This window comes from Microbispora sp. NPDC046933 (assembly GCF_040644635.1).
GTDB lineage: Bacteria > Actinomycetota > Actinomycetes > Streptosporangiales > Streptosporangiaceae > Microbispora.
In genome coordinates, this window is the sequence record NZ_JBEYWW010000007.1 from 56,791 (window position 1) to 171,672 (window position 114,882).

Here is a 114,882-nt window from a genome sequence, read left to right on the forward strand (position 1 = left end):
GCCGGAGCTGACCTTCACCCGCGCGCGCTACTTCGACGGCGTGAGCGTGGGAGAGGCCGCCGCCCACGAGTTCGCCGCCCACTTGTTCCCCGCCCACAAGGTCCCCGCCCACAAGGTCCCCGCCCACGAGTTCCCGGCCGGCGAGTTCGCCGCCCACGAGGTTCCCGCCGGCGAGTTCGCCGGGCATGGAGGCGGGCGGCCGCTGCCGTTCCGCGCCCTCGTGGGCGACCCCACCGACCTGCGCCGCCGGCCCGCGCTCTGCGCGATCTCCACGCTGACGCTGCGCCACGACCGCCGTACGGGGGAGACGTCGTTCGTCCTGCACTGGCGCGACCCGGCCCGGGTGGCGCACGGCGGCGGGCTCTTCCAGGTCATGCCCGTCGGGGTGTTCCAGCCGGCGCACGAGTCCGCGGGCGCGGAGAAAACCGACCTCGACCTGTGGAAGTGCGTGGTCCGCGAGTACGCCGAGGAGTTCCTCGGGCGGGGGGAGGAGTACGGCGACGGCTTCGACTACGAGCGCTGGCCGTTCTACCGGCTGCTGACGGACGCCCGCGAGGACGGGCGGGTGCGCTCCCTCGTGCTGGGCGTGGGGGTCGACCCGCTGACCTTCGCGACCGACTTCCTCGTGGTGACCGTGCTGGAGGCGGAGACGTTCGACGCCGTCTTCGGCGAGGTCGCCGCCTCCAACAGCGAGGGCCAGGTCGTGGGGCGTGTCCCGTTCGACGCGGAGACCGTGCGGAGGTACGTCCGCGACGAGCCGATGCAGGCGGCGGGCGCGGCCGTGCTGGACCTCGCCTGGCGGCACCGCGAGGCGCTGCTGTAGTCACACGGGTGCCGTCCCCGCCGGCCGATCAGGCCGGCGGGGACGGCGTGTCGTGAGGAGGCTCAGCTCGCGGGGGTGAGCGCGCCGGCGCCGCCCACGATCGGCAGCGTCACCGTGCTCTTCGTCGTGTCGAGGTGCAGCCGCGCGCCGGGGGCGGGCCGGATGGTGTACTCGTAGTCGCTCGACAGCAGCACGACCCCGATCCGGTGCCCCGCGGGGAAGACGTAGTCGTGCGGCTGCAGGTCGAAGTCGAGGCGGTAGGGCGTGCCGGGCTTGACCGGCTCGGTCCGCGAGATCGACTTACGGTTCTGGGGGTCGGTCCAGCCCCGAGTGATGATCTTCGCCTTGCCGTTCTGGTCGTAGTCGACGAGCAGCGCCGTGACGTTCGCGGCCGGCTGGTCGAAGGACATCCGCAGCGACACCCGCGGAGTGCCGCTGAGCCTGGCCGCCGCGGCCAGCGCCTCCGACTTGTACGCGAGGCGGTTGGGCGAGGTGGCGGCGTCGGCGAGGGTCTGCGCCCGCTTGGTGGCGTCGTCGACGATCGTCTCGGTCACCGGCCTGCCCACCCGGGTCCTGTCGGAGGTGAGGACGCCGGCCGCGCCGCCGGCGCCAGGGGCCAGGTTCAGCTCGGTGTCCGAGCTCGCCGGGTCGGGCCACTCGGCGTACTGCACCAGGGTCCTGTCCTCGCGCTGGACCAGGGCGCGGGGGTCGTTCTCCACGCCGTTCCGGTAACCCCACAGGTAGCGGGTGAACCAGCGGTTGAGCACGTCGACGCTGGGGGAGCCGCCGTGCCCGCCCTGGTGCAGGTAGATCTTGTGCGGCACCCCGCGCGCCCTGAGCGCCTCGTACCACTGCGCGGCGTGCTTGGTCTTGACGTTCCAGTCGTTGAGGCCGTGCGCGACCAGCACGGCGGCGTGGACCTCGCCGACGTCGTTCATGTAGTTGCGCTCGTCCCAGAAGGCGTTGTAGTCGCCGGTGACGCGGTCCTGCGCCTTCGCGAGCTCCTCGATGACGCTCCGGCAGACCTGCTTGTCCGCGCGCGTGTAGACGTACTCCGCGAGCACGTCGGTGTCCTCGCCCTGGTAGCCGCCGGGGGCCACGACGGCGCCGTTCGCCCGGTAGTAGTCGTACCAGCTGGAGATCGCCGAGATCGGCACGATGGCCTCCAGCCCCTCGACGCCGGTGCTCGCGACCGCGTTGGGCAGGGTGCCGTTGTACGAGGTGCCGATCATGCCGACCTTGCCGGTCGTCCACGTCGCGGTGACCTCCCGCCCGGAGGCGTCGTACGCCTTCGCGCGGCCGTTGAGCCAGTCGACGACGGATCTGGCGCCGATGGTCTCGTTGCGCCCGCCGGTGGTCGGGCAGCCGTCGGACTTGCCGCTGCCCAGCGACTCGGCGTGGACGACCGCGAAGCCGCGGGGCAGCCAGTTGGACTCGTGGCTGGTGCTGATGACCGGCTGCGGGCCGGTCGCCGCGGCGGACGCGTCCGCGCCGCCGGCCCCGGCGTCGTCCGCGGCCGCCGCGGCGAGGCGCTCGTCGGCCGCGGGGTCGAGCACCCCGCCGCCGCGGTTCAGCCAGCCCTTGCCCGGGCGGAGCGCCTCGTGGAGCTCGTGGTCGACGTCATGGTTGGTGATGGGGTTGCCGCCGGCGTAGTAGGGACTGACCTCGTACACGACGGGCGACTTCAGGCCGGCCGTCTCGGTCTCCTTGAGCCGGGTGACCTCGGCGTGCACCCGGTCGTTCCGCCCGTCGCCGTCGCTGTCGACCGGGGTCTCGACCCACACCTCCTCGCGGATCCAGTCGTTGCGGTTGGACGAGAACACCGGCTGCGCCATGCCGTCCTGGAACACCGGTCCGACGGGGACGGCCGCGCCCACGGGGGCGGAGTTCACGGCGACCCCTGTGACGGTCGTGGCGACGGCGAGGCCCAGCGCCGCCGCGCCCCGGCGTGCGGCTCCCGTACGGCGTGACGCGGCTGGCGGTACGGGACCAGGCGTCACCCGGCGCGATTGGGACATCGGCAAACCTTCCAAGAACGATCGGGGGGATCCGGGCCGGGGGAATCGGCCCGTAGGGGGCGATGCTAGGGGTGGAAGTGCGGAATGTCTTCGGACGGCCGTTCTGTCTTGATCGCGATGATTTTCGACAGATGTCGAAGTCGTAGGGAGAAGCTCGGCCTCAGCCGGACGCCGGCGCGGAACCGTTCCTGGCGAGCCAGGCGGCGTAGTGCGGGCGCCCGGCGATGGCCTCGCGGTGCGCCTCGATCGCGAACTCGACCAGTTCCCCTGCCCGCTGGGCGAGCGGCCCGTCCTGACGCCAGGCCACCAGGTGCCTGAGCCACAGCGGGGTGCCGGCGAGGGGGCGCACGACGATCCCCGGGCCCTCCTGCACCGTGGCCTGGCAGGGGGAGACCGCGTGGCCGCCCTCGACGAGCTGCCTGATCAGCGCCGGCTCGGTCATGCTGTGCGGGACGCGGGGAGTGAACCCGGCCTTCTGACATGCGGTGTAGACGCACTCCGGCCAGCCGACCCCGTCCGGCGGCGAGATCACCCAGTCGTCGCCGGCGAGGTCGGCCAGCTCGACCTCCTCCCGCCCGGCCAGCGGGTGCCGGCTGCTCATCAGTACGAAGACCGGTTCCGTGGCGACCACCCGCATGCCGACAGAGGGGGGCGCGGGCAGCTCGTTGCCCGGATAGTCGACGAGCGTGGCCGCGTCGAGGCGCCGGGAGGCCAGCAGGTCGAGCAGGAGCCGGGGGGAGTACTCGGTGTGCAGGGTGACCGACACGCCGGGCATCGTGAAGAGCCGGTTGACGAGCCCGGACAGCACCGGCGTCACGTACCCGCCGACCCGGGCGAGGCCCGGCCGGCCGTCGTACGCGCCGATGCCGGTGACCAGTTCGTCGACGGCGATCAGGATCGACCTGGCACGGGTGAGCACGAACTGGCCGAACGGCGTCGGGGTGACGCCGGAGCGGCCGCGCCGGAAGATCTGGCCGCCGAGCGCGCCCTCGACCCGCTGCAGCTGCGCGGTGAGCGCGGGCTGCGACACGCCCACGGCGGTGGCGGCCCTGCTCAGGCTGCCGGCGTCGGCGATCGCGCAGATCACGCGGAGGTGGCGAAGCTCCACCTGCACGTGGTCTCCCTTCCGCCGGGCCTCCGTTCGGCCCTATAACGCGTGCACTATAGCCGTCCGGCGATCAGCTGACGTTCCGGGCCATGGGCCATAAAACCGGAGTTATCCCCATCTGGGATATGCCTGCGCGGAAGCGAGCGCGCATAGTGCTGGGCACACCCCCGATTCGCTCTGGAGGTCCCCCCATGCCCGCGCGCAGGCCGCTCACGACCCTGGCGGCCCTTTCCCTCACCGCGGCGTCGCTCGCCGCTCCCGCACCCGCGCACGCCGCCGAGGCCGGCAGCGCCACCGTGGTGCCCATCCAGGTCACCGGTGACCCCGCCAAGCGGTTCAACCTGATCATCATGGGCGACGGCTACACCGAGGCCGAGCTGCCGAGGTTCGCGGCCGACACCGACCAGCAGCTCAACGTGATGTGGTCCATCGAGCCGTACAAGTCATACCGGAACTACTTCAACGTCTACCGCGTCGACATCGTGTCCGGCGAGTCCGGCGTCGGCTGCGACCCCGGCCTGGAGGCGGGGAAGAAGAACACCCCGCTGGGCATGGCCTTCTGGGGCGGCTGCAACCCCGGCAGCGTGCAGCGGCTGATCACGATGAGCAACAGCGCGGCCAACCGGTACGCCGGCATGGTGGCCGGGACGAGCAGCGCCAACCGGCAGATCCTCGCCCTCGCCAACAGCGGGACGTACGGCGGGGCGGGCGGCACGTACGCCACCTCGTCCGGGCACAACTCCATGTCCGCCCTCATCGCCCCGCACGAGATCGGCCATTCGCTGGGCGGCCTGCAGGACGAGTACACCTACTACAGCCGCGGGGTGGACGGCGGGCCGTACCCCGGCGGCGAGCCGAGCTCGGCGCACCACACCCTGCTGACCGGGCAGCAGATGAAGGACCAGCGGAAGAAATGGTGGCGCTGGCTCGGCGAGCCGAGCGAGGCCGGCGGTGTCATCGGCAGGTACGAGGGCGGCCTCTACTACAGCAGCAAGGTCTGGCGGCCGAGCGAGCACTCCATCATGCGGACGCTCGGCTACTACTACGACCAGGTCGGCCGCGAGGTCATGACCCAGCGGATCGCCGCCAAGACCAGCCTCGTCCAGGACGGCACGCCCACCACGGCCGCGGTCGGCGCCGACCGCGTGCTCTGGGTGGAACCGCTGCACCCCAACAGCCACGCGCTGACCGTCACCTGGAGCGTCGACGGCGACGACCTGCCCGGCGGCGCCGCCGCGCTCGACCTGCGCGCCCTGAAGCTCACGCCCGGCACGCACACGGTCAAGGCGACCGTCACCGACCCGACCGAGTTCGTCCGCGACCCGGCCGTCCGCGCCAGCGGTCTCACCGCGACGCGCACCTGGACGGTGGACACCTCCGTCACCACCACGCCCGCCGGGATCGCGCCCGGGCTGGTCTCGTCCACCCCCACCGAGCGGCCCGTGGCCCGCGACGAGGTCGTGTACGTCGAGACCACCCACCCCGACGACGCCGTGCCCGCGGTCACCTGGACTCTGGACGGCAGGACCGTCGGCGAGCGCGACGCCGACCTCGACCTGTCCGCGCTCGACCTCGCCCCCGGCGACCACACGCTGACCGCGTCCGCCGGCGACGACACGCGCACCTGGACCGTGGACGCCACGCCGCCCACGACCGCGTACGAGCTGTCCGAGCCGCTGGTGCGGTCGGGGGAGAACTACGTCTTCAACGGTCCCTTCACCATGCGGCTGAACGGCGGGGACGACCACGACGGGTTCGTGGTGCGCGAGTCGCGCGTGGACGGCGACGGGTGGTTCAACTACTTCGGCTGGCCGACCTCCGCCGACGAGCCGTGGCTGTTCACCGAGACGGGCACGGTCATCGACAGCCTCACGTACGGCAGGCTGCCTCGGGGCAGGCACACCGTCGAGTACCGGTCGATCGACGCGAGCGGCAACCGCGGGACGCCGCGGAGCTTCGGCGTGACGACCCTCGCCGCGCCGCCCGCGTGCACCACCACGGTCACCGGCACGCGCAACGGGCCGCTGACCGTGCGGTCCGGGGTCACCTGCCTGGACGGCGCCCGGGTCGACGGCGTGGTGACGGTCGGCTCCGGCGCGTCCCTCGTCGTGAAGGGCGGCACGATCAGCGGGTCGCTCGCCGCGACCGGCGCCGCCGAGGTGCACCTGCTCAAGGCGGCCGTGCGCGGTGCGGTCACGATCCACGGCACCACCGGGCACCTGGTCGTGGCGGGCTCCGACGTGCGCGGCTCGGTCAGCCTGACCGGCAACACCACCGCCGACGCCCCCGTCGTCACGGGAACCGCCGTCAGCGGCGCGCTGACCTGCGCCGGGAACAGCCCCGCGCCGTCCGACGCCGGAGTGCCGAACGGCGTGACCGGGGCGGGCCAGTGCGCGGACCTCGTCGACGACCCCCGGGCGAAGGGCCACCCGGCCGCCCCGTACGCGGCGGTCGTGAACGGAGACGTCCCGGAGAAGGGCGCCGGCGCCGTGGACGAGCACGCGCACGAGTGACGTCCGTCGACGGCCCGGGTTCCCGGCGGCGCCGCGAGGTTCTCGCCGGAGGCCCTCGCCGGTGACGGCCGGAGGGGACGCCCGCACAACGGCGTGCGGGCGTCCGACGGGCCGGGCGGGGCGTCAGTAGCCGTAGCGGCTCTTCAGGTGCCGCCAGACGTCGCGCAGCATCCACGCGTCGAACTCGGTGATCGACGTGGCGGAGCCCGCCTTCATGAGGAAGCAGCACTGCCCGGACGGGGTCCAGTCGTAGAAGTCGTCCAGGCCGAAACCGTGCCCGATCTCGTGGAGGAGGATGTGGATGTCGTCGCTGCCGAGGTTGTCGACCAGATACTCGCTGCCGACGCGCTGTCCCCAGGCCCCTCCCATGCCGCCGGTCATGCCCTCGGTGAGCCACAGCGACATGTCGTAGTGGTGGGAGGCGCCGCCCGGGCAGCCGGAGTAGGCGCCCGACTGGTCGAACAGGCGTCCGCACGGCTCGGCGCACTGTGGCGCGTTCTCGCGCATGTCGCCGACGTACACGTCCACAGAGTCGTCGCTCCACTGCAGCAGGGCGCGGTCGCGCACGGCCCAGCCGACCACCTTCACGGGCACGTCGGCGTACGGCCAGCCGTTGTGGCCGGCCATCACGTCCGTCCACTTCTTGAACGACCTGGCCAGCGCGGCGTGGATCCGGTCGCGCAGCTCCGCCGAGACGGGGGCGCTGGAATCCCAGCGGACGCAGTAGTTGACGCTGCCGCCGTTGGCCATGATCTGGTCCCAGGCGTAGTTGCGGTAGCCGTACAGGTCGGTGTTGGTGGACTCGACGTGCCGCCAGACCTCGTCGAGCGGCGCGACCAGGTCGGCGGGCGGGCTCCAGCCGCTCGGCGTGGCGGCGGCGTCGGCGAGCGCCCTGATTTCCAGCAGCCCGACCGAGGCCTGGCCGCTGTTCAGGACGACGCGCAGCCGGGTGGTCGTGACGGCGGGGAACGTGACGGTGTTGTAGGTGTCGATCGCGGTGGGGTAGGAGGCGGGGATGTCCACGTACGCGCCGCCGTCCCAGCTCTGGAGCCTCCACGAGGCCGGCAGCCGGACGCCGCCTCCGTCGTCGAAGAAGTAGACCTGCACCGATGAGATCGTCTGGGCGGACGGCCAGGTCAGCAGGGCCCACTGCGCGCCGTCCTCCGGCCAGGTGCCCCAGCGGCGGTTCCGTGTGTCGTCGGAGCGAGCCGGGTCGACGCCGTCGTTGACGGCGGCCACGCTCTCCCAGGGAGAGGTGTAGGAGGCGGAGGCGGTGGCCGACGGGGCCACGTTCGCGACGGCGGCGCCGGCGCGCGCGGGCGCCGGCAGGAGGAAGCCCGCGACCAGCGCGAGAACGGCGAACAGTCGCCTCATGCCTGTCTCCTTCGCGGCACGGTGAGCGCTCACGGGCCGCTGTCGGGGGAGTGCTGTGGAGCGGGAGTGTTCCGAGTTTTTTCCGTCACAAATGGGGTGTCAAGCCCCCAATAAGGACGATGTGGCGAGCGAGGGGCCGGCGCTGGCGCGGCCGCCGCGGCTTCCAGGGCGACCCGGTGGGTTTCGGAACAAGCCGCTGATTTTAGGATGACCTGGTCGTTTGAGGGTGACGAGGTGGTTTCCGGGATGACAGGGCGTGGATGACAGGGTGGTTGGAGACGACCAGGTGGTCCCGGATGAGGCGGTGGCCCGGGCGGAGACGGTGGTCCAGACGGAGACGGCGCGGAAGGACGACGTAACGCGGCGGAGCGCTGCGAAGCAGGGGCAGGGCCGCGCCCGGTCCGCCGCATGGACGCGGCGCCTGGCGGTCGCCGCCCTGGTGCTGGCGGCGCTCAACCTCAGGCCCGCGGTCACCAGCCTCGGGCCCGTGCTCGAAGAGGCCCGCGCCGCCCTCGGGATGAGCGCCACCATCGCCGGACTGCTCACGTCCGTGCCGGCCGTGTGCTTCGCGCTGGTCGGCTCGGCCGCCCCCCGCCTGGCCCGCCGTCACGGACCGGACGGGGTGGTCCTCGCCGGAATGGCGGCGGTCGCGGCCGGGCTCGCCCTGCGCCCGTTCGTCGCGAGCACCCCTGCCTTCCTCACGCTGAGCGGTCTGGCTCTGGCCGGGATCGCGCTCGCCAACGTGCTGCTGCCGGTCGTGGTCAAGCAGCGCTTCCCGGACAGGGTCGGCATGATGACCGGCCTGTACTCCATGGCCCTCAACCTCGGCGCCTCGACCGCCGCCGCCGTCACGGTGCCCCTCGCCGGCGCGTTCGGCGGTGACTGGCGTGCCGGTCTCGGAGCCTGGGCCGTCCTCGCCGCCGTCGCCCTGCCGCCCTGGCTCGCCCTCGCCCGCGGAGGCCGGCGGCCGATCGAGCGGCCGGTCGAGCGGCAGGCCGAGCGGCCGGCGGGCGGGGACGCCGCCGCGGCGGCCGTGGCGCGGGTACCGATCGCCCGTAGTCCCACGGCCTGGGCGCTCGCCGTGTATTTCGGCCTGCAGGCCACCTCCGCGTACGTCATCATGGGCTGGCTGCCCCAGATCTTCCGCGACGCCGGGCTGTCCGCCGGGGCCGCCGGCCTGCTGTTCGCCGTCACCTCGGTGCTCGGCGTGCCGCTGTCCTTCGCGCTGGCCGCCGTCGCCGGACGGCTGCGGGACCAGAGCGGCATCGCCGTCCTGCTCGGAGCGTTCGGGCTCGCCGGGTACGCCGGACTGTGGGCGGCTCCGGCCGCCGCGCCGTGGCTGTGGGCGGTGCTGCTCGGCGTCGCCAACTGCTCCTTCCCACTGGCTCTCACGATGATCGGGATGCGCGGCCGGGACGGCGCGACGGTGATCCGGCTGTCCGCCTTCGCGCAGAGTGTCGGCTACCTGCTGTCGGTCCCGGGACCCATCCTGGTCGGAGCGCTCTACCAGCACACGGGCGGCTGGCAGGGGCCGCTGGCCCTCGTGACGTGCCTCATGCTGCCGCAGATCGCGGCCGGATACTTCGCGGGCCGCGACCGGCAGGCCGCCTGACGCTGTGTGACCCCTACAGCCGGGCGTCGGCGAGGACGGGGATGGCCGCCCTGGCGCGTGCGACCTCGTCCGGATCGATCTCGACGTCGATCAGCCGCGCCTGCGGCCCCGCCTCGGCCAGGGACCGCCCCCAGGGGGAGACGACCACACTGTGCCCGATCCCGGTCGGCGCGGAGCCCGCGCCCGTGCCGTCCGGCGGGCTCGCCTGGCCGCAGGCGACCACGAACGTGGTCGAGTCGAGCGCCCGGGCACGGGTCAGCAGCCGCCACTGGTCCAGCTTGCCCGGGCCGTCGCCCCAGGACGCGCAGAGCACGACGACCTGCGCCCCCTGCCGCGCCAGCCGGGTGAACAGCCCGGGGAAGCGGACGTCGTAGCAGGTGGCCAGGCCGATCCGCACCCCCGCGACGGTCGCGGTCACGGGCTCGGTCCCGGGGGCGACGGTGTCCGACTCCCGGTAGCCGAACGCGTCGTAGAGGTGGATCTTGTCGTAGGCGGCGTCCACGTCCGGACCGGTCAGCAGCAGCGTGTTGCGGACGCGGCCGTCCGGTGCGGGGGTGAACATGCCGACGGCGAGCGTACGTCCGGACTCGCGGGCGACCGCCCGCACGCCGTCCGCCCAGGGGCCGTCCACCGGCTCCGCGACCTCCCGCAGAGGCAGGCCGAACCGGCGCATCATGGCCTCGGGAAAGACGACCAGATCGGCCCCCGTGTCCGCCGCACGGGCCGTCCACTCCCGTACGAGGCGCAGGTTGTCCTCGGGATCGGGGCCGCTGTTGACCTGGGCGATGGCGACGCGCATGAGGTTCCTTCCTTGTCTACGACCTGTATACATTGTGCTCGTGAACGGTGTCGGAGAGCGGTTGACCGGGCGAGAGCGGGCCTTGACCTATCTGCGCGAGGTGGTGTTGTCCGATCCGGCCCGGGAGGGCACCTTCGTCAACGAGCAGCAGCTGGCCGAGGATGTCGGCCTCTCCCGGACGCCGGTGCGGGAGGCTCTGCTGATCCTGGCGTCCGAGGGCCTGCTGCAGATGCTCCCCCAGCGGGGGGTGTACATCTCCCCGCTGTCCGCGCGGGAGATCCGCGAGCTGATGGAGCTGCGCGGGGTCATCGAGCGCTACGCCGTGACCGTCCCGGGCCTGGACGCGGAGGCGACCGGGACGGCGATGCTCGGCGTGCTGGAGGAGCAGGCCGCGATGGCGGGCGACGCCTCACGGCGGGACGCCAAGGCGTTCATCGAGCTGGACCGCCGCTTCCACCAGTTGATGGTGGACGCGGCCGGGAGCTCGCTGCTTTCCCGGACGTACGCGGGGCTGCGCGAGCGGCAGGTCCGGGTGGGCATCGCGGCGCTGCGGGCGGGTGACGGGCGCTGGCGGGACGTCTGCCTGGAGCACCGGGCGATCGCCGAGGCGGTGCGCGCCGGCGCCGTCGCCGACGCGCACGCCGCGATCGACGCGCACCTGCGGATGACCTCGGACGCGCTCCTGGCCGTCTAGGCCGCCGGTCCTGGTGGGTCAGGCCGTCACCCGGTCCGGGGGCGCCGTCAGCAGTTCCCGGTCCTCGGCGTGGTCCGGGTCGCGGCCCAGGGCCAGCCCGAGCAGGGTCAGCAGGGCCGCGACGGCGACGTAGCAGGCCGGCGCCACCCAGCCGCCGGTCGAGACCAGGAGCCAGGTGAACGTGAGCGGCGCGAGCGCGCCCCCGATCACCCCGGCGAAGGTGTAGGCCAGCGAAGAGCCGGTGTAACGCAGGCGCGGGGAGAACTGCTCGGTGATGTAGGCGGCCTGCGGGCCGTACATGAACGCGTGGATGCCCAGGCCGACGACCGTGCAGACGACGAGCGTCACCACACCGCCCGGCCGGGCCAGCGTGAAGAACGCGAAGGGCCACAGCCCGGCGAGCACCGCCGCCACGGCGTACAGGGCCCGCCGGTTCACCAGGTCGGACAGGGCCCCCGCGAGGGGGATGAGGACGAGCTGGCAGCCCGAGGCGATCAGCACGGCGGCGAGCACCTGACCGCGGGTCAGGCCGAGCTCCGCGGTGCCGTACGTCACGACGAAGACAGTGAACAGGGCATAGAGGATGTCGGGGGCCAGCCGCGACAGGATGGCGGCGGCCAGCGGGCGCCGCTGCTGCGTCAGGATCTCCTTGACGGGGGCCGCCGGGCGCTCCCCGTGCGCCTCGATGGCCTTGAAGACGGGCGTGTCCTCCAGCTTGAGGCGGATCCACAGGCCGAAGGCGATGAGGACGGCCGACAGCAGGAACGCGACCCGCCAGCCCCAGGCGAGGAAGGCGCTCTCGCTCAGCGTCCCGGCGAGCAGGGCCAGCATGCCGTTGGCCAGCAGATTCCCGGCCGCCGGACCGACCTGCGCCGCCGACGCCCACAGCCCGCGCCGTCCCGGGTCCCCGAACTCGCTGGACAGCAGGACGGCGCCGCCCCACTCGCCGCCGACGCCGACCCCCTGCGCGAAGCGCAGCATCACCAGGACGACGGGCGCCACGACGCCCACCGAGGCGTAGGTGGGGAGCAGGCCGATGAGGAACGTGGTCACGCCGATGAGCAACAGGGTGACCACCAGGACCTTCTTGCGTCCGATCCGGTCGCCGAGGCGGCCGAACAGCACTCCTCCCACCGGCCGGGAGAGGAAGCCCACCGCGTAGGTGGAGAAGGCCAGCAGGGCTCCCGTCAGCGGGTCGCCGCCGGGGAAGAACAGCTCGGGGAAGACCAGGGCCGCGGCCGCCGAGTAGACCGCGAAGTCGTACCACTCCAGCGAGGTCCCGCTGAGACTGGCGGCGTACGCCCGCACGAGGGAGCGTCTGCCGGAGTCCTGGGTCCCGGCGGACGGGGACGGCTGAGGCATGCGTGCACCTCCGGAACAAGGGGGGTTGGTTGCTCACATACTTGCTGTATACAATCCGAATACGCAAGGCATACTTTAGGATTTCTCAGCGGAAGGAGGTGGGAGGTGTCCGCGCTGAGCTTCGAGCTCCCCGACGGCACCGTCGCCGCCACCGAGGTCACCCAGGTGTTCAACGCCGGCTGGGCCGGACGCGACCGGGCGCAGGTGCAGGCGCACATCGACGAACTGGCTGAGCTGGGGGTGCCGGCGCCGGAGAGGACTCCGTGCCTGTACCCGGTGTCGCCCTATCTGGCCCGGCAGACCTCGCTCGTGCGGGCGCAGCACGCGCGCACGTCGGGAGAGGCCGAGTGGGCGCTGGTCGTGACCGGTCCCGGGCCGGGCGACGTGCTGCTGACGAGCGCGTGCGACCACACCGACCGCGAGCTGGAGGTGCACGGGGTCGCGTGGAGCAAGAACGCCGCCCCCGACGTCCTGGCCCGCAGGGCGTGGAGGCTGTCCGACGTCCTCGGCCACGTGGACGACATCCGCATCGTGGGCCGGGTCGGGCGCGAGCGCGCCCTGATCCAGGACGGCACCTGCGCCGAGCTGCTGCCGCCCACCTACTGGCTGGACGTGCTGAAGCAGGCCGGGCTGTACCGCCCGGGGACCGTCCTGCTGTCCGGGACGATCCCCATGATGAAGGGGCCGGACCAGTTCGCGTCCCGATGGGAGACCGCTCTCGTCGACCCGGTCACCGGGGAGGAGATCGTCTCCTCCTACGACGTCGAGGTCCTGCCGGCGCCGCTGTGACCGGTGGACGACCGGCGCGGCAACACACCTGTTCGAGAGGAAACGATGAGCGACGACGACGGGCGCCCGTGGCGGACGATGACCTCCGTCGAAGGGCTGCCCCTGCTGGGCGGGCACGCCCTGTTCCGGCTGCCGCTGCGCACCGAGCGCGGGCTGCTGCTGGAGATCGAGTATCCGGAGGGGGTGAGTTCGCCGGAGCACTTCCACGATCACGACAGCTTCATCTACCTGCTGTCCGGCCATCTGTCGGGCACCGTGAACGGACGGGAGTGCGAGCTGCTGCCGGGACAGACCCTGCTGCACCCCCGGGGTGCGCCGCACACGGTCGCCGCGCTGCGCACCAGCCGCTGGCTGGAGTTCAAGGCCCCGCCCACCCTGCCCATCGGATGAACCGGGGCGGCAGGGGCGCCCTGCCCCGGTGCGGGGCGGAAAATCGTTGGACACCCGCGTAGGTCGATGGTGATCGTTGGAGCATGCGGCAGGAGGAGATCTGGAACGCCGACGCGGCCCGGCGCTACGACACGCCGGGCACCGGAATGTTCGCGCCCGAGGTCCTCGGCCCGGCCGTCGATCGCCTCGCCGAACTCGCGGGCCACGGGCGGGCACTCGAGTTCGCGATCGGAACCGGCCGCGTGGCCGTCCCGCTCGCCGAGCGTGGGGTGCCCGTCACCGGCATCGAGCTGTCACGTCCGATGATCGACCAGCTGCGTACGAAGGTGGACGAAGCGACTATCCCGGTCGTCGTCGGCGACATGGCGACCGCCTCCGCCGCGGGGGAGTACACGCTCGTCTACCTCGTCTACAACACGATCTCCAACCTGCTCACCCAGGCCGAGCAGGTCGCGTGCTTCCGCAACGCCGCCCGCCACCTGACGCCCGGCGGTCGCTTCGTGATCGAGCTCTGGGTGCCCGAGCTGCGCAAGCTCCCACCCGGCCAGGAGGCCGTGGTGTGGCATCGCGAACCCGGCTACATCGGCCTGGACACCTACGACGTCCTGCGGCAGCACCTCGTGTCGCACCATTTCAGGTTCGACGAGAGCGGGCAGGCCCGGCTGTTCCGCAGCCCCCACCGATACGTCTGGCCGGCCGAGCTCGACCTCATGGCCCAGCTGGCCGGGTTCGAGCTGGAATCCAGGCACGCGGACTGGATCGGAACCGAGTTCACCGCCGAGTCGCGTTCGCATGTGTCCGTCTATCGCATCCCGCCCGGCCGGACCGCGTCTCAATAAGGGCGGCGTTGTGGCCGGACTTGAGATGATGTATTAGCGGGAACTCGAGAATCTCCTTCTGCGGATGACGGGTGAAATGCGGAGCCGTCGCCGCCGGCAGAGGGAGAGCCCCGCGAGGCGGCTGCCTCGTGGGGCAGGAGGGTCCGGCAGGTTCGATGTGCGGTTATCCGGTCCTTGCTGCTGTTGCTTTCTCGCTCTCCCTGCTGCCGATGCCGCTATCGCGGTTCGCGAATCTCTCGACGCTCTTCCATGCGCCCGCGCTCGCGTCCGCGCTCTTCCATGCGTCCGCGTTCGCGTCCGCGTTCCTGGATGCGCCCGCGCTCGCGTCCGCGCTCTTCCATGCGTCCGCGCTCGCGTCCGCGTTCCTGGATGCGCCCGCGCTCGCGTCCGCGCTCTTCCATGCGTCCGCGCTCGCGTCCGCGTTCCTGGATGCGCCCGCGCTCACGTTCGCGTTCTGTTACGCGCCCGCGCTCGCGTCCGCGCTCTTCCATGCGCCCGCGCTCGCGTCCGCGCTCGCGTCCGCGCTCACGTTCGCGTTCTGTTACGCGCCCGCGCTCGCGTCCGCGCTCTTCCATGCGCCCGCGTTCGCGTTCACGACCGTATTGGCCGTACGGCCGCTGGCGCTCGCGGCCACGGCACCTGCCTCCGGGGCAGGGCTGTGTCGGACCCTGCATGACCTGCGCCCTGCTGCCGGCGGCATTGACCGGCTGCGTGTGCATCGTCACCGGGACGATGAGGGCCGACGCTGTGATCGCGCCAGCAGCCAGTGTTTCTTTGAGCATGAGTATCACTCCGTCGACTCCGTGAATGTCACCGGGGAACCACCCGGATGCACGGAGCGCGAATCGATCCATCGAACCTTGGATCCAGACCCTGATTCTCACGCTAGAGGTAACAAAAGGCCCCGTCACCCAGCAATGCGCAAACAACCGCCTTTAGCAACCGAAAACAAATCCAATGAGAGGTGTTGTCGGACCGTTTCCCGGCGTCGACAGTCCCTTTGCGCGTGTCGCTCAATTCCTGCCGGATCGTTGAGACGCGTTGGTTGCGATCGCATATCTTCGGCCGGGGCCCGCGTCCGGCACCTTCCGGGTCATTACGATGAACCGCTGACCGAAACCGCGAAGGTTCTCGAGGTTGCCGTGACCGCCGTCGAGGAAGCGGGGGCCGCTACACGCCCCACTCGTCGCCGCGCGTCTTCTGGCCGCGGGGCAGAGTCTCGGCAGCCGGTGGCCGATGGCGAGATCACGCGACGTGACCCTGCGACGCCCCTGTGGTCGCAGGGTCACGGGTGTGCCCCGCCGCCGAGTGCCGACAGGTCACCTCGGCCGGCGGCCCATGCGCTGCTGCGGCATGGCCGGTTACTCCGGTTCGGGGAGCACGTCGCGGCTGCCGTGCTCCGCCGTGGTTGCCGTGCTTGTGCGCGGCAGGACGGTGGAGGCGATGAGGACGGCTCCGACCAGGAGCACGGCGCCGAGTGTCATGCCGAGCGCGTATCCGTCGGTGAGGCCCTCGATCGTGGTGGCCCGGCCGGTGCGCGCGTGAGCGGCGGTGCCGAGAGCGGCCAATCCGAGCGAGGCGCCGATCTGGCGTGAACTGGCGAGCAGGCCGGAGGCGCTGCCCGTCTCGCCTGGCGCGACGCCCACGGTGGCGGCGGAGACGACCGGTCCGAGGCAGAGCCCGAATCCGATGCTGGTGACGAGCGACGGGCCCAGGACGTCGGCGAGGAAAGAGCCGTCAGCACTCATCAGGCCGAACAAGGCGAACCCGGTCGCGGTCACCAGGCCGCCGATGATCAGCAGGGTCCGGAGCGCCAGACGGTAACCGAGTTTGATGGAGGCGGCGGCGCCGGCGATCACGCCGAGCGCGAAGGGCAGCAGCTGGATCCCGGCCACGGTCGGACTGCTTCCGAGCACTTGCTGGAGGTAGAGGGACGCGAAGTAGAAGGATGACGCCATGGCGGCGCCAAGGAGGAGGTTGTAGGAGTTGGCGCCGGCGACCGAGCGATTGGTCAGCAGGCCGAGCCGGATCAGCGGGTCGCGGGTGGTGGCCCGCTCGACGTGGACGAACGCGGCCAGCAGTGCGGCGGCGATCAGCAAAGTCGTCAGGGTGACCGGCGAGGTCCACGGATACTGGTCGGTGCGGACGACGCCGAACACGAGCAGGGTCATTCCCGCCGTGGCCAGGACGGCGCCCGGCACGTCCGGGCGACCGCCGGGAGCCGGGGGCGGAGCGGCGGTGACACCCCGCCAGGCCAGGGCCAGCGCGACAGCGGTCATCGGGACGCTGACGAACATCACCCAGCGCCAGCCCGCGTACTCCGTGAGCACCCCGCCGATCAAGACGCCGAGGGCGCCACCCGCGGCGTTCACCGCGCTCCATATGCCGTAGGCCCGGACGCGGGCCTTGCCGGAGGGGAAGGTCACCGTCAGCAGCGCCAGCGCGGCCGGAGACAGCGCGGCGGCCCCGATGCCCTGCAGGGCGCGGCCGGCCACCAGATGGCCGGGTTCCTGCGCGAAGCCGCCTGCGAGGGAGGCGAGGCCGAAGACGGCGAGCCCGATCAGCAGGACCCGCTTGTGGCCGTACCGGTCGGCGACCTTGCCGCCCAGGAGGAGAAGCCCGCCGAAGGTGAGGGCGTAGGCGTGGATCACCCAGGTCAGGCCCACCGCGCTGAAGCCGAGGCCGGCGGCGATCCGCGGGAGTCCGAGGTTCACGACCGACAGGTCGACCGACACCATGAACTGCACGACAGCCACCGCGGCAAGGGTGAGCCCTGGCCGAGCGGCCGTACCGATGACCGCTCGCGCGCTCGCTGATTTCGTGTCTGTCACCGTGACCCGGTCCTCTGGAGCGTTCTCGTGACGTAGTTTTCGTACATGTACTGAAAGTACCTCGGGAACAGCTCGGTGTCGACAGCCGATGTCGCCCGGTTCGCGAAGGGAACTGGCGGGAGGGAATGATGGGACGGTGCCCCGAAGCAATGCGCCGCACGGCCGCACCGGCCGTCCACCGGTGACCTCCCGAGCGCAGATCCTGGATGCGGCCCGCCGGCTCATCGATCGGGACGGCTGGGAGAAGCTGAGCATTCGCCGGCTGGCCACCGAGCTCGGCATCGGGACGATGACCCTGTATCACCACGTACGAGACAAAGAGGATCTGCTGCTTCTGCTGATCACGGAATACGCGAGCCGGATCCCGGAACCCGAGCTGCCCGGCGAGCCGCGGGACCGCATCATCGCGACCGCCACCCTGATCCACGATGCCCTCGCCGCCTGGCCGTGGGCCGCGGAGGTCCTCACGGCCGACGGGTTCGTCGGCAGGCTCGGCGAATCGGTGTGGGTGGTCGAGGCCATCGTGGCCGGAGCCGTCGACTACGGATGCACACCCGAACAGGCCGTGCACGTCTTCCGCAGCATCTGGTACTACACGGTCGGCGAGATCCTCGTCCGTGCCCACTCCGTTCACCGCCCGGCGGACGCCGGGCGACCCACCGACCGCGACCCCCTCTTCAGCGGCCTCGACAAGTCGCGGATGCCACGCCTGGTCGCGCTCGGCGATCAATGGCGAACGCTGTCGGCGCAGGACACCTATCCCCAGGGCCTGCGGGCCCTCGTCGACGGGCTGCTCGCGCAGGCCACGTCGGCAACGCCGAGTCAGGTGACGTCCGCGGAACGGGGTAAATAGGCGGCGGAGTTTCCGGCACCGGCAGGATGCGCGGAAGGGCAAAACCTACCTACTGATTGGTGGATTTGTTAGGGTTCCGGTATGCCAGCGAGAAAACCGTACGCCGTGGGGATCGCCCGGCGGCAGCAGATCCTCGAAGCGGCCCGTGAGCTCTTCAGCGTGCGCGGCTACCGGGGCGCCTCGATGCGTGACGTGGCCTCACAGGTGGGGCTCACGCTGGCCGGGGTGCTGCACTACTTTCCCACGAAGGAGGACCTGCTCGCCGAAGTGCTGCAGCATCGGGACGACATCGACATTCCCTGGTTCGAGGACAAGTGGGCGGAGCTGGGGAGCTTCAGGGCGGCCATGCGCGAGCTGATGGTGCGCAACATGGCCACCCGAGGCGTGATGCGGCTGTTCGTCACCCTCTCGGCGGAGGCCACCGATCCCGACCACCCGGCGCATGACTTCTTCGTCAAGCGTTACCGCACCAGCAGGGAGCTGTTCTCCAGCACCTTGGCCAAGGCCAAGGCCCGTGGCGAGGTGTCGGAGCTCGCCGACGGGCCCGTGCTCATCGCCGTGCTCGACGGGCTGCAGGTGCAGTGGCTCATCGAGCCCGGTTTCGACCTGCTCGCCGCGCTGGAGGCGTACCTGGACACGATCACGGTGGGGCGGTGACGTCCTCGGGGAAGCGGCCCAGACCCTCGTGGGTCACGACCCACCCGTCGGGGAAGTGGCCGGCCAGCATGGCGATCGCGGCGAGCAGGCCGCCGTTGGCCGGCAGGTAGGTCGACAGCGCGCCGGGGAACTGCGGGACGTGGCCGCCGGCCAGGTAGTGGTTCTTGTAGGTGTCCATCAGCAGGGCGTCGACGGCCTGTTCCCCGCGGCCGAGCCTGGCCGCGCACATGGCGAGCACCGGGTAGTCCCATCCCCAGGTGGTGTGGAGGTCCCAGTTGCCGAGGACGTCGTCGAGGGTGGCCGCCATGGTGTCGCGGTCGATCAGCGGGGTGGCGGGCAGGAACCCGAGCGCCATGAGCATGGACGGGTGGTCGTCGCGCACGGTGTAGGGGGCGGTGGGCACCGCGGTGTAGATCCCGTCGCGGACCATGGGCCGGGGGAGTCCTTCCAGGACGGTCTCCCAGTCGGGCCGGCGCGGCAGTCCGAGCAGCTCGCGCCAGCGCTGGGCGGTGTGCAGGCCCCAGTACCAGTAGGCGAGCTCGAAGGCGGGATCGGCGATCCCGGCCCGGTCGGGGTAGTAGGTTTCCTGCGCCGGGACCAGGGGCGGTCCCAGGTGGTGGACGCCGTCCTCGTCCGGTTCGGCGAAGGAGGCCATGAAGTCCGCGGTCTCGAAGACCAGGTCGGCGTATCGGGTGAGGGCGCCGGGGACACCGTTGATCCGCAGCAGCTCGGCGTAGTGGATGGGGTGCGGCTGCTGCCACACGAGGAACACGCCCACCTGGCTCGGCGCCTCGCGCCCGTCGGGTCCGACCTGTTTGGGCCAGCGCGCCCCGGCGTACCCCTGGGCGGCGGCGGTGGCACGCGCGGCCGGGAGGATCTCCCGATACCAGCCGAGGCTCCGTTCCAGGAGCTCGGGCCTGCCCCAGAGGGCGAAGTGCGCGGCGTGCCACCAGTGCATCTCCAGGTGGAACTTGCCACCCCAGGAGTTGTGCACCAGGCCGGATTCCTGCGGCGGCATGGAGCCGGAGCAGTGCACCGCGGTCAGGTACTGCGACAGCACCACGCGACGCTCCAGCTCGTGCGCGCGCGGGTCGGTGCTGCCGGCGAAGCCGACCATCGCGCCGGAGGTCCAGTAGCGGCGCCAGCTCTCGGCGGCGGCCGACCGCACCTCCTCGAACGGGGGCACCCGGTCCGCGTCGAAGCCGACGCTCAGGGAAAGGGCCGGCTCCGCCGAGCCGACGACCAGGCCCTCCCGCACCGTCCCGTCCGTGCGGACGCTCACGCGGTAGCGTGTCCCACCGACCGTGCGCTCGGCCCAGTCCGGCCCGTACGCGGTGGACTGCACGAGCCGTTCCGAGGCGGCCAGCGGGTCACGCTGGTCCGGGAAGGTGACCGCCACCTCCAGATCGCCCGTGGCCAGGAGAGGAGAGACGACCCGCGTGGCCACGACCTGCAGGTGCGGATGCACGACGGTCACCACCTCGACCGGCCGCCCGTCCAGGGTGAAGGCCGATCGCACGCTGCCGGTCCACAGGTCCAGCTCCACGCGCGTGGCGGCGATCTCCAGCTCGGGCCGGAAGAGCAGCCCGATCCGGCCGAGGTCGAGCCGGCGCGGGTTGGCGTAGAGCCACCCTCCCGCGTCGTCGGACGGCGTGCCGTCCGGCCCCAGTGCCATCCGGTCGGGGTAGCGGACCGTCCTGGTCCTGGTCCGGTACGGCGTGCTCGCGTCCTCCAGCGTGTACGGCCTGCCGGGATCGGTGGCGTACCAGCCCCGGGTGGACTGGATGCGCAGCGGCACGGGGAAGTCGTCGCGGTCGAACTCCCGCCGGGGGAAGCGCCGCACGCCGTCCTCGCCCGTCACGAGGGCGGGCCGGGGCGGCAGCTCGTGCGCCTCGGGGAAGGTCTGCAGCCCGGTCACGTCCACGTTGATCGCGAAGTCGCCGTTGCCGAGGCTGAGCGTGCACGAAGGATGCCAGGACGTGATCACCACGTTGTGCCCGCGGACGAGCCGCTCTCTGTCGATCACGGCTGGACCTTCGCGTTGACCTCGGCGGCCAGCTCGTCCAGCCGGTCGGGATCGAGGTAGGAGCCGGGGAAGCGGGCCAGCCGGCGCAGGGGGACGGACCCCATCGTCCTCAGGCTGTCGCCGGTCAGGAAGCGGGAGCGCGCGAGTCCGGTGTGGGCCGGCGGTCGCATCTCGCGAAGGAGCACCTCGAGACCTCCGGGGGCCGCCACCCACGCCTCCAGCGGCGAGTCGGGCGTCAGACGCTCGGACTGCGCAGCGATGTCCAGCTTTATCGGGATGGACAGTCGGATGTCCCGGGAGGAAGCGCCCACGTGGATGACCGCCGTGCCAGGTTCGACCGTCCAGCTTCGCCGTACCGGGTGGAAGTAGGCGAAGTCCCGCCAACCCAGCGTGAAGCGGACGGTGGTGCCCTCCCCGGGATCCAGCGCGATCTTGCGGAAGCCTCTCAGCTCCCGCACCGGGCGGCGCACGACGTCGCCGGGTGCGGACACGTACAGCTGCGCCACCTCCTGCCCGCGACGCTCGCCCCGGTTGGTGATCCGGACGCTCACCTCCGCGCGCAGCCCCTCGTCGCGCCCGTCGACGTCGGCCACCAGGTCGGAGTAGCCGAAGTCGGTGTAGGAGAGGCCATGGCCGAACGGGTAGCTCACCGGGCCGTCGACCGCGTCATGGTAGCGGTAACCGACGAAGACGCCCTCGCCGTAACGCACACTTCCCGGGTCCCCCGGGAAGTTGAGGTACGACGGCGTGTCCTCCAGGCGCAGCGGGATGGATTCGGCCAGCCGTCCCGAGGGGTTGACCACGCCGAAGAGGATGTCGGCGAGCGCGCCGCCGCCCGCCTGCCCCAGCAGCCAGCCTTCCAGGACGGCCGAGGCCAGATGGTCCCATTCCGACACCTGGACCACGCCGCCGTTGGACAGCACCACGACGATCCGGGTGCCGGTCGCCGCCACCTCGCGCAGGAGAGCCACCTGATGGGGCGGCAGGTCGAGCCGGGTGCGATCGTAGCCCTCGGATTCGGCGTCCGGGGGCAGCCCGAGGAACACGACGGTCGTGTCCGCGCGCTCGGCCACGCCACGTGCCTCCTCGACCAGGGCGGGCGAGGGCTGGTCGTCGTCCAGCCGGTAACCCGGTGCGAAGGGCAGGTCGTGCCCGGCGAGGGCGCGCATCTCGGAGAGCGCGTCGTCGAGGCGGGTCGGCACGATCTGCGAGCTGCCCGCGCCCTGGTAGCGCGGGGTGCGGGCGAGCTCCCCGACCACGGCGACGGACGTGCCCGGGCGCAGGGGCAGCACGCCGTCGTTCTTGAGGAGCACGGCGCACTGCCCGGCCACGTCCCTGGCGAGCCGATGATGGTCGTCGGCGTCGAAGCCGGTCCCGTCCGAGGTGGTGGCCCGCCCGACCAGACGGAGGACCCGGCGGGCGGCCAGATCGAGCAGCGCGGGATCCAGGGTGCCGTCCTCGACGGCCGCGACGAGCTGTCCGTCGGTGGTGCCGCCGGAGGTGGGCATCTCCAGGTCGAGCCCCGCCCGCAGGGCCGCGATCCTGTCGCTGACCGCGCCCCAGTCCGACACCACCACTCCCGAGAAACCCCACTCCTCGCGCAGCACCTCCGTCAGCAGCCACCGGTGCTCTGAGGCGTAGACCCCGTTGACGCGGTTGTAGGCGCACATCACCAGCCACGGCCGCGCGGACGACACCACGTGCTCGAAGGCCGGCAGATAGATCTCCCGCAGCGTGCGCTCGTCGACCTCGGCGCTCACCCGGAGCCGATCGGTCTCCTGGTTGTTGGCCGCGAAGTGCTTCGGGCAGGCGCCCACGCCCTGCGACTGGATTCCCTCCACCAGGGCGGCGCCGAGGACGCCGGACAGGTGCGGGTCCTCCGACAGGTACTCGAAGTTCCTGCCGCACAGCGGCGAGCGCTTGATGTTGATCCCGGGACCCAGCAGCACCTGCACGTCCAGCGCGCGTGCCTCCACACCGAGGGCGGTCCCGACCCGCCGTACGAGCTCGGGATCCCACGAGGAGCCGAGCGCCACCGCGGGCGGGAAGCAGGTGGCGGGCAGGCTGTGCCCGACGCCGAGGTGATCGGCGCCGTCCGGCTGCCGCCGGAGACCGTGCGGTCCGTCACTGAGCGTGATCGACGGGATGCCGGCTCGCTCGATCGCCTGAGTACGCCACAGGCTGGAGCCCGAGGTCAGAGAGGCCCGCTCGGCGATCGTGAGCCGGTCGACCATGTCGTTCATGTGGTTCCTTCCGCGGTCAGGGCCAGCCGCGCGGCGCGCCGTGCCGCCTGTTCCCCGGGGTCGGGGACCAGTGCGGACAGCAGAAGCCGTCGCGTGTAGGGATCGTTGGGGGCGGTGGTCACCTGGGCGGCGTCCCCGGTCTCGACGATCCGGCCTTGGGACATCACCGCCACTCTGTCGCTGACGTGGCGCACCACCGCCAGATCGTGGGAGATGAACAGATAGGCCACGTCCGTGTCGCGCTGGATCTCGACCAGCAGGTCGAGCACCTGGGCCTGGGTGGAGACGTCCAGCGCGGACACGGGTTCGTCACAGATGATCAGGCGGGGCCGGAGGGCCAGGGCACGGGCGATCGCCACCCGCTGGCGCTGGCCGCCGGACAGCTCGCGGGCCCGGCGCTCGGCCGTACCCGCCGGCAGAGCCACCCGATCGAGGAGCCAGGAGATGCGTGCCCCGGCAGCGGCGCGGGTGTGACCGCCGTGTGCCAGCAGCGGCTCGATGAGGATGTCGCGGATGCTCATGGCCGGGTTGAGCGAGCCGAACGGGTCCTGGAAGACCGCCTGGATCTGCCGCGCCCGGGTCCGCCTGTCGGCCAGGGCCTGCCCGGCGAAGCGGATCGCACCCGCGCCGACCGGGACGAGACCGAGGACGGCCCGCCCGAGCGTGGTCTTGCCCGAGCCGGATTCGCCGACCAGGCCGAGCGTCTCGCCCTCGCCGATCGTCAGGTCCACCTCCTCCAGGACTCGGAGCGCCCCGTACTCCACGCACAGCCGCTCGACTTCGAGCAGCGGCGCCCTGGAGGCGCCGGACGGTGCCCGCGGCGCGGCGTTGTGCGGGTTGGCGGCCAGCAGCGCCTTGGTGTACGGCTCAGCCGGCTGCGCGAACAGCGTCGTGGTGGCCGCGGTCTCGACGAGGCGGCCACCACGCATCACCGCGACCCGGTCGCACATGTCGGCGACGACGCCCAGGTCGTGGGTGACGAGGAGCACCGCCATGTCCCGCTCGCGCCGCAACGATCGCAGCAGGTCGAGCACCTCCGCCTGCACGGTGGCGTCCAGCGCGGTGGTGGGTTCGTCGGCGATCAGCAGGTCGGGGTCGCAGGCGATCGCGGCCGCGACCAGCACGCGCTGCGCCATCCCGCCGGAGATCTCGTGCGGGTAGGAGCGGTAGACGCGCGGCGGGTCGGCGATGCCCACCCGTGCCAGCAGGTCGAGGGCCCGGCGCCGCGCGGCGCGGCGTGACAGCCGCAGGTGGACGCGGAGCGGTTCGGTGAGCTGGCTGCCCACGCGGAAGCACGGATCGAGGTTGGACATGGGCTCCTGGGAGACGTAGCCGATGCGCCGGCCGCGGACCCGGTTCAGCTCTCGTTCCGGCAACCCGACGAGACTCGTGCCGTCGAAGCGCACCGAGCCGGCGGTGATCTCGCCGCTCGGGGGCAGCAGCCCGAGCGTGGCCAGGACGGTCTGGGTCTTGCCGGAGCCGGACTCGCCGACCAGCCCGACCACCTCGCCCCGCCGTACCTCCAACGTCACGTCGTCGACCACCGGCCTCCCGCCGTGGCTGACGGTCAGGCCCTCGATGCCCAGCAGGGCGCCGCCGGATTCGCCGGCGGCCGTGCCCGGCCCGGGCCGGAGGGCGCGCCGCGCGGCGGGAGCGCGGCCGGGGCCGTCCTCCAGCAGGTCGCGGACGGCGTTGCCGAGGAGCGTCACCGCGAGCACCGTGACGGCGATGGCCGCGCCCGGCCAGATGGACAGCCACGGCGCGCGGTAGACGTTGGCCGAGGCGTCGTTGAGCATGCTTCCCCAGCTCGCCGCGCCCGGTTCCCCGAGACCGAGGAAGTCGATCCCGGCCTGGATGAGCAGGGCGGCGCCGAACAGCAGCGGCGCCTGCACGATGATCGCGGAGCGGACCACCGGCACCACGTGCCGGCGCACGATGCGCAGGTCCGACAGGCCGGACACCCGGGCGGCGTCGATGTAGAACTCGCCACGCACGCGCTGGGTGGCGGTCCGGACCAGCCGGTACATCGACGGGGAGGCCAGCAGGCCCACGAGCGTCATCGTGCCCGCCAGGCCAGGACCCGCGACGGCCACGTACGCGAGCACCACGATGATCGCCGGCAGGGCGAGCACCAGGTTGAACACCCAGCTCGCCACCGCGTCGACCCACCGGCCGAAGTAACCGGCCAGGAGACCGGCCACGACGCCGACCAGGAGCGCGACCGCCGTCGCCAGCACCGCGCCCAGCAGGGTGGACCGCGTTCCGTACAACAGCCTGCTCAGCACGTCGCGGCCCGAGCCGTCACCACCCAGCGGGTGCGCGGCGCCCGGCCCGGTGAGGGTCGCGCGCAGGTCGACGAAGCCGGGCGCGTACGGCGCCAGCAGGTCCGCGGCGACCGCCGCCAGCACGACCGCCAGCAGCACCAGCGCGGGGATCAGCACGATCGGCCGCCTCATCGCCGCCGCACCTTCGGGTCCAGCCAGCCCACCAGCAGGTCCACCACCAGGTTGACGGCCAGGACGATGAGCACGCCGACCACCACCACGCCCAGGACCACCGGGATGTCCGACCGGCTGGAACCGGCCGTGGCCAGGCTGCCCAGCCCCTGGATGGCGAAGATCTGTTCCACCACGATGGCGCCGCCCAGCAGGCCGATGAACTGCAGGCTGACGACGGTCAACGCGGCCGGAGCGGCGTTGCGCAGGACGTGCCGCAGCAGCCTGTGCCGTGGCAGGCCACGGCCGCGCAGCGTACGGATGTAGTCCTGGGCCAGCACGCCGGCCACGGCGCTGCGTGTCTGGGCGGCGACCGCGGCCACCGAACCCACGGCGATGGCCGCGACGGGCAGGACCAGGGAACGCGCCCACTCGCCGGGGTCCTCGGTCATGGGCACGTAGCCGGTGGCGGGGAACCAGCGCAGCCGGATCGCGAACACGATGACGAGCAGCAGCGCGATCCACATGCCCGGAACGGCGAAGCCGAGCGCGGACACCGCCTGTAGCGCCCTGTCCAGCGGGCCCCGCCGGATGGCGGCCGCCATGCCGAACCCGACGCCCACCACCGCCGACACCACCGTGGCGATCAGGGCCAGCGAGAGCGTGATCGGGAGCCGAGCCGCGATCGTGGCGGCGACCGGGACCCCCGTGAACCAGGAGACGCCCAGGTCGCCGCCGATCGCGCCGCTCAGCCAGTCCAGATAGCGCGCCGTGACCGGCCGGTCGAGCCCCAGCTCGTGACGCTTGGCCGCGATCTGCTCGGGAGAGGCCGTGGCGTCGAGGACATGGAGGACCGGGTCGGGAACCAGGCTCGTCAGGACGAACGTGACAGCGGTGATCACCACGAGCAGGACGGCCGCGGCGATCACCCGTCGCGACAGTAGCCGGAGCACCTCAGACCACCGGCTGGTAGTCGCGGAGGAACACGTAGGGCTGGTCGTCCCCCACGTCGAGCTTGACCTTGTCCTTCTTCCAGACCATGAGGGTCTTGGAGGCGTACAGCGGCGCGAACCAGGCCTGCTCCACCACATAGGTGTTCAGCTCCTGGAAGAGCTTGCCGCGCTCGCCGTCGTCGGCGACCGCGATCCGGCTCATCAGCCGCGCGATCGTGGGGTCGGCGACGTGGAAGGGGTTGAACGCGCCGCCCTTCTCCAGGAAGAGGGAGGCGTCCAGCCAGTTCTCTGTGGCGGTGTAGGTGTACATGAACGCCGGATACGTTCCGGCCAGATACTGCTGAGTGATCTGGGTGCTGGAGACCGGCTTGTAGACCACCTTGATCCCGATCTGCGCCAGCTGCTGGGCGATGATGGGGTAGAGGGCGGGCACGTAGGTGTTCTCGCTCGGCATGGTCAGGGTGAAGCCGTCGGGGTAGCCCGCCTCCGCCAGCAACCGCCTGGCCTTGCCCGGATCGTACGGGTAGCGCGAGTTGAGCGCGGCCACGTAGGCGGGGGAGCCCGCCGCGAACATCTGGGTGCGGCGGTCGCCGTTCCCCTTGTCGACCGCCGCCAGGATGCCCTCGGCGTCGAGGCCGTAGTTGATCGCCTGCCGCACCTTCACCTGGGCGAGCGGGGGAGCCAGCTTCCCCGCGCGGTCCACGATCCACATGCCGAGGATGAGCCCGGGCATCTCCTTGGTCGCCAGGCCCGACGACCGGGCCTGATCCAGGCCGGCCATCGGGATGCCGCCTCCGTCGACCTGCCCGCTGAGCGTCGCGTTCACCATCGCGTTGGTGTCGGGCAACGCCTTGATGACGAGCTTGTCGAAGCCGTACGTGACCGGCAGCGAATATCTCGGGTTGCGGGTGAAGGTGTAGGAGGAGCCGCGGGTGCTGGCGGCGGCGTCCAGGAGGTATGGCCCGCTGCCCACCGGGGCGGTCTTGAGCGTGGCGAACGCCTTCGGGCTCGCGATCATGCCGGGGACCAGCGCGAGCTGGTAGAGCAGGCCGGGATCGGGCTTCTTCAGCTCCAGCTCCACCTCGCCGGGCCCGGCCTCCGTGACCTTGGCGACGCTGGCGAGCGCCGACTGGGTGGAGCCGGGTGTTGCGAGGCCGCGATCCAGGTTGGCCTTCACCGCCGCGGCGTCCAGCTTGGTCCCGTCGGAGAAGCTCACGTCGTCGCGGATGGTCAGGGTGAGTTTGGTACGCGCGGCGTTGTAGCTCCACTTGGCGGCCAGGCCGGGTGAGATCGACAGGTCGTTGCCGAGCGTGGTGAGCGAGGAGTAGACGGCCTGAAGGTAGTTCATCGAGGTCGCGCCTGCGCCGACTGCTGGATCCCAGCTCGCCACGTCGGACGGCGCGGAGAGGGTGAGCACGCGAGCCGATGTCGATGTCGCTTTCTCGGCGTTCGAGCACGCGGTGCCGACCAGTGCCAGGGCCGTGACGGCGGCCAGCGCCGTCCTCCGTGGTCTCGCCATGGGGAACCTCCTCCGAACAAGGTGTGGCGAGGCTAACAAAAACTACCTATCAGTTGGTAGAGTTTTGGCAACGTTCCGTTCACATAGGGAGTGCGCATGCCTGTCGACCCCCTCATCGCGCCGCTGCTCGCGGCCGTCAACGCCCGGCAGGAACAGGTCCCCGTCCATGTCCCCGTCGATGTCCCCGTCGACGTCGCCGAGCGGCGCAAAGCGATGGACGCGGGCAAGGCGGATGGCGGTGCCTACGCCGAGTTCGTCGAGGACGAGCCGGCCGTCGCCGAGATCTGGGAGGAGAAGATTCCCGGCCCGGACATCACCGTGCGGGTCTACCGGCCCGCGCCCTCGACCCCGGGCGCGATGGTGCTCTACCACGGCGGGGGCTGGTGGATGGGCTCCCCGGACGACTCCGACCGCCGCGCGCGGGCCATCGCTGGCCGTGCCGGGGTGACCGTGGTCAACGTGGACTACCGGCTCGCCCCCGAGTTCCCGTTCCCCACGCCGGCCGAGGACGCGTACGAAGCGCTGGCCTGGACGGTGGCGCAGGCCGACCGGCTGGGCTTCGACCCCGCACGGGTGGCCGTCGGGGGCGAGAGCGCGGGGGGCAACCTCGCGGCCGCGGTCTGCCTCCTCGCCCGCGAGCGCGGAGGGCCGGCGCCGGTCCTCCAGGTGCTGGAGATCCCGGCGCTGGACCTGACCCTGGGCTCGCCGTCGGTGAAGTCCTACGGCCAGGGATACGTGCTGTCCGAGGCGGAACTGCGCTGGTGCGTGCGCAACTACCTCGGCGACCACGATCCGGCCGACCCCATCGCCTCACCGCTGCACGCCCCGGATCTGACCGGCCTGCCGCCCGCGCTCATCCTCACCGCCGAGTGCGACCCCATCGCCGGCGACGGCCGCAGGTACGCCGACCGGCTCGGCGCCGCGGGCGTGCCGGTCACCTTCCGCGAGTTCGCCGGCCACGTCCACGGCTCGCACACCCTGACCGCGCTCCTCCCCTCAGCGCGGGAGTGGCGAGCGGCCGTGGTGGACGCGGTCGTGTCGGAGGTCACCCATGCGTAGAGCGATCGTGTTGTGCGCCGCTGTCCTGGCCGTCCTCGCCGGGACCCCCACCGCCGCCCACGCCGATTCGCTGGCACAGCCCGTATGGCTGTGCCGCCCCGGGATGACCGCCAACCCGTGCGGGCAGGACGCGGCGGGCAACGCCGCCGGCGGCGCTCTCACCGGCCGCTACCCCGACGGATACACCACCGGCCTGGACGCCACCGTCGTCCACCCGGACGGGACCACCTCGCAGGAGCCCCTCCCGCCCCCGGCGTCGCCCCAGGTGGACTGCTTCTACGCCTACCCGACCGTCAACATCCTGCCGAACCCCCTGCTGCTGACCGGCAGCAACCCGCCGGTGGCCCGGGACACGGAAACGGCCGTGACCCTGCTCCAGGTGGGCCGGCTGGCCCGCCACTGCAGGCTGTTCGTCCCGCTCTACCGGCAGGTCGCGATCAGCGGCTACCTGCTCGGCGCCATCTGGCCGCCCGACTTCGAGACCGGCTACCAGGACCTCAAGCAAGCCTTCCGGCACTACTGGGACAACGACAACCACGACCCGGCGACCGGACGGCGACGTGGCGTTGTCATGCTCGGACACTCCCAGGGCGCCTTCGACCTGACCCGGCTCCTCCAGGAGGAGTTCGACGGCGACGCCGAGCACACTCGTCAGTTGGTCGCCGCCTACCTCATCGGCGCCGACGTCAGAGTGCCGGTGGACGCTCCCTCCGGCGGCGGCTCCGACCCGGTGTCGACCTTCCAGCACCTGCCCGCCTGCTCCGGAGGCCCGGTCCCGGTGGGCTGCGTGATCGCCTACAACTCGGCCGACCTCGCTCCCGGTCAGGGGGAAACCGTCTCCTTCGGGCACGCGCCCGACCCCGATCACCGCGTGCTGTGCGTGAACCCCGCCGCCCTGCTCGCCGGTGCGGCTCCCGGTGCCACCACGCCGCTGCGCCCCTACCTGCCCACCCGGCAACTGCTCAAGGGCAACCTCCTCACCCCCGGCGGATCGTTGAGCCCGATCATGGGATTCACGCCGACCGGCTACCCCACCGGCTTCGCCGCCTACGAGGACCTGGCGACCGGCGCCTGCTCGCAGACCGTCACGAGCAAGGGGCGGCTGGACTGGCTCCAGGTGAACGGGCTGGACCAGATCAAATCCTCCGGCGACACCCTCGGACTGCATGTCCTGGACTTCAACGTGGACGCGGGCGGGCTGGCCGCCCTCGTCGGGGCCCAGGCCGCCGCCTGGTCTCCTGCCTGAGCTCCTGCCTGTGCTCCTGCCTGAGTGCCGGCCGTTGCGCGGGCCAGAACCACCTGGTCCGCGCAATGCCCACACCAGGCGGGTCGAGAGAAGCTGACCGAGGGTGTCCGGCAGGAAGGTCACCGCCGGGCGCCGTCGGTGAGGAGCGCGTTGGGAGTGGGGGACGACGCGAGGGGGCGGCGCAGATGCCACACCTGGGCCGGGGGCAGGTTGGCCCACGCCTTCCACCGGCTGGTCGCGTAGGCGCGCTGGTAGGCGGTCGTGACGTCGTCCACCGCGGCGTGCCGGCGCGCTTCTGCCCGGGAGGAGAACAGGGCACGCGCTCTTCGGGTGCCCAGGTAGGCGAAGTAGCTCAGGGTGCCGCCGGGATGCAGCAGGTCCATGTATCGGGCCATGATGCGCTCCACCTGTTCCGGGACGAAGTTGGTGAACGGCAGGCCGGAGACGATGACGTCGTACTGACGGTCCGCGCCCAGGTCCTCGACATACGCCTGGTGCAACGCGACCTGGACAGACTTGTCCGAGAGACGGTGCGCGGCGACGATGTCGCGCAGCCGTCCGGCGAACCTGGGGTTGGCCTCGACGATGTCCAGCCGGCTGCCGCGCGGAAGCCGGGAAAGCAGCACCCGGGTGACCGCACCGGTGCCGGCGCCGGCTTCCAGCACGGTCAGCGGGCTCGGTGCCCGGAGCTGGATCGGATCGGTCAGGAGGCGGGCCAGGGCCTTGCCGCTCGGAGCGATCGCGCCGGTGGTCCGGAAATCGCGAACCGCCTCCAGAAGGAACATGACGCGATCGAGAGAATCAGTGCTCCAGTTGTCCATGGGCCTCGACGCTAGAGATCAGTCTCCTTCTCCAGATCCGCAGTTATGCGGCGGCCACGCCGTACGAAAGTAGGGGGCCGGCATGGCGGATCGTGGGAGTCATCCACACGGTGAGCTGCCTAAGCTCGCTGAGGTGAACTGGAACTGGGCCGGGGTCGGCCGGGTGATTCTGGTCTTGTTAACGACCTGGATCGTGGTGAACAACGGTGCAGCGACCACGGACGGCGGCTACCTGTCCATGGTCGCGGCCGTGGCGCTGCTGTGCGGAGCGGCCCTGCTCGTGCCCCGCCTGCCCTGGCCGGTCGCATCGCTCCTGACCACCGCGGCAACGGCGTGGTGGGGCTGGATCACCGTGCCGCTGTTCGCGATAGCGCTGTACGACCTGGCCGCACGCCGCCGCCTGCGGGTGGCGGTCGGCTGCGCGGTGGTCGCGCTGACCGCCAATCTCCTCCTCAGCCGGCACGATGTCTCGCTGTGGCTCCGGACAGCTTACGGAATGGTGCTGTTGCTGCTGCTGGCCGTGGTCATCGGCCTGTGGCGGGGCAATCGGCGGCGCCTGCTCGGCGCGCTGGCCTCCGAGATCGACCTTTACGCACCACGTCCACACAAGCCCTGAGCGACCTGCGTGACGTCCTCGGCGCTCTCCGCGATCCCGAAGCCGCCGATCCACGAGCGCTGCTCGCGCCCGCGATCCCGCCCCCCTGCCACCCGCATCGAGGTCACCAACTCTCCTGGCGCACCCGGCTCTCCTGGCACCAGGACGGTCACCTCCGGGTACGGGCTCGTCGGCCTCCGCGAACGCGTCACGACATTGGGCGGCCACCTGTCCACCGGGCCCGCGGGCGCGGGGTCCTGGCGGCTGGCCGCCCACATTCCGCACCCCGTCGACATCGAACAGAACGGCACCACCGCATGATCCGCACCATGATCGTCGATGACGACGCCCTGGTCCGCCTGGGGCTGGCCGACCTCCTGGGCGACGACCCGGACATCGAGATCGTCGCCCAGGCCGCCGACGGCCTGCAGGCCGTCGAGCAGGCCACCGCCTACCGCGTCGACGTGGCTCTGGTCGACGTCCGCATGCCGCGCATGGACGGCATCACCGCGACCGCGCGGCTGCGTGCCCTGCCCCACCCGTCGAAGGTGATCACCCTGACCACCTTCGACCTCGACGAGTACGTCTACAACGCCCTCGCCGCCGGAGCCGACGGGTTCCTGCTCAAGGACACCGACCCGGCGGAGCTCCTGCGGGCCGTCCACCTGGTGGCCGTCGGCTCGGCCATGCTCCATCCCACCGCGGCCCGTCGCCTCATCGACCGCTACCACGCCACCAGCCGGCCCAAGGCCGCCGCCGCCCGGGCCCGGCTGGACCAGCTCACTCCCCGCGAACGGGACGTGCTGGCCCTGCTCGCCCAGGGCGAGACCAACGCCGATATCGCCACTCACCTCGCCATGCGGGAAAGCACCGTCAAAGCCCACGTCAGCCGCATCCTGACCGCGTTGGGAGTCACCAACCGTGTCCAAGCCGCTCTCCTGGCCCGCGACGCGGGACTCACCGCCTGAATGACGAGAAAATGATCCACGCGCCCCCTGATCGTCCAGGCAGGGCGGCTTTCAGGCGGAGCTCGCGCCGGCGCCGGATCTTGGAGCAACACCAGGTTGACCACGCATCTGCGGCCTCATACGATCACGCCCCGAGGGCCTCGGCGTCTGTTTCCCATCGTTACGACTTAAGGTTTGCCATGCGTCACGGTCGGATGCGCACCACTCCCCTCAGCCTTCCCACCGTGCTCGCCGGCGTCCTGCTCCTTTCGGCGTGCGGATCGGAGACTGCACGGAGCGACGGCTGGCAGCGGAACCAGGGACCTGACTCGGCAGACCGGCGCGGTGACCCCTCATGCGGTGCCCCGTCCACCGGTACGCCATTCACGCCCGGAGCTTCGGTGCTTCCTGGCCGCTCGGAGGATCTGGAGAAGGACGGCGTCAAGATAACCAGGCTGAACGTTCGGTCCCGCGACTGCGAACTCGACCCGCTCTCCGCCGAGTTCCAGGTCACCAATCACGAAGCCGAACCCTTCACGTACACCATCAGCTTCGACTTCGTGTCCCACTCCGGGGAGGTGCTGGCAGGTACGGAACGGACGGTCCCAGCGGTCAAGCCCGGTCAGACCGTGAATCGCACCGTCGACATAGGCCGGCTTCCTCCGCACGAGTCCACCGCGGTGGGTGTGCGAATCGCCAAGGTCAGAAGCGTCCCGGCGGACGAGGCGCCCGCCCCGGCAGGTCCCTGCCCGCCTTCCGGCATCCGCGTCACACTGGGCGACGCTGACGCCGCCATGGGGCTCCGCGTCGTGGGACTCCATCTGGAGAACTGCTCGACTCGCGCCTACCACATCGACGGCTACCCGCGGCTCCAGCTCCTCGACGAGGACAGAAAGCCCGTCACCGGCGTCGAGGTCCTGCGCGGCGGCGGCGGCATCTCCACCGTGACCGGCTTCGACGACCCGCCCCAGCCGGTGACCCTGAAGCCGGGCCAGAGCGCCTCCGCCGGTCTGATGTGGCGCAACACCGTCACTGCCGGCACTTCCGTGAACGTGCCGTACGTCAGGGTGAACGTCAAGGCCGGTGCCCGTCCTGTGATGGTGACGCCGGAGCTCGATCTCGGCACCACCGGGAAACTCGGCGTCAGCCCGTGGAAGAAGGACGAGGTTCCATAACCCCTGTCGAAGTACCGTGCTGCTCGACAGCCCCGACGAACCGCTTCCCCTCGCAGACTTGCCGTTCGCGCTCGGCACCGATCGGCACACCACGCTCAGCTCCAGCCGAATCGGTGATCTCGTCCGCGCCGCCCTTGTTCTGATGCGCTTCGAACGTCATCGGATCAGCTGAAACTCAGTGAGAAAACCTCATTGATGCTGGCTCTGCGGTGGCCTCGAAATGAGAATGGCCCACTTGGCGCCTGGGGGTACCTCTACCGTGATGCTACGAACAGCTACTTCGTCAGGGATCATGCCTACCCGAATGTTGCCAGGTCCGACAGAGCATTGGTGAGGCAGCCGGCTCTGATCCACGTGGACAATCATCGTCCCACTTGCTCCCACGCAGTCGAGGGTGAGGCCAAACGACGCCCTCATCTTGAGTTTTGTGCTCCAGGCAGAGTTCTGGCCCTGCTCATCGACATGATGAAGCAACACCTTACCTTTGACGCCCCGCGCAAGATCGGCGAGTGGACGCATGGTTGCAGGTGGGTCGACCAGGCCGTAAGGCCTTGATCCGGAGTCCTGGCCGTGTTGGCCACGAACCGAAACTGCGCAACCGGCCAAGAGGGAGACGACGGAAATGGCAAAACCGAACGTGCGCACGTAGCACCCTTCAGCGATCAAGACGGGACAAGATTATTGCAGTGGTACTTCCCGCACCAGTCGCTTTGGGCTGATCTTCCCGTCGACCCTGGCCCTTGGTCTGCTTGTGCTTGTCCTGGGCGACGGCGACGGGACGATCAGGCGTCCGCAACCAGTTATGGCCCCTGGGGTTTGCAGGTGGATCATCCCGGAACCGGAGGCCCCCGCCGGAGGTGAATTCTTCGACATCAACCCTATGTCGCTGTATTCTTCCCGTGCCGTCGCGTTCAAATGCTGAATGGGAGTTCAGGCAAGCGCTTGTGCGTTCGTCCCCCGGTGATCGGGGTGAGCCGGTTCGAGTCCGGTAGTTCGTGGCGGCTTCATCCTCGCGGCGGTACGGCACGGGCGGCGAGCGCGTTGCTTACGGTGCGGCCGGTGTGCGGCGGGCGGCGGGAGCCGCTGCCGGCCGCGACCGGACCCAGGCCGCACGCACGGCCGGCGAGCGGGCGACGGCCCGCGAGGAATCAAGGCCGAGGAGAAGACGCGGTCCTGCTCGCTTTGGTGGTCAAGGATCGACAGCAGGTCGCCGTCGGCGAAGCCCCGGAGATAGCCGCCTCACCCCTGCCGACCCGGATCGCGACCCGGAGCTCTCTCGCGAAGCCCTCAAGCGTCTGGAGGCGGTCGTAGAAAGGATGAGCCGATGAGCAAGACGATCACGTATGTCGTCACCTTCGAGAATGGGCGGTGGGTGTCGCGCTGCCCTACGGGGGAGGTCGAAGGAGTCGGTGGGGCAAGCTCCTTGTCTCAACTGGAGCGCGACTTGGCGGAGATCCACGCCTGGGCCTGGCCCGAGGAAACCCCTGGAGTGGAGTTCGTGTTCGATCTTCCAGAGGAGGTCGCAGGGGTGGTAGCGGAATACAGCCGTGAGAAGGAACTAGCGGAAGCTCACACCAAGCGCGCCATGGAACTGGCCGTCAAGGCCGCGAAGGTGCTGACGAGTCATTGGTCCTAGCCAGACACGGCACGCGTCATGGGCCTATCCATGCAACGTGTCCACCAGTTGAAGGTAAGCGCCTGACGGTCGCCGGACGTCCGGCTTTTGTTCGCTGCAGTCGTAGGTACGACACCGCGGCGCAGTTGCACGGTACCTTGAGCTTCCCCTCGTTGGCGCCGATGTTCCTTCCGCCGTGCCTGTGCCGGGCGTGAGAAAGCCCGAGGGCGTCGGCGCGCCAGCGAGCGGTGGAGAAGAACCGGCGCGCGCGGCAGTGAAAACCGCGTTCGCGTACGGGGGGGATGGTGAGGCCGCGGGTGACCGGGCCGCGCGGGAAGGCCGACCAGCCCGCGCCGTCTTCGGCGGAGGTGACGTCCAGGCCGAGGATCTCGCGGTGGTCATGCCGCGTATAGCCCGTCACTGGCGACAGACGGCGGCTCTCGGTGGCCTACGGCTGCATGCCGGGCAGGCATGATCCGTTGAGAAGCCGCAGCTCAGGCAGGGTTTCCCTGATCAAACGTGGTAGGGCGGGTGGGACTTGAACCCACGACCCACGGATTATGAGTGGAGGATTCCTTACGCTGCCCTCGCGGTCGCCGACCTGCTCTGTTGTGGTGCTGATCTCTGACCCGTAGAAAGATCATCCCGCACATATCCCGCAGCTGCGGTGAGGCGTACTCTTCTCGTCCATGTCGGAGAACGATCTCCAGGATCGTGCGGAACCGTTCCCCCTGCTGTCGAGATCCATAGGAGCTGCTGTGTCGCCGGAGGAAGCTCTGCTCAACCCCGCCCGGCTTCACACGGCGGAGGAAGTCCGCTCGAAGGACTGCCCCATACCGGCGACCTCCGGCGTCTACGCCTGGTACTTCACGTCGCCACCGCCAGGCGTGCCAACCGATGGCTGCCATGGCTGGAGTGGTGCGGTGCTTCTCTACGTTGGCATCTCGCCGAAGGCGCCGCCGAAGAACGGGCGTGCGCCTAGCCGGCAGGCCATTCGTGACAGGGTCCGTTACCACTATGGCGGCAACGCGGAAGGTTCGACCCTTCGCCTCACCTTGGGTTGACTTCTGGCGGATGAGTTGGAAATCAGCCTTCGTCGGGTGGGCAGCGGCAAGCGCATGACCTTCGGTCACGAGGGGGATGCACAGCTTACCGACTGGATGGCTCGACACGCTCGGGTCGTGTGGACGGCCGTGGATAACCCCTGGGAGCTTGAGGAGCAGTTGATCAGGTCTTTGGTCCTGCCGCTCAACCTCGATCAGAACCGCCACAGCTCTTTCCATCGAAGGCTTTCCGCGCTTCGCGCCCAGCACAAGGCGGTCGCCCGCTCGCTACCGGTAGAGAGAAGGTGAGACTGAGATACCGACCTTCTGATCCGTAGGTCTCAAAACGATCGCCAGTGCCGTTCAGGATCGTTCGGCGGTCTGGTCCGCGATCGCCCCGTTGTTCAAGTTCGTTCGGCCCAGTTCATGATCGTAGGTTTGGGTGGCTCCCCCAGACAACCTCGGAATGCCTGCTTGCAAGCGCGTAAGCAACCACGCGCGACCCCCGTTGTTACTACTCGCCTTGAGCAAGTGGGAGGCGCGGGGAGTCAAGGTGAACATGATCAGAGGTCGCCCCGTCGGGCATGCACGGGCGGGGCGACCGCCTCGGCTAACGGACTGCGGCCCCGTCCCCTGGTCCGCCCCCGTCCTCCTCGTAGCTGCTGACCCCCAGGACGAGACCGCCGAGGCAAGGGTCAGCGAAGCTGATCGCGAAGCGACGCCGTAGGCGCCCTTGACGCGGCGGTCTCGTCTGGGACACTCACGCAGCGAGGAGGGCGAAGGCATCGAATTGAAAGTGGGCCGTTTTGGTCGGCCCGAGGATGCGCTGACATGCTCTGATCGGTCAGAGCCGTTTCGCCATGCACCAGGTGATCAGTCCGACTTTTGGTCAGCTGCATGCTTGAGATCCGAGGGAGGGTTGAAGGGCTTACCCTCGGCATCAACGATCTGAGCGAGTTCTGCGGGTTGAACCTCGATCCTTAAAATAGACCACGGCCACGGCTCTTCTGAGATTCCGCCAGCTAAGAGCATTCGGCGCAGGAATCCACCTACCAGGAAGCCCTGGTCAAGCAGGTCCTTGAGATAGTTTCCTATCGTCTTTTCTGCGTCTCGCTGCTCGCGGATGCTATGAAGATCCCCTGAGATGTCCATATAATCCCTGACAAGGTCCAGGAACCCCAGAATGGAGTCTTCCTCTTCCTCTGATAGACCGTCGGGTATTGTGTACTCGAACGCCTGACAATCCTTGATTATGCTCCAGAGTTCTTTGCCTCTTAGGAACAACTTCAGAGTGCGAGGTTCGGCGAAGCTGGGGTCCGGTACAAGCTTGACGGGCCCTGGGCCGGAGGCTCCAAGAGAGGAGATCCACCCCTTGTGGGACTTTTTGATTTCGCGTAACCGTTCAACAGTGAAGTGATTGACCTGATCGTCAATTTGTTTATGATGCTCACTGCACAGCAGAATCAGATTTTCGTGACTATCCACTAAGTGTTCGGCTAGTCCGCCCGATCGAGGGCCGTTAGATCCTCGTCCAACGATGTGCGCCTCCTCGCCAAAAACGGAGGGGTCGTCCGTCTCTGTTCCCGCAGTAAGTAGTTGACGACGGCAAATGGCACATCTGCCGCCCGCCTCTATCCATAGGATCTTCCGCGTCCGCTCAGAGATCGCCATAATAACCTCCCAGAGTTACTCTGCCGCCGAAGGCGCGGCTGACGGTTCAGTGAAATCTCCACTTGCACTGCTCGCTACACGACGCTTTTTAAATTCATTGAAGCGGGCCGTGAATACATAGAGGTAATCCATCAGTGCTTCCGCCAATTCAAGGGAATCCTGGGCATCCTGGCGTGCAACGGGTCTTCCGGTGAAGTGGGCAGCCTCGTTACCAAGGACCCGAAGCTCTTGAGCCCAATCTAGGAGCCTGCCTTCAATGAGTCCCAGGCGTTTCATCTCCTCAAGGGCCTTATAGAGGGGCGAGACGGTGACGTCATGGTCGCGACATACGCCTTCTAGGGTGCGCCTTACCATGACTAATACCGCAGTATACGAGCCGACCTTGAAGCAAGATCGGGCTTCATGATGCTCGCGCCGGATCGCTTCCGGTATGGCCGCACTGAGAGTTCGTTCGACCTGGGGCCATATCACCTGGGCCGCTGTTCGAGCTGACCGCTTTTCCGAGTAGTCTTCCCCCATGTGCATCTGATGCTTGACGACCAGAATTGAATAACACATTTTGCATTCGGTGATCGCGAACCGCGTGAATGGTTCGGGATCCCAGGGATATTCGTTTGCGTATTCCGCTTTCTCGGTCGCCAACTGTCGCTGTTGACATGTAGGACACTCGACAGTGTATTCGTAAGCGGTAGGCATGAGTGGATAGTAACCGTAGACGAGATGTTTGTCAGGACATCGGACAGAAACCAAGCGCTACTTCCGTTGACCCGATGGGACACGAGCCAGTAGGGTGGAAGGCTGACATAACGTAGCACGCCGTTCGGCCGGACAACGGCGATATGACCGCTGGTCTCGGCGTAAAGCAGAGCGCCCTGCAGGCGAACGCACCTGGGCGTGTGCTCAGCTTGTCCCCGGTCGATGGCCAGCGGGGCGATCAGGCTCCTATCTTTAGCCCTCTATGGCCGTCACGATGAGAAGGCTCTAAACGATCACTTCGAAGCCGGAGAGCCTGCCGAAGCATGGTCATTTGAATTGTCAGTAGCGACCTTTATCATCTTGAGCATGGCGGAGACACGCAGCAACACAGCGGCACAGGTGAACGTAGAGGTAGCTCTCAGATGGCGGCGCATCGGTGAAGTAAGCGCGAACTTCTTGCCGGATACTGACGCGATTACTGACGTATGGATGCCATTACGGGCTCCGCGCGGACCCGGGCTCTACAGATTCACAATGGAGTTCGAGCACGGACGGCTGATATATATCGGTGAAAGCGAAAGCGTCCAAAGGCGCATTAGCGTCTACAAGTATACATATAAGGAGTGGCCGCAAACTACAGAATCGTTTGTAACGGAGCAGATTCGAAAAGCATTGATTCGACGCGCCCCCATCTCTGTACATGCAGCGACGCGAGGAAAGATCAAGTTTGATGGAGAGGAAGAGGACCTTTATATGGAGGTGACATCGCAGAGGCGTTTTGCGGAGGCAGCTGCCGTGCTTCTTGAAGAGAGGCGAGTTAGGGATGACGGTAGTGTGGTTGTTCTAAATCGCATTCTTAATAGTCATCGCATGGTATTCCTTGATTCGTTCTAGTCGGGCTGGGCGGTAGTTGCAGACCGCTGCTGAGGAGTACTTCATGTAACGGGCCGGGCGCCGCCGGCGGCCGGGACCGGCCCCCAGGCCGCATGCCCGGCCGCCGAGCGGCCGCAGGGCCGCGAGGCGGCGCGAAGCGCCGCCCTCGATTCCTACAAGCGCAATTCTGCAATTGAAAGGCTTGAGGTGCCGTTGTCGGCCGATCTTTCGTGCGTCGTTTGCGGGTGGCGCACGTCAGAAGGCAGTGGATGCCCCTGAGGTAGGAGTTGGCGGGCTCTCATCCCAGGATCGACACGGCCCTGGTGTACGCCTGACCGGCCAGGTCGGCGACCATGGCCTGCTCGCGGGCCGGGTCATTGGCATCATCTCTTGGGGCGGGAGCACGCCCAGGTGCACCTCGATGAGGTAGTCGCCGCAGCGGATCAGGGCACCCCAGGTCACCGGGAGGGCGCTGGACGTGTCCCACTGGCGGCACGCGCTCACGTCCGCGGGGTGCGGTAGCGCGACCTGCTCGTAGCGGCTCGTCCATGAGCCCTGCCCGTCGGTCAGCCGCACGGTGGACACGACGCTGGCGGGTCGGCCGCCAGGCGATCCAGGCTCGATCGGGAGGCGTACACGATCGACTCGCTGATCTTCAGCCCCGCGAAGGCGCCCCCGGCGGAGTCGACGAGAAAGGCGCCGCCGAGCACGCCGTCAGGCTCCTTCAGGGAGGCGATGGCGCTCCAGACGCCCTGGGTCCACTGCCCGCACTCTGGGTGGTCGACGGGTGGGGCGCCGAGCTGTGTCTGGCCGATGGTCGCGATCCGCTTGCTGGTGAACGGCGCCGCCTCGGGCGGTACCTCGTCCAGGGTCCTCGCGCTGTGAAACCGCTTAAGCAGTGCCCGCCGGACGAGGTCGCCCCGGCTTCCCTTCGGCCAGGCCACTGCGGGGGGCGCCGGGGGCGCTGGGGTCGACAAGTCGAATCTGACGCAGGTCGGCCGCTCGCAGTCCGAGGAGCCAGCGGGTGAGGGTGTCGATGAGGTGCTGGGCGAGGGTGCGGCTGTGCTCGCCCGCTCTGATCGCATGGCCCGGGCGCAGGCTCCCGTGGCCGTACCGGCCAAGCACACCGCCAGGGGGACGGCGACCGCGCCCCACCATCGGCGTCGGCGCACGCCCGTCCGCGTACGTTCGCAGCCTGATCATCTCGCCAGAAGATACCGAGCATGCGAGCGGATGTCGAGCCGCAACATCATAGCCATCTTGCCCCACAACACCTATGTTTCCTGAATCACCTGTCGCTCATGTCCTGGGACAGAAACGTCAGGTACCTCTTGGGATTAGACAAAAGGCTTGAGGTAGAGAGTCGTCGGTTCAGCTCAGTTGAGAAAGCAATGCGAGAAGTTCATTGGGTAGCTGGAGCTTCCTCCACACAGATGCTTCATCGAAGCGGCTCTGGCGCTTTCCGTACAACCGCCTGAGTTGGTCGCCGATGTACCCGAGTCCCCTGACGGGCATAAGGTCGCGCATCGCCAGAAGCTCATGGCTCTTCTTCGGGTAATCATAGTCGGCAACGCTAATTATCCGGGCGAGGGTGTGCGAGAGTAGGGGAGCCGCCGATAGCGCCTCTCGCAGTTCTGAATTCAGGACATCGACGGACTCTCTGTTCGCTAGCCGGAGAAGGACCCTAGCTGCTCGAACGATGCTCGAGTCCGTATCCCGATAGTCGTGAACTATCGACATCAGTGCCTCTGGGAAATCCCGCGGGCCTGTTGTCATAAAGGCAAGAGCTACGAGAAGCCCTGTGAAATTAGGGTGCCTGATAATAGCCTCTTCGATTCGCGTAGTATCCATGCCATTTGTATCCATATAAGTACGTAGATGCTCGACTGGCAGGGATGCGAAAAGTTCGGACCATCTATAATCTGTTAAGTCTACAGACCACGAGCTTGAGAAGAACTGTGGAGAGATGAACTTGTTGTTCTGTGCCACCTCAAGAAGCGCTTGTTGATACCACTGAGCATTATGCGACTTGAGATCTTCAGGGTGCAGGCGATCCAAGAGTAGCGTCGCCAGAGTAGTCCTAACGGGCCCAGGGGGGGCCATATCGAAAGCTCTAATCAGAGCCTCGGCTTTCAGCTGGACGGCCTCCCCCTCCTTCAACGCACGAAGAGGGAATCGATAGAGGTAGGGTACGTCCCGGATTGTAAGAGCAGGAGGTGCTCCCACTAACTCCTCAATTTCCACCCCATCATTTTCCCATGAATCTTCTACTGACTGCCAGTTGGCTCTGTCTCCAAAACCGCCTTCGCGGATGAAATTCGCTATGGCTTCGGGATCGGCGCCAGCGTGTATAGATTCAACGCATTCCGCCAGCGGCCATGGATACTCGTGCAGGCGGTTATAGGGTAGGTTATCGCGGACGTTGTTCCGATTGAAGCGATGGATGAGATCCGCAAGCTTCTGCGGATCTGGATTCGCAGTAAACTCTCCCGCCAGTTTCAGCCATGCCATAGCAGGGGATTCCACCGGAAAGTCATGTGGGGGAATAAGATGCTCCTGTGGAACTGACATGCGCGATTGGTGTATCCGAACTACTCCTATTTCTCGCTTTCCCTGCATCAACCTTATGGTTCGTTCAGTGGGTCCCGATCTATGGTAACGCCGGCCTTCGTACTTGGCAGTCCATCGCAACCATTCGGGAGCCTCGGAGAGGACCCAAGGACCAAGCCTCCTCGGCATGTCGTTGCCAGCACGCTGCCTAGCAGTAACACCATACTGGGGCATGATTCCGGGTATATAATGGTTCTGATATTCCCGAAGAAGGAACTCGCTCAGCCACTGGCTTTTCCCTGTAGTCGCACCTACCAAGGTACTGAATAGACCTGCGTCGACTGTGACCTCGCTGAGACTTCTTTGTATCAGCTCCTCAAACTGATTGCCGTGCGTCTCTGCCAGGAGCACGAGGCATTCCCACGCCGCGTGCTTTCTGTCTATAGACGTAAGGTTCCCTATGCGTCCTTCTATTTCTTCTAAGAAGATGTCAGATGTTTCTGGCAGATACACTCCCGCCAGTCGACGTGCCAAACCAGATGACGGGCGGTCTAGTAGTTGGAGAGCCAAACGCGAGAGAGACCGGCGCTTATGGGGCTGTCTACGCGCCGGCCCATCTTCTAGCAGATCGAGTGCCAGTTCGGATCCGGTCCGTAGGGCACGAGAGAGGGGGTCTTCAGGATCGTCATTCAACTCGAAGCAGATGGATTCGATAGTGTCCCGTAGATGGCGTCGATCCTCGAAACAACGTCCAGCGGCAAACAGAAAGACGTTACGCCAATTCGTTGATGAAGCGGCCTGCTTGAGGCGATCTTGTACGGCCGAATCCTGGCCCTCCATAAGCCCTTCAGCTGCCATGAATTCTTGGAGGGATCGAATTTCAAAGCCGATTTGATTAATCTCAAGGCCTACTAGGAACACCAAGCGCTGTCCGGCAGCTTCGATTATTTGCCGTTTGAGCTCGCTGAGCGAATTTCCTTCATGACCCTCTTCGATGAGGTATTCCTCGACTATCTGGGAAAACTCTGTCAACGTTAGCCGGGCTTCAGTACCTCCAGACTTTTCGCTAGCTACCTGCAGGAGAAGGCCGACACGGCGATGGATAGCGTGAACATCGGACGGATGTTCCTTCAGTACGCGGACGGACGCGATGTCCCGTTCGGTTTCCCGTGCATAAATTAGATCGTAGTATGCCCGGAATAATGCCCAACGCTCTTCTGGGGGGCTTCCAACGCGATCGACGAGCAGCGTCAGGATTGTAACTTGGAGGGGGCTGCGCATAAGCCGAGCAGTAGCAGGCGTTGTTGCAGCGCGCTGTAGCCGTGAAACGATTTTATTGACGCGATCAGGATCGCCGCCAAAACGCACCTGTGCTAGTTTCTGCCCGTAATCAAGTGCCGTGCGTGGTGCAAGCGGGACCAGATAACGATGCACATATTGTTTCGGAGAAAACTCCTGGTTGTATCCTTGCGGACGGCTAGTTGCGACCACAAGAATGTCCATATTCGCTGTCGCTATATCGATCCAGAAACTGCTAACGGCGCTTAGGACATCCTCGCGATTAGTAGAAGCTGGCACCTCGTCGAGGCCATCTAGCACGAGCACGGATGGGTATTGAACGAGAAGACGTTCCATCTCTTCCGCGGAGACGGTCACTCCCACCCTGCTCGAAAATTTAAGGGCTATATATGACAGAACGCTGTCACTCTTGTTGCTGGCCATAGCGGCCGCGAATTCGCTTAATACGATTCGAAAGGGGATGCGACGAGCTGTCGGCTCAGGGAGGCTACCGGTCTTCCACTGTTGCCTGATTGTTCCGATTGCCGTTGCAACCTCAGGTGCTAGCTTTAGAGGCGGTACGTCTTGTAGAAGGGCTGCCCGGAATACTTGACATACGAATTGACCTAGTGTCGTCTTTCCTTGCCCAGGACCGCCAATCAAAACAAACCTGCCCTTGCCTGGGTTGGCCTCTGGGTCAGCATGATTGGCAAAAGAACTAGCAGCGTGACCAATTAGGGTTGCCACAAACCCTTGATCGAGCTCTGGCCCCGGTAGGCCACGGCTATCATGATCAGGCGACGTAGGCTCGGCGCTAGTGGGAAGGTCAACAAAAACTTGCGATAGCGGGATAGCTTCGTCCGCTGAATGCCCGGCCTGTTCCAGTCGTGCGAATTGATCGGATAGAAGCTCTCTCTGCAGGAATTTGACGATCAGCTTGTAATAGTCGCGTTCTCTGCTCTTGATGTGACGCGCAAGCTCTGCAAGAACGTCGCCTGGAGTTATCCAGGCTGCATATGACATGCGGACATCTTCATTGTGGTCAAGCAATAGGCGAAGCTTGTCATAGTCCCAAACGTCGAACCCTTTCAGCTGGAAGCGTTCTGCGAACTCTGCTAGCAGCTCAAATACTTTATCTTTACTCCCGCTCTCTGCTGTTGCAGTGAGCGTCACATTGGTTGCGAAGATGAAGTATTCTGGAATTCGTCGACGATTTCCGGGATTGGTAAATTTCCTCAGTTCCGCTTTGAGTTCTTTGATCGCCCATCGCCCATCGAGAGGGGCCGAACGGGGTCGCCGTAGAAATTTAGCCTGCAATAAGCCGTAGCCTGACCAGCGGTCAGTGGTGGGCCCGTAGTTTGTAGGCCCATCGAACGTTGCCTCGCGTCCTCCGTCGGGGCCATCGCCGAAGGGCGTTATCAAAGCTGTTATCGCATCGTAGGCGAGGGCTTGTACGAGGTGTTCGAATGCTCGAGGGTCGAGTCCATCAAGACGGTAGTCGTTCATCTTCGTCCTAAATTCTCTAGCTGGTCCACGATAGCCGAGAGACGGCAGCTAGGCCACTTCGGTACGCGATAGGTGGAGTGGGGCCGATGTCTCACAACATAGATGGGATGGCCTAAATCCTCATATTTGGGCAGCGTCATATAGGGCTTGCCTCCTTGTTCTGCATGTACGTGGGCGATGTTGGGCGGTAGCTTCGCTGTGTGGCTACCAACGAAGAGCGGTCGCGGTGGGTCGTGCATGGTGAGCGGCTGATCTATGACAACCGGTGGATCCGGCTGGGCCTGGTGGACGTGGAGATCCCCGATGGGGAGCGGTTCGAGCATCACGCGGTGCATCTGGACCGGGCGGCTATCGCCGTGGTGGTCGACGAGCAGCAGCGGGTGCTGATGATGTGGCGGCATCGGTTCCTGTTCGACCGGTGGGGCTGGGAGTTGCCGGGCGGCCTGGTCGACGCTGGGGAGGACCCGATGACAACGGCGGCCCGGGAGGCGGAGGAGGAGACCGGGTATCGGGTCAAGGAGATCGAGCACCTGGTGACCTATCAGCCGATGGCCGGCATGGTCGACTCCGAGCACAACCTGTATCTCGCCCGCGGTGCCGAGCTGGTGAAGGAGCCCAGTGGGGAGATCGAGGCGGACCTGATCGAGTGGGTTCCGATGAAGGAGATCCCGGACATGATCGCCCGGGGGGACATCTGGACCTCGGGGACGCTGGTGGGTCTCTACGCGGCCCGGGATCGGCTCAACGGAGAGCGCGGGTAAGTCGACGGCTGAGTTCGTCGATGCGCTTGCGTTGGCGGCGTGAGCCGGTCATGGTCGCCAGGTGCTTCGCGCGCTGGATGTGTGGTTGGGCGGCTTCCGGGTCGCCCAGGGCCAGCAGGGCATGTCCCAGATCGCAGCGAAGTGCGGCCTCGGCTCGGTTGTAGGTGCCGTCCATTCCGGCCAACGCTGACCGGAGATCCTCAATGGTGCCGGGGTCGCCGAACCGGACGAGGCAGTTGCCACGCCACCGGGCGAGGTGATGGATGTCGAGCGACAGGTAGGGCATGTCGGGGTCGCTGTGCCCGCTCGGTAGGAGAGCGGCGGCCTGGTCGAGTGCGGCCCGGCAGGTGGCCTCGTCGCCCAGGATCGCGGTGGCTTCGGCTTCGGCCGCCGAGAGCCATGAGCGCAGTCGGGCGGGGATGCGGTCGCGGTAGGTGGCGTGGACGTACTGCAGGAGTTCGGTTGCCTGGGCGGGCTGTCCCAGGTCCATGAGGACGTATGCCTGTTCGGCGGAGACGTGGGCGATGACGGCGGGGTCGTCGGCTTCGCGGGCGGCGGCTTTGGCGTTTTCGTAGTGGTTCCAGGCGTCGTTAAGGGCGCCGGTGTTGATGGCCTGCCATCCAGCGAGGGATTCCGTTTGTGCGAGTACGTGGGCGAGTTGTGCGCGTACGCCGGGCCGTATGGCGTGATGGTGGGTGCGCTGTATTTGGGAGATTTGAGCGCGCATTTTGTCGGCTATGGCGGCGCTGCCGAGCCGGCGGTCCAGTAGGCGCAGGTTGTTGGTGTCGGTGTTGAGGATCATCACCATCGTGGGGTCGATGACGGCGGCGGCCTCGATACGTGCAGAGAGTTCCTCGGCTTGCTCCTGATGCTCGTCGCCGTGGTCGCCGGTGGGGGAGGCGATGTCGAGCGGGGCCAGGCCGAGCAGCATGCGGGCGTGGTCAGGCAGGCCGAGGCCGGCGGCGATGCGCTCGTAGACCTCAAGGTCGGTGACTTGGCGCTGCCCGCGCATGAGCTGACTGATGCGGCCCTGGGCGATGCCGGTGGCGGCGCTGAGACGAACTTGGCTGGCCCCCGCGTACTTGACAGCGAGAGTGAACAAGCCCGCTACGTCGCGTTTTCTGAGGATTTCTCTGCTTTCGTCGCGCTCCCATACCCGTTCGGGTAGCTGGATCGGCTCGAAAGCGTTCCCGTGCATTCCGGCCTCCGGTCGTTCGCCCAGGCTGGTGGTGCATGGCTCGTGCTGAGAACTCTATAGCTCCCGGTGATATATCCCGTGGGAATAGGACTGGATTCGTCTGCGATCCATTCTTTCCGGCATGACCACACCAGTTAAGTGCACCGCGTGCGACGGTCGCGGCTGGAAGATCGTCACTCGACGCGGGCAGGTCGCCGCCGTGGCGCTCGGCCTGGAGACCTCGTCTCGGGAGGACTGCCTGTACTGCGACGGCGGCCAGGTGCTCGTGGAGATGTTCGAGTGGGAGGTCTTCGTCACCGCTGACGGGACCGACGTGCTCGGGCCGTGCGGCACCAGCGCCGGACAGGCCACCTCGATGGACGAGCTGCGCACGGCGCTCCGCCGGATGGACCCGGCCCGGCAGCCATGGGGGAGGATCACGCACCGGGTCTACGACTTCGGCACCGTGCCGGACGACTGGTCCCGCCGGATCATCTTCCGCGCGACGCTGGATGCGGCCGGACAGGTCCGCTTCGAACGGACCGACCGGTGAGCAACCGCACCCCGGCATGGGGCCGGCCGTGCCCATCCCCACATCTCCCGCCACTGCAGAACGGGGCCAAGCCGCTCGCCTGGCACAAGCCGGGACAGTTCGCCTGGTCGCGGGTGCTCGCCTGGACCTGCCACGAGCACCGCAACACCTGGTACGAGTTGTGCGCGGCCGGTGGCCTGGCATACATCCGCCGATTTAAGGGGGATGAGTTGAAGCCGGAGGTAGCGCACACCCATGCCTGGCGGGAGGCCGAGGCGCGGGCGGTGTGGCTGGCGCTGCTGTCCGGGCGGGCTCAATAGCCTTCCCGCTGGTGGCTGAGGTCCTGACAGGCATTCGCTTAGCCGCTACTGTGCTTATGCAGACAAGTGGAAAAGTGATTGGGCGCTTAACATGAGCATGGACTTCGCCCCGCCGAAGTACGCCCAGGTGATGACGGCGATTCAGCAGCGTATCCGGGACGGGGAGTACGCGCCCGGCGACATGCTGCCCTCGGAGACACAACTCGTCCGGGAGTTCGGCGTCGGCCGCACCACCGTTGTGCGGGCGCTTCAGACCCTTGCCATGCAAGGCTGGATCGAGCGCGAACACGGCCGCGGCTCGTTCGTGAAGGGCCGCCCCGAAAGCCCCGTCGAGCGGGTACGGCCGGGCCTGTCGACGGCCGAGCATCCTGAGAGCGCCGAAAACATCGTCAGCGTTGCCCGAGTGCCGGCCCCCCGGCACATCGCCAAGCTGATGGGCGTCGACGAGCGAACCCCCGTGATCGCCCGTCACCGCGTGATGCGGCAGGGCGACCGGGTCTCGGCGGCGGAAACGCTGTGGTTCCCCCTGGAAGTCGCCCTCGGCACCGACCTGGACAAGCCCGATCCGCTGCGGCATGGCGTCCGGCAACATCTCCAGGCCGTCAAGCATCTGCGGGTCGACCACGTCACCGAACGCCTGACCGCACGGAAGCCGACCAAGGAGGAATCCGAACTCCTCGGCTCCTCGTCCCCGGTTCTCGGCGTGCTGGCCACCGTGCACGACCCGGGCGGGACGGTGCTCCTCGTGATGAGCGTGGCCTTGCCTGGTGATCTTCACGAGCTGGAAGATGTCTATCCCGTGACCTAACCCTTGCCGGAGCAGGTGCCATGCAGACCGATCCCCCCATCGACCCGCAGGACCTGCTTCGGCGGCCGTCTTTGTTTGGGAAGCCGTCCAAGGGATGCCTGATCGCGCTGGCAGTGCCGGTCCTCTGCCTGTTCCTCCTCATCAAGATCCCGATGTGGGTCAATGACGGGAGGCTGAACGACTTCGCGGAGCGCTTTTACAAGCTTCCGCTTCCGCCCTCCGCCGAGTTCGCGGACTACGACGCGCAAGGCTCGGTCCAGCTCCGATCGAACGGGAACCACTGTGACTACCTCGTCAGGTTCTCGCTCACGACCCAGCTCTCCGACCAGGAGATCACGCGCTACTACGAAAAGCTCAACGTCCCCGGTGTTGATGGCGGCCGCGCCTACGTGACGGTCTACTTCCCGAAGTATTCAAGCCGGTTCGAGGCCGGCTGGCCTGAGCTGTTCATCGTCGAGATCTTCGACAGCACCGATCCCGGATGGGACATCCGTTGCCACTAATCCCCACCTAGCCGCACGGCAAGCCAAGTCTTACCCCTGCCGCTCGCTCGGTTACTTGTGCGGACGAGTGGGCAAGACTTACAGTGGAACTTAATCGGACAAGTGGACGAGCGCATGAGCTACTCGTCCCGAGCAAAAGGAATCACGCACATGGCCATTGCAGGACCCATCCCGATCGCCTTCGAGCACGTCTTCCCGCACGGCTGCTACCTCGTGGGGGAGGTGGAGCAAGTCAAGGACTTCACCGCCTCGACCGGCGGGCGCACAGTGTTCGCCAAGGACAAGACCACCGGCGAACTGGTCTGGCAGGTCGCCGTCATGGACGCCGACCCGGCCGCCAAGCTCGCCCAGAAGACAGTCGCAGTGAAGATCATCGCTCCGGTGCAGCCGGTCCCGCCGACTCCCACGCCCGGCCTGCCCATCACGCCGGTCGAGTTCGAGGGGATGACGGTCACCCCGTACGTCCACCAGAACACCGGACGACTGGCCTACTCCCTTCGGGCGAGGGGCATGCGCGCTCCCCGGGCCGTCGCCGCCTCGACCAAGCAGACGGGTGCCGGTAAGGAGGCGGCGGCCTGATGCTCCGCGACCCCTACACCTACGTCACGCTCTCGCTCAGCCCCGGCAACCCGGCCAACGTCGGCATCTCGTTCTACTCGCCCGAGCTACGGGCCGGAGCCTCGGTCCTGGACTCCGGGCGGCCCTACTTGGCCATCACCAGCCCGAGCGTGGACGTTACCGTCTCGACCACCGCGGCCGGGCCGGTCACCCCCCGGGACGTCGAGATCGCCCGGCAGATCTTCCAGGCCGCCTCGCGCTACCTGGCCGACTGCGAGCGCCTGGTCGAGCAGCAGCCGGCCGACTCCGACCAACTCGCCCTTCCCGGTGTCGACGGCTCGGCGGCCTGACACGCAAGCGGGGCCGCTGGAAGCGGCAACTTCCGGCGGCCCCTCGGATCTCCCACGCACGCCAATGCTTGAGAGGACTCCAGCCTAATGCTGAGAAGACTGCCCGGAGACGAGGCACGTAACCTCGTCTCCACCACCCCCGACACGGCCGTGGTCTTCCGCCCGGCCGTCATGCAAACCCCCGCCATCGTCACCATCGTGATCTGGCTGGCCCGCCTGCTACGCGGGCTGATCCGAACCCTGTGGCGGCACCCGATCGCCTGCACCGTCGCCGTGGCCCCCGTCGTGGTCACCCTCGTGTACGGCTGGCGCATGGCCGTGATCCTGGCCGGTTTCCTGCCCTCGGCCGGGCTGTCGTGGGCGCTGCTGGAGCGGGACTCCTTCCTGCGCGTGATCGGCTGGCCGCTGCTGGCCTGGTGGCGACTGGTATGGGTCTACCGGCGGCACTGGCAACCGGTAATGATCGTCTCCGGTCTGGGTCGGCACCTGCGCGGCCGGGGCTACCTGCCCCGCCTGGTCAAGGTGCGGTGTACCTCCTGGGCCGACCTGGTCACCGTGAAGATGCTGAACGGGCAGGCGGTCAAGGACTGGACCGACCGGGCCGACCACCTCGCCCACGGCTTCGGCGCCCGAAGTTGCCGGATGTCGATCGCGCGGGCCGGTCGCCTCGTGCTGACCCTGCCCCGGCATGACCCCCTCGCCGAGCCGTTGCCGGCCATCCCCATCCCCGAGACACCCTCGGTGGGGCCGGTCGAGATCGGCCGGTGCGAGGACGGCACGCCGTACCGGCTCAAGGTCCACGGCACGCACGTGCTGATCGCGGGCGCGACCGGCGCGGGCAAGGGCTCCTACCTGTGGAGTGCCATTCGCGGCCTGCTCCCCGCGATGCGGGCGGGCCTGGTGCAGGTCTGGGCGCTCGACCCCAAGCGGATGGAGCTGTCCTTCGGCCGGGCGCTGTTCGGCGCGCGCTATGCCGCCACCCCCGCCGAGTGCGCCGACCTGCTTGAGGCGGCCGTGGCCGTGATGCAGGAGCGGGCCGACCGGTTCGGCGGCAACCAGCGCTCCCACACACCAACCGTGGCCGACCCGTTCGTCCTGGTGGTCGTCGACGAGGTCGCCTTCCTGACCGCCTACCAGTCCGACAAGGGCCTCCGCGAGCGGACCAAAGCAGCCCTTGCCACGCTCACGACCCAAGGCCGCGCGGTCGGGGTCGGCGTCATGGCCGCGCTCCAGGACCCCCGCAAGGAGGTCATGAACATCCGCAACCTGTTCCCCGACAAGATCGCCCTCCGGCTGGATGAGTCCGAGCAGGTGGACATGGTCCTCGGCGACGGCGCACGCGACCGGGGCGCACTCGCCGACCACATCTCACCGGTCCCCGAACTCGGCGCGGGCATCGGCTACGTCCGGCTCGAAACCTCACCCGACCCGATCCGCGTGCGCGCGGCCTACGTCTCCGATGAGGACATTCGCGCCATGGTCGCCACCTTCTCGACCGGCAGGGCGGGGGCGCATGCCCGTGGTTGAGATCTCCCACCTCCTCGACGAGCTCACCTGCGCGGCTTGCGGCACCCGCAACGCGCTGTGGCTCTACCCCATTCGGGGCGTCATCGAATGCCGCGAGTGCGGCGAGAAGGCAAACGTGTTCGCCGAGCCCTCCGGCGGTGACCAATGACACTCGCCAATGACAGGGCCACCCCTCGCGCCGTCCGCATGGCGATGCCACTGGCCCGGGATGTCGTCGAGGAGATCGCCAAGCAGTACGGCGTGTGCATCCGGCCGGTTCCGCTCCGGCGGCAGGACATCCTCACCGGCCAGGTTGAGGTCATCGACGTGCCCTGCGGGGCCACCCTGGAGAGCAAGTGCCCGCCGTGCGCCAAGCGCAACCGCCAGCTTCGGCGGGCGCAGTGCCGGGAGGGCTGGCACCTCGACCACGAACCGGTCAACCTCCCCGACAACGCCGACGACTATCAGCGCCACCTCGTCGAGCTGCGGGCCGACGCCCAGGCCTGGCGGGACGAGGTCGAAAAGGCCGGCGGCGACACCACCGACCTGGACGCCGCCATCGAGGACCTAGACGAGGAGATCAACCAGGCAGGGATGCGCGGCAACGTCCTCGGCCGCACCTCCGGCAAACGGTCCCGCTCGACCAAACGGCGGCAGGACGCCCCGGATCTGCCCAAGCGGCAGATGACCAAGACCACGCTCGGGCGGACCTTCACCGGCTCCGACGGCAAGACCTATCGGCCGTCGATGTTCGTGACCCTGACTCTGCCGTCCTACGGCCGGGTCCAGGACGGTGCGCCGCTGAACCCCGACCGGTATGACTACGGGCGGGCGGCCCGTGATGCGCTGCACTTCTCCAAGCTCGTGGACCGCTTCGTGCAGAACCTCCGCCGCGTGGCGGGCTATGACGTGCAGTACTTCGCCACCGTCGAGCCTCAAAAGCGGCTCGCCCCGCACCTGCACATGGCGATCCGCGGCACCCTGCCCCGTGCAGAGCTGCGGCAGATCATCGCGGCCACGTATCACCAGGTGTGGTGGCCCTCAACCGATGACGTGCGGTTCGAGGGGGAGCACCTGCCCATGTGGGAGGACGGGGCCGGCTACCTCGACCCCACCACGGGGGAAGTGCTGCCGACCTGGGAACAGGCCCTCGACAAGCTCGACCAGGACGACGAGGCGGAACCCCTGCACGTGCTCCGCTTCGGCGACCAGCTCGACATCAAGGGCGTGCTCGCCGGAACGCCGGACGCTGACCAGTTGATCGGCTACCTGTCCAAGTACCTGACCAAGAGCCTCGGCGAAGCCCTCGGCACCGACGACCCACGCCGCAAGGCGCACGCCGAACGGCTGCTCGACGCTCTGCGGTTCGAGCCGTGCTCGCCCACATGCCCGAACTGGCTCCGGTACGGGGTGCAGCCCAAGGGCGCCAAGCCCGGCATGGCCCCGGGCCGGTGCAAGGGCAAGGCCCACAAGCCCGATCACCTCGGCTACGCGGGCCGCCGCGTGCTCGTCTCCCGCAAGTGGTCCAACAAGACCCTCACCGAGCACAAGCAGGACCGCCGCACCTGGGTCCTGGAAGCCCTCGGCCTGCCAGACGAGCCGGTCGACCCCCACCGCTACATCTGGCGACCGGTCAAGCCCGGTGATCCCGACCTGGCCCCCATCGGCGTGCGCCTCCTGCGCTCGGTCCACGAACGCCAGCGCTGGCGCAACCACCTCGACCGTCTCCAAGCCGAGGCAGACGGGAGAGATCGTTCGGCAACTGAGGGGAGGGCGGCGTGAAGAAGGACGACAAGCTGATGACGGTCCCCGAGATCCTCGCCGAACTCGGCGGCATCTCTCGCCGCACCTTCTACCGCTGGCGCGAGATCGGCAAGGCCCCCGAGGGCCTCAAGCTCCCCAACGGCGAGATCCGCATCTACCGCAGCGAGTTCACCGCCTGGCTTGAGAGCCTCCGGGAGGTCGCGTGAACGCCTCCTACGACGTGAAGTTCTGGGAGACCAGGCGGAACAAGTCGAGCAAGAAATCGTCCTATGAGGTGCGCTGGAAGGTCGGTGGCCGGGAGAAGTCCAAGAGCTTCGGGACCAAGGCGCTGGCGGACAACTGGCTGTCCGACCTCCGGCAGGCCGCCAAGCGCGGCGAGGCGTTCGACGTGGAGACCGGCCTCCCGGAATCCATGCTCAAGGCCAAGAAGGCGCGCACCTGGTACGCCTTCGCCGTCGCCTACGTCGAGACCCGATGGCCTCACTCGGCGGCCAAGAGCCGGGAGGGCATGACAGACGCGCTGTCCAACATCACGCCCGTACTCACAAGCGACCGGCCTGGCCGCCCCGATGACGAGACTCTGCGGCGGGCGCTGCGCGAGTTCGCCTTCATCCCGGCCGACCGTTGCCCGGCCCCCTCGCCGGAGATCGCGGCGGCGCTGCGCTGGCTGGAAGCGGCCTCGCTGCCGTTGACCGCGCTGGAGGACGCCAAGCACACCAGGGCGGCCCTGGAAGCCCTCTCGCTCCTCCTCGACGGCAAGGCCGCCGCAGCGTCCACCTTCCGGCGCAAGCGGGCGGTGTTCCATCACGCCCTGGAGTACGCGGTGGAGCTGGAAGAGCTTTCGGCAAATCCGCTCGACCGGGTGAAGCTGCGCCGGACCAAGACGAGCGGCGAGATAGACCGGCGCGTCGTCGTCAACCCGGCCCAGGCGCGGGAGCTCCTCGTCGCGCTCACCTACTGCGGCCGTAAGCGCGGGCCGATGCTCGTGGCGATGTTCGCCTGCATGTACTTCGGCGGCCTACGTCCCGCCGAGGCGGCCGGGCTACGGGAGAAGGACTGCCACCTTCCCGAATGCGGCTGGGGCCTGCTGACGCTGGAGAAGACCCGGCCGCAGAGCGGCAAGCGGTTCACTGACTCGGGGGAGGGGTTCGACGAGCGGGGCCTCAAGCACCGTGCGGAGGGCACGACGCGGATCGTCCCCATCCCGCCGGAACTGGTGAAGATCCTGCGTACGCACCTGGAGACCTTCGGCGCGGCGAAGGACGGCCGGCTGTTCCGAACGAGGACGGACGGTGTGATCTCGGCCTCGGCCTACGCGAAGATCTGGAAGGAGGCTCGAACGTACGCGCTGACGCCCGAGCAGGTCGCCTCGCCCCTCGCGGCCCGGCCGTACGACCTACGCCACGCGGCCGTGTCCCTCTGGCTCAATGCAGGGGTTCACGCCCCGGAAGCGGCGGAGCGCGCCGGTCACGGCATTGACGTCATGCTTCGGGTCTACGCCAAGTGCATCGACGGACAGCGTGAGATCGCCAATCAGCGGATACAGGCGGCCCTCGTCGGGTGAACGCCTACAGCCTCGTCTCAGGGTCTCGGGTTACTCCGGGACCCTTCGGCGTTTCCAGGGGCGGGTACCCATCCCGCAGAGGCCCTGGAAAGCGCGACCTGGGAAAACGCGGTCCGCGTCATCCCGCGTATATCCCGTGACTGGCGACAAACGGTGGCTCTCGGTGGCCTACGGCTGCATGCCCGGTAACCATGATCCATGGAGGAACCGCAGCTCAGGCAGGGTTTCCCTGATCAAACGTGGTAGGGCGGGTGGGACTTGAACCCACGACCCACGGATTATGAGTCCGATGCTCTGACCGGCTGAGCTACCGCCCCGCAATGGTGGGAGTCTCTCACAACTTAGCGGGTGAGGGGATCCGCGTGCGGAGGCGAGCGGCGGCCTTCGGCCCTGGGCGTAATCCCCACCCGATCACCCTGGCGATGATCGTCCGCGGTTGGGGTGTGACTCCCGAGCTGGGAGTTATGTGGCGTATGTCCGGGTATGTGACTTTTGAGGCGACATCGCTCCACAAGACGGCTCTGCGAAACGTGGCTCCGCAACGAATCGGGGGTGCCCCGTGGGGAGACGACTGGCGGGCGTCTGCGTGCTTCTCCTGATGTCCCTTCCCGCCTGCGGGCAGGGCGGGCGGCAGCCGGGAGCGGAACTCGGAGCGGTCGGCGACGTGCGGGAAGGCTTCACCGTCGGCCTGTTGCTCCCCGGTGAGGGGCCCGACCGGCCTCTGTTCACGCGGGCCCTGGAGTCCCTGTGCCCGCGCTGCCACGTCCAGTACGCGAACGCCGCGGGCGACCGGGCCAGGCAGGGGCGGCAGATCGGCCGGATGCTGGCCGACGGCGTGCGGGTGCTGGTTCTCGACGCGGTGGATCCCGAGGCCGCCGCCCCCTGGGTGGCCAGGGCCAAGCTGTCCGGAGCGAAGGTCGTCGCGTACGACCGGCTGGCGAACGGGCCGGTGGACGCCTACGTGGCGACGGATCCCGCGCGCGTCGGGCGGGAGCAGGCGCTGGCCCTGCTCGGTGCCATGAAGATCGCGGGGCCGGTGCTGCTCCTCAACGGTCCCGCCGGGGACCCGTACGCCGCGAGGGTGAAGCGGGGCCTGCACGCCGTGCTCGACGGCCGGGTGACGATCGGCTGGGAACGGGACCTGGCGCGGCCCGACGAGGCCGTGCGCGAGGTGGCGGCGGCCGTCGCCGCGCTCGGCGGGGCCGCGAAGGTGGCGGGCGTGTGCTGCGCGAGCGAAGCGGTGGCGGAGGCCGCCGCGGCCGAGATGGCGAGGGCGGGAATGGCCGGGGTGCCGCTCGTCGCGCACGGCGGGCGGCCCGCCGCGCCGGAGCGTCTCAGGGCCGGCACGCGGGCCGCCACCGTCAGCACCGACGTCGCGGCCGAAGCGTCGGCCGCCGCCAGGCTGGTGGTCGAGGTCGCGGGCGGCAGGACCGTGTACGGCACGGCCGTCGTGTCCAACGGGACGACGGTTTCGATTCCGGCGGTGCTGGTCCCGCCCGCCGTGGTCACGAAGGCCACGGCTCACGAGGCCCCCGCCCCCGGGACCGCCCGCGGACGGGGCGCGCGACCACACTGACACCGCGCGACCACACTGACACATGGTCAACCGGCCGCGTCCGCTGGCTCTGTGAGCGTCCGGCCGTCCTGGCCCGTCCCCGGTTCTGCGGGCCAGGACGGCACGCTCCGCGGCCCGGCCCCGAAGGCGTCGGCGCACAGTTGCGCGAACCAGCCCAGGCCGGGCAGCAGCAGGACCCACCCGGCGAGCGCCCAGCCGAGATGGAGGTGGGAGGCGGCGTGGGCGAGGGCGGCCACCCCCTCGGCCCGCAGCCCGTCCGCGCGCTCGTACGTCATCCGGCGCAGGCCCCGGGGATGTTCCTCCGCCGGGCGCACCTGTAGGGCGACCGGGGCATGGCGCAGGATCCACTTGCCGACGGGCGCGCACTGCCCGCACGTCGCCGACACGTGGACGACCGCCTCCGTCATGGCCGGGGAGGGCCGCAGGCGGGGCAGCCAGGCTCGCACGGCGGACCGGTAGGCGGCCCACGCGCCGCCGAAGCGGCCGGTGAGCTGCTCGCTCTCGTGCCAGGCCGCGAGCCCGGCGCCGTACGCGGCGGTCATGCCCGCCGCCGCGAGGAAGCGGACGTCCAGTACGCCCAGAAGCAGGTAGCTCGCCGTCATCGACACCTGCATCGGATTGCGCACGTACGCGTACGGACCGCTGGTGACGAGGCGGCGCGGCGCGTCGTACGGCAACGGCGTGCCGCCCGCCGCCGCGAACTCCCGGACGGCCGCCAGACCGAGCGTCAGCGGCGCGGCCAGCACCTGGACGCCGAGGCCGGCGAGCCAGCCGGGCTGACGCCACACCCCCGTGAGCACGACCGGCAGGCCGAGCATGAGCCCGCCCGCGAGCACCGCCTGCAGCACCGCCCGCCCGGCCACGAAGACGCGGCGGACGGTCCAGCGGGCGAGCAGCAGGCCGGGCACCAGGCAGAGCGCCACCGCGAGCGCCTCGCCGTACAGCCAGTCGCCGCCCAGCCGGACGAGCGGGCGGGCCAGGGGCATGAACGCGAGGTCCAGCCAGGCGAGCGCGAGGACGGTCAGCGGGAGCGGGAGGCGGCGGGACGCGTGCGCGGGCAGCGCCCCCCACAGCAGCGCCCAGCCGAGCAGCAGGTCCACCGGGACGCCCTCCACCACCGCGCCCCGCGCCGAGAACGACCACCAACCGGCCCGTACGGCTGTCGCGTTGACCAGGGCGAGGGTGAGCAGGTTCCAGGCCGTCGCGAGGATCATCGCGGCGATCGCGCGCTCGGACGGCCGGCGTACGGCCGCGGCGACCAGGACGGCGGCGAGCGGGCCGAACAGGGCCGCGCCGCGCAGGAGCCCGATCGCGGAATCCGCCGTGACAGGGCCGGTGGACACGATGTCCGCGATCACGAGGTGAAGGTCGCGGCGAGGTAGCCGGCCGCCTGCGTCGCGGCGTACCGCTGGAGCGGCCCGAAGTACCAGCCCGGGTCGAAGGTGCGCCGGTAGCGGAAGGTCACCTCCAGGCGCCGTCCCCGCCAGCGGAACTCGGCCTCGCGCAGGTCCATCCACCGGGCGAGCGTGGTGTCGCGCTCCACCCGGAAGACCACCCGGCCGGGGGCGCGCTCGGAGACCCGCAGCGTCATGGCGCGCGGCTCGAGCGGGGCGTTGATCCCGAGGGACCGCCGGGGCGTGAACGTGATCGTCCGGGTGTCCCCGACGGCGAGGCCGTGCCCCTCGGAGCCGAGCGGCCGGGGGAAGCCGAGCCGCAGCAACGGCGACGTGAGCGGGCCGAAGGCGGGCGGGCGGGCCAGGGCGGCCTCGATGTCGACGTCCCGCGCCGCCGTGGCGACCCCGGTGACCTCCTCGCCGCGCGGCAGGGAGGTGAGCGGGGTGACGCCTTCGAGCACGGCGACCAGGAGCAGCGGGGCGACGATCGCCACGGCGTGCCGGTTGTGACGGCGTACGTAGTCGACGGCGTTCCCGACCACGAAGCCGACCAGGTAGAAGAGCGGGGCCGACATCAGCAGGCAGACGACGCCCTCGCCGAGCAGCGGCCCGGCCAGCGCGAGCCCGATCGTGATCGTGGCCATGGCGACCCCGGTGGCGCTCTTCGGCCGCGCCGTGATCGCCACGGTGATCGCGATGGCCGCCGGGATGCCCACGTAGAACAGCGAGGTCTGCTCCAGGCGGCCCGCGTGGAGCACCACGTAGAGCAGGTAGGCGGCGAACAGCGCGGCCAGCACCACGACCAGGACGAGCCGGGGCCGCTCTCGGTTTTCCGTCTCCATACGGCGCTCCTTGAGCGAACGGTTTAATCGAGCGATTAAACCGTATGATGAGGATCGAGGGCTTTGTCAAGGGAGGGCGGGTTGACGACACGGCGGGACTCGGGCGCGGAGACGCGCGACCGGCTCATCGAGGCGGCCGCGGAGACGTTGAAGACCCAGGGGTACGCGGGCACGAGCGCCCGGACGATCGCGAAGGCGGCGGGCGTCAACTCGGCGCTCGTCTTCTACCACTTCGGCGGGGTCGACCCGCTGCTGCTGGCCGCCCTCGACCGCTCGTCGGAAGAACGCATGCGGGCCCACCGGGAGACCGTCGCGGGGGCCACGACGCTGGAGGAGCTGGTGGAGGCCGCCACCCGGGTCTACCGGGCCGACATGGAGGGCGGGCACATCACGCTCTTCTCCGAGCTGGTCGGCGCCAGCATCGCCCGCCCCGAGCTACGGGCGGAGATCGTCAAACGGGCCGACCCCTGGATCGACTTCGTGGAGCAGACGCTCGATCGGGTGATCGGCGGCTCGCCGCTGGCCCGGCTCCTGCCCCCGCGCGACGTGGCGTACGCCGCGATCACCTTCTACCTGGGGGTCAACCTGTTCACGCACCTCGACGCGGACCGTACGCGGACGGAGGCGTTGTTCGGCCTCGCGGCGCGGGTGGCGCCGCGCGCCCGGCTGCTCACCCTGCGGATGCCCCGGCGCCGCCGCCCGGCCTCCACCGAATCGCCGGAATGAGAGGGCCGCGGCCGCACCGGGGTGCGACCACGGCCGGGGAGAGCGGGTTCACTCCTCTTCGTCGGAGGCGGCGGGGGCGTCGGACGGGCGCAGGCGCTCCCAGAGCAGGAACGCGCCGCCGACGACGAGCATCGCGACGCCCGTCCACAGGTTGATGCGGATCCCCTCCGCCTTCTGGATCTCCTGGGCGCTGTCGAACAGCCCGGTGACCGTGAGGATCAGTCCGTACACCAGGAACAGACCACCGATCACGCGGCGGATGTCGAAGAGCCGATGCGGGGCGGCCATGCGAACCTCCTACAGGAAGGGCAGGTAGAACGCCGCGGCGAGGACCACCGCCCCGGCGCCGAGGATCATGGGGGAGCGGTACCAGGCGGCGTCTCCCGCCAGTGCGTCGTCGGCGACGGACGCGTCGCTCAGGCCGTAGACGAGCCCGCGCAGCTCGCTCTCCGGCTTGGGGGTGGTGGCGAGCGTGACCACGACGGAGACGACCGCGTCGACCACGAAGGCGATGCCGGCGCCCCAGAAGCTCGCGTTCAGCTCCGTGCCGAAGTCGAACACGCCCGCCTTGTAGAGGATGTACGAGGCGAAGGCGCACACCGTGCCGCTGAGCAGGCCCCAGAAGCCCGCCCAGGCGGTCATCCGCCGCCAGAACAGGCCGATGATGAACGTCGCGAACAGCGGGGCGTTGAAGAACGAGAACAGCGACTGCAGGTAGTTCATGATGTTGCCGAACCCGGCCGCGATGAACGCGGTGCCGATTCCGGCCAGGACGCCGACCACGGTCGCGATCCGGCCGAGCCGCACGTACCACTCGTCGGGGTGGTCGCCGTTGATGTGCGCCTTCCAGATGTCCTGGGTGAAGACCGTGTTGAAGCCGCTGATGTTGGCGGCCATGCCGGCCATGAACGACGCGAGCAGGCCGGTCACCGCGACGCCGAGCACGCCGTTGGGCAGGAACTCGTTCATGAGCAGCGGGATCGCCTCGTTGTACGTCGGCCCGCCGTCCTTGCCGAGGTTGTTGAAGAGCACGAGCGCGACGAGGCCGGGGATCACGGTGACGACCGGGATCACGAGCTTCGGGTAGGCCGCGACGATCGGGGTCAGCCGGGCCGCGTTGGTGTTGCGGGCCGACAGCGCGCGCTGCACCTCGGCGAAGTTCGTGGTCCAGTAGCCGAAGGACAGCACGAAGCCGAGGCCGAAGACCAGGCCGATCCAGTTGGCCTGGAGCGGGTTGCCGGTGCCGGCGGTGTGCGCCCAGGTGTGCAGCCCGCCCTCGCCGAGCACGCTCTGCTTGACCTTCTCGCCGAGACCGGAGAAGCCGCCGACCCGGGTCAGGCCGATGATCACCACCGGCACGAGCCCGGCGACGATCACGAAGAACTGCATGACCTCGTTGTAGATCGCCGAGGACAGGCCGCCGAGGGTGATGTACGCCAGCACGATCGCGGCCGACACGATGATGGACAGCCACAGCGGCCAGCCGAGCAGGGCGTCCATGATGAGCGCCAGCGCGTACAGGTTGATCCCGGCGATGAGGATCTGCGCGACGGCGAAGGTTCCGGCGTTGAGCAGCTGGGTCGCGCCGTTGAAACGGCGGCGCATGAACTCCGGGACGCTGTGCACCTTGGACCGGTAGTAGAACGGCATCATCACGATGCCGAGGAACACCATGGCGGGGACCGCGCCGATCCAGTAGTAGTGCAGGGTCATCGCGCCGTACTGTGCGCCGTTCGCCGCCATGCCGAGGACCTCGGTGGCGCCGAGGTTGGCGGACATGAAGGCCAGGCCGGTGATCCAGGCGGGGAGTGCGCGGCCCGAGAGGAAGAAGTCCAGACTCGTCCGTACGGCCCGTTTGGCGGCGAAGCCGATTCCCAGTACGACGAGGAAGTACAGGGCGAGGATCACGTAGTCCAGAACGTTGACGTCGAGCCGCAGATCCTGTGCGGCCAGCAGTTGGGCATCAGGCACGCAACGCCAGCTACCCGCACGTCTTCTCCTTTCACAAACTTGGCTTCCGTATACCCAATCGTGACAAAACCGCAGGTGAGCGCTCCGCAAAGCCGCGTCCGGGGACGCCTGCGGCGGAGTCCCGAGTGACGGGGGAGTAACCGGGTAGGCGAGGGAGAGCAGGAGAACACCGACGAAGGGGAGGCACGCCATGGCCGACGCACCGAACCCGATCCAGCTGCAGAAGCACCTGAAGGGCGTGGACTACCCGGCCGGCAAGTCGGACCTGATCCGCACGGCCCGCGACCAGGGCGCGGACGACAACGTCATCGACGCGCTGGAACGCATCCCGGACCGGCAGTACGACGGCCCCAACGCGGTCAGCAAGGCGGTCACCGAGGCCCGGTGACAAAGAGGCACGCGACAAAGAGGCACGCGACAAAGAGGCACGCGACAAAGAGGCCGGGTGAGTAAGAGGCCGGGTGAGAGGCCGGTCACGGCTTCGGGCGGCCGGCGCGGGAGGGTTCCCGCGCCGGCCGCCCGCTTGTGCCGCCTTGTCGCCTCCGCGCTCCCGCTCGCGCCGCGTCTTCGCGTCTCCGCCCGGCCGCCGTGACCGCGCTTTCCGCCGCCGGCCGTACGGCGGGCAGAGGCGACGGTCAGGACCAGACGGCGGCGATCGGCTCGGCGAGGGCGGCGGCCTGGTCGATCCCCGCCGCGAAGGCCGGTCCCCACAGGGCCGGGTCGAGGACGTTCTCGCCGAACACCGCGACCGACGCCGTGTCGGGGTGGACGACGTACGACGCGGCCGCGCCCGCCTTCGCCATCTCGGCCTCCAGGACGGCCCGGGGGGTCAGGTTGCCGAGCGGTTCGAGCACCACGAGCGCGCGGGCGCCCTCCGCGAGGTCGGCGTTGGTCGCCGAGCGGACCCCGCCGTCCACGTACCTGCGGCCGTTGATCTCCACGGGCGGGAAGACCATCGGCACGGCGCAGCTCGACGCGACGGCGAGCACCAGCGGCGCGCCTGAGGACCGGTCCCACACGACGAACTCGCCGGTGGCCGCGTCCACGCTGGTGATCAGCAGCTCGCGCTCGGGCCACTCCTTCACCGGCAGCCGTTCGCCGACCGCCGCGAGCCGCTCGGCGTAGTGGTCGACCCTGGCCGCCAGGGCCATCTGACCGACCCTGCGCCGGGCCTCCCGCCGGTCGATGTTCGGGTCGAACATGATGGCGAACGCCTGCATGACCTCGTTCATGTGGTCGATGGCCGGGGGCGGGCCGGTGTCCACCTCGGCCTGGTGGGCGATCGCCTCCTCCAGGTCGGCGCCGGTGGCCACCAGCGTGCCGACGACCGACCCGGCCGAGGTGCCGATGATCCGGTCCGCCGTCCCCAGGTCCACGCCGAGACGGCGCAGGCCGGTGACGATCCCCGCCTCCCAGGCGATGCCGGCGACTCCGCCGCCGCCGAGCACGAGAGCAGTAGTCATGTCCAGAATTATGTTCCACGGGAGCGCGTGCCCGGGCCGTGGTGAAACCGGTTGCGATTTGTCTGGACGCCAAACTATTGACGGCGCTTCCGCCGGTGTGTGAATCTTCCCTTCAGATTTCCATGCACGTTGGAGAAGGACGGTCAGGGTCCCCACCTGGTCGTGCATGGCCGGTTGTCCGTGCTCGGAGGGAAAACCGTCCATGCGAAGATTCGCAACCATGCTCGTGGTCGCCGCCGTGGCGCTGGTCACGGCCGTGATCAGAATGAGCCCCGTGTCGGCCGTCGCGGCCGACCCGTACACGTTCAAGAACGTGCAGATCCTCGGCGGCGGCTTCGTCCCCGGGATCGTCTTCAGCCCCGCCCAGAAGGACCTGATCTACGCGCGTACCGACATCGGCGGCGCGTACCGCTGGAGCCAGTCCTCCCAGACGTGGACCCCGCTGCTCGACTGGGTCGGGCAGTCCAACTGGGGCTACAACGGCGTCGCCAGCATCGCCCCCGACCCGGTGGACGCCAACAAGGTGTACGCCGCCGTCGGCATGTACACCAATAGCTGGGACCCCAACAACGGCGCGATCCTGCGCTCGTCGAACAAGGGCGACACCTGGCAGGTGAGCCCGCTGCCGTTCAAGCTGGGCGGCAACATGCCGGGCCGCGGCATGGGCGAGCGCCTCGCGGTGGACCCGAACAAGAACAGCATCCTCTACTTCGGCGCGCCCAGCGGCAACGGCCTGTGGCGGAGCACCGACTCCGGCGCTACCTGGTCGAAGGTGACGAACTTCCCCAACGTCGGCAACTACCGCGCGGGCACCGACGACTACCAGGGTGACATCCAGGGCGTCGTCTGGGTGACCTTCGACAAGCGGACCGGCACGTCGGGCAGCGCCACCCAGACCATCTACGTGGGCGTGGCCGACAAGGACAACACCGTCTACCGCACCACCAACGGCGGCACCTCCTGGGAGCGCGTCGCCGGGCAGCCGACCGGCTACATCGCCCACAAGGGCGTGCTCGACACGGCCAACGGCTACCTCTACATCGCCACCAGCGACACCGGCGGCCCGTACGACGGCGCCAAGGGCGACGTGTGGCGCTACGCCACCGCCACCGGCACCTGGACCCAGATCAGCCCGATCCCGTCCAGCAGCTCCGACGACTACTTCGGCTACAGCGGCCTGACCATCGACCGCCAGCACCCCGGCACCATCATGGTCGCCACGCAGGTCTCCTGGTGGCCCGACGCGATCTTCTTCAGGAGCACCGACAGCGGCGCGACCTGGACCCGCATCTGGGACTGGACGTCCTACCCGAACCGCAGCTTCCGCTACAAGATGGACATCTCGGCCGCTCCGTGGCTGACCTTCGGCACCAACCCCCAGCCGCCCGAGGTCACGCCCAAGCTCGGCTGGATGAACGAGTCGGTGGAGATCGACCCGTTCAACTCCGACCGGATGATGTACGGCACCGGCGCGACGATCTACGGCACCACCGACCTCACGAAGTGGGACTCGGGCGGCCAGTTCACGATCAAGCCGATGGTGAAGGGCCTGGAGGAGACCGCCGTACTCGACCTGATCAGCCCGCCGAGCGGCGCCCCGCTGGTCAGCGCGCTGGGTGACATCGGCGGCTTCCGGCACACCAACCTCGACGCCGTGCCGTCCATGATGTTCACCCAGCCCGTCTTCACCTCCACGACCTCGCTCGACTACGCCGAGGCCAACCCGAGCGTGATGGTGCGGGCCGGCAACTTCACCGACTCCGACCGCCCGAACGACAGCCACGTGGCGTTCTCCACCGACGGCGGGGCCAACTGGTTCCAGGGCACCGAGCCGGGCGGGATCAACAGCGGCGGCACCGTGGCCGCGGCGGCAGACGGCAGCCGCTTCGTCTGGGCGCCGGGCGACTCCGGCCAGCAGGTCGTCTACTCCGTCGGCTACGGCAACAGCTGGACCGCCTCCAGCGGCGTCCCGGCCAACGCGATCGTCGAGTCCGACCGGGTGAACGCGCAGAAGTTCTACGCCTTCTCGGGCGGCAAGTTCTACGTGAGCACCAACGGCGGCGCGAGCTTCGGCGCCACCGCGGCGACCGGGCTGCCCACGACCGGCGTGCACTTCAAGGCGCTGCCCGGCAAGGAGGGCGACGTCTGGCTCGCCGGCGAGGGCGGCCTGTGGCACTCCACCGACTCGGGCGCCTCGTTCACCAAGCTGTCGAACGTCAGCAGCTCGATCAACATCGGCTTCGGCAAGGCGGCGCCCGGCAAGACGTACCAGGCCCTCTACCTGATGGGCACCGTGGACGGCGTGCAGGGACTGTTCCGGTCCGACGACACCGGCGCGAGCTGGGTGCGCATCAACGACGACCAGCACCAGTACGGCAACGCGGGCGAGGCCCTCACCGGCGACCCGCGGATCTACGGCCGGGTCTACCTGGGCACCAACGGCCGGGGCATCATCTACGGCGACCGCAACGGCGGGTCCTCCCCGTCGCCGTCGCCGTCCGCCTCGCCGTCCGCGTCGCCGTCCGCGTCCCCGTCCGCGTCGCCGTCGGCCTCGCCGTCGAAGTCGCCGTCCCCGAGCCCGTCGCCGTCCGCCAGCCCGTCGCCCTCGCCCAGCCCGTCCCCGAGTCCGTCGCCCTCGGCGAGCCCGTCGGGCGGCAAGGCGTGCTCGGCGACGTACACGGTGGTCAACCAGTGGCCCGGCGGCTTCCAGGGCGAGGTCACGGTGAAGAACACCGGCAGCACCTCGATCAGCGGCTGGAGCGTCAAGTGGGCCTTCGCGAACGGCCAGACGATCAGCCAGCTCTGGAACGGCACGGTCAGCCAGTCCGGGGCGAACGTCACGGTCACCAACGTGAGCTACAACGGCTCGGTCGGCTCCGGGGCGTCCACCACGTTCGGGTTCCAGGCGAGCTGGAACGGCACCAACGCCGTCCCGTCGCCGCTGACCTGCACCGGGTCGTGAGATAGCACCACAACGGCCGTACGGACGTGCCGCCGAAGTGGCACGTCCGTACGGCCCGTTCTTCTCCCAAGGGAGAAGGGCCGGGGGCCCTGCCGGAAAAGGGGTGGGGCCCGACGGGGCAAAGGTGATCTATTGGAGTGGTGACGGGACTGACGGATGAGTGGGGCGGCACCGGGTGGGACAGCCTGGCGCGGGTGGCCCGGGGGCGGTGGGTGGAGCGCCGCCCCAGGCGGCCGGAGGTGGCCGCGCGGCTGCTCATGGAGACCCGCCTGATGCCGTGGCTCGCGCCGCGGCTGCCGTTGCCCGTCCCGGTTCCCCATGTCCTCCACCGGGAGCCGCTGGTCGTACGGCACGAGATGGTCGCCGGTGACCCGCTCGAGACCTTCGACGCCGTGAGTGGCCGGACGCTGGGCGCGTTCCTGCGGGCCCTGCACGCGACCGATCCCGCGGAAGCCGTACGGCAGGGTGCGCCGCCGGCGCGGGAAGCGCTGCGGGAGCGGGCGGCGACGGTGGAGGACTTCCGCACGCGCGTGGTGCCGCTCCTGCCGGACGACCGGCGCGGCGCCGCCTCGGCGTTGCTGGACGCCGTGGCCGCGCTGCCTGCCGGCGCCCTGGTCCACGGCGACCTCGGGCCCGAGCATGTGCTGGCGCGGGACGGCGCGGTGAGCGGCGTCATCGACTTCGGCGACGCGCACGTCGGCGACCCGGCGCTCGACCTGGCGTGGGCGCTCCACGGCGCCCCGCCCGCGTTCGCCCGCGCCGTGGCGGCGGAGTACGGCGCCGCGCCGGAGCTCACCGAACGGGCGCTGCTGTGGCACCGGCTCGGACCGTGGCACGAGGTCACCTATGGCCTCGACACGGGCGACCGGGACACGGTGCGCAGCGGGCTGGAAGGCGTCCTCGCCCGCCTTCCGGCCTGAACACACGGGCCCCTGGTTCTCACGGCAGGTCGGCGGGCCGACTTTCCGCCGCGCCTGTGGGACCGCACGACCAGTGCGAAAGGGCCCTACTGATGTGACATCCGACTGGTATCCGCGTGGGGCCCTTCGCATAGCCTTGCCTGGGCGGGCCGTCGGGCCGCGCCTGGACAGGGGTGACTGCGCGATGGCGATCGGGGTTTACGTCGCGGCCGGCGACGCGAGGAGCAACAAGGGCACGATCGCCCTCGGCATGATCGAGCTGCTGACCCGCCAGGTGGGCACGGTCGGCGTGTTCCGGCCGGTCGTCCGGTCCGGCCGTGAGGACAGCCTGGTCAACACCGCGCGCGGCCGCTTCGGGATCGGCCTGCCGTACGCCATGTGCACGGGCGTCACCTACGAGGAGGTGCACGCCGACGAGGAGCGCGCGGCGGGGGAGATCCTGGCCCGCTACCGGGCGCTCGCCGGGCGGTGCGACGCGGTCGTGGTGATCGGCACCGACTACACCGACGTGGGCGCGCCCACCGAGTTCGTGTTCAACGCCGAGCTCGCCGCCAACCTCGGCACACCGGTGATGAACGTGGTGACCGGGCTCGACCGCACCCCCGACGAGATCGCCGCGGCGGTCGAGATGTCGCGCAAGGAGCTGGCCGAGCGGCACGCCACCGAGCTGGCCACGGTCGTCACGCGGGTCGCCCCCGGCCTGGTGGACGAGGTCGCCGCCCGCGTCCCCGCGTACGTCCTGCCGGAGGTGCGGCGGCTGTCCGCGCCGACGGTCAGCGACCTGATGACCGCCTGCGACGGCGAGCTGTTCATGGGCGACGCCGACCAGCTCGGCCGGGAGACGGGCGGGCTGATGATCGGCGCGATGTCGCTGCCGAACATCCTGGAGCGCCTCACCGAGGGCCTGGCGGTCGTCGTCCCCGCCGACCGGGCCGCCGCGCTGGTGCCGGGGCTGCTGGCCGCGCACAAGGCCCCCACGTTCCCCGCCCTGTCGGCGATCATCCTCAACGGCGGGCTGGAGCTGCCCGACGCGGTCGTCCGGTTGCTGAAGGGCATGGACATCCGGCTGCCGATGATCACGACCGGTGGCGGCACGTTCGAGACCGCGACCAAGCTGTCGAAGGCCGAGGGCCGGTTCAGCCCGGACGCCAAGGGCAAGATCGACACCGCGCTCGGGGTCTTCGCCGAGCACGTCGACACCGGGGCGCTGCTGCGCAGCCTGCGGGTCACCAAGGCCGCCGCGATCACCCCGCTCATGTTCGAGTACGACCTGCTGGAGCGCGCCCGCGCCGACCGCAGGCACATCGTGCTGCCGGAGGGCGCCGAGCCGCGGATCCTGCGGGCCGCCGACAGCCTGCTGCGCCGGGGCGTCGCCGAGCTGACCCTGCTGGGCGACGAGCGGGAGATCCGGCTGGCGGCGGCCACGATGGGCCTGGCCGTCGACGGCGCCCGCGTGGTCAGCCCGTTCGACCCCGAGCTGCGCGAGTTGTTCGCCGAGGAGTACGCCCGGCTGCGCGCGCACAAGGGCGTGACCCTGGGGCAGGCCCGCGACATCGTCACCGACGTGTCCTACTTCGGCACCATGATGGTCCACCTCGGGCTGGCCGACGGCATGGTCTCCGGCGCCGCCCACACGACGGCCCACACGATCAGGCCCTCGTTCGAGGTCATCAAGACCTCGCCGGGCGTCGGCGTCGTGTCCAGCGTGTTCTTCATGTGCCTGGCCGACCGCGTCCTCGTGTACGGCGACTGCGCCGTGGTCCCCGACCCCACGGCCGCGCAGCTCGCCGACATCGCGATCTCGTCGGCCGCCACGGCCGCCAGGTTCGGGGTCGAGCCGCGCGTGGCCATGCTGTCGTACTCGACCGGCGAGTCCGGCGCCGGGCCCGAGGTGGACAAGGTGCGCGAGGCCACGGCGCGGGTCCGCGAGCTGCGGCCGGACCTGCCCGTCGAGGGCCCGATCCAGTACGACGCCGCGGCCGAGCCGAGCGTGGCGCGGACCAAGATGCCCGGCAGCCCGGTGGCCGGGCGGGCGACGGTGTTCGTGGTGCCCGACCTCAACACGGGCAACAACCTCTACAAGGCCGTGCAGCGCAGCGCCGGCGCGGTCGCGATCGGGCCGGTCCTGCAGGGCCTGCGCAAGCCGGTCAACGACCTGTCCCGCGGCGCGACCGTGGGCGACATCGTCAACACCGTCGCGATCACGGCCATCCAGGCGCAGGCGCGGCGGGAGGCACAGTGAGCGCGCAGGCGCGAGGGGGAGGCACAGTGAGCGCGCAGGCGCGGCGGGAGGCACAGTGAGCGCGCAGGCGCGGCAGGAGGCACAGTGAGCGCGCAGGCGCGAGGGGGAGACGCGGTGAGCGCGCAGGCGCGGGAGGAGACACAGTGAGCGGGCAGGTCCTCGTCCTCAACACGGGGTCGTCGTCCATCAAGTACCGCCTCATCGACATGGGGACGCGCCGCGCGGTGGCCGGCGGGCTGATCGAGCGCATCGGCGAGGACGAGAGCGTGCTCACCCACGACGGCGTACGGACCGAGCGCCGGGTGGCCGACCACGAGGAGGGGCTGAAGGCGGTGCTCGCGGCCTTCGCCGAGCACGGGCCGCCGCTCGACGGCGTGACCGCCGTGGGCCACCGGGTCGTCCACGGCGGCAGCCGGTTCGTCACGCCCGTGCTGATCGACGACGCGGTCGAGCGGGCCATCGAGGAGATCGCGCCGCTGGCGCCGCTGCACAACCCGGCCAATCTGGAGGGCATCCGGGTCGCCCGGCGGGCCTTCCCCGGCCTGCCGCACGTCGCCGTCTTCGACACCGCCTTCCACGGCACGATCCCGCCCCACGCGCACACCTACGCCGTCCCCCGCGAGTGGACCCGCAAGCTCGGCGTGCGCCGCTACGGCTTCCACGGCACCTCCACGGCGTACGTCTCCCGCCGGGCGGCGGCGCTGCTCGGCCGGCCGTACGACGAGGTGAACTCGATCGTGCTGCACCTCGGCAACGGCGCGAGCGCGACGGCGGTGCGGGCCGGGCGCAGCGTGGACACCTCGATGGGCATCACCCCTCTCGCCGGGCTGGTGATGGGCACTCGCTCCGGGGACGTCGATCCCGCTCTCGGCGCCTATCTCGGCCGGGTCGCCGGCATGGACCTCGCCGGCGTCGACGCGGCGCTCAACAAGGAGAGCGGCCTGCTCGGCATGTGCGGCGCCAACGACATGCGGGAGGTCTGGCGGCTGGCCGACTCCGGCGACGAGGACGCCCGGCTCGCGCTCGACGTCTACGGCTACCGCGTGCGGGCCTACATCGGCGCCTACTACGCGGCGCTCGGCCACGTGGACGCCCTGGTCTTCACCGGCGGCGTGGGGGAGAACAGCCCCCGCGTCCGCGCGCTCGCGGCGACCGGGCTCACCCGGCTCGGCATCGAGGTCGATCCCGATCGCAACGCCGCCGAGTCGGCGGAGGCCAGGGTGATCTCCCCGGAGGGCGCCGAGGTGACGGTGCTGGTGGTGCCCACCAACGAGGAGCTGGAGATCGCCGAGCAGACCGCCGCCTGCCTCGGGGACGCGTGAACCCGCCCATCGTCGCCGCGGTCGTCCGGTGGCTATGGTGGTCAGCGAATGGGGGTGAGCCGCGTGGCGACGGCTGAGGACAGTCGTACGGGTGGACAGGAAGGGACTGACGATTCGCCGGGCTGGCTCGACCGGGTCCGCGCGACTCCGGCGGGCCGGCTGACGCTGCGGATCGTCATCGGGGTGATCGGCGCCGCCCTCGTGGTCACCGGCCTGATCATGGTGCCCTTCCCGGGCCCGGGCTGGCTGGTGGTCTTCGCCGGGCTCGCCGTGCTGGCCACGGAGTTCCCCTGGGCGTCCCGGCTGCTGGAGTTCGCCAAGGACAGGGTCAGGGCGGCGACCGACTGGCTGAAGCGGCAGAACTGGTTCGTCCGCATCGTCGCGAGCGCGCTCACCCTGCTCTGCGCGGGGGCCATCGTCTGGGTGTCGGTCCGGCTGACCCTCGGCGTCGACCTGATCCAGAAGGCCCGCGAGCTCCTGGGCTGACCGTCAGGCGCGGGCCAGCCTGCGGACCGCCAGTTCGCCGAGCAGCGTCGCGCCGTCGGACAGGATGGCGTCGTCGAACTCCGCCTCCGCCGAGTGGTTGGCCGGGGCCGTGGCGAGGTCCCGGCCGGGCGGGCACGCGCCGACCACGAGGAACGCCCCCGGCACCTGCTCCAGCACGTACGAGAAGTCCTCCGAGCCGGTCGCCGGGGTGGGCATCGGGAAGTAGCGGTCCTCGCCGAGGGCCTCCCGCACGGTCATGGCGGCGAACTCCGCCTCGGCGTCGTCGTTCACCGTCACGGGATAGCCGAGGCCGAACGCGCAGTCGACGGTGAGGCCGTGCGCCTCCCCGATGCCGCGGGCGAGCCGGACCAGGCCCTCCCTGATGCGGTCGCGCGAGCCGGACGAGAACGTGCGCACGGTGGCCTCGAAGACGGCCTCGTCCGGGATCACGTTGTCGGTGGTGCCGGCGTGGAAGCTGCCGACGGTCACCACCACCGGGTCGAACACGTCGTAGCCGCGGGTGACGTGGGTCTGCAGGGCCGTCACGATCTCGCAGGCCGCGGGGATCGGGTCGAGGGCGCGGTGCGGGGAGGACCCGTGGCCGCCCCTGCCGCGTACGGTCACGGTCAGCGTGTCGCAGGCCGCCAGCACGGGCCCGCCCCTGGTCAGGAACAGCCCACGCGGGATCGTCGTGGCGAAGACGTGCATGCCGTACGCGGCGACGGGCCTCGCCCCGGCCGCGTCGAGCACGCCTTCCTCGATCATCAGCCGGGCGCCCTCCTGGCCCTCCTCGCCGGGCTGGAACATCAGCACCACGTCTCCGGCGAGGTCGGCGCGCCGCTCGCTGAGCAGGCGGGCGGCTCCCACCAGCATGGCCGTGTGCAGGTCGTGGCCGCATGCGTGCATGCGGCCGTCGAAGCGCGACCGGTAGGGCACGTCGGTCTTCTCGTGCACCGGCAGCGCGTCCATGTCGGCGCGCAGCAGCACGGCGGGGCCCGGACGGCCGCCGCGCAGCACGGCGGTCACCGACGACAGGCGCTCGCCCGTGGTGATCTCCAGGGGCAGGCCGTCGAGCGCCGAGAGCACCTTCTCCTGCGTGCGGGGCAGGTCGAGGCCGATCTCCGGCTCCCGGTGCAGCGCGCGGCGAAGCTCGACGAGGTCATCCTGGAGGGTCATGGTCCACCTTGGCGCGAGGTCGGGGGGTTAGCGCGAGGTCGGGGAGGTCAGAGGTAGAGGCCGGTGCCGTGGTCGGTCTGCTGCGTCGCCACGGCGTGCAGGTCGCGCTCGCGTAGCACCAGATAGAGCTGGCCCTGGACCTCCACCTCGTATTGGTCCTCCGGGTTGAACAGCACCTTGTCGCCGGTCTTCACCGACCTGACGCTGGCGCCCGCGCCGCACACCTCGCCCCAGACGAGCCGGTTGGCCATCTTGACCGTGGCCGGGATGACGATGCCCGCGCTGCTGCGCCGTTCCTCAAGCTCCCGCTCAACCTTGACCATCACGCGGTCGTGAAGCATCTGGATCTCGAACTTCGGGTCAGCCACGCTCGCAGTGTACGCGGAGCGGCCCCGGGCACCGTCATCGGAGGTTCACCGGCGGCGGGGGCTCACCGGCGGCCCATGGCCAGGTCGTAGCCCGTTCCGGAGCGGCGGTAGACGCCGCCCTTGCCCCACTTCAGCACCTGGAACCGTACGTGGACGGTGTTGGAGGCGACGCCCGTCAGGTCGGCCATCATCTTCTCGGACAGGTCGACGATCGCCGGGATGTCGTGCTGGGCCACGGCCCACTCGGCCGGGCCGAAGTCCTCGACGACGCCGATCGCGCTCTTCCCCTTGTGAGTGATCCGCACCTTGGTGCCGAGGGGCCAGTAGGGGCTGGCGATGGTCTGGTAGCGCATCGGCCTGCCGGACGCGGTCTCGCCGTCCCAGAAGGACGTGGCGGTGGAGACGCCGGAGGGCAGCGAGGCGGCCTCCTTCATGTCCGCGTACGCCGTGCGGAGGGCCGCGTTGAAGGCCGCGCCCAGGGAGACCAGGTCTGTCGGGATCGGGCGGGCGCCGTCCGGGGAGGCGACGGGCGCCGTCCGGAGGAGGGGCGCGGAGGAGGGAGCCTGAGGGATCACCGAGGCGTTCGCGGCGGTGGCCGCGCCGGCGACGAGCGTGGTTCCGGCCACTGCCATGGTGATCACCTGACGGGCTCGCTTGTGCATGAGGTTCCTTTCGTCTCGGTCGCGGGGCGGCCCTCGGGGGAACAGGGCCTCCCGTCGTCGAGGAGTCCCGGCTGGCGGGCGGGCTCCGCACGCGCGCCCGGGCATGGCGGAGCAGCCCTCGGAGAGGAGGGGCGGAAGGCTCCGGAAGCGGGCCGCGCGTTCCCTGGGGTCGGGGATACGACGGTTGCGAGATGTACGGGATTTACAGGGGCAAAAGGTGATGTGAGGCACGAGTATATGGAAAGAGGGAGTAAAGCGGACAAATTGATCTAAATTGCAGGTAGATCGTTCTTGACTCGGCGGTCCTGAAACCGCTCTCATAGCAAGATCGGTCAAAGCGACGGCAAGGGGGCGGTATGGCTTTCGACGGCTTCGCATGGATCAACGAGCCCGCAGAGTGGTCGCAGACCGAGGAGGGCCTGCGGGCCGTCGCCGGCGCCGGAACCGACCTGTGGCAGAAGACGCACTACGGCTATTCGTACGACACGGCGCACATGTTCGGCCGCCAGGTGACGGGGGACGCCCGGCTGACCGTGACGTTCGACGCCGACTACGCGGAGCAGTACGACCAGGCCGGGGCCGTGCTGCGGATCGACGAGGAGAACTGGATCAAGGCGGGGGTCGAGTTCGTCGACGGCCGCCACCAGCTCAGCGTCGTCGTCACCCGAGGCTTCTCCGACTGGTCCGTCACGCCCGCGCCCGACGGCCTCGTCTCCGCGACGTTCGACTTCGAACGGGCCGGCGACGCCGTCACCGTCCGGTGCGGCGTGAACGGCGCGGAGCCGGAGCACATGCTGCGCCTGGCCTACTTCCCGCCGCAGGCGCCGGCCCTCGCCGGGGTCATGTGCGCCGCCCCGGCGGGCAAGGGCTTCGAGACCCGCTTCAGCCGCGTGTCGCTGACGTAGTGCGGCGCTACTGCGCCCGTCCCCGCGCCTCGAACCGGTCCTGGGCGTCGATCACGGCGTCCCCGTAACGCACGGCCCACATTCCCATCGCGCGCATGGGGGCGAGCAGCGCCGTGCCCGCCTCCCGCCCGCGCAGGCACGGATCTCCTGATGCCGGCGGCCTCACCCGGCCGCCCTCGATCGGGCTAGGCGCGGGGCGCGGCAGGCAGGACCAGTTCGGCGAAGATCGCCCGGTGGTCGGTCGCCGGCAGCCGGTGGACGCCGAACGCCCGGACCGCGACGCGCGGGTCCACCAGGACGTGGTCGATCGTGACGGGCGGCACCGGCAGGCCCCTGAAGTCCCACCGCCGGTACGGCCAGGTCCCGGCCAGGCCGTTGCCGGTGGCGTCGGCCGCGTCCCGGTAGCCCGCGTCGAGCAGGCGCCGGACACTGGCGTGGTCGAGCGTCGCGTTGAAGTCCCCGGACAGGATGCGTACGGGCCCGCCGGGGCCGGGCAGCGAGGCGAGCGACCTCGACCAGCATCTGAAGTGGGACGAGTAGCGCGGGGCGCACGGATGCACGGACACGACGGCGACGGGCCCGGCGCCGGGGACCTCCACGATGCCCGCCGCCTGCCGGCGGCCGTCGAAGGCCGTGACCTCCTCCGGCCGGAGCGGGAACCGGGTGAAGAGCCCGGAGCCGCCCGAGCCCGCCTGCGCCCGGTCGTCCGCGTACGGCAGGAGCGCGGTCAGGCCCGCCGCACGCAGGCCCGCCGAGGCCTCCGGGGTCAGTTCCTGCAGCGTCAGGACGTCGGGGCGCAGCCGCCGTACGAGGTCCACCAGCGCGGCGGGAGGGACGGAACCGTAGAGCAGGTTGGCCGACAGGACCCGGAGGGCCGGACCGGCCGCGCCGGCCGCCCGGACACCCGCGCCGGCCGAGCCGTGCGGGAACGGGTCGGGCAGGGCGCGGGGCAGCACGCAGGCCGCCAGCGTCGCGGTGACCGCCAGGCCCGCGACCAGGGCCGCCCGGCGCCGCACGAGCAGCGCGACCAGCGGCGCGACGACCGAGGCGACGGCGACGTACGGCGTGAACGCGACCAGTTGCACCCACCGGAAGTGGACGTCGCCGGGAGTCAGCCGCAGCAGGGCCCACACGGCGAACGGCGCGACCGCGAGCCACGCGAGCAGGCCGCGCCAGATCCCCGGGCGGCCCACCCAACCGGCTGTCAGTCTCGCCATCCTCGGAACTCCCTCGTGAAAGATCCAGCGTACGTCGCGTCTGCACGTGCATCCGGGGCTCCACGCCGATCGGGGGAGCCGTACCGTCTCATGCTCGCCGAATGGGGCCTCGCCGCCGACGCGCCGAGGGCGCAGCGCTTTGCGCGCCGAGGGTGCAGCGGTTTCAGCGCCGAGGGCGCGGCGCTGAGGGTGTGTGTCAGCAGTCGGCGGTGACGGAAGCGATCTCGTTGAGCGGGAACTCCAGGTAGTCCCCGGCCTCCTCGCACCACGCGTCGAGCACGCCTTTGCGCAGCTCGCCGTGGCTGACCGTGGCGGTGACCCCGTCGGCCAGCGTGATCAGCGCGCGGACGTCGCGGTCCACCACGAAGCCCAGCAGCGACTGCTGCGCCGCCGGAAGCCTGGTCGCCATGCGCCCGATGACGGCCCACGTCTGCCGCGGCGGCGCTGTGGCGGCCGGGCCTCCGCTGACCAGCAGCCGTCTGGCGTGCTCGCGCGGGTCCGGCGGGGGCTCCAGCAGGGGGCCGGGGGGTTCGAGTTCGGCGACCCGCCCGCCGGGCAGGAGGATCAGCCGCCCGCCCTGCGGCTCGCGCCGGATGGTGATCTCACCGGTGTCGTCCACCGGCACGGGGGCGTAGCCCGCCTCCCTGAGGGCGGCCAGCGTGGTCTCGGCGGGCGCCGCGCCGGCGAGCACGGTCGGCGCCAGCAGCCGCAGGCCCAGCTTGGCCAGTTTCCGGTGCGCGGCGATCTCGGCGAGCAGCGCGGGGTCGGAGCCCTGCACGATGCAGCCGACCGACGACACGGTGACCTCGCCGTGCCGCCGTGCCACGTCCCTGATCAGGTACGTCAGCGGCTGGGGGAGCGTCCCGGCCTCCGACAGGTCGGCGATGAGCGTGTCGGCCGTGTCCCCGCCGTCCAGGGCCCGGCGCACGCTCGCGGGGCTGAACCGCCACACCGACGCCGAGCCCTGCGACTCGCGGTCCGCGGCACGGTCGAGGAGCGCGGCGAGCTCGACCGACGGCGGCCCGGTCACCACGGCGGTCAGGTCGGCGCCGAACAGGGCGGTGCGCCGCGCGCTCGCCATGGCGTGCGTGGCGGCTTTCGCCAGCGCGGGGTCGTGCTCGACCTCGGGCACGCACTCGCGGCCCTCGTCCCCGGCCACACCCGCGAGCGGTGCGAGCGCCCGGCCGAGTCCGGTGAGCGCGTCGCAGGCCACGAGCCCGAGCAGGCGGGCCTCCTCGAGCACGGCCGCCGCGCAGCCGTCCAGCAGCTCCCGGTCGAGCAGCGGGGCGCGCCAGTGCATCCGCTGCACCAGCTCGGGCAGCGTGGCGAAGCCCCTGCCCTCGGGGATCTCGGCGAGCGCCGCGAACAGGGCCCACCGGATCCTGGCGATCGTCTCGCCGGCCGGGTCGTCGCCGAGCGCGGCGGGGTGGCGGCCCTCCACCCGGCGCAGCGACGAGCGCTCCATCCGCCACCACGCGGCCAGCAGGACCCGCAGGCGCATGGGCGCCTCCTCCAGCCGCCACGCGTCGTACCGGCCGGCCGGGGTCAGCCCGCCCGCCTCCTCGTCGATCGCGATCAGCCGGGCGACGGCGCAGATCTCCAGCAGCAGCCGCGTCTCGTCCTCGGCGCAGCCGGTCTCCCTGGCCAGGCGCTTGACCTCCCGCACCCCGACCCCGCCGTTCTTGAGCAGCGGCAGCGGCGTCTTGTCGACGTTCTCCAGCAGCGCCGTGGCCCGGTCGAGCACGTGCGGCGCGGCCAGGCACATCGCGTGCTCGACGGCGTCGGGGTCCGCCTCCGTCGTGGCCAGGTCCGGCGGGTACGGCGTGAACGGCCCGCGGTAGTCGGGGCCGCGCAGCGCCAGGGCGACCTCCCGGGGCATCTCCGCCAGGTCCCACTGGGTGCGGAAGAGCAGGCCGCGGTCGAGGGCCCACTTCTCCGGCGTCCCCGGAGTGATGAACCGGTTGCCGTTCACGCTGCGGACCGGGCCGTCCCAGGCGAAGTCGTCGAGCATGCCGAGCGTGCCGTCCGGGGCGTCGTCGAGAAGCGCCCCCAGGCGCTCGGAGTCGCCGAGCAGCGCGGTGATCCGCGCGATCACCTGGCGCCTGCCGCCGTGCGGGGGCAGGTCGAGCATCCGGCATACGCGGCGCAGCGCGTCGGTGCTGAGCTTCCAGGAGTCGAGGTACGCGCCGAGCGGCTCGCCCAGGCCGCAGGGCGCGGTCCACCAGCGGGCGACGGCCCCGGCCACGGTGATCCTGCCGTCGCGGCCGGGCCAGGCGACGGCGTGGTCGTACAGGTGGTCGAGCCAGGGGATCACCGCGGAGGTGCTCACCCCGAGGAAGCGGGCCAGTTCGTCCTCCGTCGGGCGGCCGCCGATGACCAGGCACGCCTGCAGGAGTTCGAGCGGGGGGAGGGGGAGGCCGCGCATGACCTCCATGACGGCGTAGGTGTCGGTCAGGCGCTGCGCGAGGGCGTCCAGGCGCCGGGGCCACGGCGCGGCGATCGCGTCCGGCCGGTTGGCCAGCACGCGGGCGAGCCTGTCTTCGTCAAGACTGGTCAGCCAGCCGATCAGGTGATCGTCCACTAATTCCTCCCGAGGGCGCCGGTGCCTTCAGGCGTCGCGGGAATCGGGACCGGGAGTGCCTCCAAGGCCCGAGCTTGCCCTAACCGGTAGTCATTGTGATCAGCTTCTTTCTGCGTCGCGTAGCCGTAGCCGTCCGCGCGTTGAAGTAGCCGGACCTGCTTGTGGTGGATACCGGTGGCCAACCCGGTCGCGGTTCTGATGTCGAAGCTGCCGCGAGCGCGGACCGCTACCCGCCCCGTGTACGTGCCGGCCTTCTTACCTGACAAGACGGTCGCCCGGACCAGGTCACCGGTCTGGAAGCCGTGGTGGAGCTTGACGCGGGGCATCCGGAGCCGGGGGAACCCGTATCTGTCGGTTCGGGTACGGGCGTAGGAACCGCGCCCGGTCGCAGTGGCGGTCAGCACACGGCCAGGCCAGCTGGTCACCTGCTCCAAACGGCCGACGTGTAGCGCATCCAACGTGTGGGACTTCGGCGCGCCCGTGCGGGACCGGTTCCACTTGGTGCGCCCGCCCGAACTGGGGTGCACCGGCAAGCCGGTCGCGTCCAGCGTCCGCCACAGCGCCCATCGGGTGGTGTTGACGGCTGCGGCGTCCCTCAACGGGGCCTTCGCCTGGGCGAGGACTTTGGCGAGGACCTTCGGCCGTTCGGCCAGGAACTCCTTCGCCGGGCGCGAGCCCTTAGCCTGGTTGCACGCCACGCACGACAGGGCCAGGTTGCTGACTCGATCCGAGCCGCCGCGCGAGCGCGGATGGACGTGGTCGATGTTCAGCGGAACGCCGGACGCGCCGCAGTAGGCGCACTTCCGGCCCCACTTGACCAGCAGGTACTCGCGGACCTCGTACCCGTGCAGGGTTCCCTGCTGATATTCCACGCCCTCCAGTGGGCCGTCCGCGCTCAATGCGTGCGTGTCGAACGCGACCTGCTCGACGTGGACGGCGCGGACGGGCGCCCACCGGGACAGCCGTACAACCCAGTTCATCGTGGTGTCCACCCGATGCCGCAGGGACGGCGCAAGCCACCCCTTCTGTCTGCGCCGGTTGCGCCAGCGGGGCGAGCGGTAGCGCAGATTGCGGGACCTTCGGCCTCGACGCAGCGCTGCCCGCGCTCTGAGCTTGTCGCGGATACGCCCGCCGCGATGGTCGAGCGGGATGCCGTACAAGCCGGTACGGCTTCCGTCGCGCTCGGTGAACATGGCGATGCCGGTGTGCTGGGAGCCGGGGTCGATGCCGACAGCGACACCTTGGGTCGTGGAGTCGGTGACCGTACGATCTTTCAGCCGGATGATGAACGGGGTGCGCCGCACCACTACCGCCCGCCCAGACGCCGGAAGCTTGCGGGCACGGGCGGGGTGGCACGGGTCCAACGGGCGGCCGTGCCTGTCCAAGACGAACACGACCGGGTGTGCGGTGCCCTTACGGGCTGCTCCCTCGGCGTCCGAAGACGCCTCGGGGTGACGCCGGAGCAGACGGGTGCCGTCCGATCCGATCTCCCCTCGCCCATGTTCCACGCCAGCGCCCGGCGATACCGGGAGTCCGTGAGTCGTTTCGTCCCCACCCTCGGGGTTGTCTGCTCCCACGGATTCCAGAGCGGCAGGCTGAGGAAGCACCTGCCGGTGGGTCTGCTCACTCACGTGAAACGTAGTCAATCGAATGCACCTCCTTCAGGTGATTGACTAGGGCTGGTCAACGCGGGGCTTCAAGGCACATTGCTGCACCTCAAGCCCTCTCCTTCAGGAGGGGGTCGCTGACCGTTGATCTCTCGCGAGCCCCAGGAAGGCGTCGTGGCGCGGATCACGGTCTCGGCCGGGTCCGTGCGCCGGTGAGGAGGGGACGGTCACAAAGTCCGGAATCACAATATCTCTCCGCCGACCGGTGGGAAGAGGGCATGCCGATCGGCCATTACGGCCCGATCTCAGGACATCATCGCGTGCCGCGCCCGGACTCAGGGGCGGTTCCGCGGAATCCGGGCCGCCGGCCGGAGGGCGCTCCCATGCATTCCGGGCTGCACGGGAGCGCTCTTCGGCCGGCGGACCATGACCGGCGACAGGGAGATCTGGCGATCGGGTTAGGTTTTCCGGCGCTCCTGACGGGAGAACCGTCATTCCCCGGCCGGGGCGGCGGAGGGCCCCGGCGAAACGCGTGGCCCCGCCGTCCGGCCGCCGGCCCCTGTTCGGGCCGCGCTGCTTCAGGCCGCCAGTACGGCCCACACCGCCTTGCCCTGCGGGACGAGCGGGCACCATCCCCAGCACACGCTCAGCGACTCCACGATGTGCAGCCCGAGGCCGCCCGGCTCGAAGGGCGTGGGATCCCGCAGCACCGGCGCGGACGACCCGGGGTCGGTGATCGCGCAGGTCACGTGCGCGCCCCGCCGGATCAGCGACAGCCGCATGGCCTCCCGCGCGCGGCTGTCGGCGAGCGTCATGCCGTGCCGCAGGGCGTTGGTGACCAGTTCCGAGACGACCAGTTCCATCCCGTCGAGCAGGTCCGCCAACTGCCAGCCCGAGAGCGTCCCGAGGGCGAAGCTGCGCGCCGAGTGGACCGACTCCGCGCGGGGCGGCAGGACGAAGGTGGCGCTGGCGGTGGCCGACCCGGGTTCGAGGAGATCGCGAGCGGGCTCCGGCCACCAGCCGATAGGCGGCCACCAGTCGAGCGCCGACCACTGGTTCTGGCCACGAGTCAGGTTCGTGGACTGCACGGGATCATGATGAGGGACACTCCCGTGCATGTGCAAGAGCGAATGCACGTGCAAGCGCGTTGTGCAAGCGCTACGGTTACCCCCGAACACCACTGGGACGAAGGGGGCGATCTTTGACAGACTGTGAACCAGTCCACAAAGCGGAGGAATAGCACGTGTCCATAGATCCGCCCGGATCCGGTTCCACCGTTCGACGCATCATGCTCGGCGCGAGCCTTCGCCGGCTGCGTGAGCAGCGGGGCCTGACCCGCGAGGTCGCCGGATTCCACATCCGTGCCTCGGAGTCGAAGATCAGCCGGATGGAGCTCGGCCGGGTCGGGTTCAAGACACGTGACGTCGAAGACCTCCTCACGCTGTACGGCGTCCACGACGACGCCGAGCGGCGTGGCCTGCTGGAGATGGTCCGCGAGGCGAACACGCCCGGGTGGTGGCACAAGTTCGGCGAGGTGCTGCCGAACTGGTTCGTCACCTACGTCGGCCTGGAGGAGGCGGCCAGCGTGATCCGCACCTACGAGGTGCAGTTCGTGCCCGGCCTGCTGCAGACGGCGGCGTACGCCCGCTCGGTGATCCGGCTCGGTCATCCGGACGCCCCGGACGACGAGCTCGAACAGCGCGTCCATCTGCGACTGCAGCGGCAGGAAAGACTCACGCGCAAGGACGGCCCCCGGTTGTGGGCCGTCATCGACGAGGCCGCGCTCAGGCGGCCCATCGGAGGGAGTGCGACGATGCGGGAGCAGCTCCAGCACCTGCTGGAGGTGTCCACGCTGCCCAACATCACCCTTCAGGTGATGCCCCTTCGCTACGGGATGCACGCGGCCGAGGGAGGCGCGTTCACCATCCTCCGCTTCCCGGAGTCCGACCTTTCGGACGTGGTCTACGTCGAGCAGCTCTGGGGTGCGCTCTACCTGGACAAACGTGAGGACATCGATCCCTACCTCACGGCCATGGAGCAGCTGTGCGTGGAGAGCACCACGCCCGGCGGCACTGCCGAGATCCTCGGCGAACTTCTCAGAGAGACATGAATGCAGACATATAACGGGATGCCCGCAACCGACATCGCCGGGGTCACCTGGCGGAAGAGCGCCCACAGCAACTCGACCGGCAACTGCGTGGAGCTGGCCGAGCTTCCCGACGGCAGCGTGGCCGTCCGGAACTCCCGCTATCCCGACGGGCCGGCGCTCATCTACACACGCGACGAGATCCGGGCCCTGGTGCTCGGGGTCAAGGACGGCGAGTTCGATGGCCTCCTGGTGTGACCCGTCTTCTGGTGTGACCCCGTGTTCACCCGCTTCTCACGGGCGTAACAGCGCGACGCGGGAGGCGTAACACGGATCCGGCACAGTGAGTCCCAGGAAAGCTCACAAGGGGGACCCGTGCTGGACCAGATGACTCTTTACCCGGTGGCCGACGACGTGCTGTTCGCACCCGGAGGCCGCGTGGTGATCCGCACCTACGGCGTCGCCGTACCGGCCGACCCGGCGGACGGGCGGCCCAGGTCGGTGGCGTACCGGACGTGGGTCACCGGGGTACGGGAGCAGCCCAGGTACTGGCGGTGGGGGCACTTCGAGGACGCCCGGCGCGGCCACCGCAAGGTCCTGGAATGGCTGACCGGCCGAGGCCCGCAACCCCAGCCGGTCGCCCACGCGTGATCGTTCACACGGGCGCGTTCCAGCGGAGCAGGACGGGCTCGTCGCCGTGCTCGTAACCCAGGACGGAGTACGTCCCGGTGTCGAGGCGGAAGTGCCTCCCGTGGTCGGCGGGCAGCGAAAGCCAGCGGGCCGTCAGCACGCGCAGGATGTGCGCGTGCGCGACCACCAGGACGTCGCCGTCCGAAGAGCGGATCCGGGCGAGGACCTTGTCCGCCCGCTCCCCGACGTGCTCGACGGTCTCACCCGGGTGCGTCTCGTCTCCGGGGACGACGCCGTCCCGCCAGACGTACCAGCCGGGGCGTGACCTGCGGATGTCGGGGGTGGAGACGCCCTCGTAGCCGCCGTAGTCCCACTCCCACAGGTTCGGGTCCACCTCGTACGGCCCGGCGCCGGCCAGTTCGGCCGTACGGCGGGCCCGCTGCGCGGGACTGACGAGGACCAGCGCGAACGACCGGTCCGCCACCAGGCGGGACAGGGCGCGCGCCTCCTCCTCGCCGTGCGGTGTCAGCGGCAGGTCGGTGCGGCCCGTGTGCCGCCCGGCCCTGCTCCATTCGGTCTCGCCGTGCCTCAGCAGGATGACGTTCATAGACGGTCCATCTTGCCCGTACGGCCGATTTCACGCGCGGCGGCCCCCTTGACCGGACGCCCGTGGACTCCAGTAAGGTCCCGGCGGAAAGGGGGCGCCATGGAGCCGGTGCGGGTGGGACTCGTCGGTGCGGGACCGTGGGCGGAGATGGTCCACGCCCCCGCCCTCGCGGCCGGGCCGCACACGACGCTGTCCGGAGTCTGGGCGCGCAGGCCGGAGGCGGCGCAGGCGCTGGCAGGCGTCCACGGCGCGCCCTCCTTCGAGCGGCTGGAGGACCTGTTCGAGGCGTCGGAGGCGGTCGCCTTCTGCGTGCCGCCCGCCGTACAGGCCGAGCTGGGCGTGCTCGCGGCCCGGGCGGGCAGGCCGCTGCTGCTGGAGAAGCCGCTCGCGGCCGGCCTCGACGGCGCCCGGCGCCTGGCCGGGGCGATCGAGGAGGCGGGGGTCGCCTCCCAGATGCTCTTCACGTTCCGCTACTCGGCGGCCACGACCGACTTCCTCGACCGGGTCCGGCGGATCGAGCCCTTCGGCGGGCACGCCGCCAACATCTCCGGAAGCCTGCGCGGCGGCCCCTTCGCCACCCCCTGGCGGCTTGAGCGCGGGGCGGTGCTCGACGTGGGCCCGCACATGATCGACCTGCTCGACGCCGCGCTCGGCCGGGTGGTCGCCGTCAGGGCCCACGGCGACCCGCTCGGCTGGGTCGGCCTGCTGCTGGAGCACGAGGGCGGCGCGGTCAGCGAGGCGTCGCTGTGCATGGCCGCCGAGGGCGAGACCCCGCCCAGCCGGATCGACGTGTACGGACGGCTCGGCAGCGCCACGCTGCTCGGCTCCGAACTCGGCGACGTCTTCCCCGAGGTGGTCAGGCAGTTCGCGGGCACGGTGCGCGACGGCGGCGGGCATCCGCTCGACGCCCGCCACGGCCTGCGCCTGCAGGAGGTCATCGACGACGTGGAGCGGCAGCTGCGGGCCGGCTGACCAGGGCCAGGCCCGCGACCAGGGCGGCCGACGCGATCAGCGGCGCCGGGCCGGGTGCGAAGCCGCTGATCGTGAGGGCGAGCAGCGCGCCGCCGACGAGCGGGGCGGCCGCCACCACGTGCCGGTGGGCGGCGGCGCCCGCGGGCTCCTCGAACCGGCCGAGCAGCGCGGTGAGCGCGACCAGGACCAGCGCCAGGGCGGCCAGCCACAGCGGGACGGCGCTCCACCAGGCCGCCGAGCCGGCGTGCGGGGTCGCCAGCCCGAAGCCGACGGTCGCCACACCGGCGACGGCGACGAGCGCGGTCATGTGCCACAGGTAGACGGTCATCATGCGCGGCGCGAGCGCGGTGAGCACCGCCTCGGCCCGGGGCCGGGCGGCCAGCGCGTTCAGGGCGGGGCGCAGCAGCATCGCCAGGCCGAGCTGGCCCGCGAACAGCGCGAGCAGGCAGGCGCTCGGCGGTGCCATGTTCGAGATCATCCCGGGCATCCCGATCATGCTCGCGGGGTAGGGCCCGGTGGCCACGAGGGCCGCCACCATTCCGAACCCGGCCACCGCGAGCCAGGCGGCGCGGCGCCCCCTCAGCCATTCCAGGCCGCCCTCGGCGTACCGGAACCCGACCTGGTGGACGGCCAGCCAGACGAACGCGACGTTGAGGTAGCCGGCGGCCTCCAGACCGGAGAACCGGACCACGTCCATCAGCACCGCGCCGCCCGCCAGCACCGGCAGGGCCACCCCGGCCCGCACCCGCAGCAGGTGCGGCGTGGCCACCACGGCCAGCAGGTAGACCGCCAGGAACCAGAGCAACTGGCCGACCGTCCGCGCGGCCACCTCCACCGGCTGCGCGGGCACTCCGAGGGCCACCAGGAGGTGGGGGAGCGGCAGCCAGACGACCGCGAGCGGCACCACCGGCCAGGCCAGGCGGCGCACCCGCCGCGCCGTCCATTCGCGGGCCGTGCCGCCCCGGCGGACGGCGGACTGGAAGCTGATCGCGTTGGCCGCGCCGCCGGCGAAGAAGACCAGCGGCATGACCTGCGAGATCCAGGTGACGTACGGAATCGCCGCCAGGGCGTTGCCCGTGGTCAGCCGCCCCTGGGCGTACGACAGGACCGGCATGGTCCAGTGCTGGACGACCACGAGGACCATCCCGAAGACGCGCAGGACGTCGATGAAGCGGTCCCGTGGCGCGGGCGAGGCCGGCGCCCTCTGGGGAGCGGGAGGAAGCATGGTCAGGGACACGGGGGCCGCCTTCGCTGTGTCGGCCGCCGGGGGGGTGGTGGACCCGCGGGCGGCGGGGGTGTCGGTGTCTCGGTGAGCTCGGTGTCTCGGCGAGCTCGGGGTCCCGGTGGGTCTCGGGGTCCGTGGGCTCGGGGTCCCGGTGGGTCTCGGGGTCCGTGGGTCTCGGGGTCCTGGTGGGTCTCGGAGTTTCGGTGGGTCTCGGAGTCTCGGATCCGGGAGCGGTTCAAGCGTCTCGCCTCGGCCCCGCCCGGCGCAGCGACGCGGTCCCTACTTCCGATCATGCGCGGTCCCCTACCGCCGGGGTGGGGCCTGCCCTACCATCCCCGCGTACGCCGAGGCAGGCGGCCCGGCCGACGCGCGTCGCACACACCGCGGTGCGGTGCGGTGCCGGGCGCGGACGGGCCGGGGGTGGACGCCGTGTGAGGGATTGGTACCGTTGCGTCCGACGCGCGCCGCGTAGCGAAGTCCGGTGAGAATCCGGCGCTGTCCCGCAACTGTGGTTCCCCGCCCCGGGGACGAGCCAGGTCGCCTGCGCTGTGCGCCGACGCCATCGACCCTCGTGGAAAAGGGTGATCCGTCGCTTCCAGCGGGTCCCTCGATTCCCGGCATTCCCCCTGATGGAGGACCTCGTGAGGCCCGTACGCACGGCCGTCGCGGGTGTGGTGCTGGGCGTGCTCGCTCTGGCCGGCTGCGGCCAGACCGACGGCGCCGCCACGTCCGCGACCCCCACATCCACCGCCTCGGACGGCGCCGGGCAGGGTGCGTTCCCCGTCACGGTCCAGGCGGGCAACGGCGCGGTGACCATCGCCAAGAGGCCCGAGCACATCGTGTCGCTGTCCCCGACGGCCACCGAGATCCTGTTCGCGATCGGCGCGGGCGGCCAGGTGGCGGCGGTGGACGACCAGTCGAACTACCCGCCGGAGGCGCCCAAGACGTCGCTGTCGGGGTTCAAACCCAACGTCGAGGCGATCGTCGCCGCGAAGCCCGACCTCGTCGTGCTCGCCAACGACCTGGAGGGCGTGGTCGCCGGGCTCGGCAAGGTCGGCGTGCCGGTGCTGCTGGAACCCGCCGCGACCAAGCTGGACGACACCTACGACCAGATCAGGGACCTCGGCGCCGCCACCGGCAACGCGGCCAAGGCCGAGGAGGTGGCGAGCGGCGTCAAGCAGAAGATCGACGCCCTCGCGGCGGCGGCGCCGAAGGGCAAGGACCTGACGTACTACCACGAGCTGGACACCACGCCCTACGCGGCGACGTCGAGCACGTTCATCGGGCAGGTCTACAGCCTGTTCGGGCTGAAGAACATCGCCGACGAGGCGCCCGACGCGGCGGGCGGCTACCCCAAGCTGTCGGCGGAGTTCGTGGCCAAGGCCGACCCCGACCTGATCTTCCTCGGCGACACCAAGTGCTGCGGCCAGAACGCCGCCGCGCTGGCCAAGCGACCGGGCTGGTCCGGCCTGTCCGCCGTGAAGAAGGGCCGCGTGGTGGAGCTGGACGACGACGTCGCCTCCCGCTGGGGGCCTCGGGTCGCCGACCTCGCCCAGGCCGTCAGCGACGCCGTGCAGAAGGCGGCGAGCTGAGCCGGTGGTGACACGGACACCCGTGGTGGCGCGGTGAGTGGTGGCGTGCTGAGTGGTGGCGTGCTGAGTGGTGGCGTGCTGAGTGGTGGCGCGGTGAGGCCGGTGGTGGCGTGATGACGCCGGTCCGGCCGCGCGGCCGGGCGCTGCTCGTCGCGTCCGCCGTGCTGGCGGCCAGTCTCGTCCTCGGCCTGATGGCGGGCGCGGCGGGCATCTCGCCCCGCGCCATCGTGCTGGCGCTGCTCGACCGCCTGCCGCTGGTGTCCGTGCACTCGGGGCTCACCCCGGTCGAGGAGGGGCTGCTGTTCCAGCTCCGGGTGCCGCGGGTGCTGCTCGCCGCCGTCGTGGGCGGGCTGCTCGCCACGGCCGGGGCGGGCTACCAGGGCGTGTTCCGCAACCCGCTGGCCGATCCGTACCTGCTCGGGGCGGCGGCCGGGGCCGGCCTCACGGTGACGCTCGTCGTGGTCTTCGTGGGCGGCGACGCCGGGGTGAGCGCGGTGCCGATCGCCGCCTTCGCCGGGGCCGTCGGCGGGGTGTTCCTCGCGTACGCGCTGGGCCACACGGCGGGCCGGGGCGGCGGCACCGCCACGCTCGTGCTCGCCGGGGTCGCGGTCACCTCGTTCCTCACCGCCATCCAGACCTTCGTGCAGCAGCTCAAGGTGGAGGAACTGCAGCGGATCTACTCCTGGATCCTCGGCGACGTCGGCGGCGGCTGGGACCAGCTCCGCATGATCGCGCCGTACGCCGTGGTGTCGACCGTCGTCATGCTGCTGCACGGGCGGCTGCTCGACGTGCTGTCGGTGGGCGACGAGGAGGCGGTCAGTCTCGGCCTGCGCGCGGCGCGGGTGCGCTTCGTCGTGCTGCTGGCCGCTTCGCTCGCCACCGCGTCGGCGGTGGCCGTCAGCGGTCTGATCGCGTTCGTCGGGATCGTGGTGCCGCACGTGGTCCGGCGGCTCGCCGGCTGGTCCTACCGGATCGTGCTGCCGCTGTCGTTGCTCGGCGGCGCGGCGTTCCTCGTGCTGGCGGACACGCTCGCGCGTACGGTGCTCGCGCCGGCCGAACTGCCGATCGGGGTGGTCACGGCGTTCGTCGGGGCGCCGTTCTTCGTCACCGTCCTGCGCCTGACCCGGCGGGTGGAGACGTGAGCGGGCGGGCCGTGCCGGCGATCGAGGCGCGTGGCGTGGGCGTGACGCTGGGCGGGCGGCGGGTGCTCACGGACGTCACGCTGACGGCCGCGCCCGGCCGGTGGCTGGCGGTCATCGGGCCGAACGGCGCGGGCAAGTCCACGCTCCTGCGGGCCGTCGCCGGGCTGGTCCCGAGGGAGGGCGAGGTGCTCGTCGATGGGACGGCCGTGGACGACCTGCGCCCGCGCAGGCGGGCCCGGCTGATCGCCTACGCCCCGCAGAGCCCGGCGCTGCCGCCCGACATGACGGTCTACGACTACGCGTTGCTGGGCCGCACGCCGTACATCCCCTATCTCGGCAGCGAGAGCGCGCGGGATCGCGAGGTGACGCGGTCGGTGCTGGAACGGCTCGACCTGGACGGCTTCGCGTCCCGGCCGCTCGGGCATCTTTCCGGGGGCGAGCGGCAGCGGGTCGTGCTCGCCAGGGCGCTGGTGCAGCAGGCGCCGGTGCTGCTGCTGGACGAGCCGACCACGGCGCTCGACCTGGGCCACCAGCAGCAGGTGCTCGAACTCGTCGACCGGCTGCGCCTGGCCGACGACCTCACCGTCGTGACGACGCTGCACGACCTCAGCCTCGCCGCGCAGTACGCCGACGCGCTCGTGCTGCTCGCCGCCGGGCGCGCGGTCGCGGCCGGGCCGCCCGCGCGGGTGCTGGCGGAGCCGCTGCTGACCGAGCACTTCGGCGCCAGCGTACGGGTGGAGCCGGGCCCGGAGGGGCGCCCGGTCGTCCACCTGGTCCGCCCGTCGATCTCCTCGATGGTGGAGGAGGCATGACGGGCGTCCCGCGGCCGTCCCTGACATACCGGGTGGAGGACGGCCTGCGGCTGGGCACGCTGCTGTGGCGGTTCGGCCCCGGCTGGCGGATGATCTCCTCGGCCATGCTGGGCGGCGGCATCGGGCACCGCGAGTGGGTGCTGAACGCGCAGGTGGCCGCCGGTTACTCGCGCATGGACCCGGTCGAGCACATGGCCGCGCTCGGTCCCGGCGGCCCCGGGGTCGGCATGATGACGGCGGCACTGGTGGAGCGGTACGCCGTGGCGGCCGACGGGGGAGCGGAGGCCGTCGCCACGGTCGGCCTGGGCGTGCCGACCTGGGCGGCCGCGCCCGAGGGCGTGCCCGACCCCGGCCTGCCGTCCGCCCCCGAGCCTGAGCGGAAGACCCTGGGCCAGGCCGTCCTGGACGCCGAGCAGGAGAACCCAGGCGACGCCGCCCCGGAGATCGCGGGAAAGGCGGTCGGCGTGGCCGTCGCCGAGACGGCGCGGGAGGCCGTCGGCGTGGGCGAGACAGAGGCGTACGCGCCGCCTCGATCGGCCCCGCGCCCGGGAACGATCAACATCCTGGTCGCCGTGCCGGTCGCGTTCTGCGACCCGGCGCTGGTGAACGCCGTCATGACGGTGACCGAGGCGAAGACGCAGGCGCTGCTGGAGGCGGGCTTCCCCTGCACCGGGACCGCGTCGGACGCCGTCTGCGTCGCCGTACGGGAGGAGGGCCCGGCGGAGGCGTTCGGCGGGCCGCGCTCCGTCTGGGGCGCGCGGATCGCGCGTGCGGTCCACCGGGCCGTCCTCGACGGCGCGCGGGACTGGCTGGACGGTGCGGCGCGGGATGGGCGGGCTAGGACGTGAAGGTGATCGTGTTCACCATGTGGTCGATGTTCGATCGGTCGCACCTGCCGGTCGGGCAGAAGAACGTGATCAGGACGGTCGTGCCGGAGTCGCCCTGGCGGACGACGTAGGCGAGGAAGTCGAGGCGTCCGGCCTGCTGGGGGTCGCTGAGCACGCCCTCGATCCGGAACCCCGGCCTGGCCCCGACCGTCGTGGGCACCGGGGCGCCGTAGTAGGTGGTGACGCCGGGAAGCGCGGGGCTCAGGCTCTCCTGCAGCTCCAACGGCGAGTCCGAGGTGCTCAGAGTGTTGCTGACCTGGGCGAACACGCCCGTGGCCCGGTCCGGCCGGCCATTGATGATGGGGTTCACCTTCGACCAGTCGGTGTTGCCCGGCACCGCGAACAGCGCGTTGAACTCGTCCACCGCCGGGGAGGCGATCATCCACTGGTCGGCGTTGGTCCTGGCCTCGCCCCAGGCCGAGGGGTAGGCCATGGTGAACGGCGCCGCGGTGCTGCCTGTATAGGTGTTCCACGTCGCGGCGGTGTCCCCGCCCCTGGTGAGCAGCAGCGCGGCGGCGACGGCGATGGACACCAGGACCGCCAGGCCGCCGATCAGCGGCCCGAGCGGCAGCCCCCGCCGACGGCCTGGCGAGGCCGCCGACGCGACCGTGGCCTGTGCGTGCGGCGCCCCGGGAGGGTACGAGCCGTGCCCCTGCACTGGGCCCTGTGCCCGGCCCGCGGCCCCGGCGTCCGGCGGGTGGCTCACGGGCGGGTGGGACGCCGCGGGCACCGAGTGCGGCGGCACCGAGCCCGAGGGATGGGAGACGGGCGGCCTGGTGCCGGGAGGGAACGAGGAGGGCGTGACCGGCGGATAGGACCCCTGCGGGAGGGATCCGGCGGACGCCGGATACGCGGGGGACGACGAGGACACCGGAGGGACCGGGGGATAGGACGGGGAGACCGGTGCCGGGTCGCCCGCCCCGCCGCTGATCGCGTCGCGCAGCGCGGACACGAACGCCTGGCACGTCGCGAACCGCTCGGCCGGCGACTTGGCCAGCGCCTGCCTGATCACGGCGTTCACCGCGTGCGGCAGGTCCGGCCGGTACGGCGTGAGCGGCGGCGGGTCGTGGGAGACGTGGGCGTAGAGCAGCGCGAGTTCGGTGTCCCGCTGGAACGGCGGCTGCCCGGCGAGCGCCTCGTACACAACGCAGGCGAACGCGTACAGGTCGCTGCGGCCGTCGACCGGCAGGCCTCGGATCTGCTCGGGGGCGACGTAGCGCGGGGTGCCCATGAAGTGACCGTGGCTGGTCAGCCCGGCCTCGGCCGCGGAGCTCTTGGTCAGCCCGAAGTCGGTCAGATAGACGTGGTCGGACCGGGTGACCAGGATGTTGGCCGGTTTCACGTCGCGGTGCACCAGGCCGTGGGCGTGCGCGGCGTCCAGCGCGGAGGCGATCTGCGCGAACAGCGGGTTGGCCCGCCCGACCGGCAGCGCGCCCTCCGACTGCACGAGCTTGCGCAGGTCGCTGCCCTCGACGTAGCGCATGGCGATGAACAGCAGGTCGTCGCGCTCGCCGGCCTCGTACACCGGGATGATGTTGGGGTGGTCGATGCTCGCCACCATCCGGGACTCCCGCACGAACCGGTCGCGGAAGCGGTCGTCGTGCGCGAGCTGCGGGGCGAGCACCTTCAGCGCCACGGCCCGCCCGAGCCGCTGGTCGCGCGCCCGGTAGACCGTCGCCATGCCGCCCCGCCCGACGACCGCCTCGACCGTGTAGTCGCCGAGCCGCCGCCCGACGAGCGGCGGCATCACGGGCCCCTCGGTCATGCGGTGTCCCCCTTGAACGTTCTGTTGATCACGAATCGACCGGGTTCCCGCAGAAGCCGCAGAAACGGTGTCCCTGGCCCAGCCGCATGCCGCACTGCGTGCAGAACTTCACCTGCGCCTGCCCGCGCGGCGGCGACGGGTTCGGCGGGTACGAATGCCCGCGCGGAGGTGAGGGGTCGCCCGGATGCGCGTGCCCGTGCGGCGGTGACAGGTCCGCGGGGTACGCCTGCCCGCCGGGCGGGGACGGATCCGCCGGCCCAGGGTTCGACGGCCCAGGGTTCGACGGTGCAGGGTTCGACGGCACTGGAGTCGCCGCCACCGGGGCCGGCCCCATGACCTCCGGAGACCGGGCTGCCTCGGCCCCGAACACCCTCGTCACGGCGTACGGCGGCCAGGAGTTCTCCGCGGGCGGGTAGGACCCGGCCTCGCTCATCCCGGGGCCCATTCCGGGGCCCATTCCGGGGTCCGTCCGGCCGCCGTCGCGGTGGCTGTCGCCGTCCTGTGGCCCGGCGGCGCTCCTGCGGCGCAGCAGCACGACACCCCCGGCCAGCAGGGCGAGGACCACGACGCCGCCGGCCACCCACACGTACGGCGGCACCGGCGACTTCGGCTGCTCCACGGGAACCGGACGCGCCGCCGGCTTGGCGCCCGCGTCCTCCGCCGTGCCCGCCTTGGACTGGGCGGCCCGCAGATGATCGGCCGCCACCGCGTGGTCGGGCCGCAGGTTGAGCACCTGCTGCAGCGCCGGTATCGCGCCGCTGTAGAGCTTGTTGTGGTAGGAGGCGAGCGCGTTCTCGTACACCACGTCGACCGGGCCGCGGCGGGGGGTGACCCCGGCGGCGACCAGCGCGCTGCGGATCTCGTCGGCGGGGGTGATGGTCACCGGCTCGTCACCGCCTCCGGAGACGAACCCGACCACCTCGCTCTTGCCGTCGTCGATGAGGGCCGCGCCGGGCGCGCCGTCGTCCAGCAGCTTGGCGACCTTGTCGCGCTCCTTGAAGGTCCGGCTGCCCGGCGGGGTGAGGTGCGCGGTGTCGAGCTTGGGGGGCAGCTTCGCCGACGGCCTGCCCGTAAGCGTCATCACGTCCAGCGACTCGACCGCGGCGCCGAGCGCCGTGCCCAGCGGGACCGTGGGCAGCGACTGCTTCTCGCCGCCCTTCGTGACCTTCAGCACGGCCGGTGCCGCCGGGGACGTGCCGGTGGTCAGGATCTGCGCGGGCAGGCCCCCGGCCGGCGGCGGGTCGAGGTTGGGGTAGACGCTGACGTTCGTCTTGACGTCGGCGATGCAGGTCGAGTCGGTCTGCTGCGGCGGGTAGCACGCCTGGAGCCGCCGGTCGAGGTCGGGGTCGTCCAGCGAGTGCCGTTTGAAGTCGGCCGGGATCTTCACCTTGAAGTACTCGGCGAACACCCGGTTGGCCGCGTACACCCTGGGGTCGTCGGCGGCCTGCACGACCTGGGTCGCGGTGACGACCACGCCGTCGGGCGTGACCGTGAAGCCGCTGCCCTTCGCCAGGTCGACGTCGTAGTCCCGGGCCATCTGTTTGATCACGCCGCGGTCGTCCAGCAGCGTGATGTGGACGTGTGAGGAGGACTCCACGCGTACGGCGCCGGGGGTGACCCGGTCGGTGGAACCGCTGGGATGCGGGTGGAGCATGGGCGCCGCGAGCGCGGCGAGCGCGCCCAGCCCCGCGATAAGGGAGTGCAGGCGGGGCATCTGCTTCTCCTAGGCCTGTTCGGATCGGTTCAAGCGTCTCAGCGCGGACAGTGTTGGACAAGGTGAGTTTCGTGACCGACACCCACTTGATACAGGGCGATGATCGTGCGGTCGCTTGACGATGACTTGCAGGCCGATTGCGGGACGTCTGCTCCCTGATGCGCGCTATGCCGGGCAGGGATTACTCTGCGCGCATGCGCTTGTCCCCGCTCCGCTCGGTCCCCCGCGTCGATCTCCTGATCGGCCTCGCCATCATCGGGCTGGGCACTCTCGAGGCGTTCACCGTGGCGCCGGCCTACAACGAGCCGCGGCCCGAGCTGTGGTGGGTGGCGCAGGCGCTGGTCACCGGAGTCCTGGTCTGGTACCGCCGCACGGCCCCGGTGGCGGTGTTCATCCTCATGATCCTCGCCCAGTACGTCTGGCACCGGCAGGGCAACCCGGGCTGCCCGGTCTGGCAGCTCGCCGCGCTGCTCATCGTCTTCCACACGATCGGCGCGCATCTGCCGTTCAGACCGGGTGGGACCTGGGCCCTGGTGGGCATCCTCGTCTTCGACTCGGGGGCCGTCGACCACCGCTTCCTGCCGTTCGAGGAGGTCATCTTCCTCACCGTGATGTTCGGCTCCGCGTACGCCACGGGCCTGGCCCTGCGCGGCTACCTGCTGCGGGTGCACCGGATGGCCGAGCGGGCGGCGCGGCTGGAGATGGAGCGGGAACGCCGGGCCGCCGAGGCCGTCGCCGCCGAGCGGGGCCGCATCGCCAGGGAGTTGCACGACGTGGTGGCCCACAGCGTGAGCATGATGGTCATGCAGGCGGGCGCGCTGCGCCGCCGGATGGGCGCGTCCCAGGAGGGCGAGCGGTCCCCGGAGGCCACGATCCTGTCCGGCATCGAGCAGGCGGGCCGGGAGGCGGTCGAGGAGCTGCGGATCATGCTCGGCGCGCTGCGGATGCCGCAGGACGAGGCGCTGCCCCAGCCCGGGCTCGACATGGTGCCCAACCTCATCTCCACGGTCGGGTCCTCGGGGCTTCGCGTGACGCTGGAGACGGAGGGCGAGCCCGTGCATCTGGCGCCCGGTCTCGACCTGTCGGCCTACCGGATCGTGCAGGAGGCCCTCACCAACGCGGTCAAGTACGCCGGGGACGCCGACGCGCGCATCCGGATCGCCTACCACCCCGACCGGTTGGAGCTCGAGATCACCGATAATGGCGGGGGCGCAGGATCGGCGCTGTCCACCGGCAACGGGCTCATCGGCATGCGTGAGCGGGCCGAGCTGTTCGGCGGCTCCCTCGACGCCGGGCCCCTGCCGCAGGGCGGCTTCCGTGTCCGCGCGACGCTGCCGATCTCCCAGGGAGTGCCGATGAGCGAGGCCACGAATTGACCATCCGCATCGTCCTCGCGGACGACCAGGCGATGATCCGGGCCGGCCTGCGCATGGTGGTCGAGAGCGAGCCCGGGATGGAGATCGTGGGCGAGGCCGCCGACGGCGCCGAGGCGGTCGCCGTGGCCCGCCGGGTGCAGCCCGACGTCGTGCTCATGGACATCTCGATGCCGCGCATGGACGGGCTCACCGCGGCCAGGCAGCTGCTCGACGCGCCGCGGCCGCCCAAGGTCATCATGCTGACGACGTTCGACACCGACGAGAACCTGTACGCCGCGCTGCGCGCGGGCACCAGCGGCTTCCTGCTGAAGGTGTCGCCGCCCGAGCAGCTCGTGGAGGCCGTCAGGGTCGTCGCCGCGGGTGACGGCCTGCTCGACCCCGCCGTCACCACACGGGTGATCGCCTCTTTCGCGGGCCGGCACGAGCCGGTCCGGCCGCCGCAGCTCGCCGAGCTCACCCCGCGCGAGCTGGAGGTGCTGCGGATGCTCGCCCGGGGCCTCACCAACGCCGAGATCGCCAAGGAACTTTTCGTCGGCGAGGCCACGGTCAAGACCCACGTCGCCCGCGTGCTCATGAAGCTGAACCTGCGCGACCGCGCTCAGGCGGTCGTGTTCGCGTACGAGTCGGGCGTGGTGACGCCGGGGTCGGCGCTCGGGTAGTACGACGCCCACTGGGCGTTCGTCATGCGCAGCACCTTGAGGCCGAGGTAGCCCAGGGCGACGACCGGGGCGCCCCAGAACGGGATCATCACCGGGCTGTACGGCACCGCGAGCGAGCCCAGGTAGCCCACCGTGACGACGGCCGGCACCCACCAGTGGACGAAGCCGGCGCGCCAGACGGCCAGCAGCAGCAGCGGCAGGCCGACCATGCCGAGGTAGAGCCACGGCATCACGAAGCCGAAGACGGTGCCGGGCAGGCTGAACACCTCGTCGAACATCTTCTGGCCCTGCTCGACCGGGTAGTGCTGCCCGAACCACCACTCCACGGGGTCCATCATGAGCAGCGCCGACTGGCTGATGTAGCCGACGATCGTCATGCCGCCCGCGATGTGCCCGAGGACGACGGACCTCTTGCGCACCAGGTGCAGCAGGCCGAAGGCCGCGATCGGGACGAGCAGCCAGCTCCAGTGATAGAGCGCCGACTCCAGCTGGGCCAGGGCCGGGTTGTCACCGTAGCTGAGCATCTCGCGGTCGTCGCCCCAGGTGCCGGGGTCGACGAGGAGCGCGACGAACTGCAGCAGCGGCGCGACGAACAGCAGGACTCCGGTGGCGGTGCGCCGGAAGGCCACCGAGTCGGACAGTTTGAACATCGATCTTCCCCTTCGGGTCTTTCTCCCTACGGCCGGTGACGGTAGGTGAGCGACCCCCGGGGACTCGTCCGCCGCTCGGATGATGCGCCCTCATCCGCTAGAGCGACTTATCGCCGCGAGGCTAGGTATGTGTATATTTTCCGGAAGACGGCTCACACTACGGGAGATTTTTCATGAAGGCTTTCCCGGCGGTCTTGTTCGACGAGGCGCACAGCGAGGCGTGGACGATCCGGCGAGAGGTCGCCGAGGCCATCAATCCCGCCCACCCCGACGACAACAGCTACGCGGAGGCCGCCGGGGCGCTGCGGCGGCTCGGCCACTCGGTGCGCGCGCACACCGAGGGCCCGGTCACCCCGGCCGTCCTGGACGGGTGTGACGTCTTCGTGGTCGCGCACCCCTCGGCCGAGCGCTGGGAGCGCACCACCGGGGTCGGCAGCCCCGTCTTCTCCGCGGAGGAGATCGACGCGGTCGAGGCGTACGTCGCGGGTGGCGGCGGGCTGATCGTGCTGGCCGAGCACGAGCAGGAGAAGTACGGCAGCAACCTGGCCGACCTGCTCGCCCGCTTCGGGATCACGGTCGAGCACGCGACCGTGCAGGACCCCGGCAACTGCCACAACACCGTGGCCACCTGGATCCTCGGCGTCCCCACCGCGCAGGCCGTGACCGCGCAGGGCGGCGTGGCCCAGGATCTGCTCGCCGAGGTCAGGCGGGCCTGCTTCTACCGCGCCGGGACGCTCGGCGTGCCCGCCGGGGCGGACGTCCTGTTCACGACCTCCGGGTCCGCCGACCCCGCGAACGCCCCGCTCGTGGCCGCCGTACGGCACGGCCGGGGCCGGGTGGTCGTGCTGGCCGACTCCGACCTGTTCGGCGACGACTCGATCCGTGACTACGACCACGAGAAGCTGTGGGGCAACCTGGTGACCTGGGCCGCCCGCGTGCCCGAGGCGTCCGGCGCCGCCGGCGCGTCCCGCCCCGAGGTGGCGGAGGAGTTCGCCCGGCTGAAGGCCGCCGTCGAGCGGCTGCGCCCGCTCCAGGCCAAGGACGGCTCGATCACCGGCGACCACGACGAGGCCGTGGCGTGCATCAGCGAGATCGTCGATGGCGTCGGCCGGCTCGCGCCGCACTTCCCGCACGACGCCGAGTATCTCGACGCGGTGATGAAGGACTTCCGCGCGTGGGTGTCGGCCGGTCTCGGCGTGCCCGACTTCCTCGACTCGCTGAACGCCTTCCACCCCGACGCCCAGCGGATCGACGGCCTGGAGCACCTGGTCGTCTTCCCGATGTACACCCAGAACGGCAACCCCAACCGCAACGTCGAGGCGGTCTGGATCAAGGTCGTGTGGCCGGAGTGGCTGGCCGAGCTGGAGCGGGGCGGCTACGACAACCCGATGTTCGTGCCGATCGCGTTCCAGGACTTCACCTCCGGCTACGACACCAACTCGGCCGTGCTGTTCCCCGAGACCGTCGCCGTGCGGCAGACGCCGCCGCGCTTCACCTGGGGCGGCATCTTCTGCGACCGCGAGGCGGCCCGGTTCCGCCGGGTCAGCGAGGCCGCGGCGGCCACGCTGAAGCTGGAGCTGCCGCCGGACGCCGCCCGGCTGCTGGCGTCCCAGGACCTCGCCCAGGACACGTTCGTGCTGTGGGACCTCGTCCACGACCGCACGCACAGCCACGGCGACCTGCCGTTCGACCCGTTCATGATCAAGCAGCGCATGCCGTACTGGCTCTACAGCCTGGAGGAGCTGCGCTGCGACCTCACGGCGTACGGCGAGGCCGTGAAGCTGGAGGCGGCGGGCGTGCCGCACGCGCGGTACGTGCAGTACGCCATCCTGTTCGACCGGCTGTTCCGCTTCCCGATCACGGGCGAGCGGGTGCGCAACTACGACGGCCTCGGCGGCCAGCTGCTGTTCGCCTACCTGCACCGGCAGGGCATCGTGCGGTGGACCGACAACCGGCTCTCGATCGACTGGTCGCGGGTCGCCGACGGCGTCGCCGACCTGCGCGGCGAGGTGGAGAAGCTCTACCGGGACGGCATCGACCGGTCCAAGCGCGCGCACTGGCTCGCCGCCCACGCGCTGGTCGCGACGTACGTCGAGCCCGACCCGGCCTCGGTGTGGAAGCGGGGCGTCGAGGCGCTGCCTACGGAGCAGAAGGCCATGGTCGACGCCGTGCTGCCCGACGAGTTCCCCCTGAGCATGTTCTACGAGGCCCTGCGCCGTAAGCTCACCGACGTGGTGGAGTCGACCCGGGGCATCCGCGCGTGAGCGGGGCCGGAGAGGAGCGCGCGATGAGCAGGGTGATCCTGGTCACGGGGGCGGGCGGCCCGGCCGGCCGTGCCGTCGTCGGCAAGTTCACCGAGCTCGGGGACACCGTCGTCGGTGTGGACAAGTCGGGCGCCGAGGGGTGCCTGGCCGTCGACCTGCTCGACCGGGACGCCGTACGCGGCCTGGCGGAGCGGGTGCGGGCCGAGCACGGCCGGGTGGACGGCGTCGTCCACCTGGTCGGCGGCTGGCGCGGGTCGAAGACCTTCGCCGACACCTCGCTCGACGACTGGGACCTGCTGCACGACCTGCTGATCAGGACCCTGCAGAACGTGTCACTGGAGTTCGAGCCGCTGCTGCGGGCGAGCGGGGACGGCCGGTTCGTGATCGTGTCGGCCCGGGCGGCCCAGAAGCCGACCCAGGGCGGCGCGGCCTACGCCGCCGCCAAGGCCGCCGCCGAGGCGTGGACCCTGTCGCTGGCCGACGCGCTGAAGGACACCTCCGCCGCCGCGGTGGTCCTGGTGGTCAACGCGCTGGTGCACGATGAGATGAGGGCCGCGAACCCGGACAAGCCGTATCGGACCTTCACCGACGTGAAGGACCTGGCGGCAGCGGTCGCGGGCCTGTGGGACGAGGAGCCGGCTGCGGTCAACGGCCGCAGGATCGACCTCACGCCCTGATCTACGCTGCCGATCCGGACCCGCGGCCGGCCTGACCGGGCCGGCCGCGGGCCCGAAACCGCGATGGGGAGACATCTCGTGACAACCGATGCCGTACGCCGGCACGACCCGGCGAGCCGGACGTTCGCCAGCGACAACTACGCGGGGGTGCACCCCGAGGTCCTGGAGGCGATCGCCCTCGCCAACGGGGGACACCAGGTCTCCTACGGCGACGACGTCTACACCGAGGCGGTCCGGGGCGTCTTCCGCAGGCACTTCGGCGAGCAGGCCGAGGTGTTCCCCGTGTTCAACGGCACGGCGGCCAACGTCGTGTCGCTGCGCTCGATGTGCGCGCGCTGGGAGGCCGTGGTCTGCCCCGAGACCGCGCACATCAACACCGACGAGGGGGGCGCTCCCGAGGTCACCGGCGGGCTGAAGCTGCTGACCGTGCCGACCCCGGACGGCAAGCTCACGCCCGGCCTGATCGACCGGCAGGCGTGGGGGTTCGGCGACGTGCACCGGGCGCAGCCCCGGGTCGTGTCGATCTCCAACGCGACCGAGCTGGGCACGCTCTACACCCCGGCCGAGATCAAGGCGATCTGCGACCACGCCCACGAACTGGGGATGTTCGTCCACCTCGACGGGTCGCGGATCACCAACGCCGCCGCCGCCCTGGACGTGCCGCTGCGCGCCCTGACCACGGACGCGGGGGTCGACGTGCTGTCGTTCGGCGGCACCAAGATCGGGCTGCTGCTGGGCGAGGCCGTCGTCGTGCTGAACCCCGAGGCGTCGCGGGGCCTGCCGTACCTGCGCAAGACGAGCATGCAGCTCGCCTCGAAGATGCGGTTCGTGTCGGTGCAGTTCGAGGCCCTGCTCGGGGGCGACCTGTGGCTGCGCAACGCCCGCCAGGCCAACGCGATGGCCCGGCGGCTCGCCGGCGCCGTACGGGACCTGCCCGGGGTGACCGTGCCGCGCCCGGTCGAGGCCAACGCGGTCTTCGCGGTCCTGCCGGCCGACGTGGCCGACCGGCTGCGCAAGCGGTTCCGGTTCTACAACTGGAACGAGCAGGTCGGCGGGGGCATGGTCGAGGTGCGGTGGATGTGCGCCTTCGACACCACCGAGGCCGACGTGGACGCGTTCGCCGCGGCGCTTGCCGAGGAACTGCGCGCCTGACTTCGCATACGAGCCGCGGCGGCCGGAGGACGTCTCCCCGGCCGGCCGCGCCCGGCCGAGATCAAGGACCTGGAGTGACGACCGATGAGAGGTCCGGCCTGGCGGGAGCCTCCCGGCTGGGCCACGCCATGTCGTCGACCGCCAGAAACGGCTCGTCCGCCACGCTCGCCGGGGTCACTCCGGTGAACTCCATGATGTCTCGATGCAGGTGGGACTGGTCGGCGTAGCCGGCCTCCGCTGCGACTCGGGCGGCGCTTCCACCCGCGACCAGGCGGTGGGCGGCATGGTCGAAGCGGACCAGCTTCGCGGCGCGCTTGGGCGGCAGGCCGATCTGCGAGTGGAACCGGGACCACAGCCGCTTACGGCTCCATCCCAGTTCGGCGGCCAGCCGGTCGACCCGGACCAGGCCGTGGCCGCCGACGATCCGGCGCCAGGCCCAGCCCACCTCCGGGTCCACCGGCGGCCCCGCCTCATGCCGGCGGACGAGCAGCGCGTCGGTCAGCGCGAAGCGATCCTCCCAGGAGGAGGCGTCGGCCAGCCGCTCACGGATCCGCGACGCCTCGCGGCCCCACAGGTCGTCGAGGGCCACCACGGCCCCGTCGAGGTCGGCGGGGGAGACGCCCAGAATCGCGCGTGCGACGACCGGGGACAGGCGCACCTGCACGCACTCGACGTTCTCACCCCGCGCCCAGGCCGCGCCGCCGGACCCGAGCCCGGGCCCCGCGACGAGACTTCCCCGCTGCTGCCGCCCGGCGGCGTAGTCCAGGACAGGCGAACCGGTGCCGAACTCCAGGAGCAGCGTCACGGCCGGGTGCGGGACCATCCGGAGCGCGTCCAGGTCACCGACGCGGAACCCGGCCATGGTGACACCGGCCACCCGGCTGGGCCGCCGCGGGCAGGCGACGTCCCACACCGCCTCACCGTGCACGAATGTCGACACGGCTGCCAGGCTATTCGAGCACCCAACTGATATGCGGGCGGGGAACATTCGTCCAAGACACCCGCGTGCACCGGCGGCGACAGTGGGCGCATGACTGTTTTCGACGGCAAGCGTCATGTGGACGGCGATTCCACCGAGAGTTCGACGCTGTCCCTGGACGACGGCGACATCCACGTGTGCCAGGACGGCCCCCGCGACGCCCCCGCACTCCTGCTGATCCACGGGTCCGCCTCCTCGACCCGCTCGTGGGACTGTCTGGTTCCGCTGCTGACCGGAGCGCATCGCGTCATCCGGATCGACCTGCTCGGGCACGGCCGCTCGGCCAAACCGGCCGGCCCGAGCTACGCGCTCCCGGACCAGGGACGCCGGGCCGGCGTGGCACTGGACCGGCTCGGCGTCGAGCGCGCGATCGTGGTCGGTCATTCCAGCGGCGGCGCGGTCGCCACCGCTCTCGCCGAGCAACGACCCGGCCTGGTGACCGCGCTCGCGCTCATCAACACCGGACCCGGCATGCACGCCTTCATCGCACCGGAGTCCGCCGCGATCGCACCGTCGCAGTGGCCGCCGACAGACGAGCAGATCCGCCGGTTCGCGAGCACCGGTTTCAGCCGCGAGGGCTATCGGATCCCGCAGGAGCTGCTGGACGAGGTGCGCGTCATGACCTACCACACGCTCACCGCGACGATGCGGGGCACCCGCGACTACCTGGAGCAGCGGGCGCTTCCGGATCGGCTGGCGGTCCTCGGCAAACCGCTACTGGTGATCTTCGGCGAGGACGACCGCAGATGGCGATCCTCATCCGCCGCCGACTACCGGACGGTTCCGGGCGCGGAGGTCGAGTTGCTGCCCGGTCTCGGACACTCACCCATACTCGAGGACCCGGCGCGGACCGCCGGCCCCCTGCTGGCCTTCACCGCGATCCACGCCGCGCGGCACTGAACGAGACCGCCGGACCGGCCGAAGAGGGTCGCCGGAGAGGGTCGCCGGAGAGGGTCGCCGGAGAGGGTCGCCGGAGAGGGTCACGGTGCGGGGAGCGGCTGGGCTCCCCGCTTGGCCAGCAGGTCCTTCATCGTGCGGATCTCGGCGTTCTGGCCGTCCACGATGTGCTGGGCGAGGGCGCGCACCTCGTCGCGGTCCGACAGCCTGAGCAGGCCCTCGGCCATCTCCACGCCGCCCTGGTGGTGGCGGATCATGAGCTGGAGGAAGAGGATCTCGGCGTCCCTGCCGGTGGCCTGGCGGAGCCGGTTCATCTCCTCCTCGGTCGCCATGCCGGGCATCGTGCCGGGCATCGTGCCGGGCGTCGCCGCGGTCGTGGCCGCCCCGCCGTGCCCGTGCCCGGCCATCCAGGCCATCGCCGGGCGGCCGGAGCTCTGGTCCAGTCCCCACTGCTGCAGCCAGCCCATGAAAATTCCACGCTGGGTGCTCTGCGTCGTGATGATGTCGTACGCCAGGCTGCGCAGCGGCTCGTCGGAGGTCTTGTCCCTGAGGATGAAGGACATCTCCACCGCCTGCGCGTGGTGGACCCCCATGTCCCTGGCGAACCCGGCCTCGGGGGAGACGTCCCCGGGCGTTCCCTGCCTGGTGAAGAACACCACGAGCGCCGCCGTCGCGAGGAGGACGGCGACCAGCCCGAGCACGGGGAGGCGGCGCCGGGCCGGGGGAGCGGTCTCCACGGGAGCGTCGATGTCAGTGCTCACCGCCCACAGGCTACTCGCCACAGCCGTCGCTCTGCCCGAAGCAATACCTTTAGCCACTATTCTCCATACGCAGCGGGGGTGTCAGTGATCAGCGGATGGAGGAGCGATGACCAAGGAGAAGGCGCAGGCGAGGCGTGAGCACCTCGCCCGCATGCGCGCCGAGCAGAAGCGCAAGGAGCGGCGCGCCGCGCTTCTCATGTGGGGGATAGGCGGCCTCGTGATCGTCGTCCTCGTCGCCCTCGTCGCCGTCTACGTGGTCAACGACCGCTCGGCCAAGTCGCTCAGCGCCGTCAAGACCTACACCTACAAGGGCTCCGACCACTCCTGGAACAAGGTCTCCTACAAGGAGACGCCGCCCGTCGGCGGCCAGCACAACTTCTACTGGCAGAACTGCGGCATCTACGACAAGCCCATCCACAACGAGCACGGCGTCCACTCGCTGGAGCACGGCGCGGTGTGGATCACCTACCGGCCCGACCTGCCGAAGGCCGAGGTGGACAAGCTCAAGAGCATCGCCTCCGCCGACTACATGCTGCTGAGCCCCTACCCGGGCCTGCCGTCCAAGATCGTCGCCAGCTCCTGGAACCACCAGATCACGCTGGACTCCGCGGACGACCCCCGCCTGCCGGAGTTCGTCAAGAAGTACAAGCAGAACCCGACCACCACCCCCGAGTACGGCGCCTCCTGCTCGGGCGGCATCGGCACCACCGAGGAGCAGCCGCTCCCGCCGGCCCAGCAGGAGACGACGCAGGAGCCGATGCCGAGCACGGCCCCGTCCTCCTGATCCGCCCGTCCTCCTGATCCGGACGTCCCCTGGCCCCGCTCAGGGAACCAGCACGCGGTCCACGGGCACGGCGGCCTCCAGCCCGTGGGCCTCGGCGACCGGGCGGCTCGTGAGGTGGCCCTGGTGGGTGCTCAGACCGAGGGCGAGCGCGGGGTCGGCGGTCAGCGCCTCGCGCCAGCCCAGGTCGGCGATCGCCAGGGCGTACGGCAGCGTGACGTTGGTCAGCGCGTACGTCGAGGTGTGCGGCACCGCCCCCGGCATGTTGGCGACGCAGTAGAACACCGAGCCGTGCACGCGGTAGACCGGGTCGGCGTGGGTGGTCGGCCGCGAGTCCTCGAAACAGCCGCCCTGGTCGATGGAGATGTCCACCAGCACCGACCCCGGCTTCATCCTGGAGACGAGGTCGTTGCTCACCAGGGTCGGCGCCTTGGCGCCCGGCACGAGCACCGCGCCGATCACCAGGTCCGCGTCCACCACCGCCCGCTCGATCTCGTACGCGTTGGACGCCACGGTCTGGCATCCTCCCCGGAAGACGAGGTCGGCGTGGCGTAACCGGTCGACGTCGCGGTCGAGCAGCAGCACCTGGGCCCGCATGCCCACGGCGACCGCGGCGGCGTTCATGCCCGACACGCCCGCGCCGATCACCGCCACCTTGGCAGGGTAGGTGCCGGGGACGCCGCTCATCAGCACTCCGCGCCCGCCGCCCTGGCGCATGAGGTGGTAGGCGCCCACCTGCGGCGCCAGCCGCCCGGCGACCTCGGACATGGGCGCGAGCAGCGGCAGCGTGCGGTCGGGTTTCTGCACGGTCTCGTACGCGATGCCGGTTACGCCCGACTCCAGCATGGCCCGCGTGCAGGACTCCGAGGCGGCCAGGTGGAGATAGGTGAACAGCACCTGGCCCTTGCGCATCCGGTGGTACTCGTCCGGCACCGGTTCCTTGACCTTCAGGATCAGGTCGCCCTCGGCCCACACCTCGTCCGCGGTGCCGAGGATGACGGCCCCCGCCGCGGCGAAGTCCTCGTCGGGGATCGCCGACCCCTGTCCCGCGTCCTTCTCGACGAGGACCCGATGACCCTTGCGTACGAACTCGTTGACCCCCGCGGGTGTGAGCGCGACCCGGTACTCGTGCGTCTTGATCTCTCGGGGAACTCCCACCTTCATCAGAAACCTCCGAGTAAACCCGTACCGCTTCCACCCGCTCCCCGAACAGGCCGCCGAGCGTGCTCGGACGTTCGGGTGCGTGCGACTGGTCTGCCCATGACCGGGACGTCAACGCCGCGAAGAACATCCTCGCCGCCGGGTCGGCGGAGAGGTAAAAGGCCTGTGGAGCTGGCGTAAGACCGCAACGAGAGTCCTCTCGGACGAGGCGACCGGCAGTGAAGCGGAAGCCTGACCGGTGACGGCTGGATCCCCCTCGTTCACGAGGGAGACCATGTCAAGTCTTCACTTGCTCCCAACGTCTGGAAATCGGGCAATGGGCGACCATTTGGCGGATATTCATGACAAATTGTCAAGAAAAGAGCGTGTTGGGCGTTCCATGGTCGGCCGGTTACCCGCAGTTGGCAGACCTCGGTAGGCTCTGCGAGCGGTGTAAGGGATCGAGGTGGGAATGCACAACGCGCCCGTGCCGGGAGACGAGGAGCCCGGCCCGCGGCCCGGCGGCCTGACATCGGGAGCCGAGACGGCGCCCATGCCGAAGGCGGTCGGCCCAGAGGACCGCGGCGGCGTGCCCGCCGAGATGCCGGGTGGATGGGGCGGCTGGTTCGGCGACCCGTCCGGCGGGTCAGGAGCTGCGGGAGAGACGGCCGTTCTGCCCGCCGCCGGTGGCGGACCTGACGGCATGTACGGCGGGCCCGTGGGCGGGCCCGATGAACCCGGTGAATTCCGTGAACCCCGTGAAACCGGTGAACGCGGCGGACACGGTGACCCGTGGAGCGGGCCGGCCGGCGCGCCCGGTGAGCGCGGCGGGCTCGGCGATCCGCTCACTGATCCGCTCACTGACCCACTCGGCGGCCCGGGTGGCGTGCGCGGTGAGCGTGGCGGGTTCGACGACCCGCTCACTGATCCACTCGGCGGCCCGGGTGGCCTGCGCGGTGAGCGTGGCGGGTTCGACGACCCGCTCACTGATCCGCTCGGCGGCCCGGGTGGCGTGCGCGGTGAGCGCGGCGGGTTCGACGACCCGCTCGGTGTGCGCGGTGAGCCGGGTGAGCTCGGTGACCCCCTCCGCGACACGCTGGCTGTGCCGGGTGGTGGCGGTGGGCCGGCGGATCTGCTCGGTGCGCCCGGTGGGCCGGGTGGGCCGGATGACCCGCTCGGTGGGCCACGTGGAGCCGGTGGGCCAGGTGACCCGCTGGGTGTGCCCGTTGATCCCCTCCGCGCCCCGCTCGGTGCGCCCGGTGAGCCAGGCGGGCCTGCTGGATCCGGTGACCCGCCCGGTGTGCCCGGTGGACCCGGTATGCCCGGGGGGCCCGGCGGCACCCCTGGTGTCTCCGCTGCTCCCGCTCCGCCCGGTGGGCCGGTAGAGCGTGTGCCGGGTGCGCCCTCAGGCGGGGCCGAAGGGCCTGGTGACGGGCCGTCCGCCCCCGCCGCGCCCGCCGCCCCCACCGGCCCCACGGAGCCGAGGGCGGCCAGGGGGACCACGATCGCTCTCGTCGTGGCGCTCGTGCTGGTGGTCGTCATGTCCGGCGTCCTCGGCGCCGTCGCCGTGGTGATGACCCGCAACCCGGACGCCCCGCCGCTCAAGCAGACGCCCGTACGCACCCTGCTGACGCCCGTGCACTTCGCCCCCGTCACCGGGGTGGGACCGGCGCCCTGCAGCGGAACAGACGCGATCCCGGACGACAAGGGCACCGCCTGCTACCAGCTCGACCCTGGGGTCACGGTCACGACCGTGCAGAAGATCGAGGAGGTGACGGACAGCGACGGCACGTACTCGATCCGGCTCGTGCTGTCCCCCTCGAGCCAGGAGCAGATCGCCGCGCTCACCCGCGAGACGGTCAAGCAGCAACTCGCGATCGTGGTGGGGGAGAAGGTGGTGGCCGCTCCGCGGGTGGCCCAGGAGATCACCCAGGACAGCCTCGGCATCGCCGGTTTCGACAAGGCGCAGGCCGACGCCATCATGGCGCTGCTGACCGGGTCCGCCCCCGCGGGCCAGCAGAACCCGGCGGCCTCGCCCTCCGCTCCCGCCGCCGGCCAGCCGGGCGGCACCCAGCCGGGCGGCACGCAGACGGGCGGCACCCAGCCTGGCGGCACCCAGACCGGTGGTACGCAGCCGGGCGGAACGGTGTACGAGGGGGGCCAGCCGGGCGGGACCCAGCAAGGTGGGACCCAGCAGGGCGGCGGGACCCAGCAAGGTGGGACGCAACCGGGCGGGACCCAACCAGGCGGTGGGACGCAACCGGGCGGGACCCAACCAGGCGGTGGGACGCAGCCGGGAGGCGTGCAGTCCGGCGCCGAGGGGTTCCAGTGAGCGGGCATCACGGCCCGGGCCGACGCTTCCGGACCTGAATCAGCCGGTCGGCGGCCCGGGTCTGCTCGGCGGCCCGCCATCCGCGGCCCGCCATCCGCGGGGCGGCGGCCGGTGCAAGCCGGGCTCAATCCGGGTGCAAGTAGATCCCTGTAACGTACGGCGCGTGTCAGCACGATGGTTGCGAGGCGCGGCCGCCACGGCCGTGACCGCCGCGTTCCTGGTCCCCGCCTCCCTGCTTCCCGCTTCACTGCTCCAGGCCGCCCCGGCCCTCGCACACACAGCGCAAGCCCCAGTACAGGCTCCTGTACAGGCCCCCGCCCGGGCCTCCGCGCACGGCACGGCCGCACCGGCGGCCGTCGCCAAGAAGCTGTTCAGCGCCTGGCTGCGCGCGGACCGGCACGCGGGCTACCGGGTCGCCACCCCGGGCGCGGTCTCCACGCTCTTCTCCTATCCCTTCCGGGCCCCGGACGAGTTCGCGGGCTGCTCGGGCAACGCCTGCCGGTTCGTCCACACCAGCGTCCGCGTGCCGGGCGGGCTCGGCGGGATCCTGATGATCGTGTCGGGCGCCAAGGTCACGAAGGTGTACGAGTCCCGCCATCTGGTGAAGCCGTCCGCCGCCGCCGGACACCTGTTCGACGCCTGGCGCAGGGGCGACCGCAACCGGGGCCTGGAGGTCGCCACGAGCACGGCGGTCAAGACCCTGTTCCGGGCGAAGTACGACCCGAAGGGCGTGAAGTACTTCTTCCAGGGCTGCAGTTCCGAGCCCAAGGGCTACAGCTGCGCCTACTCCTACGAGGGCGGCGGCATGTTCATGCACGTGCGGGGCTCGAAGAGCCGCGGCTACGAGGTGACCTCCATCGGCTACATCGCCGACTGACCCCACCCGACCGACTCCAGCCGACTGACCCCACCCGACCGACTCCAGCCGACCGACCCCCGGCCGACCGACTCCAGCCGACCGACCCCCGGCCGACCGACTCCAGCCGGCCGACCCCCGGCCGCGCCGAGTACGACGGCAGGGCTCAGCCGGCGACGGGCGCGAGCGCGATGTCCTCGGGCCTGATCGGGACACGGGGGAGGTCCAGCCCGGTCGCGGCCCTGACCGCCGCGGCCACCGCGGGGGTCGACGACAGGGTGGGCGGCTCGCCCGCGCCCCGCAGCCCGTACGGCGCGTGCGGGTCGGGGTTCTCCAGGATCGACAGCCGCATCGGCGGCATGTCGAGGATGGTGGGGATCAGGTAGTCGGTGAACGAGGGGTTGCGCACCCGGCTGTCCCTGACCTGGATCTCCTCCATCAGCGCCAGGCCCAGACCCTGCGCGGAGCCGCCGTGGATCTGCCCCTCCAGGGCCAGGGGATTGAGGATCTTCCCGACGTCCTGCACGGCGGCCAGCTCGACGACCCTGACCAGGCCGAGCTCGACGTCCACGTCGACCACGGCCCGGTGCACGCACAACGCGAGCTGGGTGTGGGAGTCCCCCTGACCGGTGACCGGGTCCATGGGGAACGTGGGCCGGTGCCGGTACTCCCGCGTCTCCTCGACCGGCCCGAACCGCTTCAGCACCTCCGCGAGCGACAGCCCCGGATGCGCCGCCCGCAGCGCGTCGAGGCGCGCCCGCACCGCCTCGCAGGCCGCCTTGACCGCCCCGCCGGTGACGTACGACTGGCGGGAGGCCGAGGAGGACCCGGCCGAGCCGACGGCGGTGTCCGCCGGGGCGATCGTGACCCTGCCGATCCCGAGCTCCGTACGCGCGATCTGGGCCTGGACGGTGACGAGCCCCTGGCCCACCTCGGCGGCGGCGGTGTGCACGAGCACGTGCGGCTCGTCCCCGGCCAGCTCGACCCGCACGCGGGCCGTCGAGTAGTCGTCGAAGCCCTCGGAGAAGCAGATGTTCTTGATGCCGACGCCGTAGCCCACGCCGCGCCGCACGCCCTCGCCGTGCGTGGTCTGCGCGACGCCGCCCGGCAGCAGGCGCAGGTCGGGCCCGCCCGCGGGTTCCGGCGGCAGCGGCATGGCGGCCAGCTCCGCGAGCATGTCCGCGAGCGGCGCGGGGCTGTCGATCACCTGCCCGGTGGCCAGGCGCGAGCCCTGCGACACCGCGTTGCGGACGCGGATCTCGACCGGCGAAAGCCCGCAGGCCGCCGCGAGGCGGTCCATCTGCGACTCGTACGCGTAGCACGCCTGGACCGCACCGAACCCGCGCATCGCCCCGCAGGGCGGGTTGTTCGTGTAGACGCCGTAGGCGTCGATCCAGACGTTGCCCACCTCGTACGGGCCGACTCCGAGCGAGGCGGCGTTGCCGACCACGGCGGGGGTGGACGAGCAGTAGGCCCCTCCGTCGAGCACGATCTCCGCCTTGACGTAGACGAGCCGCCCGTCGGCCGTCGCGCCGTGCTCGTAGCGCATCCGCGCCGGATGCCGGTGGACGTGGCCGAAGAACGACTCCTCACGGCCGTACACCATCTTCACCGGGCGGCCGGTCCGCAGCGCCAGCATCGAGGCGTGGACCTGCATGGACAGGTCCTCCCTGGCGCCGAACGCGCCGCCGACCCCGGCGAGCGTCAGCCGCACCTTCTCCTTCGGCAGGCCCAGGCACGGCGCCACCTGGTCCTGGTCGACGTGCAGCCACTGGGTCGCGACGAACAGGTCCACTCCGCCGTCCTCGGCGGGCACGGCCAGGCCCGACTCCGGCCCGAGAAACGCCTGGTCCTGCATGCCGACCTCGTACTCGCCGGTGACGACCACCTCGGCCTCGAAGGTCCGGCCCACCCTCACCGGCTGGTGCCGTACGAGGTTCCCCTCGGGGTGGACGGCGGGACAGGACGGGTCGAAGGCGGCCCGGCGGGCATCGGTCACCGCCTCGCGCTCCTCGTACTCCACGACGATCGCGGCGGCGGCACGGCGCGCGGTCTCCGGATGGTCGGCGGCCACGATCGCCACGGGCTCGCCCTGGTAGCGGACCTGGTCGACGGCGAGCACCGGCTGGTCGCGGCGCTCCAGCCCGTAGAACTTCTCGCCGGGCACGTCCGCGTGGGTCAGCACGGCGAACACGCCGGGCATCGCGAGCGCGGGGCCGGCGTCGACCGAGCGGATCCACGCGGACGGGTGGGGGCTGCGCAGGGTGGCGCCCCAGAGCATGCCCTCCAGCCACAGGTCCGAGGAGTACGCGAACTCCCCGGTCACCTTCAGCGTGCCGTCGGGGCGCGGCACGCTCTCACCGAGGCCCGAACGCCGCCCCGTCCCGCTCGCCGTCCCCGTCGCCGTCTCAGCCGCCGTCCCCGTCGCCGTCTCAGCCGCCGTCTCAGTCGCCGTCTCAGTCGCCGTCTCAGTCGCCGTCTCAGTCGCCGTCTCAGTCGCCGTCTCAGTCGCCGTCTCAGTCGCCGTCTCAGTCGCCGTTTCAGGCGCCATCCGCCGCTCCACCCTCGCAGTACAGCAACCCGGCGTGGGCTGGGCCTATCGGCGCGGCCATGAAACCCGGGGACGGACGGAGTCGATGCTTGTATATATCTCCAAATACGCTTCTGCCGTGCTGTTGCATGATCTGCTCGCCGCACCGGAACTGCGGCTCACCCTGCTGACGGGTGACGAGCGGCTGGACCGTGAGATCAAGGACGTGGTGATCACCGATCTGCCCGACCCGCGGCGGTACCTGTCGGGCGGCGAACTGGTGCTGACCGGCCTGATGTGGCGCCAGTCGCCCGCGGACTCCGCCCGGTTCGTGGACGCCCTGGCCGAGGCGGGCGTGGCCGCGCTCGGCGCGGGCGACGCGCGGCTCGGCACGGTCCCGGACGACCTGGTGGAGGCGTGCCGGGTGCGCGGGCTTCCGCTGCTCGAAGTGCCCGTCGAGGTGTCGTTCGGAGCCGTCACCGAACTCGTCGGCAGGCGCGCCGCCGCCGCCCGGGCGGGCGACCTGCGCGGCGCGCTCGGCCGGCACCGCAGGATCGTCGCGGCCGTGGCCGAAGGGGCCGGGCTCGGCGAGCTGTTCGCCCTGGTCGAGGCCGAACTCGGCGTCACGGCCGCCGTCGTGTCCGCCTGTGGCGCGGTCGTCGCGGGCGCCCTGGACGAGGATCAGGCCGTACGGCTGGCCCGCGACTACCTCGCCGCCGTCCGCCTGCCGGTCGTCGTGGACCGCGGCGGGCCGTTCACGCTGTTCGCCGTGGACCGCTCGCACCGGGCCGCCGGCTGGGCCCTGGTCTGCCGGGGCGAGGTCGACGTGGAGATCGGCTACGAGCTGGCGGCGTGCGTCGCGATGGAGCGGACGCGGGCGGAGGAGGGCCGCCGGGTGGAACGGCGGCTGGCCGAGCAGCTCATCGCCCTGGCCTGCGCGGGCGGCGACTTCGCGGAGCTGTCGGCCCGGCTGCGGACCTGCGGCATCGACCCCGCCGAGCCGTACGCCGTGGTCACCGCCACCGTGAGCAGGCGCGGGGCGACGGACGGCCCGGACCCCGCCCTGCTGGGCGGTCAGGTGACGGAGGAGCTGCTGGACCGCGGGGTGGTGGCCGCCGCGGGGGCCGACGCGTCGGTGGCGCTGGTCCCGCTGCGCGGTGACACCCACTGGGGCGACCGCGACGCGCTCGCGGCGCGGCTGCGCGCCCGTACGGCGGTGCTCGCCGGCGGGCTGCCCGCGATCACGGTGTCGGCCGGGCTGAGCGGCGCGCTGACCGGGCCGCAGGCCATCCGGGGCGGGGTGGAGGAGGCGGGCCACGCCCGGCGGATGGCCGAGGCGCGCGGCGGGGGAGTGGTCACCAGCGACGAGATCTACACCCACGCGCTGCTGCTGGCGACCGTGCCCGGCGACGTGCGGTCCTCGTTCGCCGGACGGCTGCTCGGGCCGCTGTTCGACTACGACCGGCGGCACGGCGCCGAGCTGGTGCGCACGCTCGGCGCCTTCCTCGACTGCACGGGATCGTGGAACGCCTGCGCCGAGCGGCTGCACGTGCACGTCAACACGGTGCGCTACCGGATCAGGCGGGTCGAGGAGCTCACCGGCAAGGACCTGTCATCCATGGCCGACCGCGTCGACCTCTTCCTCGCACTCCGCGCCGGCTGAGCCGTCCGCGATCCGCGGCGGGCCGTCCTGCGGGCTCTCGCCGAGCAGGGCGAGCTCCTCGCGGGCGAAGTCCACCCAGTAGCCGGCCCCGCACTCCTGCGCGACCGCCAAGGTCTCCCGCAGGTACTCGCGCGCCCTGTCGAATCTGCCCATGAGGCGTTCGGCCTGGCCCAGCCGGCCGAGGCACCTCGGTTCCATGCCGCGGAAGCGGCTCTCCCTCATGAGGACGAGGGCCCTCTCGTAGAGCTCAGCCACGGACCGGTGGTCGTCCTGCATCAGGTGCACCTCGGCCATGCCCATCAGCGCGTCCGCGCGGTGCATGACGTCCCCGGCCTCCTCCGCGAGCACCCCCATCTCGGTGTACGCCGCCCTGGCGGCCGCCACGTCCCCCAGGCCGAGCTGCGCCGAGCCGACGCACATGAGAGCGTGGCGTTCGCCCACCGCCGCGCCGATCTCCCTCGCGATGCGCAGTTGCTCCCGCGCCGACGACAGGGCCTCGTCGTGCACCTTGAGCGAGTTGAGCATGACGGCGAGGTTTCCCAGGGCCCTCATCCGGGAGAAGGGTTCCCCGAACGTACGCCGCAGGGCCACCTCGGCGCGCTGGTGGCGGAGGGCTTCCTCGTAGCGTCCGACATGGTCCAGGGCCTGCGCGAGGTAACCGTGCGCGAGGGCGGAGATCTCCTGGTCCCCGAGCCGATCGCCCACCTCGAGCGCCTGGCGGCTGAGGGTCAGGATGTCAGGGTGGTGGCCGATGTACACGAGGGGCCAGTGGAAGGAGAAGGCGAGGTGGGCGCCGGAACCCGCGAGGCAGGGGTTGCGGGACGCCATCGCCTGGGCCGCCACGGCGAGGACGTCGTCGCGTTCCCGCTCCAGCCACGCCGCCGCGTCCGCGCCGTCCTTCAGCCTGAAGGGTCCGAGCCTGGCGAACTCGTGCGGGGGATGCACCCGATGCGGGTCGATCAGTTTCATGGCCAGGCGTATGGTCGTGCCGTAAAGACCGATCACGCGGTCGAGCGCGTCGTCGCGGTCGCGCTCGCTCAGGCGCCGCTCGGCCAGTTCCATGGCGAAGAGCCGGACCAGGTCGTGCAGCCGGAACCGGCCGTGCTCGCCGGGTTCGGCCAGGTGAGCCCGGACCAGGCGGGCCACCGCCCGCTCCGCCTCGTCCAGCGGCACGTTGAGGAGGGCCGCCACGACCTCGGCCGTGGCGTCCGGCACGTGCGGGACGCCCAGGTGGCACAGGGCCGCGGCCGCCGCCCGGTCGAGCTGACGCGGGCCGGCCGCCAGCAGGTCGTGGCTGAGCTGGAGGCTGGCGCGGACCGCGACGTCGCCGGACTCCAGCTCGTGCAGCGCCCGCCGCTGGTCGCGCAGCCGGGAGTTCAGCTCCGGCAGGGACATGTGCCGGTTCTCCGTCAGGCGCGCCGCCGCGAGGCGCAGGGCGAGGGGCAGCCTGCCGCACAGGTCCGCCAGTTCGGCGGCGGCGGCCGGGTCGGCGGCGACCCGCTCGGCGCCGACCAGCTTCGCCAGCATGGTGACCGCCTCCGACCGCAGCATCCTGCCGAGGACGAGCTGGACGCAGTCGTCGGCCACCGCGAACGACTCCCGGCTCGTCACGAGCAGGGCGTTCCCGGCCGGCAGGCCCAGCAGAGGGCGGACCTGTTCGGGGCCCGCGGCGTCGTCCAGGACGATCAGCATGCGCCGCCCGAGCAGGCGGTCCCTGAGCATGCCGGCGGCTTCGCCGGGGTCGGACGGCACCGCCTCCGCGTGCACCCCCAGGTCCCGCAGCAGCCTGCCGAGCAGGTCGAGAGGGCCCAGCCGGGCGACCCCCGGTGTCGCGCCGAGCAGGTTCACATACAGCCGGCCGTCCGGGTAGTGGTCGCTCACCGCGTGCGCCGCGTGCACGGCGAGCGTGGACTTGCCCGCTCCGGCCGTGCCGGTGACGGCCACGACGGCCTGCGGGTCGGTGCCGTCCCAGGGCGCGAGCAGCGCCCGCAGGCGCACCAGCATCGCGGCCCGTCCGACGAAGACCCGGCTGCCGCGCGGAAGCTGGTGAGGGGCCCGGGCCGGCGGTGTCAGGGCGCTCTCCCCGGACGTACGGACGGCGAGGGAGGGGTCCGCGCGCAGGATGAGCTCGTACGCGCGCCGCAGGGATTCGCCGGGATCGACGCCGAGGTGTTCGGCGAGCAGAAGCCTGGTGTCGTGGAAGACCTCCAGCGCCTCCGCTTGCCGCCCGCAGCGATAGAGCGCGAGCATCAGCAGTTCCCGGGCGCGTTCCCGCAGCGGGTCCTCCGCGGTCAGCGCGGTGAGCGCGTCGAGCGACTCCTGGTGCCGGCCCAGCCGCAGCAGCGCGTCGGCGTGGTCCTCCCGCGCGGTCAGGCGCATGCCCTCCAGCCGGGCTCGTTCGGCCTCGCAGAAGGGGCCGGGAAGGCCGCCGAGCGCTGGGCCCGCCCACAGCCCCAGCGCGGCCTCCAGTTCGCGCAGCCAAGCCGGGAGGTCCTGCTTCCCCTGGTAACGGCGGGCCTCGGCGAGGCGCTGCTCGAAGTCCTCGGCGTCGGTCCGGCACGCGTCCCGCGCCAGCCGGTACCCCTGCGTCGCGTGGATCAGCATCGTGAACGGCCCGCGCCTGCCCCGCTCCGGTTCGAGCAGCCGCCTCAGCCCCGCCACATAGGTGTAGAGGCTCTGCTCGGCGGTCTTCGGGGCGGCGGCGCCCCACAGGGCGCCGATGAGCCTGTCCTTCGTGACGGCGTGGCCCGCCTGTGCGGCGAGCACCCAGAGGGTGGCCCGTTGCAGCGGCGGCCCCAGGTTCACCTGCCGGTCCTTCAACCACGCGGTCACCGGTCCGAGGACCCGGAGCCGGAGGCCGCCTTCGCCGAATTCACTGTGTACCGTCCCCATCGACGTCCTGTCCCTCCCTCGAACCGACGATCAGCCGGTGAGCGCCGCGTGAGCCGGTTGAGGCCGGGAAGGGGCCGAACCGGGGAAGGCCGTCTCGATGGCGCGCAGTTCGTCCTCCGCCAATCGGGAGAGTTCGGCGTCCCCGGACCGCTCCCGGATCCCCAGCGCCTCCCGGGCGTAGGCCAGTGCCTGCACCGGCTCGTTCAGGAGACGGTGCACCCTGGCGAGTACGGCGAGGCACTCGCACTCGCGGGCCCGGTGGCCGATCTCCCGGGCGAGGCGCAGGCCGCGCTCGAGGTAGGACTTCGCCGTTCGCAGATCACCGCCGTCCAGGCACAGCTCGGAGAGCAACGAGAGGCCGGCCGCTTCGTGGTAGCGGTCTCCCGCGGCCTGCGCGAGTGCGAGCGCCTCGCCGACCAGGCACATGGCCGCCGTCACGTCGCCCAGCTCCCGGCAGGCGGTCGCCCCGATCAGCAGCGAATGGCGCTCGCCGACCTCGGAGCCGATCTCCCTGGCGATCGCCCGCTGGGCCTCCGTCTGCTCACGCGCCTCCGCGTGCCGCTCGAGTTTGAGAAGGACGACGCCCAGGTTGCCCAGGGCACGCATCTCGCCGAACCGGTCGCGCAGCGCGCGTCTCAGCTCGAGCTCGGCCTGCTGGTGCAGCA

General features: G+C 70.6%; 101 protein-coding genes, 1 tRNA gene, 2 pseudogenes and 1 riboswitch (2 of these 105 cut by a window edge). Of the genes and pseudogenes, 61 read left to right on the forward strand and 43 right to left on the reverse strand.

All coding sequences use genetic code 11. The annotated features are described in order from the left end of the window. Nucleotides 1-823, forward strand: the 3' portion of a protein-coding gene (locus ABZ857_RS11465) for a hypothetical protein (RefSeq protein WP_357041269.1). It extends 383 nt beyond the left edge of the window; the window shows 823 of its 1,206 coding nt (coding positions 384-1,206); its start codon lies beyond the left edge, outside the window; the stop codon is at nt 821-823. A gap of 62 nt (nt 824-885) precedes the next feature. On the opposite strand, the gene ABZ857_RS11470 is transcribed toward ABZ857_RS11465, so the two are convergent. Beyond that, the gene (locus ABZ857_RS11470; RefSeq protein ID WP_357041272.1) at nt 886-2,841 is read right to left on the reverse strand and encodes a Xaa-Pro dipeptidyl-peptidase; all 1,956 of its coding nucleotides are present in this window, start codon (nt 2,839-2,841) and stop codon (nt 886-888) included. Nucleotides 2,842-3,001: 160 nt separating this feature from the next. Beyond that, entirely contained in the window at nt 3,002-3,955 is a 954-nt protein-coding gene (locus tag ABZ857_RS11475) for a LysR family transcriptional regulator (protein ID WP_357041275.1), read from the reverse strand. A 185-nt stretch (nt 3,956-4,140) separates the two neighbouring features. Between ABZ857_RS11475 and ABZ857_RS11480 the strand changes: the two genes are divergently transcribed. Then, nucleotides 4,141-6,462, forward strand: a complete 2,322-nt coding sequence (locus ABZ857_RS11480; protein WP_357041278.1) for a M64 family metallopeptidase — start codon at nt 4,141-4,143, stop codon at nt 6,460-6,462. Nucleotides 6,463-6,585: 123 nt separating this feature from the next. Here ABZ857_RS11480 and ABZ857_RS11485 read toward each other — a convergent pair whose 3' ends face one another. Next, the gene (locus tag ABZ857_RS11485) at nt 6,586-7,836 is read right to left on the reverse strand and encodes a hypothetical protein (protein WP_357041281.1); all 1,251 of its coding nucleotides are present in this window, start codon (nt 7,834-7,836) and stop codon (nt 6,586-6,588) included. A gap of 256 nt (nt 7,837-8,092) precedes the next feature. On the opposite strand from ABZ857_RS11485, the gene ABZ857_RS11490 reads away from it, so the two are divergent. Then, on the forward strand, nt 8,093-9,448 hold the full coding sequence (locus tag ABZ857_RS11490) for an MFS transporter (RefSeq protein ID WP_357041284.1): 1,356 nt from the start codon (nt 8,093-8,095) through the stop codon (nt 9,446-9,448). Between the two features lie 13 nt (nt 9,449-9,461). Here ABZ857_RS11490 and ABZ857_RS11495 read toward each other — a convergent pair whose 3' ends face one another. Continuing rightward, a complete protein-coding gene (locus ABZ857_RS11495; RefSeq protein WP_357041287.1) occupies nt 9,462-10,247 on the reverse strand; it encodes a carbon-nitrogen hydrolase family protein in 786 nt (261 codons plus the stop codon). 40 nt (nt 10,248-10,287) lie between these two features. Between ABZ857_RS11495 and ABZ857_RS11500 the strand changes: the two genes are divergently transcribed. After that, entirely contained in the window at nt 10,288-10,941 is a 654-nt protein-coding gene (locus ABZ857_RS11500) for a GntR family transcriptional regulator (protein WP_357041290.1), read from the forward strand. A gap of 18 nt (nt 10,942-10,959) precedes the next feature. Here the strand turns inward: ABZ857_RS11500 and ABZ857_RS11505 are convergent, their stop codons facing one another. After that, nucleotides 10,960-12,303: an MFS transporter gene (locus ABZ857_RS11505; RefSeq protein WP_357041292.1), complete on the reverse strand. Its 1,344-nt coding sequence runs from the start codon at nt 12,301-12,303 to the stop codon at nt 10,960-10,962. 105 nt (nt 12,304-12,408) lie between these two features. On the opposite strand from ABZ857_RS11505, the gene ABZ857_RS11510 reads away from it, so the two are divergent. From ABZ857_RS11510 to ABZ857_RS11520, 3 genes are all read left to right on the forward strand, one after another. Then, complete coding sequence (locus tag ABZ857_RS11510; RefSeq protein ID WP_357041294.1) at nt 12,409-13,092, forward strand: DUF2848 domain-containing protein; 684 nt, start codon at nt 12,409-12,411, stop codon at nt 13,090-13,092. Between the two features lie 45 nt (nt 13,093-13,137). Then, nucleotides 13,138-13,482: a cupin domain-containing protein gene (locus tag ABZ857_RS11515; RefSeq protein WP_357041297.1), complete on the forward strand. Its 345-nt coding sequence runs from the start codon at nt 13,138-13,140 to the stop codon at nt 13,480-13,482. Between the two features lie 83 nt (nt 13,483-13,565). Then, nucleotides 13,566-14,321 (forward strand): class I SAM-dependent methyltransferase, encoded by a 756-nt coding sequence (locus tag ABZ857_RS11520; RefSeq protein WP_357041300.1) that lies wholly within the window; start codon nt 13,566-13,568, stop codon nt 14,319-14,321. 215 nt (nt 14,322-14,536) lie between these two features. Here the strand turns inward: ABZ857_RS11520 and ABZ857_RS11525 are convergent, their stop codons facing one another. Beyond that, nucleotides 14,537-15,103: a hypothetical protein gene (locus ABZ857_RS11525; protein ID WP_357041303.1), complete on the reverse strand. Its 567-nt coding sequence runs from the start codon at nt 15,101-15,103 to the stop codon at nt 14,537-14,539. A gap of 579 nt (nt 15,104-15,682) precedes the next feature. Next, on the reverse strand, nt 15,683-17,077 hold the full coding sequence (locus tag ABZ857_RS11530; protein ID WP_357041306.1) for an MFS transporter: 1,395 nt from the start codon (nt 17,075-17,077) through the stop codon (nt 15,683-15,685). A gap of 211 nt (nt 17,078-17,288) precedes the next feature. Here ABZ857_RS11530 and ABZ857_RS11535 point away from each other — a divergent pair, with 211 nt between their 5' ends. Together ABZ857_RS11535 and ABZ857_RS11540 are read left to right on the forward strand one after the other, a co-directional pair. After that, nucleotides 17,289-18,005 (forward strand): TetR/AcrR family transcriptional regulator, encoded by a 717-nt coding sequence (locus ABZ857_RS11535; RefSeq protein ID WP_357041309.1) that lies wholly within the window; start codon nt 17,289-17,291, stop codon nt 18,003-18,005. Nucleotides 18,006-18,086: 81 nt separating this feature from the next. After that, nucleotides 18,087-18,662: a helix-turn-helix domain-containing protein gene (locus tag ABZ857_RS11540; RefSeq protein WP_357041312.1), complete on the forward strand. Its 576-nt coding sequence runs from the start codon at nt 18,087-18,089 to the stop codon at nt 18,660-18,662. On the opposite strand, the gene ABZ857_RS11545 is transcribed toward ABZ857_RS11540, so the two are convergent. The 5 genes from ABZ857_RS11545 to ABZ857_RS11565 are packed head-to-tail and all read right to left on the reverse strand — an operon-like array spanning nt 18,646 to nt 27,838. Continuing rightward, the gene (locus ABZ857_RS11545; protein WP_357041316.1) at nt 18,646-20,688 is read right to left on the reverse strand and encodes a hypothetical protein; all 2,043 of its coding nucleotides are present in this window, start codon (nt 20,686-20,688) and stop codon (nt 18,646-18,648) included. The genes ABZ857_RS11540 and ABZ857_RS11545 overlap by 17 nt on opposite strands. After that, nucleotides 20,685-22,931: a glycoside hydrolase family 3 C-terminal domain-containing protein gene (locus ABZ857_RS11550; protein WP_357041319.1), complete on the reverse strand. Its 2,247-nt coding sequence runs from the start codon at nt 22,929-22,931 to the stop codon at nt 20,685-20,687. The genes ABZ857_RS11545 and ABZ857_RS11550 overlap by 4 nt, the downstream gene beginning before the upstream one ends. Then, on the reverse strand, nt 22,928-25,387 hold the full coding sequence (locus ABZ857_RS11555; RefSeq protein ID WP_357041322.1) for a dipeptide ABC transporter ATP-binding protein: 2,460 nt from the start codon (nt 25,385-25,387) through the stop codon (nt 22,928-22,930). The genes ABZ857_RS11550 and ABZ857_RS11555 overlap by 4 nt, the downstream gene beginning before the upstream one ends. Beyond that, a complete protein-coding gene (locus ABZ857_RS11560; protein ID WP_357041324.1) occupies nt 25,384-26,319 on the reverse strand; it encodes an ABC transporter permease in 936 nt (311 codons plus the stop codon). The genes ABZ857_RS11555 and ABZ857_RS11560 overlap by 4 nt, the downstream gene beginning before the upstream one ends. A 1-nt stretch (nt 26,320) precedes the next feature. Continuing rightward, on the reverse strand, nt 26,321-27,838 hold the full coding sequence (locus ABZ857_RS11565; protein WP_357041327.1) for an ABC transporter substrate-binding protein: 1,518 nt from the start codon (nt 27,836-27,838) through the stop codon (nt 26,321-26,323). A gap of 96 nt (nt 27,839-27,934) precedes the next feature. Here ABZ857_RS11565 and ABZ857_RS11570 point away from each other — a divergent pair, with 96 nt between their 5' ends. After that, entirely contained in the window at nt 27,935-28,897 is a 963-nt protein-coding gene (locus tag ABZ857_RS11570) for an alpha/beta hydrolase (RefSeq protein WP_357041330.1), read from the forward strand. Beyond that, nucleotides 28,890-30,143 carry a DUF3089 domain-containing protein gene (locus ABZ857_RS11575; protein ID WP_357041333.1) on the forward strand — a complete coding sequence of 418 codons (1,254 nt, stop codon included), beginning with the start codon at nt 28,890-28,892 and terminating at the stop codon, nt 30,141-30,143. The genes ABZ857_RS11570 and ABZ857_RS11575 overlap by 8 nt, the downstream gene beginning before the upstream one ends. Before the next feature lie 119 nt (nt 30,144-30,262). Here ABZ857_RS11575 and ABZ857_RS11580 read toward each other — a convergent pair whose 3' ends face one another. Continuing rightward, nucleotides 30,263-30,928, reverse strand: a complete 666-nt coding sequence (locus ABZ857_RS11580) for a methyltransferase domain-containing protein (protein ID WP_357041336.1) — start codon at nt 30,926-30,928, stop codon at nt 30,263-30,265. A 169-nt stretch (nt 30,929-31,097) separates the two neighbouring features. Here ABZ857_RS11580 and ABZ857_RS11585 point away from each other — a divergent pair, with 169 nt between their 5' ends. The 7 genes and pseudogenes from ABZ857_RS11585 to ABZ857_RS11615 all read left to right on the forward strand — a co-directional run bounded on the left by ABZ857_RS11585 (nt 31,098) and on the right by ABZ857_RS11615 (nt 36,648). After that, on the forward strand, nt 31,098-31,580 hold the full coding sequence (locus ABZ857_RS11585) for a hypothetical protein (protein ID WP_357041339.1): 483 nt from the start codon (nt 31,098-31,100) through the stop codon (nt 31,578-31,580). Between the two features lie 9 nt (nt 31,581-31,589). After that, nucleotides 31,590-31,880: a hypothetical protein gene (locus ABZ857_RS11590; protein WP_357041342.1), complete on the forward strand. Its 291-nt coding sequence runs from the start codon at nt 31,590-31,592 to the stop codon at nt 31,878-31,880. After that, a complete protein-coding gene (locus ABZ857_RS11595) occupies nt 31,877-32,527 on the forward strand; it encodes a response regulator transcription factor (protein WP_357041345.1) in 651 nt (216 codons plus the stop codon). The genes ABZ857_RS11590 and ABZ857_RS11595 overlap by 4 nt, the downstream gene beginning before the upstream one ends. 380 nt (nt 32,528-32,907) lie before the next feature. Further along, nucleotides 32,908-33,681: a DUF4232 domain-containing protein gene (locus tag ABZ857_RS11600; protein ID WP_357041348.1), complete on the forward strand. Its 774-nt coding sequence runs from the start codon at nt 32,908-32,910 to the stop codon at nt 33,679-33,681. Nucleotides 33,682-33,697: 16 nt separating this feature from the next. Next, nucleotides 33,698-33,853, forward strand: coding sequence for a hypothetical protein (locus ABZ857_RS11605; RefSeq protein WP_357041350.1), 156 nt, complete (start codon nt 33,698-33,700; stop codon nt 33,851-33,853). Nucleotides 33,854-35,005: 1,152 nt separating this feature from the next. Beyond that, nucleotides 35,006-35,317, forward strand: coding sequence for a hypothetical protein (locus tag ABZ857_RS11610; protein ID WP_357041353.1), 312 nt, complete (start codon nt 35,006-35,008; stop codon nt 35,315-35,317). Between the two features lie 668 nt (nt 35,318-35,985). Further along, a pseudogene (locus ABZ857_RS11615) lies at nt 35,986-36,648 on the forward strand (GIY-YIG nuclease family protein). A gap of 564 nt (nt 36,649-37,212) precedes the next feature. On the opposite strand, the gene ABZ857_RS11620 reads toward ABZ857_RS11615, so the two are convergent. Continuing rightward, nucleotides 37,213-38,010 (reverse strand): HNH endonuclease signature motif containing protein, encoded by a 798-nt coding sequence (locus tag ABZ857_RS11620; protein ID WP_357041356.1) that lies wholly within the window; start codon nt 38,008-38,010, stop codon nt 37,213-37,215. A gap of 15 nt (nt 38,011-38,025) precedes the next feature. Continuing rightward, on the reverse strand, nt 38,026-38,706 hold the full coding sequence (locus tag ABZ857_RS11625; RefSeq protein WP_357041359.1) for a DUF4145 domain-containing protein: 681 nt from the start codon (nt 38,704-38,706) through the stop codon (nt 38,026-38,028). Nucleotides 38,707-39,072: 366 nt separating this feature from the next. Here ABZ857_RS11625 and ABZ857_RS11630 point away from each other — a divergent pair, with 366 nt between their 5' ends. After that, nucleotides 39,073-39,600 (forward strand): hypothetical protein, encoded by a 528-nt coding sequence (locus ABZ857_RS11630; protein WP_357041362.1) that lies wholly within the window; start codon nt 39,073-39,075, stop codon nt 39,598-39,600. Nucleotides 39,601-40,145: 545 nt separating this feature from the next. Here ABZ857_RS11630 and ABZ857_RS11635 read toward each other — a convergent pair. Together ABZ857_RS11635 and ABZ857_RS11640 are read right to left on the reverse strand one after the other, a co-directional pair. Next, the gene (locus ABZ857_RS11635; RefSeq protein ID WP_357041365.1) at nt 40,146-40,523 is read right to left on the reverse strand and encodes a hypothetical protein; all 378 of its coding nucleotides are present in this window, start codon (nt 40,521-40,523) and stop codon (nt 40,146-40,148) included. Between the two features lie 427 nt (nt 40,524-40,950). Continuing rightward, entirely contained in the window at nt 40,951-44,913 is a 3,963-nt protein-coding gene (locus tag ABZ857_RS11640) for a hypothetical protein (RefSeq protein WP_357041368.1), read from the reverse strand. A gap of 200 nt (nt 44,914-45,113) precedes the next feature. Between ABZ857_RS11640 and ABZ857_RS11645 the strand changes: the two genes are divergently transcribed. Continuing rightward, on the forward strand, nt 45,114-45,674 hold the full coding sequence (locus ABZ857_RS11645; RefSeq protein WP_357041371.1) for an NUDIX hydrolase: 561 nt from the start codon (nt 45,114-45,116) through the stop codon (nt 45,672-45,674). Here the strand turns inward: ABZ857_RS11645 and ABZ857_RS11650 are convergent. Continuing rightward, nucleotides 45,655-46,872, reverse strand: a complete 1,218-nt coding sequence (locus ABZ857_RS11650) for a helix-turn-helix domain-containing protein (RefSeq protein ID WP_357041374.1) — start codon at nt 46,870-46,872, stop codon at nt 45,655-45,657. The two genes, ABZ857_RS11645 and ABZ857_RS11650, sit on opposite strands and share 20 nt — an antisense overlap. A gap of 121 nt (nt 46,873-46,993) precedes the next feature. Between ABZ857_RS11650 and ABZ857_RS11655 the strand changes: the two genes are divergently transcribed. The 11 genes from ABZ857_RS11655 to ABZ857_RS11705 all read left to right on the forward strand — a co-directional run bounded on the left by ABZ857_RS11655 (nt 46,994) and on the right by ABZ857_RS11705 (nt 54,756). Beyond that, nucleotides 46,994-47,404, forward strand: a complete 411-nt coding sequence (locus ABZ857_RS11655; protein WP_357041377.1) for a hypothetical protein — start codon at nt 46,994-46,996, stop codon at nt 47,402-47,404. Continuing rightward, complete coding sequence (locus tag ABZ857_RS11660) at nt 47,401-47,703, forward strand: hypothetical protein (protein ID WP_357041379.1); 303 nt, start codon at nt 47,401-47,403, stop codon at nt 47,701-47,703. The genes ABZ857_RS11655 and ABZ857_RS11660 overlap by 4 nt, the downstream gene beginning before the upstream one ends. A gap of 91 nt (nt 47,704-47,794) precedes the next feature. Continuing rightward, nucleotides 47,795-48,511: a GntR family transcriptional regulator gene (locus tag ABZ857_RS11665; protein WP_357041382.1), complete on the forward strand. Its 717-nt coding sequence runs from the start codon at nt 47,795-47,797 to the stop codon at nt 48,509-48,511. Nucleotides 48,512-48,531: 20 nt separating this feature from the next. Next, nucleotides 48,532-49,014: a hypothetical protein gene (locus ABZ857_RS11670; RefSeq protein ID WP_357041385.1), complete on the forward strand. Its 483-nt coding sequence runs from the start codon at nt 48,532-48,534 to the stop codon at nt 49,012-49,014. 150 nt (nt 49,015-49,164) lie between these two features. Further along, nucleotides 49,165-49,593, forward strand: a complete 429-nt coding sequence (locus tag ABZ857_RS11675) for a plasmid replication, integration and excision activator (RefSeq protein WP_357041387.1) — start codon at nt 49,165-49,167, stop codon at nt 49,591-49,593. Then, the gene (locus ABZ857_RS11680; protein ID WP_357041390.1) at nt 49,593-49,922 is read left to right on the forward strand and encodes a hypothetical protein; all 330 of its coding nucleotides are present in this window, start codon (nt 49,593-49,595) and stop codon (nt 49,920-49,922) included. Before ABZ857_RS11675 ends, ABZ857_RS11680 begins: the two co-directional genes overlap by 1 nt. A gap of 87 nt (nt 49,923-50,009) precedes the next feature. Next, nucleotides 50,010-51,449: an FtsK/SpoIIIE domain-containing protein gene (locus ABZ857_RS11685; protein ID WP_357041393.1), complete on the forward strand. Its 1,440-nt coding sequence runs from the start codon at nt 50,010-50,012 to the stop codon at nt 51,447-51,449. Then, nucleotides 51,436-51,597: a hypothetical protein gene (locus tag ABZ857_RS11690; RefSeq protein WP_357041396.1), complete on the forward strand. Its 162-nt coding sequence runs from the start codon at nt 51,436-51,438 to the stop codon at nt 51,595-51,597. Before ABZ857_RS11685 ends, ABZ857_RS11690 begins: the two co-directional genes overlap by 14 nt. Then, nucleotides 51,594-53,210 (forward strand): replication initiator, encoded by a 1,617-nt coding sequence (locus ABZ857_RS11695; RefSeq protein WP_357041399.1) that lies wholly within the window; start codon nt 51,594-51,596, stop codon nt 53,208-53,210. Before ABZ857_RS11690 ends, ABZ857_RS11695 begins: the two co-directional genes overlap by 4 nt. Then, nucleotides 53,207-53,398, forward strand: a complete 192-nt coding sequence (locus ABZ857_RS11700; RefSeq protein WP_357041402.1) for a helix-turn-helix domain-containing protein — start codon at nt 53,207-53,209, stop codon at nt 53,396-53,398. Before ABZ857_RS11695 ends, ABZ857_RS11700 begins: the two co-directional genes overlap by 4 nt. Beyond that, nucleotides 53,395-54,756 carry a tyrosine-type recombinase/integrase gene (locus ABZ857_RS11705; RefSeq protein ID WP_357041405.1) on the forward strand — a complete coding sequence of 454 codons (1,362 nt, stop codon included), beginning with the start codon at nt 53,395-53,397 and terminating at the stop codon, nt 54,754-54,756. The genes ABZ857_RS11700 and ABZ857_RS11705 overlap by 4 nt, the downstream gene beginning before the upstream one ends. Nucleotides 54,757-54,996: 240 nt before the next feature. On the opposite strand, the gene ABZ857_RS11710 is transcribed toward ABZ857_RS11705, so the two are convergent. Further along, nucleotides 54,997-55,073: transfer RNA gene (locus ABZ857_RS11710), tRNA-Ile, on the reverse strand. 242 nt (nt 55,074-55,315) lie between these two features. Here ABZ857_RS11710 and ABZ857_RS11715 point away from each other — a divergent pair. After that, the gene (locus ABZ857_RS11715; RefSeq protein WP_357041408.1) at nt 55,316-56,332 is read left to right on the forward strand and encodes a substrate-binding domain-containing protein; all 1,017 of its coding nucleotides are present in this window, start codon (nt 55,316-55,318) and stop codon (nt 56,330-56,332) included. Between the two features lie 26 nt (nt 56,333-56,358). Here ABZ857_RS11715 and ABZ857_RS11720 read toward each other — a convergent pair whose 3' ends face one another. Together ABZ857_RS11720 and ABZ857_RS11725 are read right to left on the reverse strand one after the other, a co-directional pair. Further along, complete coding sequence (locus tag ABZ857_RS11720) at nt 56,359-57,690, reverse strand: isoprenylcysteine carboxylmethyltransferase family protein (RefSeq protein ID WP_357041412.1); 1,332 nt, start codon at nt 57,688-57,690, stop codon at nt 56,359-56,361. Continuing rightward, a complete protein-coding gene (locus ABZ857_RS11725) occupies nt 57,687-58,568 on the reverse strand; it encodes a hypothetical protein (protein ID WP_357041415.1) in 882 nt (293 codons plus the stop codon). Before ABZ857_RS11725 ends, ABZ857_RS11720 begins: the two co-directional genes overlap by 4 nt. An 81-nt stretch (nt 58,569-58,649) precedes the next feature. Here ABZ857_RS11725 and ABZ857_RS11730 point away from each other — a divergent pair, with 81 nt between their 5' ends. Next, nucleotides 58,650-59,294 (forward strand): TetR family transcriptional regulator, encoded by a 645-nt coding sequence (locus tag ABZ857_RS11730; protein ID WP_357041418.1) that lies wholly within the window; start codon nt 58,650-58,652, stop codon nt 59,292-59,294. Between the two features lie 48 nt (nt 59,295-59,342). Here the strand turns inward: ABZ857_RS11730 and ABZ857_RS11735 are convergent, their stop codons facing one another. Next, nucleotides 59,343-59,582, reverse strand: coding sequence for a hypothetical protein (locus tag ABZ857_RS11735; RefSeq protein ID WP_357041421.1), 240 nt, complete (start codon nt 59,580-59,582; stop codon nt 59,343-59,345). A gap of 9 nt (nt 59,583-59,591) precedes the next feature. Beyond that, a complete protein-coding gene (locus ABZ857_RS11740; RefSeq protein WP_357041424.1) occupies nt 59,592-61,265 on the reverse strand; it encodes a sodium:solute symporter family protein in 1,674 nt (557 codons plus the stop codon). A gap of 190 nt (nt 61,266-61,455) precedes the next feature. Here ABZ857_RS11740 and ABZ857_RS11745 point away from each other — a divergent pair, with 190 nt between their 5' ends. Next, entirely contained in the window at nt 61,456-61,653 is a 198-nt protein-coding gene (locus ABZ857_RS11745; protein WP_142556417.1) for a DUF2795 domain-containing protein, read from the forward strand. 247 nt (nt 61,654-61,900) lie between these two features. Here ABZ857_RS11745 and ABZ857_RS11750 read toward each other — a convergent pair whose 3' ends face one another. After that, entirely contained in the window at nt 61,901-62,728 is an 828-nt protein-coding gene (locus ABZ857_RS11750; RefSeq protein ID WP_357041428.1) for a patatin-like phospholipase family protein, read from the reverse strand. Nucleotides 62,729-62,930: 202 nt separating this feature from the next. Here ABZ857_RS11750 and ABZ857_RS11755 point away from each other — a divergent pair, with 202 nt between their 5' ends. From ABZ857_RS11755 to ABZ857_RS11775, 5 genes are all read left to right on the forward strand, one after another. Next, the gene (locus ABZ857_RS11755) at nt 62,931-65,690 is read left to right on the forward strand and encodes a cellulose binding domain-containing protein (RefSeq protein WP_357041431.1); all 2,760 of its coding nucleotides are present in this window, start codon (nt 62,931-62,933) and stop codon (nt 65,688-65,690) included. A 140-nt stretch (nt 65,691-65,830) separates the two neighbouring features. Next, on the forward strand, nt 65,831-66,610 hold the full coding sequence (locus ABZ857_RS11760; RefSeq protein WP_357041433.1) for a phosphotransferase: 780 nt from the start codon (nt 65,831-65,833) through the stop codon (nt 66,608-66,610). Between the two features lie 184 nt (nt 66,611-66,794). After that, nucleotides 66,795-68,852: a phosphate acetyltransferase gene (gene pta / locus ABZ857_RS11765; protein ID WP_357041436.1), complete on the forward strand. Its 2,058-nt coding sequence runs from the start codon at nt 66,795-66,797 to the stop codon at nt 68,850-68,852. A 143-nt stretch (nt 68,853-68,995) separates the two neighbouring features. Then, a complete protein-coding gene (locus ABZ857_RS11770; protein WP_357041439.1) occupies nt 68,996-70,174 on the forward strand; it encodes an acetate kinase in 1,179 nt (392 codons plus the stop codon). A 63-nt stretch (nt 70,175-70,237) separates the two neighbouring features. Next, nucleotides 70,238-70,660, forward strand: a complete 423-nt coding sequence (locus ABZ857_RS11775; protein WP_357041442.1) for a TIGR02611 family protein — start codon at nt 70,238-70,240, stop codon at nt 70,658-70,660. A 3-nt stretch (nt 70,661-70,663) separates the two neighbouring features. Here ABZ857_RS11775 and ABZ857_RS11780 read toward each other — a convergent pair whose 3' ends face one another. The 3 genes from ABZ857_RS11780 to ABZ857_RS11790 form a co-directional block, all read right to left on the reverse strand. After that, nucleotides 70,664-71,836, reverse strand: coding sequence for a M20 family metallopeptidase (locus ABZ857_RS11780; RefSeq protein WP_357041445.1), 1,173 nt, complete (start codon nt 71,834-71,836; stop codon nt 70,664-70,666). Nucleotides 71,837-71,883: 47 nt separating this feature from the next. Beyond that, nucleotides 71,884-72,204, reverse strand: a complete 321-nt coding sequence (locus tag ABZ857_RS11785) for a co-chaperone GroES (protein ID WP_357041447.1) — start codon at nt 72,202-72,204, stop codon at nt 71,884-71,886. A 62-nt stretch (nt 72,205-72,266) separates the two neighbouring features. Then, nucleotides 72,267-72,866, reverse strand: a complete 600-nt coding sequence (locus ABZ857_RS11790) for a hypothetical protein (protein ID WP_357041450.1) — start codon at nt 72,864-72,866, stop codon at nt 72,267-72,269. 356 nt (nt 72,867-73,222) lie between these two features. On the opposite strand from ABZ857_RS11790, the gene ABZ857_RS11795 reads away from it, so the two are divergent. Further along, entirely contained in the window at nt 73,223-73,771 is a 549-nt protein-coding gene (locus tag ABZ857_RS11795) for a DUF1349 domain-containing protein (protein ID WP_357041453.1), read from the forward strand. Between the two features lie 7 nt (nt 73,772-73,778). Here the strand turns inward: ABZ857_RS11795 and ABZ857_RS11800 are convergent, their stop codons facing one another. From ABZ857_RS11800 to ABZ857_RS11820, 5 genes are all read right to left on the reverse strand, one after another. Then, nucleotides 73,779-73,937 (reverse strand): hypothetical protein, encoded by a 159-nt coding sequence (locus ABZ857_RS11800; RefSeq protein WP_357041456.1) that lies wholly within the window; start codon nt 73,935-73,937, stop codon nt 73,779-73,781. 19 nt (nt 73,938-73,956) lie between these two features. After that, on the reverse strand, nt 73,957-74,988 hold the full coding sequence (locus ABZ857_RS11805; protein WP_357041459.1) for an endonuclease/exonuclease/phosphatase family protein: 1,032 nt from the start codon (nt 74,986-74,988) through the stop codon (nt 73,957-73,959). Nucleotides 74,989-75,184: 196 nt separating this feature from the next. Beyond that, nucleotides 75,185-77,569 carry a helicase-associated domain-containing protein gene (locus ABZ857_RS11810; protein WP_357041460.1) on the reverse strand — a complete coding sequence of 795 codons (2,385 nt, stop codon included), beginning with the start codon at nt 77,567-77,569 and terminating at the stop codon, nt 75,185-75,187. Beyond that, nucleotides 77,569-78,963: an RNA-guided endonuclease IscB gene (gene iscB / locus ABZ857_RS11815; protein WP_357041463.1), complete on the reverse strand. Its 1,395-nt coding sequence runs from the start codon at nt 78,961-78,963 to the stop codon at nt 77,569-77,571. Before iscB ends, ABZ857_RS11810 begins: the two co-directional genes overlap by 1 nt. Nucleotides 78,964-79,754: 791 nt before the next feature. After that, nucleotides 79,755-80,264, reverse strand: coding sequence for an ATP-binding protein (locus ABZ857_RS11820; protein ID WP_357041466.1), 510 nt, complete (start codon nt 80,262-80,264; stop codon nt 79,755-79,757). Between the two features lie 200 nt (nt 80,265-80,464). Here ABZ857_RS11820 and ABZ857_RS11825 point away from each other — a divergent pair, with 200 nt between their 5' ends. From ABZ857_RS11825 to ABZ857_RS11835, 3 genes are all read left to right on the forward strand, one after another. Continuing rightward, entirely contained in the window at nt 80,465-81,286 is an 822-nt protein-coding gene (locus ABZ857_RS11825) for a helix-turn-helix transcriptional regulator (RefSeq protein ID WP_357041873.1), read from the forward strand. Beyond that, nucleotides 81,287-81,520, forward strand: coding sequence for a DUF397 domain-containing protein (locus ABZ857_RS11830; protein WP_346225832.1), 234 nt, complete (start codon nt 81,287-81,289; stop codon nt 81,518-81,520). 117 nt (nt 81,521-81,637) lie between these two features. Beyond that, complete coding sequence (locus ABZ857_RS11835; protein WP_357041470.1) at nt 81,638-81,913, forward strand: hypothetical protein; 276 nt, start codon at nt 81,638-81,640, stop codon at nt 81,911-81,913. 4 nt (nt 81,914-81,917) lie between these two features. Here the strand turns inward: ABZ857_RS11835 and ABZ857_RS11840 are convergent, their stop codons facing one another. Beyond that, on the reverse strand, nt 81,918-82,499 hold the full coding sequence (locus ABZ857_RS11840; RefSeq protein WP_357041473.1) for a histidine phosphatase family protein: 582 nt from the start codon (nt 82,497-82,499) through the stop codon (nt 81,918-81,920). 99 nt (nt 82,500-82,598) lie between these two features. Here ABZ857_RS11840 and ABZ857_RS11845 point away from each other — a divergent pair, with 99 nt between their 5' ends. Further along, a complete protein-coding gene (locus ABZ857_RS11845) occupies nt 82,599-83,471 on the forward strand; it encodes a Gfo/Idh/MocA family oxidoreductase (protein ID WP_357041476.1) in 873 nt (290 codons plus the stop codon). Here the strand turns inward: ABZ857_RS11845 and ABZ857_RS11850 are convergent. Beyond that, nucleotides 83,434-84,708 carry an acyltransferase gene (locus ABZ857_RS11850; protein ID WP_357041478.1) on the reverse strand — a complete coding sequence of 425 codons (1,275 nt, stop codon included), beginning with the start codon at nt 84,706-84,708 and terminating at the stop codon, nt 83,434-83,436. The genes ABZ857_RS11845 and ABZ857_RS11850 overlap by 38 nt on opposite strands. Before the next feature lie 416 nt (nt 84,709-85,124). Next, nucleotides 85,125-85,260: riboswitch (cobalamin riboswitch) on the forward strand. Nucleotides 85,261-85,337: 77 nt separating this feature from the next. On the opposite strand from ABZ857_RS11850, the gene ABZ857_RS11855 reads away from it, so the two are divergent. The 4 genes from ABZ857_RS11855 (at nt 85,338) to ABZ857_RS11870 (ending at nt 89,090) form a co-directional block, all read left to right on the forward strand. Continuing rightward, nucleotides 85,338-86,288 (forward strand): ABC transporter substrate-binding protein, encoded by a 951-nt coding sequence (locus ABZ857_RS11855; protein ID WP_357041481.1) that lies wholly within the window; start codon nt 85,338-85,340, stop codon nt 86,286-86,288. 113 nt (nt 86,289-86,401) lie between these two features. After that, on the forward strand, nt 86,402-87,430 hold the full coding sequence (locus tag ABZ857_RS11860; protein WP_357041483.1) for an iron ABC transporter permease: 1,029 nt from the start codon (nt 86,402-86,404) through the stop codon (nt 87,428-87,430). Further along, the gene (locus tag ABZ857_RS11865; RefSeq protein ID WP_357041486.1) at nt 87,427-88,242 is read left to right on the forward strand and encodes an ABC transporter ATP-binding protein; all 816 of its coding nucleotides are present in this window, start codon (nt 87,427-87,429) and stop codon (nt 88,240-88,242) included. The genes ABZ857_RS11860 and ABZ857_RS11865 overlap by 4 nt, the downstream gene beginning before the upstream one ends. Beyond that, nucleotides 88,239-89,090 carry an adenosylcobinamide amidohydrolase gene (locus ABZ857_RS11870; RefSeq protein ID WP_357041489.1) on the forward strand — a complete coding sequence of 284 codons (852 nt, stop codon included), beginning with the start codon at nt 88,239-88,241 and terminating at the stop codon, nt 89,088-89,090. Before ABZ857_RS11865 ends, ABZ857_RS11870 begins: the two co-directional genes overlap by 4 nt. Here the strand turns inward: ABZ857_RS11870 and ABZ857_RS11875 are convergent. Both ABZ857_RS11875 and ABZ857_RS11880 read right to left on the reverse strand, forming a co-directional pair. After that, entirely contained in the window at nt 89,080-90,894 is a 1,815-nt protein-coding gene (locus tag ABZ857_RS11875) for a protein kinase (protein WP_357041492.1), read from the reverse strand. The genes ABZ857_RS11870 and ABZ857_RS11875 overlap by 11 nt on opposite strands. A gap of 28 nt (nt 90,895-90,922) precedes the next feature. After that, entirely contained in the window at nt 90,923-92,608 is a 1,686-nt protein-coding gene (locus ABZ857_RS11880) for a hypothetical protein (protein WP_357041495.1), read from the reverse strand. Nucleotides 92,609-92,802: 194 nt separating this feature from the next. On the opposite strand from ABZ857_RS11880, the gene ABZ857_RS11885 reads away from it, so the two are divergent. After that, nucleotides 92,803-93,984: a histidine kinase gene (locus tag ABZ857_RS11885; protein WP_357041498.1), complete on the forward strand. Its 1,182-nt coding sequence runs from the start codon at nt 92,803-92,805 to the stop codon at nt 93,982-93,984. After that, the gene (locus ABZ857_RS11890; RefSeq protein ID WP_357041501.1) at nt 93,981-94,643 is read left to right on the forward strand and encodes a response regulator transcription factor; all 663 of its coding nucleotides are present in this window, start codon (nt 93,981-93,983) and stop codon (nt 94,641-94,643) included. Before ABZ857_RS11885 ends, ABZ857_RS11890 begins: the two co-directional genes overlap by 4 nt. Here the strand turns inward: ABZ857_RS11890 and ABZ857_RS11895 are convergent. Further along, nucleotides 94,583-95,293, reverse strand: a complete 711-nt coding sequence (locus ABZ857_RS11895; RefSeq protein WP_357041503.1) for a hypothetical protein — start codon at nt 95,291-95,293, stop codon at nt 94,583-94,585. The genes ABZ857_RS11890 and ABZ857_RS11895 overlap by 61 nt on opposite strands. A gap of 173 nt (nt 95,294-95,466) precedes the next feature. Here ABZ857_RS11895 and ABZ857_RS11900 point away from each other — a divergent pair, with 173 nt between their 5' ends. The 3 genes from ABZ857_RS11900 to ABZ857_RS11910 all read left to right on the forward strand — a co-directional run bounded on the left by ABZ857_RS11900 (nt 95,467) and on the right by ABZ857_RS11910 (nt 99,386). Continuing rightward, the gene (locus ABZ857_RS11900; protein WP_357041506.1) at nt 95,467-97,557 is read left to right on the forward strand and encodes a DUF6421 family protein; all 2,091 of its coding nucleotides are present in this window, start codon (nt 95,467-95,469) and stop codon (nt 97,555-97,557) included. 23 nt (nt 97,558-97,580) lie between these two features. Further along, complete coding sequence (locus tag ABZ857_RS11905; RefSeq protein WP_357041509.1) at nt 97,581-98,234, forward strand: SDR family NAD(P)-dependent oxidoreductase; 654 nt, start codon at nt 97,581-97,583, stop codon at nt 98,232-98,234. A gap of 63 nt (nt 98,235-98,297) precedes the next feature. Next, nucleotides 98,298-99,386 (forward strand): low specificity L-threonine aldolase, encoded by a 1,089-nt coding sequence (locus ABZ857_RS11910; RefSeq protein WP_357041512.1) that lies wholly within the window; start codon nt 98,298-98,300, stop codon nt 99,384-99,386. A 61-nt stretch (nt 99,387-99,447) separates the two neighbouring features. Here ABZ857_RS11910 and ABZ857_RS11915 read toward each other — a convergent pair whose 3' ends face one another. Next, a complete protein-coding gene (locus tag ABZ857_RS11915) occupies nt 99,448-100,326 on the reverse strand; it encodes a helix-turn-helix domain-containing protein (RefSeq protein WP_357041515.1) in 879 nt (292 codons plus the stop codon). A 90-nt stretch (nt 100,327-100,416) separates the two neighbouring features. Here ABZ857_RS11915 and ABZ857_RS11920 point away from each other — a divergent pair, with 90 nt between their 5' ends. Continuing rightward, complete coding sequence (locus ABZ857_RS11920; RefSeq protein ID WP_357041518.1) at nt 100,417-101,265, forward strand: alpha/beta hydrolase; 849 nt, start codon at nt 100,417-100,419, stop codon at nt 101,263-101,265. 80 nt (nt 101,266-101,345) lie between these two features. On the opposite strand, the gene ABZ857_RS11925 is transcribed toward ABZ857_RS11920, so the two are convergent. Further along, complete coding sequence (locus ABZ857_RS11925) at nt 101,346-102,023, reverse strand: DUF305 domain-containing protein (RefSeq protein WP_357041521.1); 678 nt, start codon at nt 102,021-102,023, stop codon at nt 101,346-101,348. 106 nt (nt 102,024-102,129) lie between these two features. Here ABZ857_RS11925 and ABZ857_RS11930 point away from each other — a divergent pair, with 106 nt between their 5' ends. After that, a complete protein-coding gene (locus tag ABZ857_RS11930; RefSeq protein WP_357041524.1) occupies nt 102,130-102,807 on the forward strand; it encodes a DUF3105 domain-containing protein in 678 nt (225 codons plus the stop codon). A gap of 39 nt (nt 102,808-102,846) precedes the next feature. On the opposite strand, the gene ald is transcribed toward ABZ857_RS11930, so the two are convergent. Continuing rightward, the gene (ald, locus tag ABZ857_RS11935) at nt 102,847-103,968 is read right to left on the reverse strand and encodes an alanine dehydrogenase (protein WP_357041527.1); all 1,122 of its coding nucleotides are present in this window, start codon (nt 103,966-103,968) and stop codon (nt 102,847-102,849) included. Here ald and ABZ857_RS11940 point away from each other — a divergent pair. The 5 genes and pseudogenes from ABZ857_RS11940 to ABZ857_RS11960 all read left to right on the forward strand — a co-directional run bounded on the left by ABZ857_RS11940 (nt 103,913) and on the right by ABZ857_RS11960 (nt 107,153). Next, nucleotides 103,913-104,068, forward strand: coding sequence for a helix-turn-helix domain-containing protein (locus tag ABZ857_RS11940; protein ID WP_357041530.1), 156 nt, complete (start codon nt 103,913-103,915; stop codon nt 104,066-104,068). The genes ald and ABZ857_RS11940 overlap by 56 nt on opposite strands. Next, nucleotides 104,058-104,207 (forward strand): annotated as a pseudogene (locus ABZ857_RS11945) (RNA-guided endonuclease TnpB family protein); the annotation flags it as partial. The gene ABZ857_RS11940 and the pseudogene ABZ857_RS11945, both read left to right, overlap by 11 nt. Before the next feature lie 495 nt (nt 104,208-104,702). Next, entirely contained in the window at nt 104,703-105,329 is a 627-nt protein-coding gene (locus ABZ857_RS11950; RefSeq protein WP_357041533.1) for a hypothetical protein, read from the forward strand. Nucleotides 105,330-105,334: 5 nt separating this feature from the next. Beyond that, nucleotides 105,335-106,276 carry a hypothetical protein gene (locus tag ABZ857_RS11955; protein WP_357041536.1) on the forward strand — a complete coding sequence of 314 codons (942 nt, stop codon included), beginning with the start codon at nt 105,335-105,337 and terminating at the stop codon, nt 106,274-106,276. A 163-nt stretch (nt 106,277-106,439) separates the two neighbouring features. Continuing rightward, nucleotides 106,440-107,153 carry a hypothetical protein gene (locus ABZ857_RS11960; protein ID WP_357041539.1) on the forward strand — a complete coding sequence of 238 codons (714 nt, stop codon included), beginning with the start codon at nt 106,440-106,442 and terminating at the stop codon, nt 107,151-107,153. Nucleotides 107,154-107,298: 145 nt separating this feature from the next. Here the strand turns inward: ABZ857_RS11960 and ABZ857_RS11965 are convergent, their stop codons facing one another. Continuing rightward, complete coding sequence (locus ABZ857_RS11965) at nt 107,299-109,485, reverse strand: molybdopterin cofactor-binding domain-containing protein (protein WP_357041542.1); 2,187 nt, start codon at nt 109,483-109,485, stop codon at nt 107,299-107,301. 316 nt (nt 109,486-109,801) lie between these two features. Between ABZ857_RS11965 and ABZ857_RS11970 the strand changes: the two genes are divergently transcribed. Further along, entirely contained in the window at nt 109,802-111,325 is a 1,524-nt protein-coding gene (locus ABZ857_RS11970) for a PucR family transcriptional regulator (RefSeq protein WP_357041545.1), read from the forward strand. Here ABZ857_RS11970 and ABZ857_RS11975 read toward each other — a convergent pair. Both ABZ857_RS11975 and ABZ857_RS11980 read right to left on the reverse strand, forming a co-directional pair. Further along, nucleotides 111,275-114,157, reverse strand: a complete 2,883-nt coding sequence (locus ABZ857_RS11975; RefSeq protein WP_357041548.1) for a BTAD domain-containing putative transcriptional regulator — start codon at nt 114,155-114,157, stop codon at nt 111,275-111,277. The two genes, ABZ857_RS11970 and ABZ857_RS11975, sit on opposite strands and share 51 nt — an antisense overlap. A 90-nt stretch (nt 114,158-114,247) precedes the next feature. Continuing rightward, nucleotides 114,248-114,882 carry the final stretch of a BTAD domain-containing putative transcriptional regulator gene (locus ABZ857_RS11980; protein WP_357041551.1) on the reverse strand. It continues 2,284 nt past the right edge of the window, so only the last 635 of its 2,919 coding nucleotides appear in the window; the start codon falls outside the window, past its right edge — the gene reads right to left on this strand; its stop codon occupies nt 114,248-114,250.

Bases quoted from the DNA above. Each gene is read 5' to 3' on its own strand.
- ABZ857_RS11505 (WP_357041292.1), bottom strand. From the start codon at position 12,303: ATGCCTCAGCCGTCCCCGTCCGCCGGGACCCAGGACTCCGGCAGACGC.
- ABZ857_RS11650 (WP_357041374.1), bottom strand. From the start codon at position 46,872: ATGCACGGGAACGCTTTCGAGCCGATCCAGCTACCCGAACGGGTATGG.
- ABZ857_RS11485 (WP_357041281.1), bottom strand. From the start codon at position 7,836: ATGAGGCGACTGTTCGCCGTTCTCGCGCTGGTCGCGGGCTTCCTCCTG.
- ABZ857_RS11540 (WP_357041312.1), top strand. From the start codon at position 18,087: ATGCCAGCGAGAAAACCGTACGCCGTGGGGATCGCCCGGCGGCAGCAG.
- ABZ857_RS11580 (WP_357041336.1), bottom strand. From the start codon at position 30,928: ATGTTCCTTCTGGAGGCGGTTCGCGATTTCCGGACCACCGGCGCGATC.
- ABZ857_RS11675 (WP_357041387.1), top strand. From the start codon at position 49,165: ATGGCCATTGCAGGACCCATCCCGATCGCCTTCGAGCACGTCTTCCCG.
- ABZ857_RS11690 (WP_357041396.1), top strand. From the start codon at position 51,436: ATGCCCGTGGTTGAGATCTCCCACCTCCTCGACGAGCTCACCTGCGCG.
- ABZ857_RS11745 (WP_142556417.1), top strand. From the start codon at position 61,456: ATGGCCGACGCACCGAACCCGATCCAGCTGCAGAAGCACCTGAAGGGC.
- ABZ857_RS11795 (WP_357041453.1), top strand. From the start codon at position 73,223: ATGGCTTTCGACGGCTTCGCATGGATCAACGAGCCCGCAGAGTGGTCG.
- ABZ857_RS11895 (WP_357041503.1), bottom strand. From the start codon at position 95,293: ATGTTCAAACTGTCCGACTCGGTGGCCTTCCGGCGCACCGCCACCGGA.
- ABZ857_RS11665 (WP_357041382.1), top strand. From the start codon at position 47,795: ATGAGCATGGACTTCGCCCCGCCGAAGTACGCCCAGGTGATGACGGCG.
- ABZ857_RS11750 (WP_357041428.1), bottom strand. From the start codon at position 62,728: ATGACTACTGCTCTCGTGCTCGGCGGCGGCGGAGTCGCCGGCATCGCC.
- ABZ857_RS11685 (WP_357041393.1), top strand. From the start codon at position 50,010: ATGCTGAGAAGACTGCCCGGAGACGAGGCACGTAACCTCGTCTCCACC.
- ABZ857_RS11920 (WP_357041518.1), top strand. From the start codon at position 100,417: ATGACTGTTTTCGACGGCAAGCGTCATGTGGACGGCGATTCCACCGAG.
- ABZ857_RS11610 (WP_357041353.1), top strand. From the start codon at position 35,006: ATGAGCAAGACGATCACGTATGTCGTCACCTTCGAGAATGGGCGGTGG.
- ABZ857_RS11570 (WP_357041330.1), top strand. From the start codon at position 27,935: ATGCCTGTCGACCCCCTCATCGCGCCGCTGCTCGCGGCCGTCAACGCC.
- ABZ857_RS11680 (WP_357041390.1), top strand. From the start codon at position 49,593: ATGCTCCGCGACCCCTACACCTACGTCACGCTCTCGCTCAGCCCCGGC.
- ABZ857_RS11805 (WP_357041459.1), bottom strand. From the start codon at position 74,988: ATGGCGAGACTGACAGCCGGTTGGGTGGGCCGCCCGGGGATCTGGCGC.
- ABZ857_RS11845 (WP_357041476.1), top strand. From the start codon at position 82,599: ATGGAGCCGGTGCGGGTGGGACTCGTCGGTGCGGGACCGTGGGCGGAG.
- ald (WP_357041527.1), bottom strand. From the start codon at position 103,968: ATGAAGGTGGGAGTTCCCCGAGAGATCAAGACGCACGAGTACCGGGTC.
- ABZ857_RS11735 (WP_357041421.1), bottom strand. From the start codon at position 59,582: ATGGCCGCCCCGCATCGGCTCTTCGACATCCGCCGCGTGATCGGTGGT.
- ABZ857_RS11860 (WP_357041483.1), top strand. From the start codon at position 86,402: ATGACGCCGGTCCGGCCGCGCGGCCGGGCGCTGCTCGTCGCGTCCGCC.
- ABZ857_RS11495 (WP_357041287.1), bottom strand. From the start codon at position 10,247: ATGCGCGTCGCCATCGCCCAGGTCAACAGCGGCCCCGATCCCGAGGAC.
- ABZ857_RS11480 (WP_357041278.1), top strand. From the start codon at position 4,141: ATGCCCGCGCGCAGGCCGCTCACGACCCTGGCGGCCCTTTCCCTCACC.
- ABZ857_RS11470 (WP_357041272.1), bottom strand. From the start codon at position 2,841: ATGTCCCAATCGCGCCGGGTGACGCCTGGTCCCGTACCGCCAGCCGCG.
- ABZ857_RS11725 (WP_357041415.1), bottom strand. From the start codon at position 58,568: ATGGAGACGGAAAACCGAGAGCGGCCCCGGCTCGTCCTGGTCGTGGTG.
- ABZ857_RS11875 (WP_357041492.1), bottom strand. From the start codon at position 90,894: ATGACCGAGGGGCCCGTGATGCCGCCGCTCGTCGGGCGGCGGCTCGGC.
- ABZ857_RS11630 (WP_357041362.1), top strand. From the start codon at position 39,073: ATGGCGGAGACACGCAGCAACACAGCGGCACAGGTGAACGTAGAGGTA.
- ABZ857_RS11930 (WP_357041524.1), top strand. From the start codon at position 102,130: ATGACCAAGGAGAAGGCGCAGGCGAGGCGTGAGCACCTCGCCCGCATG.
- ABZ857_RS11520 (WP_357041300.1), top strand. From the start codon at position 13,566: ATGCGGCAGGAGGAGATCTGGAACGCCGACGCGGCCCGGCGCTACGAC.
- ABZ857_RS11780 (WP_357041445.1), bottom strand. From the start codon at position 71,836: ATGACCCTCCAGGATGACCTCGTCGAGCTTCGCCGCGCGCTGCACCGG.
- ABZ857_RS11655 (WP_357041377.1), top strand. From the start codon at position 46,994: ATGACCACACCAGTTAAGTGCACCGCGTGCGACGGTCGCGGCTGGAAG.
- ABZ857_RS11555 (WP_357041322.1), bottom strand. From the start codon at position 25,387: ATGAGGCGGCCGATCGTGCTGATCCCCGCGCTGGTGCTGCTGGCGGTC.
- ABZ857_RS11575 (WP_357041333.1), top strand. From the start codon at position 28,890: ATGCGTAGAGCGATCGTGTTGTGCGCCGCTGTCCTGGCCGTCCTCGCC.
- ABZ857_RS11790 (WP_357041450.1), bottom strand. From the start codon at position 72,866: ATGCACAAGCGAGCCCGTCAGGTGATCACCATGGCAGTGGCCGGAACC.
- ABZ857_RS11910 (WP_357041512.1), top strand. From the start codon at position 98,298: ATGGGGAGACATCTCGTGACAACCGATGCCGTACGCCGGCACGACCCG.
- ABZ857_RS11565 (WP_357041327.1), bottom strand. From the start codon at position 27,838: ATGGCGAGACCACGGAGGACGGCGCTGGCCGCCGTCACGGCCCTGGCA.
- pta (WP_357041436.1), top strand. From the start codon at position 66,795: ATGGCGATCGGGGTTTACGTCGCGGCCGGCGACGCGAGGAGCAACAAG.
- ABZ857_RS11670 (WP_357041385.1), top strand. From the start codon at position 48,532: ATGCAGACCGATCCCCCCATCGACCCGCAGGACCTGCTTCGGCGGCCG.
- ABZ857_RS11825 (WP_357041873.1), top strand. From the start codon at position 80,465: ATGCTCGGCGCGAGCCTTCGCCGGCTGCGTGAGCAGCGGGGCCTGACC.
- ABZ857_RS11640 (WP_357041368.1), bottom strand. From the start codon at position 44,913: ATGAACGACTACCGTCTTGATGGACTCGACCCTCGAGCATTCGAACAC.
- ABZ857_RS11515 (WP_357041297.1), top strand. From the start codon at position 13,138: ATGAGCGACGACGACGGGCGCCCGTGGCGGACGATGACCTCCGTCGAA.
- ABZ857_RS11840 (WP_357041473.1), bottom strand. From the start codon at position 82,499: ATGAACGTCATCCTGCTGAGGCACGGCGAGACCGAATGGAGCAGGGCC.
- ABZ857_RS11880 (WP_357041495.1), bottom strand. From the start codon at position 92,608: ATGCCCCGCCTGCACTCCCTTATCGCGGGGCTGGGCGCGCTCGCCGCG.
- ABZ857_RS11755 (WP_357041431.1), top strand. From the start codon at position 62,931: ATGCGAAGATTCGCAACCATGCTCGTGGTCGCCGCCGTGGCGCTGGTC.
- ABZ857_RS11525 (WP_357041303.1), bottom strand. From the start codon at position 15,103: ATGCTCAAAGAAACACTGGCTGCTGGCGCGATCACAGCGTCGGCCCTC.
- ABZ857_RS11885 (WP_357041498.1), top strand. From the start codon at position 92,803: ATGCGCTTGTCCCCGCTCCGCTCGGTCCCCCGCGTCGATCTCCTGATC.
- ABZ857_RS11905 (WP_357041509.1), top strand. From the start codon at position 97,581: ATGAGCAGGGTGATCCTGGTCACGGGGGCGGGCGGCCCGGCCGGCCGT.
- ABZ857_RS11900 (WP_357041506.1), top strand. From the start codon at position 95,467: ATGAAGGCTTTCCCGGCGGTCTTGTTCGACGAGGCGCACAGCGAGGCG.
- ABZ857_RS11625 (WP_357041359.1), bottom strand. From the start codon at position 38,706: ATGCCTACCGCTTACGAATACACTGTCGAGTGTCCTACATGTCAACAG.
- ABZ857_RS11870 (WP_357041489.1), top strand. From the start codon at position 88,239: ATGACGGGCGTCCCGCGGCCGTCCCTGACATACCGGGTGGAGGACGGC.
- ABZ857_RS11695 (WP_357041399.1), top strand. From the start codon at position 51,594: ATGACACTCGCCAATGACAGGGCCACCCCTCGCGCCGTCCGCATGGCG.
- ABZ857_RS11595 (WP_357041345.1), top strand. From the start codon at position 31,877: ATGATCCGCACCATGATCGTCGATGACGACGCCCTGGTCCGCCTGGGG.
- ABZ857_RS11830 (WP_346225832.1), top strand. From the start codon at position 81,287: ATGCAGACATATAACGGGATGCCCGCAACCGACATCGCCGGGGTCACC.
- ABZ857_RS11550 (WP_357041319.1), bottom strand. From the start codon at position 22,931: ATGAACGACATGGTCGACCGGCTCACGATCGCCGAGCGGGCCTCTCTG.
- ABZ857_RS11620 (WP_357041356.1), bottom strand. From the start codon at position 38,010: ATGGCGATCTCTGAGCGGACGCGGAAGATCCTATGGATAGAGGCGGGC.